Source organism: Actinacidiphila rubida (assembly GCF_900110255.1).
Lineage (GTDB): Bacteria > Actinomycetota > Actinomycetes > Streptomycetales > Streptomycetaceae > Actinacidiphila > Actinacidiphila rubida.
This window is the reverse complement of record NZ_FODD01000028.1, coordinates 1-115,343: the sequence shown is the minus strand read 5'-3', so window position 1 is coordinate 115,343 and position 115,343 is coordinate 1. Positions and strand designations below refer to the sequence as shown.

Annotated in this window: 88 protein-coding genes, 8 tRNA genes and 1 riboswitch (1 of these 97 running past the window's edge); of the genes, 41 read left to right on the top strand and 55 right to left on the bottom strand. The window is 73.4% G+C overall.

Going from position 1 to position 115,343, the window contains the following annotated elements; genetic code table 11:
* A protein-coding gene (locus BMW99_RS26320; protein ID WP_075017661.1) for an asparagine synthase-related protein crosses the window boundary here: on the bottom strand, nucleotides 1-1,701 show its 5' portion. The gene continues 528 nt to the left of window position 1, outside the view; only the first 1,701 of its 2,229 coding nucleotides appear in the window; the start codon lies at nucleotides 1,699-1,701; the stop codon falls past the left edge of the window.
* A 951-nt stretch (nucleotides 1,702-2,652) separates the two neighbouring features.
* Between BMW99_RS26320 and BMW99_RS26315 the strand changes: the two genes are divergently transcribed.
* The 5 genes from BMW99_RS26315 (at nucleotide 2,653) to BMW99_RS26295 (ending at nucleotide 8,795) form a co-directional block, all read left to right on the top strand.
* Nucleotides 2,653-4,068 carry an MFS transporter gene (locus BMW99_RS26315; protein WP_075017651.1) on the top strand — a complete coding sequence of 472 codons (1,416 nt, stop codon included), beginning with the start codon at nucleotides 2,653-2,655 and terminating at the stop codon, nucleotides 4,066-4,068.
* A gap of 281 nt (nucleotides 4,069-4,349) precedes the next feature.
* Nucleotides 4,350-5,576: an L-2-hydroxyglutarate oxidase gene (gene lhgO, locus BMW99_RS26310; RefSeq protein ID WP_075017650.1), complete on the top strand. Its 1,227-nt coding sequence runs from the start codon at nucleotides 4,350-4,352 to the stop codon at nucleotides 5,574-5,576.
* Between the two features lie 180 nt (nucleotides 5,577-5,756).
* Nucleotides 5,757-6,650 (top strand): tRNA (guanosine(46)-N7)-methyltransferase TrmB, encoded by an 894-nt coding sequence (gene trmB / locus BMW99_RS26305; protein WP_407640320.1) that lies wholly within the window; start codon nucleotides 5,757-5,759, stop codon nucleotides 6,648-6,650.
* 72 nt (nucleotides 6,651-6,722) lie between these two features.
* The gene (locus BMW99_RS26300) at nucleotides 6,723-8,213 is read left to right on the top strand and encodes a PrsW family intramembrane metalloprotease (RefSeq protein WP_407640319.1); all 1,491 of its coding nucleotides are present in this window, start codon (nucleotides 6,723-6,725) and stop codon (nucleotides 8,211-8,213) included.
* 12 nt (nucleotides 8,214-8,225) lie between these two features.
* Nucleotides 8,226-8,795, top strand: coding sequence for a Uma2 family endonuclease (locus tag BMW99_RS26295; RefSeq protein ID WP_075017648.1), 570 nt, complete (start codon nucleotides 8,226-8,228; stop codon nucleotides 8,793-8,795).
* Nucleotides 8,796-8,831: 36 nt separating this feature from the next.
* Here BMW99_RS26295 and BMW99_RS26290 read toward each other — a convergent pair whose 3' ends face one another.
* From BMW99_RS26290 to BMW99_RS26275, 4 genes are all read right to left on the bottom strand, one after another.
* Nucleotides 8,832-9,644 carry an alpha/beta fold hydrolase gene (locus tag BMW99_RS26290; RefSeq protein WP_075017647.1) on the bottom strand — a complete coding sequence of 271 codons (813 nt, stop codon included), beginning with the start codon at nucleotides 9,642-9,644 and terminating at the stop codon, nucleotides 8,832-8,834.
* 22 nt (nucleotides 9,645-9,666) lie between these two features.
* Entirely contained in the window at nucleotides 9,667-10,215 is a 549-nt protein-coding gene (locus BMW99_RS26285) for a GNAT family N-acetyltransferase (protein ID WP_069467191.1), read from the bottom strand.
* 151 nt (nucleotides 10,216-10,366) lie between these two features.
* On the bottom strand, nucleotides 10,367-10,900 hold the full coding sequence (locus tag BMW99_RS26280) for an NADPH-dependent FMN reductase (RefSeq protein ID WP_069467192.1): 534 nt from the start codon (nucleotides 10,898-10,900) through the stop codon (nucleotides 10,367-10,369).
* A 127-nt stretch (nucleotides 10,901-11,027) separates the two neighbouring features.
* Nucleotides 11,028-11,687, bottom strand: coding sequence for an SAM-dependent methyltransferase (locus BMW99_RS26275; protein ID WP_177226106.1), 660 nt, complete (start codon nucleotides 11,685-11,687; stop codon nucleotides 11,028-11,030).
* Between the two features lie 131 nt (nucleotides 11,688-11,818).
* Here BMW99_RS26275 and BMW99_RS26270 point away from each other — a divergent pair, with 131 nt between their 5' ends.
* The 4 genes from BMW99_RS26270 to BMW99_RS26255 all read left to right on the top strand — a co-directional run bounded on the left by BMW99_RS26270 (nucleotide 11,819) and on the right by BMW99_RS26255 (nucleotide 15,487).
* The gene (locus BMW99_RS26270; RefSeq protein WP_069466675.1) at nucleotides 11,819-12,436 is read left to right on the top strand and encodes a helix-turn-helix domain-containing protein; all 618 of its coding nucleotides are present in this window, start codon (nucleotides 11,819-11,821) and stop codon (nucleotides 12,434-12,436) included.
* 210 nt (nucleotides 12,437-12,646) lie between these two features.
* On the top strand, nucleotides 12,647-13,897 hold the full coding sequence (locus tag BMW99_RS41455; protein WP_075017646.1) for a helix-turn-helix transcriptional regulator: 1,251 nt from the start codon (nucleotides 12,647-12,649) through the stop codon (nucleotides 13,895-13,897).
* Between the two features lie 313 nt (nucleotides 13,898-14,210).
* A complete protein-coding gene (locus tag BMW99_RS26260; protein ID WP_069467735.1) occupies nucleotides 14,211-15,092 on the top strand; it encodes an MmyB family transcriptional regulator in 882 nt (293 codons plus the stop codon).
* Between the two features lie 89 nt (nucleotides 15,093-15,181).
* Entirely contained in the window at nucleotides 15,182-15,487 is a 306-nt protein-coding gene (locus BMW99_RS26255) for a hypothetical protein (RefSeq protein WP_075017645.1), read from the top strand.
* 155 nt (nucleotides 15,488-15,642) lie between these two features.
* On the opposite strand, the gene BMW99_RS26250 is transcribed toward BMW99_RS26255, so the two are convergent.
* The gene (locus BMW99_RS26250; protein WP_069467680.1) at nucleotides 15,643-16,626 is read right to left on the bottom strand and encodes a M23 family metallopeptidase; all 984 of its coding nucleotides are present in this window, start codon (nucleotides 16,624-16,626) and stop codon (nucleotides 15,643-15,645) included.
* Between the two features lie 11 nt (nucleotides 16,627-16,637).
* Nucleotides 16,638-16,778: riboswitch (cyclic di-AMP (ydaO/yuaA leader) on the bottom strand.
* A gap of 444 nt (nucleotides 16,779-17,222) precedes the next feature.
* On the opposite strand from BMW99_RS26250, the gene BMW99_RS26245 reads away from it, so the two are divergent.
* Nucleotides 17,223-17,912, top strand: a complete 690-nt coding sequence (locus BMW99_RS26245; RefSeq protein ID WP_079176181.1) for an N-acetylmuramoyl-L-alanine amidase — start codon at nucleotides 17,223-17,225, stop codon at nucleotides 17,910-17,912.
* 202 nt (nucleotides 17,913-18,114) lie between these two features.
* Here BMW99_RS26245 and BMW99_RS26240 read toward each other — a convergent pair whose 3' ends face one another.
* From BMW99_RS26240 to BMW99_RS26225, 4 genes are all read right to left on the bottom strand, one after another.
* Nucleotides 18,115-18,708, bottom strand: a complete 594-nt coding sequence (locus BMW99_RS26240; protein ID WP_075017644.1) for a DUF4240 domain-containing protein — start codon at nucleotides 18,706-18,708, stop codon at nucleotides 18,115-18,117.
* Between the two features lie 195 nt (nucleotides 18,709-18,903).
* Entirely contained in the window at nucleotides 18,904-19,677 is a 774-nt protein-coding gene (locus BMW99_RS41450; protein WP_075017643.1) for a hypothetical protein, read from the bottom strand.
* A 287-nt stretch (nucleotides 19,678-19,964) separates the two neighbouring features.
* Entirely contained in the window at nucleotides 19,965-21,077 is a 1,113-nt protein-coding gene (locus BMW99_RS26230; protein WP_075017642.1) for a glycoside hydrolase family 18 protein, read from the bottom strand.
* Nucleotides 21,078-21,460: 383 nt separating this feature from the next.
* Complete coding sequence (locus BMW99_RS26225) at nucleotides 21,461-22,657, bottom strand: S53 family peptidase (protein WP_069462295.1); 1,197 nt, start codon at nucleotides 22,655-22,657, stop codon at nucleotides 21,461-21,463.
* A gap of 269 nt (nucleotides 22,658-22,926) precedes the next feature.
* Here BMW99_RS26225 and BMW99_RS26220 point away from each other — a divergent pair, with 269 nt between their 5' ends.
* From BMW99_RS26220 to kdpA, 8 genes are all read left to right on the top strand, one after another.
* Entirely contained in the window at nucleotides 22,927-23,823 is an 897-nt protein-coding gene (locus tag BMW99_RS26220) for a YhjD/YihY/BrkB family envelope integrity protein (RefSeq protein ID WP_069462296.1), read from the top strand.
* Nucleotides 23,824-24,044: 221 nt separating this feature from the next.
* The gene (locus BMW99_RS26215) at nucleotides 24,045-24,650 is read left to right on the top strand and encodes a LysE family translocator (protein WP_069462297.1); all 606 of its coding nucleotides are present in this window, start codon (nucleotides 24,045-24,047) and stop codon (nucleotides 24,648-24,650) included.
* Between the two features lie 2 nt (nucleotides 24,651-24,652).
* Complete coding sequence (locus BMW99_RS26210) at nucleotides 24,653-25,438, top strand: B3/B4 domain-containing protein (RefSeq protein ID WP_069462298.1); 786 nt, start codon at nucleotides 24,653-24,655, stop codon at nucleotides 25,436-25,438.
* Between the two features lie 34 nt (nucleotides 25,439-25,472).
* On the top strand, nucleotides 25,473-27,131 hold the full coding sequence (pdxR, locus tag BMW99_RS26205) for a MocR-like pyridoxine biosynthesis transcription factor PdxR (protein ID WP_079176184.1): 1,659 nt from the start codon (nucleotides 25,473-25,475) through the stop codon (nucleotides 27,129-27,131).
* 117 nt (nucleotides 27,132-27,248) lie between these two features.
* Complete coding sequence (locus BMW99_RS26200) at nucleotides 27,249-29,063, top strand: APC family permease (RefSeq protein WP_075017656.1); 1,815 nt, start codon at nucleotides 27,249-27,251, stop codon at nucleotides 29,061-29,063.
* Between the two features lie 477 nt (nucleotides 29,064-29,540).
* Nucleotides 29,541-31,724 carry a potassium-transporting ATPase subunit KdpB gene (gene kdpB, locus BMW99_RS26195; protein WP_069466786.1) on the top strand — a complete coding sequence of 728 codons (2,184 nt, stop codon included), beginning with the start codon at nucleotides 29,541-29,543 and terminating at the stop codon, nucleotides 31,722-31,724.
* A 2-nt stretch (nucleotides 31,725-31,726) separates the two neighbouring features.
* Entirely contained in the window at nucleotides 31,727-32,632 is a 906-nt protein-coding gene (locus BMW99_RS26190) for a potassium-transporting ATPase subunit C (RefSeq protein WP_075017641.1), read from the top strand.
* Nucleotides 32,629-34,281 (top strand): potassium-transporting ATPase subunit KdpA, encoded by a 1,653-nt coding sequence (gene kdpA / locus BMW99_RS26185; protein WP_075017640.1) that lies wholly within the window; start codon nucleotides 32,629-32,631, stop codon nucleotides 34,279-34,281. The genes BMW99_RS26190 and kdpA overlap by 4 nt, the downstream gene beginning before the upstream one ends.
* Nucleotides 34,282-34,425: 144 nt before the next feature.
* Here the strand turns inward: kdpA and BMW99_RS26180 are convergent, their stop codons facing one another.
* The 6 genes from BMW99_RS26180 to BMW99_RS26155 all read right to left on the bottom strand — a co-directional run bounded on the left by BMW99_RS26180 (nucleotide 34,426) and on the right by BMW99_RS26155 (nucleotide 46,438).
* Nucleotides 34,426-35,286: an LLM class flavin-dependent oxidoreductase gene (locus BMW99_RS26180; RefSeq protein WP_069467307.1), complete on the bottom strand. Its 861-nt coding sequence runs from the start codon at nucleotides 35,284-35,286 to the stop codon at nucleotides 34,426-34,428.
* 137 nt (nucleotides 35,287-35,423) lie between these two features.
* Nucleotides 35,424-39,104 (bottom strand): ATP-binding protein, encoded by a 3,681-nt coding sequence (locus BMW99_RS42245; protein WP_245791627.1) that lies wholly within the window; start codon nucleotides 39,102-39,104, stop codon nucleotides 35,424-35,426.
* Between the two features lie 231 nt (nucleotides 39,105-39,335).
* On the bottom strand, nucleotides 39,336-42,293 hold the full coding sequence (locus BMW99_RS26170) for an FG-GAP-like repeat-containing protein (RefSeq protein WP_069462802.1): 2,958 nt from the start codon (nucleotides 42,291-42,293) through the stop codon (nucleotides 39,336-39,338).
* The gene (locus BMW99_RS26165; RefSeq protein WP_069462803.1) at nucleotides 42,290-44,863 is read right to left on the bottom strand and encodes a S8 family serine peptidase; all 2,574 of its coding nucleotides are present in this window, start codon (nucleotides 44,861-44,863) and stop codon (nucleotides 42,290-42,292) included. Before BMW99_RS26165 ends, BMW99_RS26170 begins: the two co-directional genes overlap by 4 nt.
* Before the next feature lie 145 nt (nucleotides 44,864-45,008).
* On the bottom strand, nucleotides 45,009-45,392 hold the full coding sequence (locus BMW99_RS26160; protein ID WP_069462804.1) for a VOC family protein: 384 nt from the start codon (nucleotides 45,390-45,392) through the stop codon (nucleotides 45,009-45,011).
* 104 nt (nucleotides 45,393-45,496) lie between these two features.
* A complete protein-coding gene (locus BMW99_RS26155) occupies nucleotides 45,497-46,438 on the bottom strand; it encodes an undecaprenyl-diphosphate phosphatase (RefSeq protein ID WP_069462805.1) in 942 nt (313 codons plus the stop codon).
* 538 nt (nucleotides 46,439-46,976) lie between these two features.
* Between BMW99_RS26155 and BMW99_RS26150 the strand changes: the two genes are divergently transcribed.
* Complete coding sequence (locus BMW99_RS26150) at nucleotides 46,977-47,195, top strand: hypothetical protein (RefSeq protein ID WP_075017639.1); 219 nt, start codon at nucleotides 46,977-46,979, stop codon at nucleotides 47,193-47,195.
* Nucleotides 47,196-47,435: 240 nt separating this feature from the next.
* On the opposite strand, the gene BMW99_RS26145 is transcribed toward BMW99_RS26150, so the two are convergent.
* Nucleotides 47,436-48,155, bottom strand: a complete 720-nt coding sequence (locus tag BMW99_RS26145) for a Rossmann-fold NAD(P)-binding domain-containing protein (protein ID WP_069465619.1) — start codon at nucleotides 48,153-48,155, stop codon at nucleotides 47,436-47,438.
* A 42-nt stretch (nucleotides 48,156-48,197) separates the two neighbouring features.
* A complete protein-coding gene (locus BMW99_RS41445; protein ID WP_176735606.1) occupies nucleotides 48,198-48,359 on the bottom strand; it encodes a hypothetical protein in 162 nt (53 codons plus the stop codon).
* A 430-nt stretch (nucleotides 48,360-48,789) separates the two neighbouring features.
* Between BMW99_RS41445 and BMW99_RS42240 the strand changes: the two genes are divergently transcribed.
* Nucleotides 48,790-51,135 carry an FG-GAP repeat domain-containing protein gene (locus BMW99_RS42240; protein ID WP_075017638.1) on the top strand — a complete coding sequence of 782 codons (2,346 nt, stop codon included), beginning with the start codon at nucleotides 48,790-48,792 and terminating at the stop codon, nucleotides 51,133-51,135.
* 167 nt (nucleotides 51,136-51,302) lie between these two features.
* Here BMW99_RS42240 and BMW99_RS26135 read toward each other — a convergent pair whose 3' ends face one another.
* Nucleotides 51,303-52,658 carry a hypothetical protein gene (locus BMW99_RS26135; RefSeq protein ID WP_069461848.1) on the bottom strand — a complete coding sequence of 452 codons (1,356 nt, stop codon included), beginning with the start codon at nucleotides 52,656-52,658 and terminating at the stop codon, nucleotides 51,303-51,305.
* A gap of 189 nt (nucleotides 52,659-52,847) precedes the next feature.
* Nucleotides 52,848-53,804: an FAD-dependent oxidoreductase gene (locus tag BMW99_RS26130; protein ID WP_069461849.1), complete on the bottom strand. Its 957-nt coding sequence runs from the start codon at nucleotides 53,802-53,804 to the stop codon at nucleotides 52,848-52,850.
* 245 nt (nucleotides 53,805-54,049) lie between these two features.
* Here BMW99_RS26130 and BMW99_RS26125 point away from each other — a divergent pair, with 245 nt between their 5' ends.
* Nucleotides 54,050-54,601 (top strand): HD domain-containing protein, encoded by a 552-nt coding sequence (locus BMW99_RS26125; protein ID WP_069461850.1) that lies wholly within the window; start codon nucleotides 54,050-54,052, stop codon nucleotides 54,599-54,601.
* Here BMW99_RS26125 and BMW99_RS26120 read toward each other — a convergent pair.
* A complete protein-coding gene (locus BMW99_RS26120) occupies nucleotides 54,589-55,056 on the bottom strand; it encodes an NUDIX hydrolase (protein WP_069461851.1) in 468 nt (155 codons plus the stop codon). The two genes, BMW99_RS26125 and BMW99_RS26120, sit on opposite strands and share 13 nt — an antisense overlap.
* Nucleotides 55,043-55,810 carry an XRE family transcriptional regulator gene (locus BMW99_RS26115; protein WP_176735372.1) on the bottom strand — a complete coding sequence of 256 codons (768 nt, stop codon included), beginning with the start codon at nucleotides 55,808-55,810 and terminating at the stop codon, nucleotides 55,043-55,045. Before BMW99_RS26115 ends, BMW99_RS26120 begins: the two co-directional genes overlap by 14 nt.
* 98 nt (nucleotides 55,811-55,908) lie before the next feature.
* Here BMW99_RS26115 and BMW99_RS26110 point away from each other — a divergent pair, with 98 nt between their 5' ends.
* From BMW99_RS26110 to BMW99_RS26090, 5 genes are all read left to right on the top strand, one after another.
* Nucleotides 55,909-56,601 carry an HAD family hydrolase gene (locus BMW99_RS26110; RefSeq protein ID WP_069461853.1) on the top strand — a complete coding sequence of 231 codons (693 nt, stop codon included), beginning with the start codon at nucleotides 55,909-55,911 and terminating at the stop codon, nucleotides 56,599-56,601.
* A gap of 108 nt (nucleotides 56,602-56,709) precedes the next feature.
* Nucleotides 56,710-57,612, top strand: a complete 903-nt coding sequence (locus BMW99_RS26105; RefSeq protein WP_069461854.1) for a radical SAM protein — start codon at nucleotides 56,710-56,712, stop codon at nucleotides 57,610-57,612.
* Entirely contained in the window at nucleotides 57,605-58,228 is a 624-nt protein-coding gene (locus BMW99_RS26100; protein ID WP_177226105.1) for an AAA family ATPase, read from the top strand. Before BMW99_RS26105 ends, BMW99_RS26100 begins: the two co-directional genes overlap by 8 nt.
* Nucleotides 58,161-58,811: a class I SAM-dependent methyltransferase gene (locus tag BMW99_RS26095; protein WP_069466724.1), complete on the top strand. Its 651-nt coding sequence runs from the start codon at nucleotides 58,161-58,163 to the stop codon at nucleotides 58,809-58,811. The genes BMW99_RS26100 and BMW99_RS26095 overlap by 68 nt, the downstream gene beginning before the upstream one ends.
* Nucleotides 58,812-58,834: 23 nt before the next feature.
* The gene (locus tag BMW99_RS26090) at nucleotides 58,835-59,422 is read left to right on the top strand and encodes a class IV adenylate cyclase (protein ID WP_069466723.1); all 588 of its coding nucleotides are present in this window, start codon (nucleotides 58,835-58,837) and stop codon (nucleotides 59,420-59,422) included.
* A 991-nt stretch (nucleotides 59,423-60,413) separates the two neighbouring features.
* Here BMW99_RS26090 and BMW99_RS26080 read toward each other — a convergent pair.
* The 8 genes from BMW99_RS26080 to BMW99_RS26045 form a co-directional block, all read right to left on the bottom strand.
* Nucleotides 60,414-60,486: transfer RNA gene (locus tag BMW99_RS26080), tRNA-Lys, on the bottom strand.
* Nucleotides 60,487-60,610: 124 nt separating this feature from the next.
* Nucleotides 60,611-63,658 (bottom strand): FG-GAP-like repeat-containing protein, encoded by a 3,048-nt coding sequence (locus tag BMW99_RS26075; RefSeq protein WP_143080567.1) that lies wholly within the window; start codon nucleotides 63,656-63,658, stop codon nucleotides 60,611-60,613.
* A gap of 173 nt (nucleotides 63,659-63,831) precedes the next feature.
* A complete protein-coding gene (locus tag BMW99_RS26070; protein WP_143080566.1) occupies nucleotides 63,832-66,498 on the bottom strand; it encodes a VCBS repeat-containing protein in 2,667 nt (888 codons plus the stop codon).
* A gap of 101 nt (nucleotides 66,499-66,599) precedes the next feature.
* The gene (locus BMW99_RS40860; protein WP_143080565.1) at nucleotides 66,600-69,761 is read right to left on the bottom strand and encodes an FG-GAP repeat domain-containing protein; all 3,162 of its coding nucleotides are present in this window, start codon (nucleotides 69,759-69,761) and stop codon (nucleotides 66,600-66,602) included.
* 20 nt (nucleotides 69,762-69,781) lie between these two features.
* A complete protein-coding gene (locus BMW99_RS26060) occupies nucleotides 69,782-72,844 on the bottom strand; it encodes a VCBS repeat-containing protein (RefSeq protein ID WP_075017633.1) in 3,063 nt (1,020 codons plus the stop codon).
* Nucleotides 72,845-73,204: 360 nt separating this feature from the next.
* On the bottom strand, nucleotides 73,205-75,424 hold the full coding sequence (locus BMW99_RS26055; protein WP_075017632.1) for a DEAD/DEAH box helicase: 2,220 nt from the start codon (nucleotides 75,422-75,424) through the stop codon (nucleotides 73,205-73,207).
* 231 nt (nucleotides 75,425-75,655) lie between these two features.
* The gene (locus tag BMW99_RS26050) at nucleotides 75,656-76,180 is read right to left on the bottom strand and encodes a hypothetical protein (RefSeq protein WP_075017631.1); all 525 of its coding nucleotides are present in this window, start codon (nucleotides 76,178-76,180) and stop codon (nucleotides 75,656-75,658) included.
* A gap of 270 nt (nucleotides 76,181-76,450) precedes the next feature.
* The gene (locus tag BMW99_RS26045; RefSeq protein WP_069463856.1) at nucleotides 76,451-76,801 is read right to left on the bottom strand and encodes a metallopeptidase family protein; all 351 of its coding nucleotides are present in this window, start codon (nucleotides 76,799-76,801) and stop codon (nucleotides 76,451-76,453) included.
* A gap of 128 nt (nucleotides 76,802-76,929) precedes the next feature.
* Between BMW99_RS26045 and BMW99_RS26040 the strand changes: the two genes are divergently transcribed.
* Nucleotides 76,930-77,005 (top strand) — tRNA-Glu (locus tag BMW99_RS26040).
* 111 nt (nucleotides 77,006-77,116) lie between these two features.
* Here BMW99_RS26040 and BMW99_RS26035 read toward each other — a convergent pair.
* The 3 genes from BMW99_RS26035 to tdh form a co-directional block, all read right to left on the bottom strand.
* Nucleotides 77,117-78,073 (bottom strand): LysR family transcriptional regulator, encoded by a 957-nt coding sequence (locus tag BMW99_RS26035; RefSeq protein WP_069463855.1) that lies wholly within the window; start codon nucleotides 78,071-78,073, stop codon nucleotides 77,117-77,119.
* Nucleotides 78,074-78,077: 4 nt separating this feature from the next.
* Nucleotides 78,078-79,277, bottom strand: a complete 1,200-nt coding sequence (locus BMW99_RS26030) for a glycine C-acetyltransferase (protein WP_075017630.1) — start codon at nucleotides 79,275-79,277, stop codon at nucleotides 78,078-78,080.
* A 146-nt stretch (nucleotides 79,278-79,423) separates the two neighbouring features.
* Nucleotides 79,424-80,452: an L-threonine 3-dehydrogenase gene (gene tdh, locus BMW99_RS26025; protein WP_075017629.1), complete on the bottom strand. Its 1,029-nt coding sequence runs from the start codon at nucleotides 80,450-80,452 to the stop codon at nucleotides 79,424-79,426.
* A gap of 419 nt (nucleotides 80,453-80,871) precedes the next feature.
* On the opposite strand from tdh, the gene BMW99_RS26020 reads away from it, so the two are divergent.
* Together BMW99_RS26020 and BMW99_RS26015 are read left to right on the top strand one after the other, a co-directional pair.
* Nucleotides 80,872-82,617: a TIGR03767 family metallophosphoesterase gene (locus BMW99_RS26020; RefSeq protein WP_075017628.1), complete on the top strand. Its 1,746-nt coding sequence runs from the start codon at nucleotides 80,872-80,874 to the stop codon at nucleotides 82,615-82,617.
* A gap of 124 nt (nucleotides 82,618-82,741) precedes the next feature.
* Complete coding sequence (locus tag BMW99_RS26015) at nucleotides 82,742-83,245, top strand: nitroreductase family deazaflavin-dependent oxidoreductase (RefSeq protein ID WP_075017627.1); 504 nt, start codon at nucleotides 82,742-82,744, stop codon at nucleotides 83,243-83,245.
* On the opposite strand, the gene BMW99_RS26010 is transcribed toward BMW99_RS26015, so the two are convergent.
* Nucleotides 83,210-83,761: a hypothetical protein gene (locus tag BMW99_RS26010; RefSeq protein WP_075017626.1), complete on the bottom strand. Its 552-nt coding sequence runs from the start codon at nucleotides 83,759-83,761 to the stop codon at nucleotides 83,210-83,212. The genes BMW99_RS26015 and BMW99_RS26010 overlap by 36 nt on opposite strands.
* A 261-nt stretch (nucleotides 83,762-84,022) precedes the next feature.
* Between BMW99_RS26010 and BMW99_RS26005 the strand changes: the two genes are divergently transcribed.
* The 4 genes from BMW99_RS26005 to BMW99_RS25990 all read left to right on the top strand — a co-directional run bounded on the left by BMW99_RS26005 (nucleotide 84,023) and on the right by BMW99_RS25990 (nucleotide 88,625).
* Nucleotides 84,023-84,097, top strand: a tRNA-Asp gene (locus BMW99_RS26005).
* A 4-nt stretch (nucleotides 84,098-84,101) separates the two neighbouring features.
* Nucleotides 84,102-84,175: transfer RNA gene (locus BMW99_RS26000), tRNA-Phe, on the top strand.
* Between the two features lie 229 nt (nucleotides 84,176-84,404).
* Entirely contained in the window at nucleotides 84,405-88,415 is a 4,011-nt protein-coding gene (gene hrpA, locus BMW99_RS25995) for an ATP-dependent RNA helicase HrpA (protein ID WP_075017625.1), read from the top strand.
* A gap of 135 nt (nucleotides 88,416-88,550) precedes the next feature.
* Nucleotides 88,551-88,625 (top strand) — tRNA-Asp (locus tag BMW99_RS25990).
* Nucleotides 88,626-89,302: 677 nt separating this feature from the next.
* Here BMW99_RS25990 and bldC read toward each other — a convergent pair.
* Nucleotides 89,303-89,509, bottom strand: a complete 207-nt coding sequence (bldC, locus tag BMW99_RS25985) for a developmental transcriptional regulator BldC (RefSeq protein ID WP_003949541.1) — start codon at nucleotides 89,507-89,509, stop codon at nucleotides 89,303-89,305.
* A 520-nt stretch (nucleotides 89,510-90,029) separates the two neighbouring features.
* Nucleotides 90,030-90,875 (bottom strand): hypothetical protein, encoded by an 846-nt coding sequence (locus tag BMW99_RS25980; RefSeq protein WP_069463754.1) that lies wholly within the window; start codon nucleotides 90,873-90,875, stop codon nucleotides 90,030-90,032.
* Between the two features lie 270 nt (nucleotides 90,876-91,145).
* On the opposite strand from BMW99_RS25980, the gene BMW99_RS25975 reads away from it, so the two are divergent.
* Complete coding sequence (locus BMW99_RS25975) at nucleotides 91,146-92,282, top strand: Leu/Phe/Val dehydrogenase (protein WP_176735492.1); 1,137 nt, start codon at nucleotides 91,146-91,148, stop codon at nucleotides 92,280-92,282.
* Between the two features lie 324 nt (nucleotides 92,283-92,606).
* Nucleotides 92,607-92,870, top strand: a complete 264-nt coding sequence (locus BMW99_RS25970; protein WP_069463755.1) for a DUF3073 domain-containing protein — start codon at nucleotides 92,607-92,609, stop codon at nucleotides 92,868-92,870.
* A 134-nt stretch (nucleotides 92,871-93,004) separates the two neighbouring features.
* Here the strand turns inward: BMW99_RS25970 and purM are convergent, their stop codons facing one another.
* The 12 genes from purM to BMW99_RS25910 form a co-directional block, all read right to left on the bottom strand.
* A complete protein-coding gene (gene purM / locus BMW99_RS25965; RefSeq protein ID WP_069463756.1) occupies nucleotides 93,005-94,072 on the bottom strand; it encodes a phosphoribosylformylglycinamidine cyclo-ligase in 1,068 nt (355 codons plus the stop codon).
* Between the two features lie 132 nt (nucleotides 94,073-94,204).
* Nucleotides 94,205-95,722 carry an amidophosphoribosyltransferase gene (purF, locus tag BMW99_RS25960; RefSeq protein WP_069463757.1) on the bottom strand — a complete coding sequence of 506 codons (1,518 nt, stop codon included), beginning with the start codon at nucleotides 95,720-95,722 and terminating at the stop codon, nucleotides 94,205-94,207.
* 115 nt (nucleotides 95,723-95,837) lie between these two features.
* Nucleotides 95,838-96,425 (bottom strand): hypothetical protein, encoded by a 588-nt coding sequence (locus tag BMW99_RS25955; protein ID WP_069463758.1) that lies wholly within the window; start codon nucleotides 96,423-96,425, stop codon nucleotides 95,838-95,840.
* 10 nt (nucleotides 96,426-96,435) lie between these two features.
* On the bottom strand, nucleotides 96,436-97,251 hold the full coding sequence (locus BMW99_RS25950) for a maleylpyruvate isomerase family mycothiol-dependent enzyme (protein ID WP_069463759.1): 816 nt from the start codon (nucleotides 97,249-97,251) through the stop codon (nucleotides 96,436-96,438).
* A gap of 32 nt (nucleotides 97,252-97,283) precedes the next feature.
* Nucleotides 97,284-97,979, bottom strand: a complete 696-nt coding sequence (locus BMW99_RS40270; protein WP_075017624.1) for a hypothetical protein — start codon at nucleotides 97,977-97,979, stop codon at nucleotides 97,284-97,286.
* Nucleotides 97,976-98,341 carry a hypothetical protein gene (locus BMW99_RS25940; protein WP_141726594.1) on the bottom strand — a complete coding sequence of 122 codons (366 nt, stop codon included), beginning with the start codon at nucleotides 98,339-98,341 and terminating at the stop codon, nucleotides 97,976-97,978. The genes BMW99_RS40270 and BMW99_RS25940 overlap by 4 nt, the downstream gene beginning before the upstream one ends.
* 5 nt (nucleotides 98,342-98,346) lie before the next feature.
* Nucleotides 98,347-100,188 carry a hypothetical protein gene (locus BMW99_RS40855; RefSeq protein WP_075017622.1) on the bottom strand — a complete coding sequence of 614 codons (1,842 nt, stop codon included), beginning with the start codon at nucleotides 100,186-100,188 and terminating at the stop codon, nucleotides 98,347-98,349.
* 2 nt (nucleotides 100,189-100,190) lie between these two features.
* Entirely contained in the window at nucleotides 100,191-100,883 is a 693-nt protein-coding gene (locus BMW99_RS40850) for a hypothetical protein (protein WP_075017621.1), read from the bottom strand.
* Nucleotides 100,880-101,173 carry a DUF6507 family protein gene (locus BMW99_RS25925; protein ID WP_075017620.1) on the bottom strand — a complete coding sequence of 98 codons (294 nt, stop codon included), beginning with the start codon at nucleotides 101,171-101,173 and terminating at the stop codon, nucleotides 100,880-100,882. Before BMW99_RS25925 ends, BMW99_RS40850 begins: the two co-directional genes overlap by 4 nt.
* A 113-nt stretch (nucleotides 101,174-101,286) precedes the next feature.
* Nucleotides 101,287-101,862 (bottom strand): Uma2 family endonuclease, encoded by a 576-nt coding sequence (locus tag BMW99_RS25920; protein ID WP_069463032.1) that lies wholly within the window; start codon nucleotides 101,860-101,862, stop codon nucleotides 101,287-101,289.
* A gap of 197 nt (nucleotides 101,863-102,059) precedes the next feature.
* Nucleotides 102,060-102,263, bottom strand: a complete 204-nt coding sequence (locus BMW99_RS25915; protein ID WP_069463030.1) for a DUF4177 domain-containing protein — start codon at nucleotides 102,261-102,263, stop codon at nucleotides 102,060-102,062.
* Between the two features lie 89 nt (nucleotides 102,264-102,352).
* Complete coding sequence (locus BMW99_RS25910; protein WP_069463029.1) at nucleotides 102,353-102,808, bottom strand: PGPGW domain-containing protein; 456 nt, start codon at nucleotides 102,806-102,808, stop codon at nucleotides 102,353-102,355.
* A 329-nt stretch (nucleotides 102,809-103,137) separates the two neighbouring features.
* Between BMW99_RS25910 and BMW99_RS25905 the strand changes: the two genes are divergently transcribed.
* Entirely contained in the window at nucleotides 103,138-104,082 is a 945-nt protein-coding gene (locus BMW99_RS25905; RefSeq protein ID WP_069463028.1) for an NAD-dependent epimerase/dehydratase family protein, read from the top strand.
* Here BMW99_RS25905 and BMW99_RS25900 read toward each other — a convergent pair.
* Entirely contained in the window at nucleotides 104,069-104,527 is a 459-nt protein-coding gene (locus BMW99_RS25900; RefSeq protein WP_079138328.1) for a nuclear transport factor 2 family protein, read from the bottom strand. The genes BMW99_RS25905 and BMW99_RS25900 overlap by 14 nt on opposite strands.
* A 116-nt stretch (nucleotides 104,528-104,643) precedes the next feature.
* Between BMW99_RS25900 and BMW99_RS25895 the strand changes: the two genes are divergently transcribed.
* Complete coding sequence (locus BMW99_RS25895) at nucleotides 104,644-105,600, top strand: fructosamine kinase family protein (protein WP_245791626.1); 957 nt, start codon at nucleotides 104,644-104,646, stop codon at nucleotides 105,598-105,600.
* Here the strand turns inward: BMW99_RS25895 and purL are convergent.
* From purL to purS, 3 genes are read right to left on the bottom strand one after another with little or no spacing between them, the layout of a single operon-like run.
* A complete protein-coding gene (purL, locus tag BMW99_RS25890; protein WP_069463026.1) occupies nucleotides 105,597-107,846 on the bottom strand; it encodes a phosphoribosylformylglycinamidine synthase subunit PurL in 2,250 nt (749 codons plus the stop codon). The genes BMW99_RS25895 and purL overlap by 4 nt on opposite strands.
* Nucleotides 107,843-108,547: a phosphoribosylformylglycinamidine synthase subunit PurQ gene (purQ, locus tag BMW99_RS25885; protein WP_069463025.1), complete on the bottom strand. Its 705-nt coding sequence runs from the start codon at nucleotides 108,545-108,547 to the stop codon at nucleotides 107,843-107,845. Before purQ ends, purL begins: the two co-directional genes overlap by 4 nt.
* Nucleotides 108,544-108,789: a phosphoribosylformylglycinamidine synthase subunit PurS gene (gene purS, locus BMW99_RS25880; RefSeq protein WP_069463024.1), complete on the bottom strand. Its 246-nt coding sequence runs from the start codon at nucleotides 108,787-108,789 to the stop codon at nucleotides 108,544-108,546. Before purS ends, purQ begins: the two co-directional genes overlap by 4 nt.
* A 423-nt stretch (nucleotides 108,790-109,212) precedes the next feature.
* Between purS and BMW99_RS25875 the strand changes: the two genes are divergently transcribed.
* The 4 genes from BMW99_RS25875 (at nucleotide 109,213) to BMW99_RS25860 (ending at nucleotide 110,160) form a co-directional block, all read left to right on the top strand.
* Nucleotides 109,213-109,530, top strand: a complete 318-nt coding sequence (locus BMW99_RS25875) for a histone-like nucleoid-structuring protein Lsr2 (RefSeq protein ID WP_069463023.1) — start codon at nucleotides 109,213-109,215, stop codon at nucleotides 109,528-109,530.
* A gap of 164 nt (nucleotides 109,531-109,694) precedes the next feature.
* A tRNA-Gly gene (locus tag BMW99_RS25870) sits at nucleotides 109,695-109,766 on the top strand.
* 34 nt (nucleotides 109,767-109,800) lie between these two features.
* Nucleotides 109,801-109,876: transfer RNA gene (locus BMW99_RS25865), tRNA-Gly, on the top strand.
* A 208-nt stretch (nucleotides 109,877-110,084) separates the two neighbouring features.
* Nucleotides 110,085-110,160, top strand: a tRNA-Gly gene (locus BMW99_RS25860).
* Between the two features lie 79 nt (nucleotides 110,161-110,239).
* Here the strand turns inward: BMW99_RS25860 and BMW99_RS25855 are convergent.
* The 3 genes from BMW99_RS25855 to BMW99_RS25845 form a co-directional block, all read right to left on the bottom strand.
* Complete coding sequence (locus BMW99_RS25855; protein WP_069463022.1) at nucleotides 110,240-111,142, bottom strand: phosphoribosylaminoimidazolesuccinocarboxamide synthase; 903 nt, start codon at nucleotides 111,140-111,142, stop codon at nucleotides 110,240-110,242.
* 72 nt (nucleotides 111,143-111,214) lie between these two features.
* Complete coding sequence (locus tag BMW99_RS25850) at nucleotides 111,215-112,699, bottom strand: N,N-dimethylformamidase beta subunit family domain-containing protein (protein WP_075017619.1); 1,485 nt, start codon at nucleotides 112,697-112,699, stop codon at nucleotides 111,215-111,217.
* Between the two features lie 289 nt (nucleotides 112,700-112,988).
* On the bottom strand, nucleotides 112,989-114,587 hold the full coding sequence (locus BMW99_RS25845; protein WP_075017618.1) for a hypothetical protein: 1,599 nt from the start codon (nucleotides 114,585-114,587) through the stop codon (nucleotides 112,989-112,991).
* Nucleotides 114,588-115,343 lie beyond the last annotated feature (756 nt).

The window sequence follows — 115,343 nt, the reverse complement described above, 5'->3', positions numbered from 1 at the left end:
GCGCTCGCCGGGGCGTTCCAGGGGCCAGGGGCGGCGTGCGGCGTCCTGGAGGCGTGCGGAGACCTCGGCGAGGGCCTCGCCGGTGAGCCAGCGGGCGGCGGGCCCGGGCCGTACCCAGGTCATGGCGGCGAGGGACGCGCCGAGCGGGCCTGCGGGGCCGCCGGGCGCGGTGACGTCGCGCCGCAGGAGGGCGGCGGCGGTGTCCTCGACACCGCGCTGGTAGGGGGTGCGGGCGAGTCGCCGGGCGGCGCGGTAGACGGTGACGGGCACGGTGAACGGGACCCACAGGGGGTGGCCGGTCATGGCGACGTCGGCGCGGGTGAGGGCGGCGACGGGGCGGACGAGGTGGCGGCGGCGGCGGTCCATGAGGAGGTCGGCGAGCCGGGCCGGGTGCGCGTCGAGGACCTGGCGGGCGCCCAGGCCGATGAGGTGGTCGGCGCCGCCGGCGGACAGGCGGCGGCGGTGGCGTTCGGCGACGACGAGGGACGGGCCGGGTTCGTCGGTGAGCCGGCCGAGCGCGTCGCCGAAGAGGTCGGCGTAGGGCAGGGCCTCCTCGCCGCCGGCGACGACGACGTGCCGCAGCCGGGGGTCGGCGGCCAGCTCGCCGGCGCGGGCCAGCTCGGCGTCGCGGCCGGGCTGGCGGCCGGCGGCGAGGTCGTTGAAGGTGACGGCGAGCAGGCGTTCGCCGGCCAGCGAGCCGGGGGCGCCGGGCAGCATCCCGGGCATGCCGGGCAGGCCCGCGGCGAGGAGGGCGAGCGTCGCGGAGGCGCTGCCGCCGGAGAGGTCGGCGCCGATGCCGGGGGCGGGCGCCTCGTCGGGGCCGGGGACGAACCGGGGCTGGGCGAGCCGGGCGCGGACGGCCTCGACGAGGGCGTCGCGGACGCCTTCGACGGCGGCTTCGGCGTCGGCGGCGCTGGTCGGCTGGTGGCCGACGGCCAGGGAGGCGGTGGGTTCGTAGCCGGCGATCTCGGGGGCGCCGTCGCGCAGGATCAGGGCGTGGCCGGGCGGGACGCGCCGCACGCCGAGGTAGGGGGTGCCGTCGCCGAGGGCCTCGGGTGCGTCGGGGCAGGCCAGGGTGGCGGCGAGGTGGGTGACGTCGAGGCCGGCTTCGACGAGGTCGGCGAGCGGGAGTGCGGCGGTGGCGTACGCGGTGCCGTCGGACCAGCGGGTGTGGAAGACGGGGCGGGCGCCGGCGAGGTCGCCCAGCACGGTGATGCGGCGGCCGAGTTGGAGGACGGCGGTGTAGCTGCCGGGCCAGGCGGTGGCGTGCCGCAGCGCGCCGCCGCGGGCGGCGACGAGGCCGAGCCGCAGCTGGGCGTCGGTGGCGCCGCAGCGGCCGAGGATCGCGAGGCGGGCGACGCCGTGCGGGGAGCCGTTCGGGAAGCCGGGGGCGCGGGGGCGGGTGCTGCCGCCTGCGGCCGCGTCGCCGTATCCGTCGTAGCCGCCGTAGCCCGTGCGGCCGTTGGGGGACGGTCCGGCGGAGCCGCGGGAGTCGTACGTGCCGTAGGCGCTGCCGTTGGCGCCGCTGGGCACGGGGTCGGCGTGGACGACGCGGATCTCGTCGGGCCGCCAGTCGCCGACGGCCCACAGCGGATCCGGCCCCGGCCACAGGAGCTGACCGGCGACGGGCCGGAGGGAACGGGCCGTGTCACCGGAAATGGCACCAGCGGTGGCACTGCTCCACCCCACCAACCACCGCATCGCCGCCTCCACAGGGTGTGGACAGCGGGCGGGGGGCGCCGCCGCTCCGGTCCGCCCCGCCGGCCGCCACGTCCGACGTCCGAAAGACCATGCTGCCACGTGGAAGCGCGCAAAGAGGCGCATGGGTGCAGCAAGGAGCGCCGCGTCGCCGACCCCAAGTGAGCGCAATACGAAGGGAAAGCGGCGGTGGGCGGCGGGGGCGGGGGCCTCGGGGAGGCCGCCGGGAAGCGCTCGGTGAAACATCTGGTTCGCGCCAAATTCAGCCGCACATACCGCAGTTGATATGCCAGCGCGGCCACGTGCGGAACGGGGGAGGACTGGTGGCGGTCGGACCGGGAGGAGGCCAGGAGAGGGGACGGCGGGAGCGGGAGGGAGCCGGGGGAGGTTCGGGAAATTCGGGGAGCGGCGAGGGCCGGCGGAGGGCGGGGCGGCGGTGCGCGCCGGTGGGGCGGGCGGGGCGGCGGTGCGCTGCGGCAGTGCGACGGCCCGGGAGGGGCGGACCACCTCCCGGGCCGGTCCGCCACCCGCGGGGATTGTGGCAGCGGAACTCCTGGACCCGTCCCTCCCCGTCAAGCCGCCTTCCGGGGCCCTGGACGGAGCCATGGCCACCATGCAAGCGCCGCACCCCAGGACGGCATAGGCGCACGGCCGGGCGCACGGCCACATATACCGGGAGCACACGCCGGTTCACGCGCGGGTTGCTTCCGCCGGGGGGCTGGAATCCGGCCATCCGGCACAAGGCTCTTAACGGTCGGGATTCGGCGAACTACGCTGGGTGTATCCGGTTCGCACACGTACGCGCGGCTCGGGTATCCGGCACATGCAGCGCGCGGGCTCCGAAGGGGTCCGCGCGGTGGCTGAATCGGGTTCCATGGGGAGGGCGACCCCCGTACCCCACGACATGACCAGGCCGGCCGGCCTGCCCCCAGCGGCATCACGAGGTGAACCGCAGTGAACAGAGAACACCGCGGGCCGAACGAGAAGCTCGGCGCCCTTCTCGGCGTGGCAGGGATCAGCAACGCGGGACTCGCCCGGCGGGTCAACGACCTCGGCGCGCAGCGCGGTCTGACGCTGCGTTATGACAAGACGTCGGTGGCCCGGTGGGTCACCAAGGGAATGGTGCCGCAGGGCGCGGCGCCGCATCTGATCGCCGCGGCGATCGCCGGCAAGCTCGGGCGTCCGGTGCCGCTGCACGAGATAGGGCTGGCGGACGCCGACCCCGCGCCGGAAGTGGGTCTGGCCTTCCCGCGGGACGTCGCCGAGGCGGTGAAATCGGCCACCGATCTGTGGCGGTTGGATCTCGGCGGGCGGCGCGGGCCCGGCGGCGCGGGCATCTGGCAGAGCCTGGCCGGATCTTTCGCAGTGAGCGCTTACGTCACGCCCGCTTCGCGGTGGTTGATCACCCCCGCCGACGCCACGGTCGCCCGGGACGCGCCCGCGCCCGGCATGGCGCACGTGGGCCACACGGACGTCACCAAGCTGCGCGAGGCCGCCGAGGACGCCCGCCGCTGGGACTCCAAGTACGGCGGCGGCGACTGGCGTTCGGGCATGGTTCCGGAGTGCCTGCGGGTCGAGGCGGCACCGCTGCTGCTCGGCTCGTACAGCGACGCCGTGGGCCGCTCGCTGTTCGGCGCGACCGCGGAACTCACCCGGCTGGCCGGGTGGATGGCCTTCGACACCGGCCAGCAGGAGGCCGCGCAGCGCTACTACATCCAGGCGCTGCGGCTGGCCAGGGCGGCCGCGGACGTGCCGCTCGGCGGATACGTGCTGGCGTCGATGTCGCTGCAGGCGACGTACCGCAACTTCGCGGACGAGGGCGTGGACCTCGCGCAGGCCGCCCTGGAGCGCAACCGGGGCCTGGCTACGGCCCGCACGATGAGCTTCTTCCACCTGGTGGAGGCCCGGGCGCACGCCAAGGCCGGCGAGGCGGCGGCGTGCGGGGCGTCCCTGGCCGCGGCCGAGGGCCTGCTGGAGCGGGCCCGCGAGGGCGACGCCGACCCGGGCTGGCTCGGCTTCTACTCCTACGACCGGCTCGCCGCGGACGCCGCCGAGTGCTACCGGGACCTGAAGCTGCCGCGGCAGGTGCAGCGGTTCACGGAGCAGGCGCTGGCCCGGCCGACGGAGGAGTTCGTCCGCTCGCACGGGCTGCGCCTGGTGGTGTCGGCGGTCGCCGAGCTGGAGTCGGGCAACCTGGACGCGTGCTGCGCGGCGGGGGTGAAGGCGGTCGAGGTCGCCAACCGGATCTCCTCGGCCCGCACCACCGAGTACGTCAGGGACCTGCTGCACCGCCTGGAGCCGTACAACGACGAGCCGCGCGTGCTGGAGCTGAGGGAAAGGGCCCGCCCGCTGCTGGCGGCCCCTGCATAATCGGCCCTGTCCGGCCTGCGGCCGCCGCAGCCGCCCCCGTGCCGCCCGTCTCACCAGGGCCGGCGCGGGGTAGGTGCGTCGCGGGCACCCCTGCACGCGCGCGGCACGCGCCCCGGACCCGAACCGGAACCCGCACCCCGGGCCCACCGGCAGGCGTCCGGAGCACCGCCGGGCACCCCCGGGCACGCACCCCCCAGCTCCGAGCAGCCCCCGCGACACCCCTGGCAGACGTCCCCCCACGCCCCCCAGGCATCCCACCGGCACCGAGGAGCCGCACCCAGATGACCACCCCAAGCCGCAGGGACGTGACGGTGGTCGGCGCCGGCATCGTCGGCCTGGCGACCGCGTACGCCCTGCTCCAGCAGGCCCCGCACGCCTCGATCGCGGTGATCGACAAGGAGGGCGGGCCCGGCCGGCACCAGACGGGACGCAACAGCGGGGTCATCCACAGCGGCATCTACTACCGGCCCGGCAGCCTCAAGGCCCGCTACGCGCTGGCCGGTTCCGCCGAGACGCCCAAGTTCTGCGCCGCCCACGGCATTCCGTACGACGTGACCGGCAAGCTCATCGTCGCGACCCGGCAGGACGAGCTGCCACGGCTGCACGCGCTCATCCAGCGCGGCCGTGAACACGGCCTGAGCGTGCGCGAGTTGGGACCGGCACAGATCGCCGAGGCGGAGCCGGCGGTCGACGGGCTCGCCGCGATCCACGTCGCGTCCACCGGGATCTGCGACTTCGCGGCGGTCGCCGCCACCCTCGCCGACCTCGTCGCGGACGCGGGCGGCACCCTCCGCTACGGCAGCCGCGTCACCGCGATCGACCGGGACGGCGACGGCATCGCGCTGCGCACGCAGGACGGCGGCGTGCTGCGCACCCGGGTGCTGGTCAACTGCGCGGGCCTGCACAGCGACCGGCTGGCCCGGCTGGCCGGGCACGAGCCGGGCATGCGCATCCTGCCGTTCCGCGGCGAGTTCTACGAGCTGGTGCCGCAGCGCCGCGCCCTGGTGCGCGGCCTGGTCTACCCGGTGCCCGACCCCGCGTTCCCGTTCCTCGGCGTCCACCTGACGCGCGACGTGCACGGCGGGGTGCATCTGGGGCCGAACGCCGTCCCCGCGCTGGCCCGTGAGGGCTACCGGCGCCGCACGGTCAGGCTCCGCGACGTGGCGGACACCGCGGCCTTCCCGGGCACCTGGCGGATCGCCCGCCGCCACTGGCGCCAGGAGGTCGGCGAGGTCCGCCGCTCGCTGTCGAAGCGGGCCTTCACCACCGACGCCCGACGGCTGCTGCCCGCGCTGCGCCCGCAGGACCTGGTGCCGGCCCCCGCCGGGGTGCGGGCGCAGGCGGTGCTGCCCGACGGCACGCTCGTCGACGACTTCCTCTTCGGCGGCTCCGGTCCGTTCGTGCACGTGCTGAACGCGCCGTCCCCGGCCGCGACGGCCGCGCTGCCCATCGGACGGGAGGTCGCCCGCCGGGCCCTGGAGGCGCTGGAGTCCCCCGCGAGCGCTTGAGGCCGCGGGGCGCTGCGGATTGGGGCGCGGGGCGCGGCGGACGGAGTCCGCGGCGCGGCAGGCAGTGCCGCGGCCCGGGCGCGCCCCGAACGTGCGACGCCGCGGCGTGCCCCGCCGTGCCCCCGCGCTGTGACGGGCGACGCACGGGGGCGGTCCGCGGGCCCCCGTAGAATCGAGGGCATTGTGTCCACGTCATCCGCCGCTCCCCGCACCGACGCCGCCCCCGTCCCCGCCGCACCGGCGGCCGTACCGGCCACCGCTGCGGCCGCCGCCCGTCCCGCCGCGGTGAGGTTCCCGTCGGGCCCGGCGCCCGACCCGGCCGGCTCGCGCGCCGAGCACCGCATCCGCTCGTTCCACGCGCGGCGCGGGCGCATCACGCAGGCGCAGGCGGCGGCCATCGACCGCCACTGGGCGCAATGGGGTGTGGAGCTCGACGGCTCGCCGATGGACCTCGCGGAGCTGTTCGGCTCCCCCGAGCTGCCGGTGGTGCTGGAGATCGGCTTCGGCATGGGCGACGCGACCGCGCGCATGGCCGCGGCCGACCCGTCGGCCGGCATCCTCGCGGTGGACGTGCACACGCCCGGGCAGGGCAACCTGCTGATGCTGGCCGAGCGCGACGGCCTGACGAACGTGCGGGTCGCCAACGGCGACGCGATCGTCCTGCTGCGCGACATGCTGCCGCCGGCCTCGCTCGCCGGTCTGCGGGTGTACTTCCCCGATCCGTGGCCCAAGGCCAAGCACCACAAGCGTCGGCTGATCCAGCCGTCGTTCCTGGCGCTGGTCACGCCCCTGCTGCGGCCGGGCGCGGTGGTCCACTGCGCGACGGACTGGGAGCCCTACGCCGAGCAGATGCTGGAGGTCCTGGAGGCGGCACCCGGTCTGGTCAACCAGTACCCGGGGGCCGGCACCGCGGCACACGCGGGCGGCGCCGCGGACGGCGGGACCCCGACCGTGCCGGGTCCCGGTGCGGGCGGCTTCGCGCCGCGGCCGGACTTCCGGCCGATGACGAAGTTCGAGCGGCAGGGCCTGGCCAAGGGCCACGTGGTGCGCGACCTGCTGTTCACACGGGTCTGAGCCCCGCCTGAGCTGCGGCCGCATCCCTCCATACCCTCGCGCGGCGGCACCCGGGGACCGTACTGTCGTCGGGTGTCAACGTTTCCGGCCCCCGTCCCGTCGTCCTCCGACTCCCACCCGCCCGCGCCGACGCACGCGCCCCACCAGCCCCAGGTCGCGCAGGCCCCGGGTTCGGTGGCGGACGTGCCCGCGCCCGCGCCGGCCACCTGGCAGTACCTCCCGCGGCGGTCGTTCTGGGAGAGCAGGGCCGTGCGGACGGGCGCGCTGTTCACGGCGCTGGCCGTCTGCGGGGTCGTCATCCTCGCGCTGGTCCGGCACCACATAGGCACCGAACCGTTCCTCGTCGGGCTGGCGCTGGCGATCCTGCCGGTGCCGCTGCTGCTGTGGGTGTTCCTCTGGCTGGACCACGTGGCACCCAGCCCCTGGCAGAACGTCGTCTTCGCCTTCACCTGGGGCGCGTGCGCGGCGACGCTGGTCGCGCTGTTCGCCAACGAGTACGGCGCGAAGCTGCTGGCGACGACGTTCTCCGGCACGCCGACGCAGACCGACCAGTGGGGGGCCACGTTCGTGGCGCCGCTGGTCGAGGAGAGCGCGAAGGGCGCCGCGATCCTGCTGCTGTTCCTGTTCCGGCGGCGGCAGTTCGAGTCCGTGCTGGACGGCATCGTGGTCGCCGGGCTGACCGCGACGGGCTTCGCGTTCACCGAGAACATCCTCTACCTGGGCACGGCGTTCAGCGAGGACCAGGCGGTGGGCTCGCACGGCGCGACGACGTTCGCGACGTTCTTCGTGCGCGTGCTGATGACGCCGTTCGCGCACCCGCTGTTCACGTCGATGACCGGGATCGGCTTCGCGCTGGCGGCCGTGGTGCGGCCGGGCCGCCGGTGGCGCTGGCGCTGGCTGCCGCCGGTGGCGGGCTGGATGCTGGCGATGGGCCTGCACGGCACGTGGAACGGCTCCTCGACGACGTCACCGCTGACGTTCCTGACGCTGTACGTGGCGGTGATGGTGCCGGCGTTCGGCCTGCTGGTGTGGCTGGCGTTCTGGGCCCGCTCCAACGAGCTGCGGACGGTGCGCAGGCAGCTGCCCGCGTACGCGGCGGCCGGCTGGCTGGCGCCGGCCGAGCCGAACGCGCTGGCGACCATGCGGACCCGGGCCGAGGCGCGGCGGATCGCCCGCCGCTTCCAGGGCGACGCGGCGGCGCGCGCGGTGCGCGAGTACGCGGCGTTCGCCACCCACCTGGCGTTCCTGCGCGGCGCGGCCGGCCGGGGCGCCCCCGCGCCCGACTACGCGGCCCGCGAGGCCGAACTGCTGCACCACCTGTGGCAGCGCAAGTCCCTCGCCCAGCCCGCCCTCCTGCACGCCGCGAACCCCCTCCCCCGCTGGGCCCCCGCGCCCTGGCAGGTCCCGGCCCCGCGCCCCGGCCTCCTCACCTACGCCCCCCAGCAGCAGCCCGCCCCTCCCCACCCCTACGCGCCCCCGCCGTCGTCCGCCCCCGACGCGTACACCCCGGACCCGTACGCGCCGCCCCCCTCGAACCCGTACGCGCCGCCGAAGCACTTGTAGGAAGTTGGACGCATGGACTACGCGCGCATGCGGGCAGTGGCGGACGAGCTCTCGAAGCTCACTCCCGACACGTTGCGAGGCTACGAGATCGGCCCCGACCAGATCGTGATGACGGTGCCGCCGTCGCGGCCGCACGAGTTTGTCGCGTTCAGCGTCCGCAAGCAGCTGGAGCAGCAGCTCTCCGCAGAGCTTGTGGCCCACACCGGCGGGGAGGTCGAGGACCCCTCGCTGGGCCGGCTGCGACGCCCCGACGTGATCGTGGTCCCCTACGCGGTCTTCGCCGAAGCCACGATGGATCCCTTCCATCCCGAGGACATCGCCCTGGTCGTGGAGATCGTCTCGCCCTCGAACCACACCACCGACTACATCGAGAAGGTCCGTGACTACGCGGCCATGGGCATCGAGCACTATCTGATCGTCGACCCCCGGAAGGGCACGCTCACGGTCTTCACCGACCCGGGCGAGGCCCCCGACGGTCCCCGCTACCGCGCCCAGCACGACTACGCGTTCGGTGACGACGTGGTGGTGGGGCCCTGGACGCTGGCGACGACCGAGCTGCGCCCCTACCCGCCGGGCGCCTGAGCGGCGCGGCGCGGGTCCTGTCGTCCACGACCGACCCTAGGCGTCCCTCCTGGACCACAGGTCGGCGAGGAGGCGGTTGACCTCGGCGGGGTGGTCGCGGTGGGGGTCGTGGGCGGTGGCCGGGACGACGGTGTGGCGAGCGGCGATGAGGGCGGCGACGGTACGGCCGCAGGCGGCCATGGCGTCGCCGTTGAAGGCACGGTGCTCGGGGTCCGCGGTCTCCCAGGTGCCGTTGATGACGAGTTTCGGGAATCCGCCGGCGGCCAGGGGCGCGAGCGGGATCTCGGCCTCCCAGGCGGGGCGTTCACCCATGGCGGTGCGCGTCGCCCGCAGGCGCCACGGGGTGAACTCCGGGACCGGTAGGCCGTACGGCTCGGTGGACACCGTCAGGTACTGCTCGGCGGACAGGTTCCGCGGCACCGAGCCGAACGCGGCGCGCATCCGCGTCAGGGCCTCGGCCACCTCGGGGTCCGCCTCGGCGGCGCGCATTGCGGCGGGCTCGATCAGGGTGAGCGAGTGCACCAGGTGCGGGTGGCGGGCCGCCGCGAACATCGCGGAGACGCCGCCGTAGGAGTGCCCCACCAGGTGGGCACCGCCCGGGGTCCGGGAGAGGACCTCGGCGATGTCGTCGGCGTCCGCCTCGTAGTCGCTGCGGGCGGTGTCCGGACTGCCGCCGTACCCGCGGCGGTCCAGCACGTCGACCCGGAACCGCCGTGCCAGCGGCCGCTGTTCGGCGAAGCTCTCGGTGCCCCAGGTCATCGTGCCGTGGACCAGTACGGCCCGCGCCTCCGCTGGTCCGGGTCCGTCGGACCAGGTCGTGACGTGGAGCGGGGCGTCTTCGGCGGCCATGTACTCACCGTACGGCGGGAGTTCAGGCGTGGAGCGCCTTCGTGTCGGGCCAGGACATGCGGAGCTTGTTCGGGGAGCCGTTGAGGCGGGCGGGGTCGCCGCCGGGCGGTGGGACCGGCACGGTCTCGACGGGGGTGGCGCCGAGGGCGCGGTAGAACTCCTGGGCGCCGGTGTTCTGTTCGAGCACCCACAGGTACAGCGACGGCCGTGCGGCCCGCTCGGTGACCGCCGTGACGGCCTGCGCCATGAGCGTGCTGCCGATGCCGGCGCGGCGGTGCGTGTGCGCGACGTGCAGGTTGTCGACGAGGCTGCCCCAGCGCTCGTGGTCGTCGAGGACGACGTGTACGAACCCGGCGAGGCCGTGGTCGTCCTCCGCGACGAAGGTGACGGTGCCCGGTGCGGGGGCCGCGAGCCGGGCGCCCCACACGGCGAGGCGGTCGGCGACGACGTCGCCGTCGAGGTAGGAGTCGGCGTACGCGCCGCGGTAGTGGCGGCGCCAGCTGTCCGCGTGCAGCCGGGCCACCCCGTCCGCGTCCCGCCCGTCCGCCACCCGTACCCGTACCGACGCCATGCCGCTTGCCCCTTCCGGCCGTTGCGCTGACGTCACGCGACGCTAGGCGGGTCGGGGCGCACCGTCCACGCGATTTCGCCAGGCGGACGGTGCGGCGTCCCGATGCCCGTCGGGGCGACCGGTCGCGCGCGTCCCGTAGCGCCGCGTCCGGTCAGACGGCGGCGAGCAGCCGGCGGGCGGCCGCGGCCATCGCGTCGCGCACGGCGGGGTCCGAGACGCGGCCGGTCGCGGGGTCGATCGCGGACCGCGGAACCGGGATGTCCACGCAGGCCTCGTCCACGACGCGGGCGTCGGTGTACGTGAGGACCGTGCGCAGCGCGCGGTGCGCGCCGGCCGCGCCGGTGGGCGCGGACGAGACGTTGATCCACCCGGACGGCTTGCCGCTCGTCTCGCTGCCGCCCACCGTCCAGTCGAGCAGGTTCTTGAACGAGCCGGGCAGGTCGCCCGCGTACTCCGGCGTGCAGAAGAGGACCGCGCCGGCCTCGGCGATGAGGGTGCGCAGGCGCGCGACCTCGGCGGGCAGCGGGTCGTGGTCGTCGTCCGGGTTGAAGTGCGGGAGCTGGGCGAGCCCTTGGTAGGCGACGCAGTCGGCCTCCTCGCCGAGGAGGTCGGCGACGGTGTGCAGGGCGGCGGAGTTGGTGGAGCCGGCACGCGTGCTGCCGCTGATGAGGAGGAGGGTGGTCACGGGTCGATTATGCACAACACGCCCCGCGCGGCGGGGTGTTCGCGCGTACGCCCTGCCCGCGGTGGCCGCCCCCCGACGGGCTCCACCGGGCGGGGTCGGGGGGACCCCACGCCCCACACGACCGGCCCTAGGCGTGGCGCCGGAGTTTGAGGATGGAGTCGGTGAGGTGGGCGGGGGTGCCGTCGGGGGCGGTGGCGGGACGGTCCACGGCGGCGGCGACGAGGACGTCCCAGGAGGCGTCGGGGAGGGCGAGGTCGCGGTGGACCTCCGTCGCGGAGGGGAAGCCGACCTCGTGGTCGGGGGTGGGGGCCCACGGCGGGAGGTCGGCGTGGCCGACGATCAGGAGGACGCCGCCGGGCGCGACCGCGTCCGCGGCGGCGCGGAGGATGCGCTCGCGGGGGATCTCGACCGGCGAGTGCAGGAAGTGCGTGGAGACGAGGTCGTAGCGCCCGGTGGGGAAGGAGTCCGCGAGGTTGTGCCGCTCCCACGTGATGCGGCCGTCCGGGACCCCCGCCTCCTCGGCGTGCGCGGCGGCGCGGTCCAGGGCGACCCGGGAGACGTCCACGGCCGTCACGTGCCAGCCCTGCTGGGCCAGCCACACCGCGTCGGCGCCCTCGCCGCAGCCCAGGTCGAGCACGGTGCCGGGGACGAGACCGGCGACCTCCCGGACCAGCGCGGCGTTGGGCCGGCCGCTCCACACGCGGTCGGTGCCGTACCGGCCGTCCCAGTACTCCTCGGCGGACACCGGCTCCTCTGCGGACACCGCTTCTTCCGGGCTGCTGCTCATCTGCCCATGGTCCCTTCCTCGCGGGGTGACGGCCACGGCCGTGCACCGCCTCGGCGTGCTGGCGTTCCCGGAAGCGTCCGCCAGGGCGTCCCGGATTGACAAACGTTCTTGCCGTCCCGGCAAATGGAAGGGTGAGCGACAGGGCGGGCGGCGGCCCCGACATCTCCGGCGTGCTGACCGCGGTCGGCCCGCGGCTGCGGTCTCTGCGCCGGGAGCGCGGGGCGACGCTGGCGCAGGTCGCCGAGGCCACCGGCATCTCGCTGAGCACCCTTTCCCGGCTGGAGTCCGGGCAGCGCCGGCCCACCCTGGAACTGCTGCTGCCGCTGGCGCGCGAGTACCGGGTGCCGCTGGACGAGCTGGTGGGCGCGCCCGCCACGGGTGATCCGCGGATCTACCCGCGCCCCTTCACCCGGAACGGCCAGACGTTCGTGCCGCTGACCCGTCACCTGGGCGGGCTGAACGCGTACAAGCAGATCCTGCCGCCGCGCACGGGCCCGGACGGCAGGCCGCCGGCGGTGCGGCCGGAGCAGAGCTCGCACGAGGGCTACGAATGGCTGTACGTGCTGTCCGGGAAGCTGTGGCTGGCGCTCGGCGACCACGACCTCGTGCTGTCGTCCGGCGAGGCCGCGGAGTTCGACACGCGGACACCGCACGGGTTCGCCAACGCCGGTTCCACACCCGTGGAATGGCTGAGCCTGTACGGTGCTCAGGGCGAGCGCATGCACGTGCGCGCCCGCCCCACCCGCTGATCGCGCCCGGGGAACCGGCCGCCGATTTCGGGCGGTCCGCCCGATACGTCCCTCTTGATTCCCTCGACGGATTCACTCTGGAAAAGGGCGTGAGGCGGCTGTAACACTCTGTGCCAGTGGGGATTGACCACCCGGGCCCACGGGGGGCTCGCGCGCACTGGAGGCGGGGAACCGCCCCTCGCGCCGGTGGGGCGAGGAAGGTCCGTTCGGATGGAATCCGAAGCGAAAGAGGGCGGGTTCGCGGCGCCGCCACCGCTGCCGGGCAGCTGCTCCGACGACATGCCGGCGGCCGCGGCGCTCTTCGAGATCGCCGCGGCACACGGCGGCCGCGGCCAGGTGACGGAGATCGGCGCCGAGTCCGGGCTCGATCCGGAGCGGCTCACGGCGGGCTGGCGCACCCTGCGCGACCTCGCCCTCGTCGAGGTCCACGAAGGGCTGGTCGAGGCGGTCGAGCCCGAGTTCGCGCTGAAGGCCCTGGTCGGCAGGTACACCTCACACGCGCACCAGCAGTTGCGGAGCGTGCGCGAAGTCCACGAGACCGCCCACCAGTTGCTGCGGGTCTTCGGACCGAACGGCTCCGTGGCCGCCGCGACGGGCGCCGCGCCGGCCGCCTCCACCGCCTCCGCGGGATTCAGGGCGTTCAGCGCGCCCTCCCCCGCCGACGAACCCGGCGCCGGCGCGGCGCCGGCCGGAGACCCCGGGCAGCGGCGGCTGTTCGTCGAGGAGTTCACGGGCCCGGGCAGCCGGCAGCGGGCGCTGCGGGGGGTCCTGGGTTCGGTGCGGTCGTCGGTGGACCTGCTGCACCCGGGCCGGCTGTCGGCGGACCGGCCGACGCTGGAGGCGAACCTGACGTTCGGCGCCGCGATGGGCGCGCGCGGCATCCGCATGCGGGCGCTGTACGCCTCGTCGGTGCTGGACGAGCCGGACAGCGCGTGGTTCCTGCCGCGCGTCCGGGAGGCCGGTGTCGAGATCCGGGTGATCGACCGCATCGAGGGCCCCTTCAACGACGTGACGATCTTCGATCGCGACGCGGTGTGCCTGGCGAGCCACCCCGGCCGCACGGTGACGGGCGACCTGTTGCCGCAGGGCGGCGAGTCGGCGATCCTGCTCGGCGGTTCGGTGCTGGCGCCGTCCTTCCTCGCGGTCTACGAGGCGTACTGGCGCCGCGCGGTCCCGTACCCCGGGCCGGACGCCGCGACGGACATCTCGACGGCCGCCCCGCACGGCGCCGGCGCCGGCCGGGTCCCGTCCGGCGGGCCGCGGCTGAGCGCCTTCGAGCAGACGGTGGTGCGGCTGCTGTCCCGCGGCTACGACGACGGGCGGATCGCCGGCGAACTCGGCGTCGGCACCGCCGCGGTGGCGGACGTGATGCAGGCGCTGATGCAACGCCTGGGCGCGGCCAGCCCGTTCGAGGCGGGCTTCCGCCTGGCCAGCGGTCTCGACCCGCGACACCTCGGCTAGCAGGCGTCGCGGGCGCGCCGTCCCGCCCCTGACGTGGCGGTTCCGTTCCCGGGCGGCCGGGCACGGCCCCGGCCGCACCGGCGCCCGGGGCCGCCGGTGCGGATTCCGGTACGCTCCCCGCCCGCGGACCCGACGTCCGTCCGGTCGTCGTTTCCGCGGCGGCGTCGCGTACGCTCGACCGCGTCACGACCGCACAGCTGTACGGTCCGTGGCGCCGCGAGACCGTCCCCCCACCCACCGTTCCGCGAGCGCGCCACCCGGCCTCGACGAGCCGGCGGGCGCGCAGAGCGCTACCCCGACGCGGAGGTGCCGCATGCGCAACCGCCAGGCGATGCAGGCCCTGCTGGCCCGGGCCCGCGCGCGGCTCGACCCCACGGAACTGGGTCTCGCGCCGCGCACCGACCCGCGCGGGCGCCGCGCCCAGGGCCTCACGCACGAGCACATGACGCGGCTGCTGGGGTGGCCCGACCACAAGTACGGGTACGTCGAGCGCGGCCGGCTCGCGCACATCGGCACCGACGAGCTGGCCCCCATCGCCCGCATCCTGCACCTGAGCGAGCACGAGTGGGAGGCGGTCGTCCTGTACGCGACGGGGCTGCTGCCCGCACACCCGCTGGACCCGCGGCCGCCGGGCGCTCCCGTGCCGGCGCAGTGGGAGCGGGTGCTGCGCACGAGCGGCGAGATGGCGTACATCAGCGACATCGCGTGGGACGTGATCGCGTACAACACCGCGTTCGCCCGCATGTACCCCGAGCGCCGGGTGCCGCCGAACACCATGCGCTGGATGCTGCTGTCACCGGAGGCGCGGCACATCCTCGGCGACTGGGAGCACAGCTGGCTGCCGCTGATCGTGCCGCAGTTGCGCAACGCGGTGTCCGCCTACCCGCGGCACCGGACGCTGGCCCGGCTGGCGGCCGACGCGCGCCGCGATCCGGTCGTGGCGGCGGCGTTCGCGTCGGCGTCGCAGGAGTTCCTGGGCCCGCGGGTGGACGAGCCGCGGCCGCTGATGCACACCGAGCTGGGGCCCGGCTGGGCCACGATGTGCCCGGCCGGACCGTTCGGGGTGCCGGGCGCCCGGCTGATGTTCGTGCTCTTCGACGCGGGCGAGCACCGCCCGGCGGCGTCCCCGTCGCTGCGCGCCCCCGCGCCGGGCCCGGTCGACCCCGAGGGCCCGGCCGCGCAGGCCACCGCCTAGTCTCGGAGCTGTCCCGGGGCGAACAGCGCGTGACGGGACGATCCGGACGCGGCGAGAGCGGTCCGGACGCGACGAAAGCGAGGACGGTCATGGCTGGGATTTCTGCGAGCGCGGTGGCGGCCGGCGGTCTGGTCGGCGGCTACGCGATCGCCCGGTGGACCAAGCGGCGCGAACTCGGCGGCCTCGCGCTGGCCGCCGCCGGCACGGTGGCGGCCCGCGACTGGCACCGGCGGTCCGGCACGCCCGCGGCGGCCGCCCTCACCACCGCCTACGTCGCCGCCTTCGCCGGCTCCCACCCGCTGGCGAAGAAGGTCGGCGCGTGGCCCGCGGTCCTGTCCGTGTCGGCGGCCGTCGCCGCGGCGTCCTGGGCCGTGTCCGGCCGCACCGGCAAGTAGTCCCGGCGGGCGAACCGGCGACGGGCCACGGGCGAACGGGCGCCGAACCGGCGGCGGGCGAACGGGCGAACCGGCCTGCGCATCCTGCCGCGGACAGGCCGACGGCCCTGGCAAGGGGGGGTTCGCCAGGGCCGCCGGGGTTCGGGGGGTGCGGGTCAGATCGTGACGCCGTGCCCGTGGAGCCAGGGCAGCGGGTCCACGGGGGCGCCGCCGCCGGGGCGGACCTCCAGGTGGAGGTGCGGGGTGGTGACGTTGCCGGTCGCGCCGACGCGCCCGACGGTGTCGCCGGTCGTCACGCCGCCCTGCGTCACGCACATCGTCGACAGGTGGCAGTACCAGACCTGCGTGCCGTCGTCGAGGGTCACGACGACCCGGTAGCCCTGCGCGCCGGCCCAGCCCGCCGAGGTGACCGTGCCGCCGTGCACGGCGTGCACGGGGGTGCCGGTGGGCGCCGCGAAGTCCTGGCCCGCGTGCAGCGGCGACCAGGGGTCCGCCTGCCCGAAGCCGTCGGTCGGCGTGGCGGACGTCACGGGCTTGATGTAGGAGCGGGCGAGGGCGGCCAGCCGCTCGGCCTCGGCCTTGGCGGCCGCTTCCGCGTCGGCCTTCGCCTTCGCCTCCGCCTCGGCCTTCGCCGCGGCGGCCTGCTCGCGCACCTTGCGCGCGGCCGCCTCGCGGGCGGCCTGCTCGGCCGCGGCCCGTGCGGCGGCGTCCCGTTCGGCCTGTGCGGCGGCCTCGCGTCCGGCGGTCGCCGTGCCGATGATGCGGGCGCGCAGCGCCTCGCCGGGGTCGCTGATGACGGACGGCGTCACGGCCGGCGCGGGCGCGGGCGCGTCCTCGAACGGGGCGACGTCGGGCACGGAGATGGCCACCGGCGCGGTGCCGGGCGCGGCCGGAGCCGCGGCGGCGGCGACGCCGCCGGCACCGACGGCGGCCATGGCGGCGATGCCGAGGACGGTCCCGCCGCGGGCCATGTTCCGCTGGCGGGGCATCTTGGGGGCCGCGTCCGAGGACGGGCGCGGGGACTCGGCGAAGAAGGCGAACGCGGGCTCGTCCCCGTCGGATCCGGGCCGCGGTGCGGCCTCGGTCCCGGTACCCGTCCCAGGTCGGGCGGGTGCGTAGGCAGGCTGGTTCGACGCCACGGGGGCGCTCTCCTTTCCTTCCTTCTCGCCTACCGGGTTAGCTGACGGGTTCGGAGCAGGAAGGTCTCCTACGAACGGCCTCACGGCCGTCCGATTCACCCCAGGTTCTCGGGTCCCCGGTTCCCGCGGACGGGATTCGGCAAGCGCACGGTGCCGCCTCTTGGCGGTGGTGACGACCGCGCTGCGTTATCGAACGTTAATAGAGCCGGAGGCGAATTCCAAGCCGAATCGGGGAGTTGGCGGTGGAACCAATCGGGCACGGGTGCAGCAGAGAGGTCAAAGCCGTCAGCTGTTGCGGCGCGGCGGGGATGTGACCGTGTGTCAGATGTTATGAACTGGGCGCGTGCGTGACTACAGGTGGTGAGCGAACGGACGCGTTCGGCGCCGGGCGGCACCGGATCCCGCGCGCGGTCCGCCCGGCAGCGGCGGGCCACGGGCCGGGCCGGGCGCCAGCGGTCTGGACCTGTGCCAATTCGTGAACCGCTTGGCAGGCCGCGGCACCCGGCCCCACGATGGGCAGGCCCGACGTTCTTGTCATGCACTCATCCGTATCCGTCCGCGGTACGTCCGCACTGCGACGCCTCAGGGAGCCCGCCATGGCACGTCCCAGCCGTCCCCCGTCCCCCCACGCCGGGACCGCGTCCGGCCCGACGACCACCCCCGAGCACGCCCCGGGATCGCCCGGGACCGCCCCCTCCCGCCGCGCGCTGCTGCGCGGCGGCCTCGCCCTGGGCGCCGCGGCCACCGCGGGCCTGGCCGGCGAGCTGTGGGCCGGGCGCGGCACCGCGTCCGCCGCGACCGTCGACTACCCGGGCGCCACCTGGGCCCCGGCCAGCACCTCCAACTACACGGCGTCCAACCGGCCCACGACCTACCCGGTCAACCTCGTGGTGATCCACGTGACGCAGGAGACGTTCGCCGACACCATCACCCTGTTCCAGGACCCGGCCCACGCGGCCGCCGCGCACTACGTCGTCCGGTCCGCCGACGGCGCCATCGACCAGTGCGTGCGCGAGCACGACGTCGCCTGGCACGCCGGCAACTGGGACTACAACACCCGCAGCATCGGCATCGAGCACGAGGGCTGGGTCGACCAGCCCGCGTACTTCACCACCGCGATGTACCACGCGTCGGCGGCACTGACCGCGGAGATCTGCGACAAGTACGGCATCCCCAAGGACCGCAACCACATCATCGGCCACTCCCAGGTGCCCGGCACCGATCACACCGACCCCGGCCCCAACTGGGACTGGGTCCGCTACATCCGCCTGGTCAACGGCGTGTAGGGCGACCGGAGTCGGGCCCGGGGCGCACGGCGCGGGGACGGCCCCGGGCCCGTCCCCGGGCCCGAACGGCGTCCGGCCCCGGGGGCCGCGGGCCTCCGAGGCGGGTGCCCGCGGGCCCTCCGACCCCGCCGGAACGGGCCCGCGCAGACCGGGGGTCCGGCTCAGCAGGGTCCGTCGCGCCCGCGCAGACCGGGGGTCCGGCTCAGCAGGGTGCGGCCGGCAGCGGGAACATCTCGCTGATCCGGGGCAGGCGGCGCGCGGCCTCCCGCTCGTCCAGCGCGCTCCAGCGGTCACCGCGCGGCGCCGCGCCGGCGGCGGCGCGCGGTCCGGGGGCGCGGCGCTCCCGGACCGCCGCGTCCAGGGCGTCGGCCGGGCGCGCGGCGACCCGCTCGAACGCCTCGGGCGCCAGCCGGTCCAGGGACTCCCAGGTGGGGTGGTCGTCGTGCCACATCTCGCGGGGCCGGCCGGACAGCCGCAGCACCTCGGGGACGTACGCGAGGGAGTCGGGCTCACGCACCGCCGCGTCGAACACCGGGCGGCCCAGGCCGATCAGCCAGTGCTGGAAGCAGCAGAAGGTGTCGTCGGAGCACCAGCCGCCGAACACCCGGTCGGCGGCGGCCCACAGGCTCCAGGTGCGCGCCTCGGCCACCCGCTGCACCAGGCCGCACTGGAACGCGACGATGCCGTCGACCGGCATGCCGAGCAGGGCGTCGCGGAGCCAGGCGTCCCGCTTGTCGCCGGTGAGCCCCTGCCGTCTGCAGCCCGCGATGAGAGTCCAGAGGGGGTCGGTCTCCATGCCCGCGACTATGCCAGCGGGCCATGGCCGCGCGCAGGGGCGATTCCACCTGATGGACAGTGAGCCCGCGTGCGCCGCATCGGTGAGGCCGCCTGCGCGGCCCGGCTCGTGGTCGTGCGGACCGCGGGCGGGAACGGTGGCCCGCGGCCGTGCGCGCCCGCCGGAGCGGGCGGTCACGGCCGCGGACGGACCGGATCAGTGCTGGCGCGCGGCGCCCTTGCGGCGGAACCGGACGAAGACGCCGGCACCGAGCAGCAGGACGGCCAGGGCGGCGACGCCGCCGACGGAGGCGCCCGTGGCGGCCAGGCTGCCGCCGGAGGAGGCGGTGGACGCGGACGGCGAGGCGGACGGGGCGGAGCTGCCGCCGCCGGACGAGCCCGCGGTGGAGGACGAGCCGCCGGAGCTCGAACCGCCCGAGGTCGTCGAACCACCGGTGGTGGAACCGCCGTTGCTGGACCCGCCGGTGGTCGAACCACCGGTCGTCGAACCGCCGGTGGTGGAGCCACCGGTCGTCGAACCGCCGGTCGTCGAACCGCCGGTGGTGGAGCCGCCGGTGGTGGAGCCGGTGCTCGCGCAGTCGACCTTGAAGACCTTGTGCTTGGCCTCGCCGTGCTCGCCGTCGAAGGTCCAGTAGAGCTTGTACATGCCGTCGGGCAGCGTCATGTCCTCGGTGTGGCCGTTGCCGTCGGCGCCGAGGGTGATCGTGCCGGACGCCGCGTGGTCCGCGGACTTGTGCGCCGGCTGGGGGTCGATGGTCCAGCTCACGCTCTGCAGACCGTCGAAGTCGAACGCGTCGAGATAGAAGGTGCAGACCTTGGGTTCGTCCCGGTGGTCGTCGGGCGCCGTCGTCGAGTTGTGGGTCTTGACGTCGCCGTTGTCGCCGGGGGTTTGGGCGGAGGCCGCCGGGGCGAGCAGCACGCCGGCCGTCAGAGCAACGGCCGCGCAGGTCGCGGAGGAAAAGGCACGCATGGGCACACCAGCCTGGGATCACGATGGGTTGGCGCGGGGGGAGAGGGCAAGGGTCCAGTCCCGCGGCGTGTCACGTCAAGTCCGGTGATGCGGCGTCCCTCGCGTTCCTCCGCAAGCGCGGCGGTTGTGGTCCCAACGAGCCTGCCGCCGAGGGGCGTCGACCCAGCGCCGTCAGGGTGGCCGCCCGAGACCGGGCGGGGGCCGGGCGGGGGCCGGGCGGGGTGCGCCTCCCCGTGGCGCACCCCGCGAGGGCGTCGCGTGCCCTGCCGGGCCCTCCCTCGCGGCGGTCAGTTCTGTCGGAGCGGCGGCATCGGGACCGGGACGGTGAGGGCCGTGGCGCCCGCGCCGACGCCGCCCTCGCAGGAGTTGGGCGGGGTGGTGGTGACGCCACGCGTGGACGGGCGCTCGGCGGCCCAGAACATGTAGCCGAGCATGCCCGTGGTGGTGCCCGCGCCGGCGGGCGCGGCACCCTGCGTCCACGCACTCGTCCCGCTGGTCACCGAGGACGGGAAGTCGGTGCACTCCGGGCGTACTTGCGATCCCTCGGCGATGTAGAGGCTGCCGGTGAACTTCGCGGGTGCCAGCGGCGGGATGGCGGGGCTGTAGTTCGACTTGCCGGCCAGGTGCTCCTGCCAGTTGGACTCGGCACCACTGGCCGACGGCTGCTTGCTCGGCACCATCGCGTTGGCGTAGTCCAGCACCGGCTTCGAAGTGGTCAGCCAGTTGGCGGTGGCGTACTGGTCGAGATCGATGAGCCAGCGGTCACCGGCCGCGACGTCGATCGTCAGGCGGGCCGTGGGATCGGCACCCGAGGCGTCGTAGGGATGCGCGGCCCGGTAGGCGTCGATGAACGCCTGCAGCCCCGCGGTGTTCGGACCGGCGCTCTGCTCGTAGTCGATCTCCATGCCCACGCCCAGCTGGGAGGCCAGCGCCGCCGCCTTCTGCCCGAGCAGCGTGGGGTTCTGGGAGAGCGCGGTGTTCCAGTCGTCGGTGTAGGTGATGCCGCCGATCGAGAGCATCACGCGAATGCCGTGGCTGGTGAAGTAGTTCACGACGGCCTGGTTCATACCGACCGGCACGCCGTTGGTGTTGCCGCTGTTCGTCGTGCCGTTCAGGAGCGTCAGCGGGTTGACGAAACTGAGCACCACGAGGTTGACGGAAGGGCGGCCGTCGCCGCGATCGATCAGCCAGTGATTGGCCTGGTCGAAGTCGGCCATGTCCCGCACCGTCGCCCACGTACAGGCGTCGTTGCTGCACTGCCAGGCACCGTAGACCTGCGGCGGCGTCCCGGCCGCGGCACTCGCCGACGCGGCGGGAGCGGCCGCGGGCACCACGGCGGCCGCGGCCACCAGCACAGCCGCAGCAGCGAAGGACTTCACATTTCCGAACGGCACACGCATGAACGCCTCCTGGCGGACCGGTGAGGTCGTGACGGGGACACGGTGAAGTATTTGACCGTGTCACGTCAATCACTTGGTCCGGTCCAATCTGCGCCCGCGATCCGACGCGGCGCGGCGACGGTACGGACTCCGCGCGACGGCAGCGCGGCCGCCGAGCGATTGCCGCCCGGGAGGGCAACCCGACGGCGGTCGCGGCCGCCACAGGATCGGTGCGGCCACTGCGCGGCGGTGGGACTCGGACGCCGAGCGAGCGGCGGCGGTCCCGGACGCCGAACCGCTGCGGGGCGGGCGGGGGTGCGGGACGGCGCCGGGGCGGAAGGGTGGCGGCCCTTCCGGCCCGGCGCCGTTGCGTGCGGGTGGTGCCGGTTACGCGCGGGGAGCGATCAGAACGCGCCGATGCCGTTCGGCGTGCCCAGGCCCGTCGGGCCGTCCCAGCCGGCGCGGGCGTTGCACCACTGGGTGGTCGGGCAGCTGCCGTTGCTGCCGGAGGTGACGTCGTTCAGCGACGAGGAGTGCGTGTACGGGTAGTTGTTGTCGATCGAGGCGGTGTTGCCGGCCAGGCCGTACACCGACGCGATGATCGGGGACGACACGCTCGTACCGCCGAACACCATCCAGCCGACGTAGCCCTGGTACGCGGTGGAGTCGTAGACCGCGACGCCCGTCGACGGGTTGGCGACCGCGGAGACGTCCGCCTCCGCGCGGTTGGCGCAGCCGGTACCGAACGAAGCGGCGCCGCTCAGCGCGGTGTTGTAGGCGGAGCAGCCGCTGCCCGCGCCGCTCCACGCGGTCTCCGACCAGCCGCGCGTGTTCGACGCGGTGCTCAGCGACGTGCCGCCCACAGCGGTGACGTAGTGCGAGGACGCCGGGTAGCTCGCGCCGTAGCCGGCGTCACCGGAGCTGGCGGTCACCGCGATGCCCGGGTGGTTGTAGTACGAGCCGTAGGTGGCGTCGGACGCGTCGGAGCCGCCGTAGCTGTTGCTGATCGCGACGACGCCCGCGGTCTTGGCCGCCTGGTTCACCGCGGCACCCAGGTTGGCGAAGCTGGAGGTCTTCGCCTCGACCAGCAGGATGTGGCAGTTGGGGCAGATCGCCGACACCATGTCGAGGTCCAGCGAGATCTCCTGCGCCCAGCCGCCGTCCTTCTTCGGGTAGCTGGTGCCACCGGTCTGGCTGACCTTCTTGAAGCACCCGTTGGCCGTGGTGCAGGCCGGAAGCCCGAACTGGGCCCGGTAGACGCCGAGATCGGCCTCGGCGGTCGGGTCGTCGTACGCGTCGACGATCGCCACCGTGCGGCCCGCACCCGCCGTCGACGACGGCAGCGCGTACGCGGACTGCAGGCTGGACGGGCCGAAGCCGGACGGCGTGGCGTTCGGCGAGACCGCCTGCGGCTCGACCACGTCGGTGCGCAGGATCGCCTTGCAGGAGGCGAATCCGGCCTTGCTCGTGGCACAGGAGTGGGTGGTCTTCTGGGCGGGCGAGACCGCGGCGTGCGAGGCCCCGGCGGGGCCGAGGACCGCGAGCGGGATCGCTGCGAGGGCCGCTACGCCTATCCCGGACAACCGTGCGCGCAGGTGCATGTGACTCTCCTCGATGTCGGGAGTTTACATGTTGGGAACATGACAAAGCTGAGCGATTCCGCTGGTGAACGGGTGAAGTGTGAGCCTCCCGGGCACGGTTGCGCAAGGTGCCCGCGCTCCCGGAACGGACGGGGGCGGTGGTCCCACCCGCCGCAGCGGTGCGGGAGGAGGGGACGGAAGTGGCGTAACGCCCCCGCGCCGGCCCCGAGTTGCGCGGGAGGGACCCGGCCCGGTATCCACTGCGGTAACGCTGGGGGAAGGGTGAACCCATGTCCAGACTGTCCGACGCCTGGAAGCGGTCCGCGGCGGGGCGGTTGTCGAAACAGGCCCTCCACATCGAACTGCTGCACCGGTCCATGGGGTTCGCCGCGCTCGGCTTCGTGACCCTGATGCCGCTGCTGGTCGTCGTCGCGGCGGCCACCCCGTGGGAGAACCGCCCGGGCTTCGCCCAGTGGGTGGTCGACGGGATGGGCCTGAACGCCGACGGCGCGCACAGCGTGCGGAGCATGTTCGCCGCGCCCCGCAACGTGCTGAGCGCCACCAGCGTCTGGGGCCTGGTCTCGCTCGCCTACTTCGGGCTGACCTTCGTGGCGAGCGTGGAGAACGGCTACCGCAAGATCTGGGACCTGCCGGCCGGGCCCTGGCACCGCGACTGGCGGCGCACCGTGTGGCTGGCCGTGCTGACCGCCTACCTGTTCTGCGAGTCGCAGAGCGCGGCCGCCCTGGGCAGCGGCGTGCTGCCCGCCGGCCTGCGGATCGCCCTGACCATCCTGCTGGGCGTCGCCTTCTTCGCCTGGGGCCAGCGCTTCCTGTGCGGCGGTGCGGTGAGATGGCGGACGGCGCTGCCCGGCGCGGTCTTCACCATGGTCGGCCTCGCGGGCCTGCGGATGTTCTCGCACCTGTTCTTCGCCCCGATGGTCGTCAGCAACGCCGACGCGTACGGCCCGGTCGGCACCGTGCTGACCATCGAGACGTGGCTGGTCGGCGTCGGCTTCGTGGTCTTCGGCGGCGCCCTGCTCGGCCGCCACGTCCGCGACGGCCGGATCCTGCGCCGAGGCGCCGAGATACCCAAACCGCGGCCGCCGGAGGGCTGGTTCGAGACGCCCGAGACGCCGGTTCCGGAGCTGCTGTGGCGGTCCGACGGCGGGGGCGGCGCGATCGACTGAGCCGGCCTGGCGCGGAGGCACGAGAGCGCGGCGGGCACGAGAGCGCGGAGGGCACGAGAGCGCGGAGGCACGGAGGCGGGGACGCGCGGCGAGACGCGCGGCCGGTCCGCGGGTTATGGACCGGTCGATCGCGTCGGCTTTGGCTCTGTGGACCGGGCCATGGGGGCGGCAGGGTGAACGCAGAGGCCGCACCCTGCGGCTCCCGGTGCGGAGGTCCCCCGTTGAGCATCACGTTCCTGCTGACCACCCTCGTGGTGGTCGTCACCCCCGGCACGGGCGTGGTGTACACGCTCGCCGCCGCGCTGGCGCACGGCCGCCGCGCGGGCCTGGTCGCCGCCGCCGGTTGCACCCTCGGCATCGTGCCGCACCTGGCCCTGACGATCACCGGCCTCGCCGCCCTGCTGCACGGCAGCGCGCTGCTCTTCGGGCTGATCAGGTACCTGGGTGCCGCCTACCTGCTGTACATGGCCTTCGCGGTGCTGCGCGACAAGGACGCACTGACGGTGCCGGACGAGGCCGAGGCGCGACCGGCGTCCCGCGTGGTCGCCTCGGCGGTGCTGGTCAACCTGCTCAACCCGAAGCTCACCATGTTCTTCGTCGCGTTCCTGCCGCAGTTCGTCGCCCGGGACCGGCCGGGTGCGACGGTGTGCATGCTTCAACTCGGCCTCGTCTTCATGGCGTTGACGTTCGCGGTGTTCGCCGCGTACGGGTGGTGCGCGGGCGCGGTGCGCGGCCGGTTGCTCGACCGGCCGCGCGTGGTGACCGGCGTCCGCCGGACGTTCGCGCTCTGCTTCGTGGGCCTGGGCGCGCGGCTGGCGGTGGCGTGACGATGAGCGAACTCCAGGCTCCGCCCCTGCGCCGCTTCCGCCACGCGGACGCCCTCCGCGCCGACCACCCGGAGCTGGCCGCCGGGGCCCTGTACGCCGCGGGCGTGGACGACACGGTCGACGCCGGGAGGGGCGTCGCCGCGTACACCGCCCGTGCCCTGGACCGGCTGGCCGCCACCACCGAGAGCCGCATGCCGGAAGTAGCAGCCTGGCGGCGGGAGTTCGCCCGCATGGGGCTGAAGCCGACGCAGTACCGGTGCGCCTCCGAGTCGCTGCTGCGGCGGCTGCGCAAGGAGGGCGCCCTGCCGCGCATCCACCCCGTCGTGGACCTGTGCAACGCCGTCTCCGCCGCCTACGCGGTGCCGGTCGCCGCGCTGGACGCGGACCGGATCGCCGGGCCCCTGCTGGAGGTGCGGTACGCCCGGGGCGACGAGCACTACACGCCGTTCGGCGGCGGCACCGAGCATCCCGCGCCCGGGGAGGTGACGTTCGCCGACGCCGACGGGCGGGCGCACGCCCGCCGGTGGACCAACCGGCAGAGCGGGCACTCCGCCGTCGGCCCGCACACCCGCAGGGTCCTGGTCGTGGCCGAGGCGCTGCACGACGGGGGCGCACGCACGATGGCCGGGGTGCTGGCGGCCCTCGCCGGCGAGTTCACCGCGCACTGGCCGGTGACGGTGGAATCGGCCCAGCTGACGTCCGGAGAACCCGAGTTCGCGTTCGGAGGCCACGCTGCGGCGAGCAGTGCGGCGGGTCACGACGCTCCGGCCGCGGGCCACCGCGCGTGACACCATGGGCCCGGCGGAAGGGGGCCGAGCGGCGATGGCGGAGACGGCGGCCCAGTCCGTGACAGCGGTCCAGTCCGTGCCGGCGGCGGCGACGGAGACGGCGCTGACCGCCGCCGGTGGAGAAGCCGCCCCGTACGGCTCGGACTTCCTCCAGCTCGACGCGGCCGAGGCGCCGGCCGGCGGCAAGTCGGACTGGCTGGCCGCCCGGTTGCGGCAGGCCGTCGCCGACGGACGCCTGCCGGTGGGCAGCCGGCTGCCGCCGACCCGGGTGCTCGCCGCTGAACTGCGCGTCTCGCGCGGGGTGGTGATGGAGGCGTACCGGCGGCTGACGGAGGACGGCCACGTCGAGGGCCGCCGCCGGGGCGGAACCGTCGTCGTCGCGGCACCGTTCGCCTCGACCGCACGGTCGGCTTCCCCGGCGCCCTTGGCATCCCCGGTGCAGGCGATCGAACGGGCCACGGCGGCGCGCGTTGGCAGCGCCCTGCCCCGCCGGCCGGAGCCCGCGGCTCCCCTCCCCGCCGAACTCCCGGACCCGGCCGGCCTGTTCGCCGGCTCTCCCTCGCCCGACGTGTTCGACGCGCTGCGGGTCGCGCCCGCCCGCGTCGACTTCACGCCCGGCCGCCCCGACCTCGCGGCGTTCCCGCGGGCCGCCTGGCTGCACGCCGAACGGGCCGTGCTCGTCGAGTTGTCGGCTGGCGACCTCGGCTACGGCGACCCGCGCGGCGCACCGCTGTTGAGGGAGGCCGTCGCCGGGTGGCTGGCCCGCAGCCGGGGCGTCCGCGTCACACCGGCCGAGGTGCTGGTCGTGGCCGGCACCGCGCAGGCGCTGACGCTGCTGCACCCGGTGCTGCGGGCGGACGGCATCGACAGCGTCGCCGTCGAGGACCCCGGTTCGCTGGGCACCCGCCAGCACCTCGTCAACGGCGGTCTGGGCACGCCGCCGGTGCCGGTCGACGAGGACGGCGTGCGGGTCGACGCGCTGCGCGCCACCGGCGCCCGCGCGGTGCTGCTGACCCCCGCCCACCAGTTCCCCACCGGCGTGGTGACGAGCGGCGAGCGGCGCCGCGAGCTGCTGCGCTGGGCGGAGCGGGAGGGCGGCCTGATCGTCGAGGACGACTACGACGCGGAGCACCGCTACGACCGGCCGCCGGTGCCGGCGCTGCGTGCGCTGCTCGCGGGCAGCGGTCTGGCCGACCGCGTCTGCTACATGGGCAGCGTCTCCAAACTGCTCGCCCCGGCCCTGCGCACCGGCTGGGTCGTGCCGCCGCCGCGCTACCGCGACGCGCTGGTCGACGCCAAGCGCTTCACCGACCTCGGCAACGCGGTGCTGCCGCAGCTCGTCCTGGCCCGGCTGATGGTCTCCGGAGAGCTGGAGCGGCACCTGCGGATGCTGCGCGGACGCCACCGCAGGCGCCGGGACGCGATGGTGCGGGCGATCGCGTCCCACCTGCCGGGGGCCGTCACCCACGGCGCCGCCGCCGGCCTGCACCTGACCGTCACCTACCCGCAGGACGTCCCCGACACCGCCCTCGCCGCGGCCGCGCTGCGCCTCGGCGTCAAGTGCCAGCCGCTCTCGTGGCACCGCCAGCTCCCCGGCCCGCCCGGCCTCGTCCTCGGCTACGCGGGCACTCCGTCCGACACCATCACCGCCGGTGTCGCCACCCTCGCCACCGCCCTCCACGCCCTCTCCTGACCCCGCCCGCCCGGGGCGACCGGGGGCCCACGCCGAGGGGGTCGGGATGCCCGGGGCGGGTGTGGTGGGCGGTGCAGACTGAGGGCCACCGTCGGCGGAAGCGGGATGGGGCACGACATGGCGTACGGTCTGGCGCGGCGGCAGTTGCAGCCGCGGGTCCCGCTGCGTCCCGGCGAAGGGGACAAGGACCACCTGACCAGCCTGGAGGGGCTGTCCGCGCTGTCGCTGGACGCGCTCAGCTCCGTGGCGTACGGCCCCGAGTCGATCGTGCTGGCGCTGGTGGTGGCCGGCGCCGGTGCGCTGCGCGCGACCCTGCCGATCACCCTGGTGATCACCGTCCTGCTGGTGGTGCTGGTCGTCTCGTACGGGCAGGTGATCGCGGTCCACCCGGACGGCGGCGGCGCGTACGCGGTCGCGAGGAAGGACCTGGGGCGCGTGCCGAGCCTGCTCGCCGCGGCGAGCCTCGTGGTCGACTACGTGCTGACCGTCGCGGTCAGCCTGGCTGCCGGCACCGACGCACTGGTGTCCGCGTTCCCGGCGCTCGACGGCGACAAGCTCGCGGTGTGCCTGGCCGGTCTGCTGCTGCTGACGGCGGTGAACCTGCGCGGCGTCACCGAGAGCGCCCGGCTGCTGATGCTGCCGACGCTGCTGTTCGTGGCGGGCATCTTCGCCGTGATCGTCGTGGGCCTGGCCCGCCCGCACCCGATGGCGATGGTCGGCACCGCCGAGCCCGTGCACGCGACCGAGGCGCTGGGCCTGCTGGTGATCCTCAAGGCGTTCTCGTCCGGCTGCTCGGCGCTGACCGGCGTGGAGGCGATCGCCAACGCGGTGCCGACGTTCCGCGAGCCGCGCGTCAAGCGCGCCCAGCGCACCGAGTTGATGCTCGGCGCACTGCTGGGCGTGATGCTCGTGGGGCTGGCCGTGCTGATCCGCCGCAACGACGTGGTGCCGCGCGGCGGCGTGACGGTGCTGGCGCAGCTGACGGCGGGCGCGTTCGGCACCGGCTGGATGTACTACGCCACCAACGTCGTCGTCGCCCTCGTGCTGCTGCTGGCGGCCAACACCAGCTTCGGCGGGCTGCCGGTGCTGATGAGCCTGCTGGCCCGCGACCACCGGCTGCCGCACCTGTTCGGGCTGCGCGCCGAACGGCCCGTCTACCGCTGGGGCGTGGCGGTGCTGTCGCTGACCGCGGCGCTGCTGCTGATCGCCGTCGACGCCGACACGCACAAGCTGATCCCGCTGTTCGCCATCGGCGTGTTCCTCGGCTTCACCCTCAGCCAGACCGGTCTGGTGCTGCACTGGCGCCGCGAACGGCCGCCGGGCTGGCGGCGCCGGGCCGCGCTCAACGGCCTGGGCGCGGTGCTCACCACCATCGCCACGTGCGTGCTGCTGGGCACCAAGTTCCTGGAGGGCGCCTGGGTCGTGGTGGTCACGGTGCCGCTGATGATGCTGCTGTTCTCCCGCATCGAACGGTACTACCGGGCGGCGGGCGAGGAGTTGGGGCTGGGCCGGATCCCGCCGCCGCCGCGGTCCCGGCGTTCGCTGGTGATCGTGCCGCTCGGCCAGGTCAGCAACGTCGCGCAGCACGCCCTGACCGCCGCGATGGCGCTCGGCGACGAGGTGGTCGCGGTGGTCGTCCACCACGACCCGAACAAGTCGCGGGCCCTGATGGACGCGTGGAACCGCTGGAACCCGGGCGTGCGGCTCGACGTGCTGGACAGCCCGCACCGCTCCCTCGTGGAGCCGGTGGTCGGCTACGTCAACGAGGCCGCGCGCGACGGCCGGCAGGTCGCGGTGCTGATCCCCGAGGTCGAGCCGCGCAGCCGCCGCTACAAGCTGCTGCAGAACCAGCGCGGCCTCCTGCTCGCCACCGTGCTGCGGGCCCGCACCGACGTCGTGGTGTGCATCCTCCCGCACCGCATCGACCTCTGAACGCCGCGCGCCGGGACGGCGCCGCAGGAAGCCGCACCCGGACGGCCTCCGCCCGCCGGCGGTGGCGGGCGGCTGCACCCCTGACCGGCCCGGCCACGTCAGCGTCGCGCTAACGCGGCGGCCCGCTCCGTCAGGGAGCCGTCAGGACGGCACGGGGGGCCGGCCGGTGCGGGCTTAGCGTCGTCGGAGTGCCGGGGGGCCGGCCCCGGCACGGTGCGTCACGCCTTCCCCGGCCACCTCCGGGCGAGCCCGTCCCCCGCGCCTCGCCCGGGGGTGTCGAGGGGATCGCGGCCCTGGCCCGATCGCCTCCCACCCCTGCCGTCGGCATGCCCCCGGGCCCGTGCGCGGGTCCGGCGTGCCCGCGTAACGAGAGGTCTCCGTGAACGTCGAGAACACCGCCGGGCTGATCGCGCCGATCGCGCCGATCGCCCCGGCCGCCTGCCCGGCGGCCGCGCCGGCCGGACCGGAGCGGCCGCGATGACCGCGCCCGCGCCCGCGATACCGGCCACCGGCCCGACCCCGCGCCCCCCTGACACCGGTGCCCGCCGCAAGGTGGGCGCGGGGCTGCTCGACCCCCGCCAGCTGCTCCGGGCGCTGCCCGGCGCGCTGCGCAAGCTCAACCCGGTGACGCTGGCCCGCAACCCGGTCATGTTCGTCACCGAGATCGGTGCGGCGCTCACCACCGGCCTGGCGGTCGCCGACCCCAGCGTGTTCGGCTGGCTGATCACCGGCTGGCTGTGGCTGACGGTCGTGTTCGCCAACCTCGCGGAGGCCGTGGCGGAGAGCCGCGGCCGCGCGCAGGCCGACTCGCTGCGCCGCACCCGCAGGCAGACCACCGCGCGGCGGCTGACCGGCTGGGAGCCCGGCGCCGAGCCGTCGGCCTACCTCGAACAGGACGTGGCGGCGGCCGAGTTGCGGCGCGGCGACCTGGTGGCCGTGGCGGCCGGCGAACTGGTGCCGGGCGACGGCGACGTCATCGAGGGCGTCGCGGCGGTCGACGAGTCGGCGATCACCGGGGAGTCCGCGCCCGTGATCCGCGAGTCCGGCGGCGACCGCTCGGCCGTCACCGGCGGCACGCGCGTGCTGTCCGACCGGGTCGTCGTGCGGATCACGCAGGAGCCCGGCGAGAGCTTCCTGGACCGGATGATCGCCCTGGTCGAGGGCGCCGGGCGGCAGAAGACGCCCAACGAGCTGGCGCTGAACCTGCTGCTGGTCATGATGACGTTCGTCTTCCTCGTCGCGGTCGTCACGCTCCAGCCGATGGCGGTCTTCTCCCGGGACTTCATGGCCGCCGCGCACGACACCGCGGCCCTCAACGCCGACGGCGTCCGCGGCATCGTCCTGGTGTCGCTGCTGGTGTGCCTGATCCCCACCACGATCGGCGGACTGCTGTCGGCGATCGGCATCGCCGGCATGGACCGGCTCGTGCAGCGCAACGTGCTGGCGATGTCGGGGCGGGCCGTCGAGGCGGCCGGCGACGTCAACACGCTGCTGCTCGACAAGACCGGCACCATCACCTACGGCAACCGGCAGGCCGCCGGCCTGCTGCCGGTCGGCGGCACGGACACGAGGGACCTCGCGCGGGCGGCGCTGCTGGCGAGCCTCGCCGACGAGACGCCCGAGGGCCGGTCGATCGCCGCGTACACGCGGCGCGAGCACGGCGCCGGCGACGGGGAGCCCGGCCGGGACGTGGCTCGACCCGGCATGACCTGGCTGCCGTTCACCGCCACCACCCGGATGTCCGGCGCCGACCTGCCCGGCGGGCTCCGGCTCCGCAAGGGCGCGGCGAGCGCGGTGGCCGCCTGGGCCGTGCAGAACGGCGGCACGGTGCCCGCGGGCTTCGACTACGCCGTCACCGAGGTGTCCGCGTCCGGCGGCACCCCGCTGGCCGTCGCCCGCCAGGACGGGGACGGGCCCGCTCAGGTGCTGGGCGTCGTCCACCTCAAGGACGTCGTGAAGCCGGGGCTGCGGGAGCGGTTCGGCGAGCTGCGGCGGATGGGCATCAGGACCGTGATGATCACCGGTGACAACCCGGTGACGGCCAAGGCCATCGCGGAGGAGGCCGGCGTCGACGACTTCCTCGCCGAGGCCACGCCGGAGGACAAGCTCGCGCTGATCCGGAAGGAGCAGGCCGGCGGCCACCTCGTCGCGATGACCGGCGACGGCACGAACGACGCGCCCGCGCTCGCGCAGGCCGACGTCGGGGTCGCGATGAACACCGGCACGTCGGCCGCGAAGGAGGCCGGCAACATGGTCGACCTCGACTCCGACCCCACGAAGATCATCGAAATCGTGGAGATCGGCAAGCAGTTGCTGATCACCCGGGGTGCGCTGACGGCGTTCTCCATCGCCAACGACATCGCGAAGTACTTCGCGATCCTCCCGGCGATGTTCGGCGCGGTGTACCCGTCCCTGAGGGCCGCCAACGTCATGGGCCTGCACTCGCCGGCCTCCGCGATCCTGTCCGCGGTCGTCTTCAACGCCGTGATCATCGTGGTGCTGATCCCGCTGGCGCTGCGCGGCGTGCGCTACCGGCCGAGCAGTGCCGACGCGCTCCTGACCCGCAACCTGTGGATCTACGGCGTGGGCGGCCTCGTCCTGCCCTTCCTGGCGATCAAGTGCATCGACGTCGCCCTCGTCCAGTTCGTCCCGGGGATCTGACCATGAACCTCCTCAACCGGCTGCCCGCGTGGGTGGCCCAGCACGTCGTGGCGTTGCGCACCGTGCTGCTCCTCACCGTGATCACCGGCCTCGCGTACCCGCTGGCGCTGACCGCGGTGGCACAGGTCCCCGGGCTGCGGCACGCCGCGGAGGGCTCGCGGGTGACCGGCACCGACGGGCGGACCGCGGGCAGTTCACTGATCGGCCAGTCCTTCCAGGACGCCAAGGGCCGGCCGCTGCCGCAGTACTTCCAGCCGCGCCCGTCCCACGCCGGTGACGGCTACGACGCGTCGGCGTCCGGGGCCGGCAACCTCGGGCCGGAGAGCGTCGTCGACACGCTGCCCCTCAACGGGCGGCCGGACAGCGGCAGGCAGAGCCTGCTCACGCAGGTGTGCGCCCGCAGCAAGGCCGTCGGCGCGCTCGAACACGTCGACGGCGCACGGCCGTTCTGCACGGCCGACGGCGTCGGCGCGGTGCTCGGCGTGTACCGGGCCGATGGCACCAGCGGTGCCGTCACCCGCGTCGTCAGCCTCAACCAGGCATGCCCGGCACGGCCGTTCATCGCGCGCTACCACGGCGTGACGGTGCGGTGCGCCACACCCGGCGCGGACTACGGCCGCGCGGTCGCGGTGCCGGTCCGCGGCGACGCGCCCGCGCACCCGCGGGTGCCGGCCGACGCCGTGACCGCCAGTGCCAGCGGCCTCGACCCGCAGATCAGCCCCGCGTACGCGGCCCTCCAGGTCCCGCGGGTCGCCCGCGAGCGCGGGATGGCCGCGGCCGACGTGCGCCGGCTGGTCGCGCACTGCACCACCGGCCGGGCCCTGGGCTTCCTCGGCGCCCCGGCCGTCGACGTCGTCGAGCTGAACCTCGCGCTCGACCGCACCCACCCGGTGAAGGGGACCCGATGACGTACGCCTGGCTGCAGGCCACCCTGATCGTCGCCGTGGTCGTCGGCCTGCACGTGCCGCTCGGCGACTACATGGCCCGGGCGCTCGACGGCGGCCGGCACCATCGCGCCGAACGCGCGCTGTACCGGCTGTGCGGCGTCGACCCCGACCGCGAGCAGAACTGGCGGCACTACCTGACGGCCCTGCTGGCGTTCTCCGCGATGTCGGTCGCCGCGCTGTTCGCCCTGTTCACCCTTCAGGGCCGGCTGCCCTGGTCCACCGGGCACGGCGGCATGCCGTGGCGGCTGGCGCTGCACACCGCGGTCAGCTTCACCACCAACACCAGCTGGCAGAACTACGCCGGCGAGTCCACGACCGGACACCTCGCGGTGATGGCGGGCCTGGGCGTCCAGGCGTTCGCGTCGGCCGCGGTCGGCGTGTGCGCGGCGCTGGCCCTGATCCGCGGGCTCGTCCGCCGCGGCACCGACGATCTCGGCAACTTCTGGGTGGACCTGATCCGCACCACCGTGCGGGTGCTGATGCCGCTCGCGGTCGTCTGCGGCGTCCTGCTGATCGCGCTGGGCGTCGTGCAGAACCTGGCGGGGCCCGAGACGGTGACGACCGTGGCCGGTGGCCGGCAGACGCTGCTCGGCGGCCCGGTCGGCTCCTGGGAGCCGCTGAAGCTGTTCTCCGGCGACGGCGGCGGCGTCTTCAACGCCAACAGCGCCCACCCCTTCGAGAACCCGACGGCGCTGACCAACGCGCTCGAGATCGTGCTGATGCTGCTGATCCCCACGGCGTTCCTCCGCACCTACGGCCGCATGATCGGCAGCCTCCGGCAGTCGTGGACGCTGCTGGCGGTCGTCGGCATCCTCTTCGCCCTGCTGCTGGGCGCCGCGACGTGGGCGCAGAGCGTCCACGGCGGCACCGTCACGCAGGCGGTGGGCGGCGCCTACGAAGGCACCGAGACCCGGTTCGGCATCCCCGGCAGCACGCTGTTCGGCGTGTCCGCGACGGGCAGCGCGGACGGCGCGGCCAACGCGTCCTACGACAGCTTCTCCAGCCTCGGCGGCGGCGTGCTGATGGCCGCGATGATGCTCGGCGAGATCGCGCCGGGCGGCGTCGGCAGCGGCCTGTACGGTCTGCTGATCGCCGTGATGATCGCGGTGTTCGTCGGCGGGCTGCTCGTCGGCCGCACCCCGGAGTACCTGCGCAAGCGGCTCGGCTTCGCCGAGATGCGCTACGTGGTGCTGTACGCGCTGGTCGGGCCGACGGCCGTGCTGGTGTGCGTGGCGCTGGCCACCGCCACCGGCAACGCCCAGTCCTCGATGGGCAATCCGGGCCCGCACGGCCTCGCCGAGGCGATCTACGCCTACACCAGCAACGTCAACAGCAACGGCAGCGCGATGGCCGGCTTCAACGGCGCGACCGACTTCCACAACCTGCTGATGGTCGCCGCGATGCTCGTCGGCCGCTACCTGCCGATGGTCTTCCTGCTGGCCCTCGCCGGCCGCCTGGCCCGCCAGCAGCCCGGCGTCGTCACCGCCGGCACGCTCCAGGCCCGCGGCGTCAACTTCGTCGCGCTGGTCACCGCCGCCGCACTCATCCTCGCCCTCCTCAACTTCCTCCCCGCCCTCTCCCTGGCCCCCCTCGCCGAGGGCCTGGCCTGACCCGGCTCCCGGTGCGGAGCACCGTCCCCACGACGGGTGCGGCCGGGACGACGGGTGCGGGGTGCGCGGGAGTCGGCCGCACACCCCGCGGGAGACGGTCAGCGGGTGCGGAGGCGCGACCGACTCGCGGGGACCGTACCGGGCTCACACGCGCGGGGGGCCGGCCTCGACGCGGCGGAGGACGGGGGCGAGGCGGTCGATGTCGGGGCCCAGCTGGATCTGGCGTTCGTCCCACCAGGTCGCGCCCGCGTCGGACAGCGGGCCGATGACGTCCGCGGCCCTGCCCGGGTGCGCGGGGGTCGCCCCGCCGAGGACGAACTCGAAGGGGCGCTCGGTCCCTTGCCGGTGCTTGCGGACGTAGGCGACGAGTTCCGCCACCTCCGCCACGTCCGGGACGATCCCGTGCCGGGCGGACTCGAACAGCGGCGCCGCACCGTCCCAGCGGGCGGCCCGCCGCATCGGCGCCTTCGCCGGCCAGAACCCGCCGATCCAGACGGGCGGCCGCGGGCGCTGCACGGGCGTCGGCGTCATCTGCACGTCCCGCGCCTGGTAGTGGACGCCTTCGTGGTCGACGAGCTCGCCCGTCCACATCCTGTCGATGAGGTCCAGGCCCTCGTCCAGCCGTCCGGCCAGGACGAGCGGGTCGGTGGAGTCCCCGAAGCTGCCGTACTCGTCGTCGATGGGTCCGCCGAGGCCCGCCCCGAGGATCATGCGACCTCCGCTCAGCTCGTCCAACGTGGCGACCTGCCGGGCGAGTTGCTGCGGACGGTACCGGGGGACCGGGGTCAGCAGCGTGCCCAGGCGCAGCCGCGACGTGGCCGGTGCGACGGTCGCCAGCAGGATCCACGGATCGGCGAACGGACGTCCCCGGTAGCGCTTGAACTGGAGGTGGTCCCAGACGAACAGGCCGTCCCAGCCCGCCTCTTCGGCCGCGACCGCGACCTTCCGGACGTTCATGGGGTCGGCGAAGTCACCGAAGTTGGGGATGTTGACCGAAAAGCGCATGGGCGTGCTCTGCCTTCCTGCGGGGCCGTCCGTCCGGCACGTGCGGTCCGGCAAGTGCATCGCATCCGCGGCACGGTGCCAATCGATAAAGCCCCGAGCTTAAGGGTGGGCCCTGGCCGGGCCGGTGCGGTGGCCGGCTACCAGAGGCCGTCGGGCGCGGCCGTGCCGTCCGCGAGGCGGCGGGCCGCCGCGACGCGGCTCAGGCCCGCGGGGTAGGGCAGGCCGGCCGCGAGGTCCCCGGCCCCGGACAGGGCCTCCTCCGCCGCCGCGGCCTCACCGAGCCGGAACAGGGCCGCGCCCAGGGCGATCCGCGCCTCCGTCTCGGCGAGACGCTCGCCGGTGCGGCCGGCCCGGGCGACCTCCGCGAGGGCGCGGCGGCGCGCCGACTCGGCCTGCCCCGAGAGCAGTTCGGCCCACGCGACCAGGGCGGGCGCATCGTCCTCCGCGCCGGCCAGGGCCGAAAGCGCCTCGCGTGGACGGCCGGTGCGCAGGGCGAGTTCGGCACGCGCCGCAAGGACCTCCAGACCGGCCTGGCGGTCGCGCGGGACCGCGGCCGCCGACCCGGCCCGGCGCAGGAGCGCTTCGGCCTCCTCGGTGCCCCCGGCGCGCAGGCGGATCCGCGCCAGGGTCGCCAGCGCGTACGGCAGGCACCACGCGTCGTCCGGCTCCGCGCCCCGCACCGCGGCTTCCGCGAAGGTCGCGGCGGCCGCCGACTCCCCCAGCAGCATGTGCAGTTCGGCGAGGTTGGCGCGCTCGAACGCGGCGTTGGTGGGATCGCCGGACCGCTCGGCGAGGGTGAGGGCGCGCTCGCCCGACGCGACGGCCTCGTGCAGCCGTCCGGCGCGGCGCGCGTTCTCCCGCAGCGTCGACAGCGCCGCCACGATCATGGTCGGGTCGCCGGACGCCTCGGCGGGCCCCAGCGCCAGGTCGGCGGTCTCGCGGGCCTCGCCGAACCGCCCGGCCAGCGCCAGGTTGCGGGCCTGCACCACGTACGAGCGCGCCTGGAACGCCATGCCGACGGGGCCCCGGACCCGGCGCGCGGGCTCCAGCGCGCTCAGCGCCGACGCGTACCCGTCCTCGTACTGCCCGAGGATGCCCTGGATGAGGGACAGTGCGAGGTAGTGGCGGGCGGCGGGGCCGGGGGCGGTGGCGGCGGTGACGGTGTGGGACCGCAGGACCTCCCAGGCGTCGCGGGTGGCCCCGGCCTTGGCCAGGGTGTCCGCCAGATGCGCCGCCGCGAGGACCGTGTCGTCGTGGTCACCGCGCCGCACGAACTCCGCGAGGGCGCGCCGCAGTACCCCGGCGGCCTGCGCGAAGTGGCCCATGCGGCCGAGTACTTGGCTGTGCGCGAGACGGGCGTGGGCGGCGTCGACGTCGAGCCGGGTGACCAGTTCGCGGTAGTAGCGGTCGGCGGTGTCGTTGGCGTAGAGGGCGGCGGCGCGCTCGGCCGCGCGGCGCAGGTACTCGGCGGCCCGCGGGTCGTCGGCGCGGGTGAAGTGCGAGGCCAGCTCGTCGACGGCGTCGGGACGGCGGCGCAGCACCGTCTGCGCGAAGGCGGCGTGCAGCTGGCGCCGGCGCACCGCCGTGAGCCGGTCGTAGCAGGTGAGGCGGACGACGGGGTGCCGGAACGCGACGCCCGCCTCGGGCCGGCCGTCCACGACGACCTGGCGTTCCTCCACCAGCGCGACGGAGATGGCCCGTTCGAGGGCATCGGCCGCGGCCGCGCCGGCGACGGGTGGACGCAGGCCGTGCGCGGCCACGTCCAGCAGGTCGGACAGGGCGGTCTCGCCGCCCGCCGCGGACAGCGCCTCGACGATCCGGCGCGTGTCCTGGTCGAGCCGCCCCAGCCGCTCGGCGACGAGCTGCCGCACGCTGTCCGGCGTGACGGGCCCGGCCCCGGCCCCTGCGTCCGTGAGCCCACGCGCCAGCTCGATCGCGAACAACGGATTCCCGCGCGACAGCTCCCACACCCGCACCAGGCGCTCGACGTCCGTGCCGGGGCCGGCGCTTGGCGTGGAGACGGAGTCGAGGCCCGAGCCCGAGCCCGAGCCGGAGCCGGGGCCCCTGCCGTCGCCCGTGCCCGGAGCCACGGCGGAGCTCGGCGCGAGGTCCGGCGCGGGGCCCGGATCCGCGACGGTCCCGCCGGCCGTTCCAGCGCGGGAGCCCGTGGTGGAGCCGACGCCCGGACCGACGCCGGACCCGGCACCGGAGCCCGCGGAGCCCGCCTCACCGCCGCCGCGTGCCGGGCGGGCGGCGGCTCCGGCCTGGGACGGGCCGGCGGCGGTCGCGGTCAGCGCGTCCGCGGCCACCGTGAGGCAGGCCTCCCGGTCGAGGCGGCCGACTTCGACGCGGGTGGCGAGTCCGTGCCGGAGCAGCGCGGCCAGGCCCGTCCTGCGGGGGTCGTCCTCGGGCAGCTCCTCCTCGCGGCAGGTCACCAGGAAGCGCAGCCTCACCCCCGTCCCGGCGGCGTCCGCGGCGTCGGCCGACCGGCGGGCGAGGTGGCTGAGCAGCTGGAACGAGCCGGTGTCCGCGGCGTGCAGGTCGTCCAGGACCAGCACCACCGGTTGCGCCACGGCCAGTTCGCCGAGCAGCGCGGCGGTGCCGCTGAACAGGCGGTCGCGCTCCTCCTCGGGGCTGCGCTCCACGTCGTCCCCCGTGCGTCCCAACGCGGGGAGGAACGCGGCCAGTTCGGGATGTTCGGCGCCGACGAGGGCGCGTTCGCCCGCGTCCCGTCCGGCCAGCCAGCCGTTGAGCGCCTCGGCGAACGCGCCGTACGGGGTGTGGCCCTCCGCGTCGTGTCCGCCGCCCCACAGCACGGCGGCCCCGGACTCGGCGGCCCTGCGGGCCACTTCGCCCGCCAGGCGCGTCTTGCCGACGCCCGCCTCGCCGGTGAGCAGCCGCACCGGCGGTCCCGCGGCGGCGAGCAGCCCGGCGAGCAGGCCGTCGCGGCCGCGTAGCGGCGTCCCGAGCCGGCCGCGGAGCGCAGCGGGCAGCGCGGGCGCCGCGGCCGGCGGGGACGTCACGGCCATGGGCCGGGCGGCGAGCGCGGCGCGGTGCAGCCGCTCGGTCTCCGGGCCCGGCCGCACGCCCAGTTCGGCGTCCAGCGCCTCCCGGCACACGTGGTACTGGCGGACCGCGCGCCGCCGCAGCCCCTGGCGGATGTACGCCTCGATGAGCACGCGGTGCGCGAGTTCCTCGGCCGGGCTGGCCGCCAGGACCTGCTCGGCGACCGCGGCCGCCTCCTGCGCGGCGCCCCGCTCCAGATGGGCGGCGGCGAGTCCGAGCAGCAGCTCCTCGCGCAGCCGGGTCAGCCCGTCCCGGCGCGGCTGCGCCCACGTGGCGTACCGGTCCTCCGGCAGCAGCTCGCCGCCGAACGCGTCGAGCGCGCCCGCCAGCTCCGCCGGGTCGCAGGCGGCGAGGGCGGTGCGCGCCGCCGCTTCGGCGTGGTCGGCGTCGATCCACACGGTGGCCGGGTCGAGCCGCAGCATGGCCCCGTCCGCGACCAGGTAGGAGGAGGCGGCCCGCGGGGCGAGTTCGGGTTCGAGGGCGCGCCGGGCCGCGTGCAGGGCGACCCGGAGGCTGCCGGCCGCGGCCTGCGGGTCGGCGTCGGGCCAGCAGACGTCCATGGCCTGCTCGCGGTGCAGGGCGTGGCCGGGGACGACGGCGAGCAGCTTCACCAGGGCGCGGGCACTGGGACGCGGCCATCGTTCGGCGAGCGCGGGCCCGCCGTCGCGAACGGCGCGAAATCCGCCGAAAAGGTACAGCTTCAGCAAAGGTGGAGCGGGCGTACCGCCTTCCGTGGTGTGCCGCGCGTCCATGAGGGCGCCCACTGTAATCGAGCACGCCATGGCCGCCGGGGGCGGTGCCGCCGGAGTCGGGGGCGGCGCGGGGCGCCGCGTGATCCCGGCGGCACCCTCCGCCACCTGGGGTTTCCGCCGCGCCCCACATCCACCCCGGCCGCCGAACGCCGGGAACCCCGGGCCCCCCTCGGTTCGCCCGGGGGTCCCGGCGTGCCGCGCGCGTCCGGTCGGACGCGCGCGGCGAGCGGCTCAGGAGAGCTTGTACGTCGACACCTCGTGGATGCTCTGGTTCGAGATCAGGTAGCCACCCCCGATCTGCTCGGCCGTCTCGTTCACGCCGCGGTCGTCGAAGTTGAGCATGACGATCTCGTCCACGCCGTCGCCGTCGAGGTCGCCGGCGACGTAGTTGCGGGCGCCCCCTTCGCTCGCCGTCTTGCCGACGTAGTTGGAGTGCATCCCGTCGCTGACGAACGTGGCCGGGTCCCAGAGGTAGGCGCCGCCCTCGGACCCGGTGATGCCGACCTTCCGCCCCCCGGGTCCGGTGATCCAGCCCGCGGTGTGGGTCGGCGGGAGGAACAGGGTCCGCGTGTCCGCGCCGTCGGCGCCGAAGGAGTAGGCCGAGCCGGTGCCGGCCTCCTGGAGCACCCCGTCGCCGTCGAAGTATCCGCCGTGGGTCCACAGGCCGCCGGTCACCGCGGTGTGCAGCAGTTCCCCGGTGCGGCCGTCGCGGATCTCCACGACGTTGCTCGGGGTCATGAAGTCACCGCTGGTGGTGTGGATCGGCGTCCAGGCGACCCAGGTGTACGCGACGGCGTGCCCGTCGGCGTACGGGGTGTTCGACGAGGCGTAGACCGCGTGGTCGAGCAGCGCTCCGCGGATGCCGTCCTGGGAGTCCGCCGGGGCGGTCGGCGTCATCTCCCAGCCCAGGGTGCCGGTCGTCCCGTCCAGCGCGACCGCCTTGACCACGGGGCTCGTGACGTCGATGGCGTCGGCGGCGCCGTACTGGGTGTAGACCCTGCCGTCGTTGACCGAGGGGTCGGCGAAGTACACGGCGCCGGCGCTCGCGGGCGCCGCGTACGTCCACAGCGGCTTGCCGTCGCCCTTGTAGACGCGCAGGGCGTCGGTCGGGACGAGGATCTCCTTCTTGCCGTCCCCGTCGACGTCGGCGAGCACCACGGAACGGACGTACTGGCCGCCGCCGTCGATCGTCCGCAGCACCGCGCCGGTCCTGGAGTCGAGCACGACGACCGCGCTGTCCGCGGCGACGACGATCTCCGGGGTCTTGTCGCCCGTCACGTCCGCGACCTCGATGCGGTGCACCGCGCCCGGCACGGTGGCCTGCCACAGCTTCTTCGGCGTGCCGCCGACCAGCGACGTGCCGGAGTAGGCCCACACGCCGTCGGACTGGCCGCCCTCGACGAGGTCGACCTTCTTGTCGCCGTCCACGTCGACCAGCTGCGCCGACGACATGTCGCCCTGCAACGGCGTCAGTCGCTGCTGGGTGCCGTCGGTGAGGTCGTACGTGCGGACGTTCTGGTCCGCGTCGACGGTGCGGACGTGCCGGCCGTCGGCGTCCTTGTAGACGTCGTCGAACACCGGGGACGTGGTGGCGCCCGACGTGCGCCACGCCACCTTGCCCTTGGCGTTGAACACGGTCAGCGAGCCGTACCGGCCACCGGTGTTGACGGCCTTGCCGATGTCCGTGTCGTCCTGTCCCACGGCGACCAGCTTGTTGCCGACGACGTCCAGCCGCCAGGTACTGGGGCCGTCCTTCCCGTTGTCCGCCGCCCGCTTGGTGGTGTACTGCCACAGGGCGGTGCCCGGGTCGTCGCCGTCCAGGACCCGGATCGTGCTCGCGTTCACGAAGAGGTCGTCCGTCAGCGAGGATTCGCTGACGACGTACTCGTCGGACCCGCCGGCCGAGCCGCCGGACAGGTCGCCGACGGTGAAGGCGGTGGGCAGCACGTTGACCCGGTCGTCCAGGGTCGTGCGGCGGCCGTCGGCCAGGTCGTAGGCCGCGACCTCGTACCGCACCCCGTCGCTGATGTCGGACTGCTCCACGGCGACCAGCTGCCCCCGGCCGCTGTCCAGCCGCAACTGGCGGCTGTACAGGGAGCTGTCGGTCTGCCACTGCACCGAGCCGTCGTTGGTGTCGAGCACGACGGTGCGGCCACGGGACGCGCTGGTGGCGGTCTTCGCCAGGTTCCAGGAGACGGCCGCCCGGCCGCCGCCCAGGTCCTGGACCGAGGCCCACGCGGAGCCCGCGGCGGTCCCGGTGTCGTACGTCCAGGTGCTGGACTCGGACAGCGCGCCGTCCGCGTACGAGAACCGGGTCCCGGTCAGCCGGGTCGTGCCGGTCGCGGCGGCGGAGCCGTTCTGCGCGGGCGAGTCGCCGACGAGCAGCGCGCCGTCGACGATCTTCACCACCGACGCGTAGGCGTAGACCTTCGAGTAGAGCGTCTTCCCGGTCGCGCCGTCCAGGACGGTCACGATCGTGCCCTTGGTCAGCGTCGTGCCGGGCAGCACGACGCCGGCCGCCGGCACCATGCCGAGGCTCGCCGAGAAGACGACGTCGGGGACGCCGTCACCGGTGAGGTCGCCGGTGTCGTAGCCCTGGTCGGAGGCCGGGGTGAACGGCGAGACCGCGTTGTAGCCCATCACCAGCATCGGCGGGTAGAACTCGACGTCCCACGGGCGAAGGTGCTTGACCTTCCAGTCGGCCATCAGCGAGGCGGTGTCGCGGCTCCACTGCGGCGTGCCGTCGGCGGCGCTGCGCGCGACGTGGCCGAGGCTGTGCAGCGTGAAGTAGTCGCCCTTCTTGTTGCCGACGGGGACGGTGGCGGCCAGGCCGCGCACGCCCTCGATCGTCGAGGTGCGCGTCGTGGTGATCGGCTGGGCGGTGTCGGTGGCGGCGCCACCGGTGGCGTCCGGGGCCGGGGCGTCCGTCGCGCCGGTGGTCGCGCCGCTGCCGTCGGTCGTCGCACCGGAACCGGTGGTCGCGCCGGTGCCGTCGGCCGTCGCCGCGGCGTCGCCGTAGAGCTCGGTCTGGAGCCGGTCCGCGAGGGTCTTGCCCTGCGCGCTGGTCAGCTTCATGGCCGACGCGTCCGTGCCGGCGGCCAGGGCGTGCGGGGCCGCGGTCAGGGCGAGGCCGGCCACGGCCAGCATGGAGGCGAGCCGCAGGGCCCGCCGCGAGTCGTGCGCTCTCATGCGTTGTCTCCCTGCGCGAAGTGGACGGCCGAACCCGCGGTGATGACCGCCTGGTCGAACTCGTACTGGAGACCGTCGGTGCCGGACTGGTTCTCGATGCCGACGGTCGCGCTCGCGCCACGGTCGTCGACGGTCTTGTACTGGAGCGTCACCGAGCCGGTGGCCTCGTCGAAGACCGCCTCGAAGGTGGCGCGGGCGCCGGACTGGGCGGCGTAGGCGGCGTTGGTCCACACGACGGCGAACTGCCGGTTGCCCTTGGCGCCGGTGGTGGCCGTCTGGACGCTGGACTTCTTGTCGAGGACCAGGTCGTCCCACAGTGCGGCGACCACGCCGTTGGGCCGGGCGGCGGTGGGCAGCGGGGTGTTGGCGTAGTCCCCGATGCGCGGCTCCAGGAAGTTGATCAGGCCGTTCGTGGTGATCGAGGCGCTGGTGTAGGAGACGCCGTACAGCTTCACCGCGAAGGGCAGGCCGATCGTGGTGGCGTCCTCGTCACCGGTGAGCGCCACGTTCGTGGTGCCCTTGATCCACGCATAGGCGCCCGGGGTGCAGGAGTTGCCGGAGGCGTCGGTCAGCGCCGGGAGCTTGATCCGCTGCGTCTCGTCGCCGCTGACGGTGAGCGCGCCGCGGTACACGCCGTTGCACAGCACCGGGGCGGCGGGCGTCACGGACAGGGTGTAGCTGCCGTCGGCGACGTCCGGCAGCGTGAACGCGCCGCTGGTGTCGGTGGTGACGGGGGTGACCGGCGAGCCGTCGACGGACACGGTGGCCCTGGCCAGCGGCCGGCCCTGCACGTCGAGGACGGTGCCGGTGACCTTGTGGGAGGTCACGGCGTCGAGCGCGAAGTCACGGGCCAGGGCCTCGTCCGCGGTGACGGTGATGCCGGTGACGGTCCGCGGCGCGTAGCCGTAGCCGCTCAGCGTGAAGGAGTAGGTGCCGGCCGGCAGGGTCAGCCGGTAGGCGCCGGCCACGGTCTTGACGGTGCGGGTGCTGCCCGCGCCGTCGGCCGCCTGCACGGTGATGCCGGACAGGGCGGCGCCGGTGGCGGAGTCGGTGACCTCGCCGGTCACGGTCGCGGCGCTGTGCGGCGCCAGCTCGACCGAGTTGTAGATGTCGAGCTTGCCCTCGCCCCAGACGTCGTTGGACGCGGCGGTGCCACCGCAGTGCGTGTCGTCGACGTCGCGCGCGCCCTCGTCGAGCAGCTGCCGGGTGGCGTCGATGTTGCCGACGAGGGACGGGGCGGCCGACCACAGCAGGGCCACCGCGCCGGCGACGTGCGGTGTCGCCATCGACGTGCCGGAGATGGTGTTGTACGTGTCGCCGGGCCAGGTCGAGCGGACGTCGACGCCGGGCGCCGAGATGTTCGGCTTCTGCGAGCCGTCGACCAGGGACGGGCCGAAGCCGGAGAACGAGGCGATCGTGCCCGAGGAGTCGTAGGCGCCGACGCCGTAGGCCGGGGCCTGCGAGCCGGGCGCGTGCGTGGTGGAGCAGGTCGTGCCGTCACCGTCGTTGCCCGCGGCGAACGCCTCGAAGATGCCGGCGGCGTTCCACGCCTCGACGATGTCCTGGTAGAACGTCGTGTCGCCGCCGCCCCAGGAGTTGTTGACGATGTTCGGCGCGAGGTCGGGGCGCGGGTTCTGCCCGTTGTGGTCGGTCGGCGCGAGGATCCACTGGCCGGCGGCCAGCAGCGAGGCGTCCGAGCAGGAGCTCGACTCGCAGCCCTTGGCGGCGATCCAGGTCGCGCCCGGGGCGACGCCGACGCCGCCCTTGCCGACCATCGTGCCCATGGTGTGCGTGCCGTGGCCGTTGTTGTCGCACGGCGCGGCCGTCGGGCACTGGCCCGTCGCGTCGTACCAGTTGTAGTCGTGCGTGAAGGAGCCGTCGCCGTTGTTGCCGCGGTAGTTGGCGACCAGGTCCGGGTGGTCGTACTGGACGCCCGAGTCGACGTTGGCGACGACGATGCCCTCGCCGCGGTCGTCGTACTCGTTCCAGACCTTGTCCGCCTGGATGTCCGCGACGCCCCACTCGGGGGTGCCGTCGCCGTCCGCGGCCGCCTGGGCGGCCGCCTGCACGGCGGACTTCGTCGCCGTCCGCGTCTCGACGTTCTTCGTCTGGCTCTCCAGGTCGTCGAGCTTGTACGTCTGCTCCTTGACGATCCGCGCGACGTCGGGCCGCTGGGCGAGCTGGTCGACGAGCGACTGGCCGCCGGTGACGTAGACGGCGTTGGCGATCCAGAAGTCGCGGTGCCCGACCTTCTTCTTGTCGAGGAAGGACTTCAGGGACCGCTGGCCGTTCTCGGCCGTGGTGCGCAACTGGTCGTAGGCGGCAGTCGCTTTGGCCGCGTGCGACGTCTTGCCGCGCGCGCCCGACAGGTCGGCCTGGTCCTTGAGGACGACGAAGAACGAGGCCTCGCCGCCGTCCTGGACGGCGCCGAGCAGTGATGAGTCGATCTTGGGCGAGGGCGCGCTGTCGGCGGCCGCCGAGGGCAGCGGACCGTTCAGCAGAACGGCCGAGGCCAGCGCGACCGTCGCCCACGCGGCAGATCTGCGCCGTAGGTGGCGAGGCAGGTGCATCCGGGTGCTCCTCCTGAGACGGTAAGGATGACGACGGACGCTAGGAGGAGCCCGTTACTGCGCCATTACCGGCTGAGGGGAGGGGCGGTCAGGACACCCCGGTGGAAGTTCCGGGGTCGGGTGCGCGAACGCGCGGGGAGCGGGTTCAGGTCGCGGCGGCGGCCCGGTCGGACGCGCTGCGGAGGACGCAGAACTCGTTGCCCTCGGGGTCGGCGAGCACGGCCCAGCCCGTCCCGTCGGGGGCGCGGCGGTCCGCGACGAGCGTGGCGCCGAGGGCCAGGAGGCGGTCGACCTCCTCGTCCCGCGAGGTCTCGGGGCGCAGGCACAGGTGGACGCGGTTCTTGACCGTCTTGGGCTCGGGTACCTGGTTGAAGTGGAGCACCGGGCCCTCGGCGAGCATCACCTGGACCTCCCGGTCGCCGGGCCGGTCCTCCGGGTGCAGCGGGCGGCCGGTGACGGCGGCCCAGAAGCGGGCCAGTTCGTAGGCGTCCGCGCAGTCGATCGCGACGTTCTGCAGTACCGAGACCATGCGCCCGAGCCTTCCCGATCCCGCGGCCGCACGCCACCGCATTGCGCGTGGCCACCGGAGCGACCCGAACGACGGGACCGGACCGGACCGGAGCGAGCGGACCGTCAGGCGAACCAGATCATGCTGGCGACGCCCGCCACCAGGCAGTAGATCGCGAACGGCGTCAGCGTCCGGGTCGTGAACCAGCGGGACAGGAACCGCACCGCCGCGTACGCGCACACGCCCGCGGTGAGGAAGCCGACGACGACCTGCCCGTGGATGTGGTCGCCGGCCGACCCGGCCAGGCTCGGCAGCTTGAGGAGGCCGGCCGCGAAGATCACCGGGGTGGCCAGCAGGAACGAGAACTTGGCCGCGTCCTCGTGGTCGAGTCCGCGCAGCAGGCCGCCCACCATGGTGATGCCCGACCGGCTGATCCCCGCCAGCAGCGCCAGGGTCTGGAACAGGCCGATGATCCCGGCCTCGCGGTAGTTGAGGTCGTCCAGGCGGCGCCGCGAGGCGTGCGCGGTGATGTCGCCCTCGGTGGCCGCGCCCGGCCCGGCGCTCAGCTCGGGCGCGAGGGCGGCGGTGCGGGCCACGGAGCCGCGGCGCAGGCGCTCGCCGGTGTAGAGGATCACTCCGTTGACGGTCAGGAAGATCGCGGCGGCCTCCGGCTTGGCGAACAGCGTGCGGAAGGTGTGCTCCAGCACCAGACCGGTGATGCCGACGGGAATGGTGCCCACCACCAGCAGCCAGGCCAGGCGTTCGGTCGACGTCGTCACCGTGCGGGTGCGCAGCGTCGTGAACAGCGCCTTGACGATCGCCACCCAGTCCTTGCGGAAGTAGGCCAGCAGGGCCAGGGCGGTGGCCACGTGCAGCGCGACGATGAAGGCCAGGTACGGGGAGGACCCCGAGTCGCCGGAGGCGTTCTCCGTGACCAGGTGCTGCCACGAGCCGCCGATCCAGGCCGGCACGAGCACGGAGTGGCCGAGGCTGGAGACGGGGAAGAGTTCGGTCACGCCCTGAAGGGCGCCGATGGTGACGGCTTGGAGGTAGGACAGGTCCGACATGGGCTGATCCCTCAGGGAGTCGACTGCGGCAGCGAGGCCGCCGGGCGGCGCACGGCGACACCGGAGGCGTGACCGTCTACACGACTGTAGACGTGCGAGGTGAACACGGAAGGCGAACGCACCGAACACCGCGTGCGAAAACCCGCGGCGTCGCCGGATTGCCACGCGACGGCCGGACCCCGCCACGCGACCGGGCGGCGGCGCGCCCACGGCGGCCCCGGCGCCGACGCTCCGATCGCCGGCACCAGGGCTGCCGCTCACCCTACCTCTACATCATGTAGGAGATCAGTTGCGACGCCCGGCCGGTCGCCACCGGCGCGTCGCCACCGCGGGGACGCCGTCCGCGGGCCGGGCGGCGGCTACTTCGGGCGGCGGCTACTTCGGGCGCCGGCGCGGACCAGCAGTGCTCCGCGTCCGTCGTCATCCACAACGGCTCACCCGTCGTGCAGTGACCCGCTCCCCGCGCGCGGCCCGGACCGGAGGGTGGCGCGGGGCACGGCCCCTGCCCCGGCGCCGCCGCATCCTGCACACTGAGGGGGTGGACGACATGCCTACCGCTCCCGCACCCGTCGAGCCGTACTTCACCGTGCACCAGTGCACGGGCTGCGGCGCCGAGGTCCACGGTCTCCACGGCCGCTGGACGTGCAAGGCGTGCGGCGAGTGCTCCCCGTACTCCGAACCGCCCGAGGGCTGGCAGACGGAGATCCAGCAGGGCGACGCCGCCACCCCGGCCCCCCACCGCCCGCGCCGCCGCTGACCGGCCTGGCCGGACGGTCGCCGCCTCCCCCGTACGGCCCCTTCCGCGGGGTGGCCGTGCGCGGGCCTGCCTACCGTCGGCGGTATGCCCCTCTCCGAGGGCGATGGGGGCCGACGCGCGCCCCTCGACGGCACCTGGCGACCCCCCGCCGTCACCAGGACGACGGACTGACCCCCACCCGGCGGTCCGGCGCCCGGCGCCGCCCGCGGTGACGCGTCAACGCGTCAACGCGTCAGCGCGTCAGGCGGCCGCCGGGCGCGCGGCGCCCAGGCGGTTGATGTCGAAGCTGTCCAGCACGTGCGGGCCCTGGCCGCTCAGTCCCACGGTGGCGATCATCGCGCGTCCCAGATGCCCGGTCGTCGTGGTGTGTCCGGGCGCGAGCCGGTGCAGGAGCGGGTAGAGCCATGAGGTGAGCCGGTAGGTCCAGCGGTAGGCCGCCGTCTTCGAGACGGCTCCGCCGTCGGGCCGGATGTAGCCGGGTCGGAACATGTAGGCGTGCATGGGCATCGCGAGCAGGTCGTTCTCGGTGCGGCCCTTGACCCTGGCCCACATCGAGCGGGACGTGCCCTCGCTGTCCGTCCCCTCGCCGGAGACGTAGGTGAACGTCAGGGACGGGTTGTCGACGCTGACCGCGCGTGCGGCCGCGAGCGTGAAGGTGTGGGTGATGCGGGTGTACTCCTCCTCGCTGCGGCCCGCGGAGGAGACGCCGAGGCAGTAGAAGCACGCGTCGAGGCCGGCGAACTCGCCCTGGATCGCGGTGAAGTCGGCGAAGTCGTCATGGACGATCTCGCGGACCTTCGCGTTCGGGTCGCCGGCGTCCGGACGGCCGGCGGTCGCGTGGTCCGCGCCCAAGGGCCGGCGTCCGACCACCAGGACGTCGGTGATGCCCGGATCGCGCAGGCAGGCGTCCAGCACGCCGTGCCCCACCATTCCGGACGCTCCGAAGACGGCTACTCGCATGTGTGCTCCTGGGACGGGTGATGGCGGTACGCCGTGGCCGGATCAGGCGGTCGCCCGCACGCCCGCCCCGGTGAGCAGAACGCTGAGGATCCGCGTGAGTCGGGGCTCCGGTTCGGCGACGGCGTCCCGGAGTCCGCAGGCGTACCGTTCGCGCGCCTGCCCGCCCGGCGCGGCCATGTGCCACAGCCGGAGCGTGGGGGTCATGACGGATCGTACCCAATCGACCGGCACGTTCCGTTCGAGGCTCAGAGGGGTGTGCGCGCAAGCAGGTCGCGGAACAGGGGGCGCGCGCCCGGCGTCGCGGCGAACACGCGGGCCGACGACGCTCCGGGGCGTGTTCTCCCTGGTCACCGAGGCCGACTCCATCCACGACACCGCCGAGCCCGTATGACACACTGCCCCCCAGGACCGCGGGGGAGCGGTCACGGGCATGGGCGCGGATGCGCGCCCGGCCCTCCATGGCTGACGGGCCCGCAGGCCGGCAGAAGCGCCGAGGCCGCGGGCGGCCCGGATCCGCCGTGCGGCAGGGGAACTCCCGCAGCGGCACGCCGGTGAACCGGCGACCCGCACACGCGCGCGGCCGCGCGTCCGGCCCGCCATGCAGGACGACATCACGGGCCCTCGCCGAGGTCCCGTGGACAGAGGGAGGGGACGCACGATCAAGGCACAGCACACGCGCCCGCGGACGCGACGGCTCGCCGTCGCCGGCACCGCGGGACTCGCCCTGCTCACCGCACTGGCAGGCTCGGCCGGAACGGCCTCCGCCGACACGGCGCCCGCCACGCACCACGCCTCGACGCCCGGCTGGAAGGCGGCACTGTCCGGCGACAGCGCCGCCGCGTCGCTGGACTCGGTGACCTCCGTGGACGACAACCACGCCTGGGCGGCGGGAAGGGGCGTCGACGAGCACGGCGTCCTCATGCGCTGGGACGGACGGACGTGGTCGCAGGTCACCGATCCCGCCCTGCCCCAGGTGCAGGAGTGGTGGGCCGTCAGCGCCGCGTCGGCCGACGACGTATGGGCCTACGGCGCGAACGCGACGTCCACCGGCGGGACGGCGTACCTGGCGCACTACGACGGCACGCGGTGGACGGCCGTACCGGCGGCGGGACCGCTGGACCGCGACTGGATCGAGGTGCCGTTCAAGGCGGTGCCCGGCCGGGTCTTCCAGGGCGGCGACAAGCTGTACACCTCTGGCGACGGTACCTGGCAGAGCTTCGACCTGCCCGAACTCGTGGACATCCGCGGGCTCGACGCCCTCTCGGCGGACGACGCCTACGCGACGGGCATGCAGTTCCCCGTCACCGGCGGCCACCCGGTGGCGTACCACTGGGACGGCAGGACCTGGACGGCGATGCCGCAGCCGCCGGCGCCCTCCGGCGTCACCATGTCCGAGGTCGCCGCGGTCGCCCCGGACGACGTCTACCTGGCCGGCTGGGGCTACCCCGAGGGCGGGGGGCGTGCCGCACCGCACGTCGAGCACTGGGACGGGTCGTCCTGGCACGACGTCACCGGCGCCCTGTCCCAGTTCATCCTCACCTCCCTCCGGCCGGACGGGCACGGCGGGCTGTGGGCGGCCGGCCAGAACGACGCGGTCCCCGGCGGCGGGGACGAGCCCGTCTTCTGGCACTACGACGGCACCGCTTGGGCGCGGCAGGCCGGAGCCACCGTGCCCGCCGACCGGTACCCGTCGTACACGCTCAACGACATCGCCCCGGTCGGCGGGTCCGGCGACAGCCGTTTCCTCGCGGTGGGCGGCTACGCGGCGCCGCCGGACGGCTCCTCCGACGGTGGGGTGGCCCGCGGCCTGGTCGAGCGGACGCAGTCGTCCCTCGACCTGACGACCGCGGACGTGTCCGCTTCCGCGACGGCAGTGCACACCGTGCGGGTCCACGCCGAGACCGCGGGCCGGCTCACCGTGGCGTTCCGGCCCGCGCCCGGACAGCCCGACTGGTCCACGAGCACGGTCGACCTCAAGATCGCCTCGGTGAGCGGCGACCCGCAGGTCGCCTGCGGCCACGCGGCGGGACCGGTCAACGGCACGGCCGAGGCCGTCACCTGCGACCTGCCCGCCGGTGACCACACCGTCAGTTACCGCCTGGCGGCCGGTTCGTCCGTCACCGACCGGCAGGTGGTGGCGGACGTCCGCTTCCAGGCGTCCGACGCGGCCGGGAACAGTCCCGAGGCGACGGCCGGCTTCGCCGTCGAAGGCGCGGCCCCGGCGCCCGCCACCCGTTTTCTCGGGCGCGACACGGCGGGAACGCTGTGGCGCTACGACGGCACGGGCAACGCCGCGGCGCCCTACGGCGCACGTGTGGCCGTCGGCAGCGGATGGCAGGGCTACGACGCGATCACCGCACTGTCGAACCTGACCGTGCACGGTACGGGCGACATGGTCGCCCGCGACACCAGCGGCGTGCTCTGGTACTACCGCGGCGGCGGTGACGCCCGCCCCTTCGCGGCCCGGACCAAGGTCGGGGCCGGCTGGAACACCTACAACTCCCTGGTGGGTGCGGGTGATCTGACCGGCGACGGCCGGGCCGACCTGCTGGCGCGCGACACCTCCGGCGTGCTGTGGCTGTACCAGGGCACGTCCAGCACGACCGCGCCGTTCGCGGCGCGGGTGAAGGTCGGGGCCGGCTGGAGCGCCTACAACTCCCTCGCGGGCACAGGTGACCTGACCGGCGACGGCCGGCCCGACCTGCTGGCACGCGACACCTCCGGCGCCCTGTGGCTGTACCAAGGACAGTCCAGCCCGACGGCGCCGTTCGCGGCGCGGGTGAAGGTCGGTACGGGCTGGGGCGTCTACAACGCCCTGGTCGTCCCCGGCGACCTGACCGGTGACGGCCGGGCCGACATCCTCGGCCGCGACGCGTCCGGCGCGCTGTGGCTCTACAAGGGCACCGGCAACGCCGCGGCGCCCTATGCCGCGCGCGTCAACGTCGGCAAGGGCTGGACCATCTACAACGCCCTGATCTGACCCGGCCACCCCCTCAACGGACCCGTCCCCCCGCCCTACCGGATCCCCGGCACCGGGCGGACGGGTCCGCTCCCCCACCAGCGGGCAGCTTCTTGACCCGAACCGTTTCAACGGTGCCGCCTCCGAGTAGACGGAACCGGAACCGGTCAGCAGCTGCTGCTCCTGGGTCACTCGTCCCGGAGACGGATCGCCATCACCGTCCCGTCCGCACGGATGGACACCGCGTTCCACTCGTCCGATGTGCTGCGGTCCGGCCACTGCCCGCGTAGGGCGTGTACCTCGCGTCGGTATTCGTTCACGCGCCCGTGGTGGAGGTGCGTGTACAGATCCTTCTTAAGCCCGGAGAAGGCTTCTACCCGGGTGCCGTTGAGGCGGTAGATGTGGTCGGTTCCAACGAAGTCGATGCCGTGGATGCGGTGCTCTGCATGCCGCAGCCTGATCGTGTTGGCGTGAACATCATGCTGGAAGTGGCGTCGCCCTTGTTCCTTGGTCAGGTACTGGGCGGTTGGCTTGCCGCCGCCGGTGAAGGCCACCAGAGAGGCTGCTTCCGTCCGCGCCAGCACGACACTGAACCAGGCGAAGGAGTCGGGCAGTATCTGGAACCCGGGGACGGTCGCCCCTCCGCGCTCCGTGGGCTGCACGGCGTCGGCCACGCGGTTCTCCTGCTCCAGGAAGAGGTTCAGGTCTGCTCCTGATGTCTCTCCGGGTGGGCGAAGCACGGTCGTACCCGGTGCCTCCAGAGCGTGCACGGCGAGGCTCTCCGAGGTGGGGATTTCGGTGCCGATGAGCAAGTACGGGACTGTGCCGTAGGGCCCGATGTGCACGGACTCGACGTGGGCGCTGGCCGTACTGAGCTGCTTGTGCACCTGATGAACGCTGCTGTGTGTGCCCTTCGAGGCGGCAAGGAAGACTTTGGACGGCTGCCCTGGTTGCCAGGCTTCGACGAAGAACTGGGGCCTTCGCTGTAACGGCTCCGGGCGGGTGCCAGTGCCGGAACTGCGAAGGCTCCAACCGGCCTTCAGGGCGATGTCTGCCGGGATCACGGAGACCGAGTGGTCGGGGTACCTGGACTGGACGATGTTCTCGGCCAGCAGCGAGGCGAAACCGGTGCCGATCTCGCCGGACTGTGTGGCCTTGTAGAAACGCAGGAGATCGCGCCCCTCGGACGACAACTGAAGGTAACCACCTCGGTTGGCCTCCAGGGCCTGGCTGTAGCGCAGGCTGCCCCAGTGCTCGGCAAGTCCTCGCCCGGCGCCCTGGCGGGCCGCGGCGGCACCGAGACCGATGGCGTGGACAACCTGCCAAGGCGTGAGCGTCAGTGATCGCGGCGCTCCCCTGAGGGCTCGGTAGTCGGTGCGTCGGCGAAGCGGACCCCGCCCGTCCTCTTCCCGCTTCTCGTCCTCTTCTTCTGCTGCCTTGGTGATCTGGCCGGCGAGCTCGGTGGACGAGCGGACCTGGACGTGCGAGGTGATGCTCAGCTCTTGGAGGATTTCGGCGATGGCTTTGGACTCGTCCTCGTTCACCGGCAGCCCTTCCGTCGACGTCACTTGCGGTGAGGCGGAGGAGGTTAGGGCGGCGCAGGGGAGCGCAAGCAAGTAGGCACACGAGGCGCAGGCCAGTTTCGGACAGCCGGTTTGGGAGCTGGTCCAGGGCTGAATTCGTGCCGTCAGCCGACTATCGCGCAGGTACCGCCGTGATCGAAGCCGACAGCGCTATCCCCGGTCGCCGATCATGGACTCGACCTCGCGTGCACAGCCCCAAGAGAGGGTGACGCCGGCGCCGCCATGGCCGTAGTTGTGGAGGACGATTCGACCGTCAGCGCGTCGCTCGGCTTCCACGCGGACTGCAGGACGAGTGGGTCGGACGCCGATTCGGTGGGCGAGGACTTGGGCCTGCGCGAGTCGAGGTTCGGCCGCGGCGCATCGGCGGAGGATGGCTTCGGCTGCTTCCGGATCGGGGTCGAGGTCGCCTCGGCTGGCGACGGCGGCGCCTCCCAGGACGACGGTGTCGCCGTGGGGGTAGATGCAGAGCAGGTCAGGGGAGGTTCCGGTGTCCTCGGAGAAGAATTCGGTAAGGCCAGGGTTGGTGACCACGACGTGCTGGCCGCGGATGGGGCGGAGGTCGGTGTCGGCGGCGAGTTGGCGGGCGCCGAGACCGGTGCAGTTGACGACGACGGGGCTGAGGGCTGGGTCGTCGAGGCTGGTCACGGCCGCCTGAGTGAGAGTGGCGCAGGCCGCGATCAGGCGCGTCTGGAGGTAGTCGAGGTAGACGGGCATGTCGATGAGGGGGACTTCGAAGCGGTAGCCCGTGGTGAAGCCGGGTGGGAGGGCGTCGGGTTCGCAGGGTTGGAAGCCCGGCAGGGTGGTGGCCCAGTCCGGTGGTGCGTCGGCGTGGCGGGAGGCTTCGATGCCGGAGGTGATGCGTACCCCGGTGTTGGGCTCCGACGCCAGGGTCCGGAAGACGTCCAGCGAGTGCCGGCTCCATCGGTCCACCTTGTCCTTGGGCTCGACCAGATAAGGGCCCCACATCGCGCCTGCGGCCAGAGACGTGCGGCCGGGGATTTCCTCGGCGACGACCTGGACTCGGTGTCCGTCTTCGGCCAGGACGATGGCGGTGGTCAGGCCGGAGACTCCGGCCCCGATGACGGTGACGTGCTCAGCATTGGCCACAGCAAGCACCGTAGCGGGCCGCTGGTACCCCGGCGGAAGCCGTCCACTTGCGACGATGCGCATCGATTCGCTGGCCGAGTTGCCGGAACGGATCGCGCACTTCAATGTCGGGGCCGGGACCTGAAAGGCATGCTGTGGTGCAGCGCGGGCCTGCTCCGGGGGACCTGGCTGGAGTGAGAGTTGTGGCGGAGGCGGGTATGGGCGAGGGGGCATGACGGGTCGGACGGAAGTGGAAGGGGGTCCCGGTGGGCTGGGCGAGGGTCTTATGCGAGCGTGAGCTGGCGCAGACGCTGCCACGACGCTGGGCACATTCACAGGGTGTTGCCGGGCACGCCGAGACCTTGGCGGCCATTGCGGGTGAGCGGGCGGACCTGCTCCGTGCAGCTGCCGTGCTCCACGATGTCGGCTACGCGCCCCGGCTGGCCGTCACGGGGTTTCATCCGCTGGACGGGGCCCGGTTTCTCCGTGATGAGCACCGCGCGGATGAACGGCTTTGCAGGTTGGTAGCGAACCACTCCTTCGCGCTGCTAGAGGCGGAGGAGAGGGGCCTGCGTGAGGCGCTGGAAGTCGAGTTCCCTCTCCTGGAGGACCAGCTGCTGGTGGACGCGCTCGTGTACTGCGACATGACGACGACCCCCGACGGGGAGCCCACGACTGCGCAGGGCCGGGTGGCGGAGATCGTCAACCGCTACGGGGCCGACAGCATTGTGGGGCGGTTCATTCGGCGGGCGGAGCCTGCGATCTTCGCGGCCGTGGGGCGGGTTGAGGCGGCTCTCGCGGCGGCTCAGCCGAGGTAGGGGTAGGTGCCGGCGAGGTAGTCGCCGATCTGCTGGCGCATGCTGGCGTGGATGTCGTAGGCGTCGAGGTCTTCCGGCTGAACGAAGCGGACGCCGTCGGCTTCGTCGTTGATGGTGGGCTCGCCACCGACGGGGCGGCCGATGTAGGTGTTCTCGTACTGCTGGCGGATCTCGCCGTCGGTGTAGGCGACGATGTGGTGCGGGTTGGTGTAGACGCCGAGGAAGCCGGTGATCTCTGCGATGATGCCGGTCTCTTCCAGGCATTCGCGGATCGCGCACTGCCCGGCGGTCTCGCCGATGTCCTGGGCGCCGCCGGGCAGCGCCCACTGGCCGGTGTCGCGGCGGCGCTGGAGGAGGATCGCGCCTCGGTCGTCGACGACCAGGAGGTTGCTCGCCGGGATGAGGGTGTTGGCCTTGGGGGCGTTCGGGTCGTCGTAGTACTCAGTCCTGCCCATGCGTCTCCTCCTGTTCGGGCGCCCAGAGGCGTGCACCGGCCCAGACGGCGTCGAAGCTGCGAGCGTAGTCGTCGAACCAGCCACCGGCTGAGGCCCACTTGAGGTGGAGGATCGGGTTGGCGCTGGCCGGCTGGCCGTAGACGTGCGGGTTGGCCAGCAGGGTGTCGTCGTATCGGAAGAGCGAGTTGTAGAGCGTCGTGTCGTGGAGGCGGACTTCGCATCCAGGCACTGATAGGAGCGATCGGTAGTAGGTGAGGGACGCGCGGATCTTGGCGGCGAGGGCGTCGCCGATTCCCTCTTCGTGGCCTCGCACTTGGACGGCGCTACCACGAGGGTCGCCGAAGCAGAGCCGTACGCGGACCCCTGCGGCAGCCCGGTCGGCGAGCATCCTGGCGACGTGCGGGTTGCTCTGGGCGAAGAATGTGCCAGAGAAGACGAGGACGTCGATCTGCTCGCGTGCCTGCTGGAGGAGGGCGAGCCACATCTCTCTTGGGACGCTGGCGCGGTTCTGGTAGGTCCCGATCAGCTCTGTGCCGCGCCCACCGGTCGGCGTTGCCCGCAGTGGCTGAGGAGCCGGCCAGAGGAAGGTCTCCTCGACCCGAAGGTGTTCAGCCACGCGGTAACGGTGGCGCGGGTGAGGTAAGCGTCCGCCGAGCCAGCGGCTGACGGTCTTCGGGTCGACTTCGCAGGCTTCGGCGAGCGATTCGGGCGTGACGCCACGCTGGGCGAGTACGGAGTGAAGTCGCTCGTTCACGCAGAACATACAAGCCGAGTGTTGCGACGACGGGCAAGTCCGTTCGGAGCTGCGGTCGATGGAACGGGCGGTTCCGGCACCACGCATACGCTGGCTGTATGGCGCTCATCGTCTTGTGGGACATCGACCACACGCTCATCGACAACGCGGGCGTGAGCAAGGAGATCTACGCCACCGCCTACGAAACGGTCACCGGTCGGGCTCCGGAGCGCGCAGCGGTCACGGAAGGCCGTACCGATCGGTTGATCATGCAGGAGATGTTCCGACGCAACGGCGTGACGATGCCGCCGTGGCGAGGGATTGAAGCTGCCCTCATGGACGCGGGAGCTCAGCGTCGCGGTGCGCTCAGGGAGCGTGGGAGGGTCTTGCCCGGTGTGCACGACGTACTCAAGGCGACCGCCGCGGAGCCGAGCTGGGTGTCGTCAGTGCTGACGGGCAACATCGCCGCGAACGCGCGCGTCAAGCTCGGGGCCTTCGGGCTGGACTCGTTGGTGGATCTTGCGGTCGGGGCGTACGGGGCCGACGCCGACGATCGTCCACACCTGGTGGACGTGGCCCGACGCCGGATCGAGGCCCAGCACCGCGTTCCGGCAGGCACGCCCATTGTCCTCGTCGGGGACACCCCCAGGGATGTCGAGGCGGCCCTGGCTTCGAGCGCGCGCATCATCGCCGTGGCCACGGGCGTCGACACCTCGGCGGCTCTTACTGCGGCCGGCGCCACCGTCGTGCTCCCCGACCTCGCGGAGACCGACCACGTGCTGCGGCTGCTGGAGGACTTCCAGCGGATATGAAAACGTCCCGGGACGTCCTCGTACCGTCCCTTTACGCGGTGACGGAGTCCCGCACCGTCCGGCCACCATCAGGGCCTCACCCAGGCGACATGCCCAGGAAGGTGCCCTGTGATCACGGAAGTCACCGGCATCCAGACCATTCGGATGCTGTACGTGCAACTGCTCTACCGCTGCAACTTCGCCTGCCAGCACTGCTTCCACGGCGAGCGTCTGCAGCACTCCGACGCCTTCACCCTCCCCCAGGCCATCACCCTCATGCGGCTGATGCACAAGGAGTACGGGACCGAGGCCGTCAACTTCCTCGGCGGCGAGCCGTTCCTCCACAAGGACCTGCCCGAGATCGTCCGGTACGCCAAGCAGGAACTCGGTCTGCACGTCGAGATCTGCACCAACGGCTACCGCATCGAGCGCCGCCTCACCGAGATCGCCCCGCACCTGGACCTGCTGCGGATCTCCCTGGAGGGCAACGGCGCCACCAACGACGCCATCCGCAAATTCGGCAGCTACCAGGGAGCCCTGTCCGCGCTCGCCTACGCCCGCGACCTCGGCGTCCCCACCGGTGCGACCATGACCGTCAACGCCCGCAACATCGACGAGGTCCTGCCGCTCGTCCGCACTCTGCAGGACTACGGGGCCCGACAGCTCAAGCTCCACCATCTGCGGGCGGTCGGCAACGCCGCCCACCACCCCGAGCTGCTCATCACCGACCAGGCCGCCTACGGCCGGCTGCGCGACCAGCTCCGGACCGCCGAGCTGTCCATCGAGGTGATCGTGGACGAGGACCTGTCCGAGGACGGCGCTCCCGAGATCTGCACGGCCGACGAACGGGCCGTGGCGATTCCGCGGGTCGAGGCCGACCCTCGCGGCGCGCTGACGATGTCGTGCAAGGCAGTCGGGAAGGACGCCCACGCCTTCTGGTACGACAAGGAGGCCGGCCACATCGTCCACCGCCCCTCGGACACTGACGAGTTGGCGCTCGCCGTGCCCGACGTGGTCTACGCCCGTGCCTGACCAGCCCCTCTTCGAAAGCCTGGAGGGTTTACGCGGGGCCGGGAAGTCGACCATCGCTCCCCTGCTGGCCGCAGCCCGCGGAGCCGTGCCCGTCTCCACCGTCCCGCCGCTCTTCCAGGCATTGCGCCGCGAGGTGGATGCACGAGACAACATCGAAGCCCGCATGGCCTTCTACCTGTCCGCGCTGTTCACCGTCACGGACGAGATCCGGCGGCACCTGGTCGCCGGCACCCCCGTCGTCGTTGACAGCTACTTCGCCCGCTGCCTCGCCAACCACCGTGCCTTCGGCAGCCGGCTCCGCGTCACCTTGCCCGTCGATCTGCCGCACCCGGTGACGTACAACCTCGTGTGCGCCCCGGGCGAACGGCAGCGGCGACTCCACGCCCGGGACAAGCCGATATCCCGTTGGGACGGGCGGGCCGAAGAGGTAGCGGAGCAGATCACGCAGGCGTACGCGGCCTTCCCGATGCACCGCCTCGACACGACCGGGCTCACGCCAGGGCAGGTCGTCGACACCATCCTCACCCTCACCTCGCAGGGAGGTCGACATGCACACCCTCAGCCTGTGGGAGCACACCCTCACGTTCTTCCCTCAGTTCCACGCAGCCCTCGCTGAGCGGACCGGGCCCAAGGCGACTGTCGCGGTCGTTGGTGCCGCCGATGGCAGACTCGTCCTGCCGCTGGCGGCGGCCGGGCACCGTGTCATCGCCTTCGAGCGCGACCCGGTCGCCCTGCACGGCGGTTCCGTCTGCTTGCCCGACGGCGCCCAGGCACACGCCGCCGGCCTGATCGAACGCGCAAAACGGGAGGGTCTGGCCGACCGGGTCGAGTGGTTCGAAGGAGACTTCCTCGACGCGGCCCACGACCTAGACGAACGGTGCGATGCCGTCTGGACCAGCTGCTCCTGGCATTACAGTGCCAACCATCACCGGCCGCTGTCCGACTTCGTCAGTCGCATGCAGGCCATGGTGCGCGTCAACGGCCTGTTCGGAGCCGAGTACATGATGCCCGTCACGGCCGCCAACCACCTGACCGAGCACTACACCTCCCCCGAGCGGCTGCGCCCCCTGTTCTCTACGAACTGGAACATCACCCTGACCTTGCGCACGGGGGAGTTCACCGAACCACCCCACGTCGGCCAACCCCACCCCCACACCCACCGCATGGGGCTGCTCCTCGCAACCCGCCTCGCCAAGTGACCACCGAAAGGCAGACCACGAGAATGAAGCACGAGTACGAAGCGAAGTTCCTGGCCGTGGACGTCGACGACCTCCAGGCCAAGCTGTCGGCGATGGGCGCGGTGCGGGCCTTCGACCGAACCCTCCTCACCCGGAAGATTTTCGAGAGCGACGCCCTGGACGGCAGCCAGTGGGTACGGCTCCGCAACAAGGGAACGCGGACCACCCTCACCCTCAAGCAGGTCACCGACGCCGACTCCATCCACGGCACCACTGAGATCGAAACCGATGTCAGCGACCTGGGCGCCATGGCCGAGATCCTCACCAACCTCGGCCTGCGCGAGGTGCGCTACCAGGAGAACTACCGCGAGGAATGGCAACTCGGCGACATCGCATTCGACTTCGACACCTGGCCCGACCTCCCCACCTTCCTGGAGATCGAAGGCCCCGACGAGCAGTCCGTCCGCCAGGCCGCAGGCCACCTCGGGCTGGACTACGACCAGGCACGCTTCGGCAGCGTCGACGCCATCTACAAGAGCGAGGCCGGCCGCGACATCCTCGCCGAACCCACCCTCCTCTTCGCCGACACCGCTCACGACGAGCCCCTCCAGCCCTCCGTGCCTGGACGCTGAAGGCCAGAGCGAATCCGTGCTGACAGAGGACTTCCTCCAGCACCGTGTAATCCCGGGTATCGCCGCGTTCGCTCGCAGGGGTCTGCCCGAACCTGCAACAACGGATGACGACAACGCTTGGACCGACGGGTACTGCTGGCTGTTCTGCGGCCAGCAGTGGACCCGCGTCCTGTGGATCGGGCCCGCCAGCATCGCCGGAGCCCAAGCGCCGATGTACGCGTGCGGACCCTGCATCCATGAACTGCACGAACGGATCTGGCAGGCCATTCTCCTGACGGACGATCCCTCGATCCCCGCGCATGCCGATACCGCCGGCCCACAAGAGCCGCGGGCCCGGCAGCAGCCAGGTCGGCATCGACGTCGCCGTCATCGCCTCTGAAGCTACTCAGGCCGCCGCCGACATTGTGTGTGCCGAATCGTTGGGCTACGAGCGACGACGGTGACAGCGTCGAGCGTGTTGCGGCCTTGCTGGAGCGACTCGTCGAGGAGAAGGCGCCTCTGCCCAGCGTCGAGGAGATCCGCCGACGCATCCGTGCCTGGCTCGATCTCACCTGACCACCTGTTCGGGCTGCGGTCGGCCATGGCCAATCGAGGCCGACGTGGACGGCGCAACCAACACTGTGCAGGGCATGCCGGGAGCACATCACGCCCGAGGAAATCGCCTTGTTCCGCAGTGGGCAGGCGCTCTGGCCGCCCAAGCGGAGGGCCAGTGGCTTGCTGTGGCGGGAAGGTGTGCCGATGGAGCGGGCTTCCGCGTCCTCGAACGACCACCCGGCCCGATACTTCAACCTTGACGCCGTCATGATGCGCGATGCGCTCGGGGCAGAGACCGATGCAGACCTCCGCTCCAGCTCGCACCGCATCGAGTTGCGGCAACGCATGCCCGCGTCCCGCTCACGCACGGGGTCGGACATGGCTGCGCCCCGACCGCTCGTGAGCGACCGGGGCACCATACCCGCAGGTCAGCGGCCTCCGAAGGGGCCGGATCCTGTAGGCCGTGTGGGACTCGAACCCACAACCAATGGATTAAAAGTCCACTGCTCTGCCAATTGAGCTAACGGCCCGCACCCCGAAGCATAGCCGGGGTCCGGAGGGGGGCCGAGACCATATCGGGTCCGGCGGTGGCGGGATGTGGGGGCGGGAGGGCCCGGGGCCTGAGGGCCCCGGGCCGGGGCTGGGGGAGGAAGGTCAGAGCAGGGTCGTGTAGGTCTGCCAGGACCAGCCGATCTTGGTGCGGGGGGCCAGCAGGCCCGTGCTCAGGCCGCTGTAGCGGTAGAGGTCACCGGACGGCGTGCGCGCCAGCAGGTCCGCGCGGCCGTCGCCGTCGACGTCCCCCACGCCGACGAGCGCGTTGTAGATGTTCCAGCCGGCGCCGATGAGCACGCGCGGCTTGAGGCCGCCGTGGCCGTCGCCGTCGTAGCGCCACAGGCTGCCCGACGCGTCGCGGGCCAGGACGTCGCCGAGGCCGTCGCCGGTGAGGTCCTGCGCGCCGGTCATCAGCGGGTAGATCTGGAAGCCCGAGCCGACCTTGACGCGCGCCGCGAAGATGCCCGCGGAGGTCCCGGCGTAGAAGTACAGGTCGCCGGACGGCGTGCGCGCCAGCAGGTCCGCGCGACCGTCGCCGTTGAGATCGCCGGGCGAGACAAAGGAGTTGTAGATGTTCCAGCCGCCGCCGATGGTGTGGCCGGTGCCCATCGGCAGGGCGCCGGACGGGCCGGGGTAGCGGATCAGGGTGCCCGCGGAGGTGCGGACCAGCAGGTCGTTGTTCCCGTCGCCGCCGCCGTCGCCGATCGTGACGTACGTGGACGACGTGGGCCAGGTGCCCTGGCTCTCGGCCGCGCCCACCGAGCCGCTGCTCGTGCCGGTGCCGGGGCGGATGTCGAGGCGGCCGCCCGGGGTGAGGGCCAGCAGGTCGCCGGCGCCGTCCTGCGTGTAGTCGCGGGGTGCGGCCGGCGCGCCCGACACGTACACCGGGCCGGTCGCGGTCGCGGACGCGCCCTGGCCGTCGGCGGGCGTCGCCGTCAGCGTCCAGGTGTAGGCGCCGTCGTACACCGGGTGGCCGGTGGAGTCCTTGAGGTCCCACGTCGGCTTCACCTGGGCGCCGGTGCCACCCGTGCCACTGCCGGTGGCCATCACCCGGCCCGCCGCGTTCTTCAGCGTCAGCGTCCAACGCCCCACCGGACGGGGGAAGTTCACCCGGCCCTGCCACGTGTCACCGATGCGCACGCCCGCGACGAACGGGTCCACGCCGGTCACCGCGAGCGGGGAGCGGGTGATGTCGGTGAGCGGGAAGACGTGCACGTTCTGGTCGGCGTCGGTGTAGGCGACGCCGCCGCCGTACTTGTCGACGGACCACGTCACCCCGCGGTCGTCGGTGAGCGCCGACGCCGGGAGGTCGGCGAGCACGCCGGTGGCGGCCGTGCCGGTGTGGACGTCGGTGAGCACCAGGGTGCCCGCGGTCGTGTCGTGCCGCACCAGGAAGCCGTCACCGAGCAGCGCCGCGCCCGCCGGGACGGGGATGTTCCTCTTGGCCGTGAGGTCGTAGACGCCGGCCGTCGTGCCGCACGACCAGTACAGCCAATGGCCGTCCGCCTGCAGCTCCTTGAACGTCGCGCAGCTCGCACCGGTCTGCACGGTGGTGCCGTACGTGCGGGACGTCAGCGAGTAGGGGCGGACGCTGCCCGCCGTGGTGCCCTGCGCCCACATCGTGGTGCCCCACAGCGCGGAGGCGCTGAGCGGACGGGTGAACGCGACGTTGTTGCCGGTGGACTGCTGGAACCACACGACCGACTGCACGCTGTGCGAGGGCGTGTTGACGAGGGCGTAGTCGCCGGCCGCGTCGGTGATCGCCGGGTCGGTGCCGCCGACCTCCGCGTTGTAGAAACTGGTGGGCGACGCCCACTGCTCCACGAAGTCCGTTGAGGGGTCGGCGTAGTCGACGGTGCCGCTGCCCTGACCGGCCAGCCGGACGCACGAGATGCCGGTGGCGCACGTGACCGGGGCAGGGCCGAAGTCCTCCATGACGAAGGGCGCCGACGCGGTGGGCGAGGCCCCGGCGGAAACGTCGCGTCCCATCAGCGACTTGTACGGCCCCGAGTCGTCCACGTACACCAGACGACCGGCGCTGTACGACAGGCCGTACTGGTGGGCCGGCACCGGCGTCAGCGGCCGCACGGTCGTCACGGTGCCGTCCTCGGCGATCCGCCGCACCGCCCAGTCGGTGGCGCTCGTCCCGCCGGTCACCAGCACGGAGCCGTCGGGGGCGACGGCGTAGGAACCGCCGGTGTGCTGCAGCACGCTCTGCGGGGCGCCGCCGGCGGCCGGCACGCCCACCAGCGGCCAGCCGAGGCCGTTCGTGGTCGTGGCGGGGACGAACACGATCAGGTCGCCGACGGGCACCGGGGTCCACGGCTGCTGCTGCGGCGTGATCGCGTTCGGCACCGGCAGCGCGTCGACGGTGCCGGACGTGTCGTCGATCCGCTGCGAGTGCACGGTGGTCGCGCCCTGCACATAGCTGACGACGCGGCTGCCGCCGACGACCACCTTCGTCCCGGAGGCGAACGTCACGCCGGGCAGGACTTCGTGGAACGTGAGGTCCGCGAGGTTCACCAGGTAGTGGTGCACGACCCCGCCGGTCGTGACGTCGATGAAGGTCACGTCGCCGTTCTGCCCGTAGAAGGTGGGCTGGGGCGCGTCAGCGGGGTACCCGGGGACGGTCTGGTCGGTGACCTGGCCGTCGGCGCCCGCGCGCAGGACGTGCAGGGTGGCGGGGGCGGACGCGGTGGCCGGCGACGCGGTGAGGACGGCGTCGGCGGTGAATCCGCCGACGAGGCGCTGGCCGCCGGGCAGCGGGATCTGCACGGTGGTGCCGGTCGCGTAGTCGCCGAGGACGGCGGTGGCCCCGGACGGCTTGAGCGACACGCCGTTGTTGTTCGACGCCGGCACGAACGGCATGGCCGCGCCCATGCTGCCGTCGGCCTCGTGGACCCAGTGGTAGGTCCCCGACTCGTCCTTCGCCAGGTAGCCGTCGGCTCCGGCGGTGACCAGGGCGTCCTGGCGCGGCGTCCAGCGTGCCGGGGCCGGCACGACGGCCTGCGGCTCGGCGGAAGCGGACACGCCGGCCGCGGTGCCGGTCTGGGCCTGCGCGGCCCCCGGCAGCAAGCCGCCACCCACGACGGCGAGAACGATCGAAGTCGCCGCGGCCGTCAAGCCGCGGGCGAGCGCACGTGATGGCACTCGGTTCCCTCCCCAGAGAATGCCTGCCCCCCCGGCAGCGCACATGAAGTCGCCTCAGTATGGACCTCGTTGAGGGTGGCGTGACACCGGGATCCCGCATCACCGTCCGCGGGGACGGGGCTGGGCGAACGGCCGGGGAACGGCGTGACGCGTCCCCGGCCCGACCGCCCGTCTCAGAGCAGGGACTTGTACGTCTGCCAGGCCCAGCCGATCTTCACGCGCGGCGCGAACAGGCCGCTGCCCAGGCCGTCGTAGCGCCACAGGTCGCCGTTGGCGTCGCGGGCGACGAGGTCGTTGCGGCCGTCACCGTTGATGTCGCCGACCCCCACCAGGGAGTTGTAGGCGTTCCACCCCGCACCGATGCGGACCCGGGCCTTCAACCCGCCCTTGCCGTCGCCGTCGTAGCGCCACAGGACGCCGGAGGCGTCCCGCGCCAGCACGTCCCCGATCCCGTCACCGTTGAGATCCTGCGCCCCGACAAGGGAGTTGTAGATCTGGAACCCGAACCCGATCTTCACCCGCGGCGCGAACACCCCCGCGGCGTTCCCCGCGTAGAGGTACAGGTCGCCCGACGCGGTGCGCGCCAGCAGGTCCGGACGGCCGTCGCCGGTCAGATCCCCGGGCGACACCAGGGAGTTGTAGATGTTCCAGCCGGCCCCGATTTTGTGCGCGATGCCGACGACGAAGCCACAGCAGGTGCCGTCCTCGCGGACGAGGGTGCCGGAACCGGCCGGGTTGCGGACCAGCAGGTCGTTGCAGCCGTCGCCGGTCAGGTCGCCGGTCGGGACGAACATCGACCCTGTGGGGTGGTCGCCCCCCACATCGGTGCCGGGGCCCACGCCGCCGGCGTGGGTGCCGGGGCGCAGCTGCAGTCCGCCCTGCGGGGTGAGGGCGAGCAGGTCGCCGGTTCCGTCGCTGTCGTAGTCCCGGGCGGCCGGGAGGCTCGGAGAGCGGGGCACGCCGAGCGAGGGGATCACGTGGATCGCCGACGCGGCGTCGACGTAGGCGAGTCCGCCCGCGTACTTGTCGACGGTCCACGTGACGCCGCGGTCGTCGCTCTGGGTGCCCTGCGGCAGATCGGCGACGTCGGTGGTGACGGCCGTGCCCGCATGGACGTCGGTCATCACCAACCGGCCGCCGGTGTGCCGGACCACGAAACCGTCGCCCAGCAGCGCCTGGCCGGCGGGGACGGCGACGTGCCGCCCGGTCGTCCGGTCGTACACGCCGGCCGTCGTCCCGCACGACCAGTACAGCCAGCGGCCGTCCACCTGCAGGTCGGCGTAGTTCGCACAGGCGGCCCCGGTCTGCACGGTCGCGCCGTAGGCGAGAGTGCGCAGGTTGTAGGGACGCACGGTTCCGGCGGCGCTCCCGGGGACCCAGATGGTGTGGTCCCACACGGCGGACGCGCCCGCGCCACGGGCGAAGGGGTCGTAGCCGTTGTCGAGGTTCCCCACGGCCTGCCGCCCCGCCGTGGTCGTGCCGAGCACGAGGTCGTAGCCGTCGCCGTCGAGCACGCCCGTCATCGTCATGGTGCTGGGACGCACCGACCGGGCGCCGGTCGTCGACCCCGGCAGCGGCGAGAACACCTCGTCGCCGCGGACGAACGCCACCGTTCCCTTGCCGAGGGCCTGCAGGTGCGCACCGCGCTCGGGCCCCATGCCCCACACCGTCGACGGGCCGCTGACCGAGGGGGTGGCCCCCGCCGTCACATCGCGGCCGATCAGCGGGTCGTACGCGCCGGTGTCGCTCGAGTACACCAGGCGCCCGGCACTGTAGGCGAGTTCGAAGACCCTGGCCGGAAAGGGGGCGAGGGGCGTGACGGACGTGACCGTTCCGTCGGGGGCGATCCGGCGAACCGCCCAGTCGGCCGGGCCCGAACCGCCGACGACGAGGACCGAGCCGTCCGGGGCCACGGCCAGGGTGTACACGGTGTGCCGCAGCAGGAGCGTGGCGTCGCCGCCGCCGACCGGGACGCTCCACAGGGCCCCGCCGGTCGAGTGCTTGTCCGTGTCCTCGGCCTCCACCAGGATCCGGTCACCGTCCGGGACGGGCCGCAGGACTTCGTTCGTGGCGCGTGCCGCCGCCGGGTACGGCGTCTCCTCGACCGTGCCGGAGGGATCGTCCAGCCGGACGCTGTACGCCGACGTGCGCCGCGGCGTGGCGGCCACCACCCGCGTGCCACCGAGGACCACCAGGTCGATCCCGGAGACACCCGCGAACACCTCGCGGGCCGTGGCGGTGGTGAAGTCCAGCAGGTAGACGTGCGGGACGCCGTCCACACGGAGGCTCAGTGCGGTGAGATCGCCGCCCATGTCCAGCACTTTGTCCACCGTCGCGCCCGCCGGCACCCCGGTGACCGTCCGGTCCGTGGTCCCGCCACCGCCGTCCTCGCTCACGACGTGCAGCCCGGAGCCGTCGGACGCCGCGGTCAGGATCGCGCCGGCAGCGAAGGCCGACTGGTATGTCTGTCCGTCCGGAACCGCGATGGCCGTGGTCGTGGTGGAGACGAAGTCGCCGAGCCAGACGGTCGGCGAACCGCTCGGCTGCCACGCCCGCAGACCGCGGTTGACCTCGGCCCACCGGCCCGCGGCTGTGGTCGCGCCGTCGTCTCCCGTCCAGGAGAACGCGGTCCCGGTGAAAGCGAGATAGCCCGAGTCGCCTGCCGTCAGCAGCGTCTCCTGACGAGGCAGCCACCGATCCCCCGGCTGGACGGTGATCTCCGCCAGCCCGCCGGTGTCCGCGTGGGCGACGGTCGCGCCGCCGAACGGGCCTCCGGCCAGCGCCAGCACGACGAACGCGGCAACGGCCGTACGGCCAAGGGTCAACGAACCTGTGCGCACCGGAAGTTCTCCTGAGCGTCGAAGGAGTCGAAGGGGCGGCGGAACGGGACCGGGGTGGGGTGGGGGCGTGTCCACCGCCGCGGGTGGACACGCCCCGGGCGTCAGAGCAGGGACGTGTACGTCTGCCAGGCCCAGCCGATCTTCACGCGGGGCGCGAACAGGCCGCTGCTCAGGCCGTCGTAGCGCCACAGGTCGCCGTTCCCGTCGCGGGCGACGAGATCGTTGCGGCCGTCACCGTTGATGTCACCGACACCGACGACGGAGTTGTACACGTTCCAGCCCGCACCGATCCGCACCCGGGCCTTCAACCCGCCGCCGCTGTCGCGGTCGTAACGCCAGAGGACACCGGACGTGTCGCGGGCCAGCAGGTCGCCACGGCCGTCGCCATTGAGGTCCTGGGCGCCGATCATCATCGAGTAGATCCCGTAGCCGTGGCCGATCTGCTTCCGGCTCTGGAACACGCCGTTGACGGAGGCCGCGTAGAGGTAGAGGTTCCCGCCGGCGTCGCGCGCCAGGAGGTCGGCGCGCTCGACGGAGTTCAGAGCGCCGACCGGCGTCAGGGAGTTGTAGATGTTCCAGCCGGCGCCGATCACGTGGTGCGGCGTGGCGGGGGTGAACGCCCGGCCCGGTGTGCCGTCGTAGCGGGTGAGATGGCCGGTGGCGTCCCGCACCAGCAGGTCGTTGTACCCGTCGACGCTCAGCTCCCCGATCGGCACGAAGAGGGAGCCCGACGGCCACCCCGTGCCCGAGGCGGACGTGGCCAGCACCGTGCCGGGAGCGGTTCCCGTGCCCGGGCGGACGTCGAGCCGTCCGCCGCTGGTGACGGCGAGCAGGTCGCCGCTCCCCTCACCGGTGTAGTCGTGGGCGAAGGCGGGTCGGCCGCTGACCACGACGGTTCCGGAGACGACCGCCGCCGGCCCTTGCCCGTTCGCGGGAACCAGCTTCAGCGTCCAGGTGTAGGGGCCGTTCGCGATCCCTCGGCCGGAGTGGTCCTTGCCGTCCCACACGGGACGGACGTCGCCAGGCGTGGCCCCGCCGCTGAGGCTGCGCACGATGGCTGTCGACCCCTGGCGCCGGATGTCCAGGGACCAGGAGGCGAGAGGACCGGAGGGCGTCCACGAAGGCGCCCACGAAGTCCTCGACAGGTCCGCGGACGCGGTCCCCTCACTCGCCACGACGGCGACAGGCGACTGAGGAACTCCGGAGGGGAGCACATGGGTCGCGCCGTCCGTGCCGGTCCAGGCCAGGAAGCCGCGGAACTTGTCGAGTGTCCACGTGATGTTCCGGTCGTCGGAGTAGCCGCCCGCCGGCAGCGTCGCGACCAGCCGGTCCGGGGCCGCGGTGCCGGCGTGGATGTCCGTGAGCAGCAGCTGGTCGCCGGTGTGCCGCAGGACGTAGCCGTCGCCCAACAGGGCATGTCCCGCGGGTACCGGGACGGACTTCTTGGTGGTGCCGTCCCACACGCCCGCCGGGCCGTCCGGCCCGCACGACCAGTACAGCCAACGCCCCAGCGCCTGCAGCTCGTCCGGCACGCAGGGAGCGTCGGTGGCGATCGTCGCGGACACTTTCCCGGTCGCGACGGGGGCCTGCGTCACCTGTCCCGGCACCTTCCCGGCGGTGAACAGGGTGTCGCCCCACAGCGCGGCCGCTGCCGCCGGCCGCGTGTAGAGCACCCGTTCGGTCCACATGTCGAGGACGTCCTGCGTCCCGTCGGAACCGCTGTTGTACACCGCGTGGTTGCCGCTCGCGGACAGGACGCTGCCGCCCGAGGTGTCCAGTTGGACGATGGCGCCGCGCGTCGTCTCCACCGCGTCCTTGCCGTTCCAGGACAGGATGTGGACGGCCCCCAGGTCCGATCCGGCGTCGACCAGGGTGTAGCACCGCTGACCGCCACAGCGGAGGATCATCGCGTCCTTCGCCGGGTACGCCCACACCCGGGGCAGCACGCTACCACCCGCCGGTGCGGCGCCCGTGCCCACGTCCACCGTCTCCTCGACGGCGCCCACCGGGCTGCCGGCCCCGGTCTCGACGCGGCTGAGTGTGCCGCGCCCGAGCGACAGGCCGATGTGCTCGGGGCGATAGGTGGTGAACGGGCGGAGCACCGCGGGTGCGGAGCCGTCGGCCGGAATCCGGAACGTGGCCCACGCGTCCGATCCGTTGGGCGCGTCCACGAGGGCGCTGCCGCCGGTCGACGCGCGCAAGGTGGCGGCGCCGTCGAACAGGGTCCGGGCCGCGCTGCCGTCCAGCGGCACCGCGTAGAGCGGTGCGGGCGTGGGCCCTGCCCCGGCCAGCGAAGCGTAGTGATCGAGAGCGAGGAGCGCGCCGCCGGTCAGCGCCATGTCGGCCTCGCCCGTGCCCGCGCCGGGCACGGTGAGGGTGCGGGGCGCGGCCTGAGGGTCGGTGCGGTCGTAGACCCACGCCGTCCTTCCGGCGCCGTAGCCGAAGTGGTCGGCGTCGAGCAGCAGGAGGGGGTAGTTGGCTCCCTGGTACAGGGCGGTGGGCACCGTGGTGGTCACGGACGCCGTCGCCGTGTCGATGAGCACGATCTGCTGGTTGCCGGCCTTGTCGGACGAGACCTCCGCGGTCCCCGGGAGGCTCGCGGGCTGCTGACCCGACCATCGCGCACCGGCCGGCCAGCCGGACACGACCCGGTCGTCGAGGCCGCCGGCGGCGTTCGGCGTGTAGAGGTGCGGCACAGGGCCGGTGTTCGCGGCGCCCCCGGCCGTGTCGTCCGGCGCGGCCACGAGGGCCCATCCCGTGGCGGTCGGTACGAGCTTCCTACCCTCGTCCGCCGTCGTCGGGATGGGGTAGCCGCTCCACACCTTCGTCGCGGTGTCGTACACCTCGAGAGCGAAGTCGGCCTTGACCCGCGGGTCGCTGCTGGTGGTGAGGTGGTAGACCCAGGCGTGCCCGTCACCGCTCTGGACGACTCCGACGCCGAAGGTGGCCGTCATGTTCCCCAGGTCGGAGGCGACCGAGCCGTCGGGCGCGCGCCAGGACAAGTGCGTCGGGTTCCCGTACATGTCCCAGCCGTCGGCCGTCAGGTATCCGCTCGTCGCGGCCCCGAGAACCGTCGGACCGGTGGGACCGGCCGCCGCCGCCGGCTCGACCACAGTCTCCGCCGGAGCCGATCCGTCACTCGCGTGCGCGAGCTGCGGCAGCGGACTCACCGCTGCCGCGACGACTGCCAGCGCGGCGACGAGGCCGCGGCGCACGGTGGTCCGCTGAACAGCGGCCTTGCGCACGGTCGTTCCACTCTTCATGTGTCCCCCCCATACCCTGATCAGATCAGGGACTTGTACGACTGCCAGGCCCAGCCGATCTTCACGCGCGGCGCGAACAGGCCGCTGCTCAGGCTGGAGTAACGCCACAGGTCACCGTTCGCGTCCCGCGCGACGAGGTCGCTGCGGCCGTCACCGGTGATGTCGCCGACGCCGACGATCGCGGTGTAGATGTTCCAGCCCGCGCCGACGCGGTGGCGCATCGACATGTGGCCGTAGCCGTCGGTGAGGTACTCCCACAGCACGCCCGAGGTGTCGCGGGCGATCACGTCGTCGCTGGACCACTGGTTGGTCGTGAGGTTGTGCACGCCGACGATCGAGTTGTAGATCTGGTAGCCGTAGCCGATGTTGGACCGTGTGCCGAAGATGCCCGAGGCCGTGCCCTCGTAGAGGAACAGGGTGCCCTTGGTGTCGCGGGCCACCAGGTCCGGGTAGCCGTCGCCGTTCATGTCGCCGGGCGACGTCAGCAGGTTGTAGATGTTCCAGCCCGCGCCGATGAGGTGGTGGGGCTCGGACGCGGACGGCGCCTGGCCTGCCACGCCGTCGTAACGGGTCAGGTGGCCGGACGCGTCGCGGACCAGCATGTCGTTGACGTGGTCGCCGTTGAGGTCGTCGATCGGCACGAGCGTCGAACCTGCCGGGAATCCGGACGACTTGAGCGTGGTGGCGCCGATGTTGCCGGTGCCGCTGCCCGGGCGGACGTCGATGCCGCCCGCGGAGTTCAGGGCGAGCAGGTCGCCGATCGCGTCGTTGTCGTAGTCGCGGGGGACGGCTGGGCTGTCCAGCGTCACCGTGCCGTTCACGGTCGTGGTGCCCGCCTGGCCATCGGCGGCCTTGAGGGTCAGCGTCCAGCTGTAGGCGCCGCTGGGGAGCGGCAGGCTCTGCGAACTACGTCCGTCCCAGGTGGGGGTGACCACGTCGCTGGTCGTCCCCAGGTCCGACCAGACCACCTGGCTGGCGCCCTTCCTCCGGACGTCCAGCTGCCAGGACGCGCCCGCGGAGAGCGTCCAACTGGGCTGCCACCCGGTGCCTGCGGCGTCAGCCGTCGCCGGAACGGAGCTGTTCAGTACGCCGATCGCCGAGTGCGGAACACCCGACGCCAGCACGTGCGTGGTGCCCTGCGGGTCGGTGTACGCGAGGAAGTCACCGAACTTGTCCAGCGTCCAGGTGATGTTCCGGTCGTCGGGGTACGCGCCCGCCGGGAGCGTCGCCGCGACCCGGTCGGCTGCCGCGGTGCCGGTGTGCACGTCGGTGACGACGAGCTGGTCACTCGCGTGCCGCAGCACGTACCCGTCGCCCAGCAGGGCGTGGCCCGACGGTACGGAGATCGACGTCCCGGACGTCGCGTCCCAGACGCCCGCCGGACCGTCCGTCCCGCAGGACCAGTACAGCCAGCGTCCCAGCGCCTGCAGCTCGTCCGGTGCGCAGGGCGCTCCGGTGGCCACGGTCTTCCGGACCGTGCCGGTCGCCACGTCGGCGGCCGTGACCTCGCCGGGCGTGCCGGTCGCGGTCCACAGGGTGTCGCCCCACAGCGCGGCGGCGGTGATCGGGCGCGTCGTCAGCACCTTGCCCTGCGCGAGATCGATGACGTACTGCTGACCGTCGGAGCCGCTGTCGTAGACCACGACGTCGCCGCTCGTGGAGACGATCCGGCCGTCGTGCGAACCGGGCAGCGTGAGGCCGCGCGTCCCGTCCTGCACTCTGTCGCCGCTCACCGACCGGGTCACGAACACCGCCGAGTGCGCCTGCGTGGCCCCCCCGTCCACCAGGGGCATGCAGCGTAGTGACGCCCCGCACCGCGGCGTGTTCCCGTCGGCCACGTTGGTGTCGTCGGACATCCCGCCCGCCACGGGTGCCGCGCCGGAACCGAGTGACTCGCCGTCGACAAAGGTCGTGACGTGGGTCCCCCAGCCCGTCTCCGCGCGGTAGAGCGTGCCACGAGCGAGCGAGAGTCCGACATTCTCGGGCTGGTAGGTCGGAAGTTGGTACAGGAGCGCCGGCGCCCCGCCCTGCGGGGACACCTTGTACGTGGCCACCGGGCTCTGGCCGTCGAGCAGGTCGACGAGCGCGCCGCCGTCCCCGCTGGAACGCAGCGCGCCGCCGCCGGCCAGCGGAACGGTCGCGGGACCGCCGTCCAGGGGGAGGGAGTAGACCGTGTCCCTGCCGCTGGACGGGTGCACCTGGTCGAGCAGGGTCGTGCCGGTCAGGACCAGGAACTGCTGATCGGTGGTGCTCCCCGGCAGGCTCAGGACACGCGGCGCTGCCTGCGGATCGGCGAGCGGCCACAGCTGGACCGTGTTGCCGCTCTGCCAGCCGAAGAACTCGCGGCTGATCACCGGGGTCCTGGCGGCCAAGGCCGTCAGGCCGGACGTGACGAGCTCACCGTTGTCCGTGTCGAGCAGCCCGGTCGCACGGCTGCCGTCGGCCCGTGTCAGCAGCAGGACCGCTGCACCCGGGACCGCCCGCCAGCCGCTGGCCGGGGTCGCGAGGTGCGCGTCGTCCATGCCCGTCACCGTGCGGTCGGTGAAACCGCCGTCGGCCTGCGGGTCCAGCAGGTGCAACGTCGGGTCCTGGGTGCCCGACCCGGTGGGCGGCGCGTTCACGGCGAGCATGGTCCAGCCGGTCGACAGCGGCAGGAGACCCAGCGGACGCAGGTTACCGGGAGGGGTGTAGTCCGTCTGGACGCCCGTGCCGGGGTCGAAGGTCTCGATGCGCAACCCGTCCCAGCTGACCGCCCACAGCAGTGTGCTGCCATCACCGAGCACGGTGACCCTGGGCAGCACGTCGAGCGTGCCGAAGTCCCGGACGAGCGAGCCGTCGATGGCGTACCAGGCGTAGTCCCTGCCGCCCGTGTCGGTGTCCGACGTCAGCAGGTAGCCGTTCGCGCCGGACGCGAGGACGGGGTGTCCGAGCGGTCCGGGCTTCTCTCTCGGCGCGATCGTCACCTCGGCCGGAGCCACCGCGCCGCTCGCGTGCGCGAGTTGCGGCAGCGGGCCCACGGCTGCCGCGACGACGGCGAGCGCGGCGACCAGGGTGCGGCGGAGCGCGGGGGTGGAACGGGTCAAGCGGATCAACGGGGTCCCTCTCGTGCACGTCCCCGCGTTCGCGCGCGGGGTGCTGCGGCCCGGCGGGGTACGTCAGGGCCGCGTCGGTCGAGAGGTGCCCGCGGCTCGGAGACGAGCGAGTGGGCGCGGCTGCGGCGCGCGAAGGCGCGCCGGCGCGCAGGAAGAACGGAAGCCCCCCAGCCCCTGGTCATCCCCCCGACAAAGACAGCGCACTGTAACAGGCGTCGCACCGGCCACGGAATGCCAACGGCAGGTGGACTGCGGCCGTCCGCCGCGACGACGTCCGGCAAACAGCACGGGCCCGCCCGGCCGGGAGGTGAACTCCCGGGCCGGGCGGGCCCGTTGCTGGTCGGCTAGGACTCAGCCGTTGCGCTTCCAGCGCGGCTTGCGGTCACCGAAGGTGGTGGGACGCTCGCGGTCGCGGTCGCCGCCGTAGGACGGGCGACGGTCGTCACGGTTGCCGTACGCGGGACGTGCGTCACGACGGTCGTCACGGTTGCCGTACGCGGGACGCGCGTCACGACGGTCGTCACGGTTGCCGTACGCGGGACGCGCGTCACGACGGTCGTCACGGTTGTTGTAGGACGGACGGGCGTCACGACGGTCGTCACGGTTGCCGTACGCGGGACGCGCGTCACGGCGATCGTCACGGTTGTTGTAGGACGGACGGGCGTCACGACGGTCGTCGCGGTTGCCGTACGCGGGACGCGCGTCACGGCGATCGTCGCGGTTGCCGTACGCGGGACGCGCGTCACGACGGTCGTCGCGGTTGCCGTACGACGGGCGGGTGTCGCGGCGGTCGTCGCGGTTGAACGGACGGCGGTCGTCACGGTCCCGGTGGTCGCGGTTCTCACGGTGGTACGACGGGCGCTCGTCGCGGCGGCGGTCGAAGTTGCCCCGATCGTCGCGCCGGTCCTCGCGCCGGTCGTCCCTGCGGTCGTCGCGGCGCTGGTAGCCGCCGGCCGACCGCTCGTCACGCTGCTCGGGGATCTCCGGGGCGGCTGCGGCCTGCGCCGCGGCGGCCGCCTCCGCGGCCTTCGCCGCGATCGCCTCGTCCGGGTCCTCGCCGCGCTCGCGGGCCGAGCGGGCGGTCAGCCGGTCGGCCTCCTCGCGCAGCTCGGTGGCGCGCCGCTGCAGGCGCTCCAGCTGCTTGGTCACCTCGGCGACCTCGCGCTCGGCCTGCGCCGCGGCGTTCTGCACCGCGTCGGCCTGTACGTCGGTCAGCGAGCGGGCGCCGGTGATCTGGGCGACGTCCTCGTCGAACGCGCCGGCACCGCCGATGACGTGACGCGAGGCGTCCACGCCCGCGTCCTCCATCAGCCGGAAGATCTGCTTGCGCTGGTGCGGGAGCGCCAGCGAGACGACCGTGCCGGACTGGCCGGCGCGCGCGGTGCGGCCGGAGCGGTGCAGGTAGTCCTTGTGGTCGCCGGCCGGGTCCACGTTGAGCACCAGGTCGATGCCGTCGACGTGGATGCCGCGGGCCGCGACGTCCGTGGCGACCAGCACGTTGACGTAGCCGCCCTTGAAGTCCTCCAGGGTGCGGGTCCGCGCGCCCTGCGTCATGCCGCCGTGCAGCGCGTCGGCGCGCACACCGGACTCGATGAGCTGCTCGGCGACGCGGTCGGCACCCATCTGGGTGCGGACGAAGATGATCGTGCGGCCCTTGCGGGCGGCGATGGCCGCGGTGACCGGCGCCTTGTCCTTGGGCTTCACGACCAGGACGTGGTGGGTCATCGTGGTGACGGCGCCCTGGGCGGCGTCCACCTCGTGCGTCACCGGCGAGACCAGGTACCGCTTGACCAGCGTGTCGATCTCGTTCTCCAGCGTGGCGGAGAACAGCAGGCGCTGGCCGCCGGCCGGGATGAGGTCGAGGATCTCGGTGACCTCGGGCAGGAAGCCCATGTCGGCCATCTGGTCGGCCTCGTCGAGGACCGCGATCTCCACCTGGTCCAGGGCGGCCGCGCCGCGGTTGATCAGGTCGCGCAGCCGGCCGGGGGTGGCGACGAGGATGTCGACGCCCCGCTCCAGCGCGTAGATCTGGTTCTGCATGGAGGTGCCGCCGCAGACGACCTTCATCTTCAGGCCGAGGACGTCGCCGTAGGGCTGCAGGGCGTCGGCCACCTGCATGGCCAGCTCGCGGGTCGGCGTGAGGATGACGCCGCGGGGGCGCTTGCGCTCGGTGCGGCCGCCGGCCAGCGACGTCAGCAGCGGCAGGCCGAAGGACAGGGTCTTGCCGGAGCCGGTGCGGCCGCGGCCCAGGATGTCCCGGCCGGCCATGGCGTCCGGGATGGTCGCGGCCTGGATCGGGAAGGGCGTCACCACGCCGTTCGCGGTCAGCTTGCGGACGATCGACTCGGGCAGGCCCAGGTCGGCGAAGGTGATGCCGGGGGCGTCGTCGGTGTCGTCGGCGTCGGCGGACACGGCTTCGGCGGACTCGGCTTCGGCGTTCGCCGCGGTGTTCTCGGTGGCGTCCGCGCCGGGGGTGGCGTCGGAGAACGCGTCGTGCTCGGTGAACTCGGTGTACGTGGCGTCCTGGGTGTTCTCGGGCAGGACGGAACGGTCGGCACTGTCAATGGACATGCTGAAGCAAAACCTCTCGGAGACTTACGGCACGCGCCAGCTCCACAAGGGTTGCTTACAACCGCCTCGATGCGGTCAGCCACAGGAGATTAGGAACGCGCCACGCGGCGCGCTTCGGAATCAGGCGCCAGGCATCGGGAATGGGGGTCAAACGATCTACCAGCATACGCATCAAAGGCCCGAAGTGCCAATCCCCTCCGGAACCCGGCTCTGACCTGGCCGGTCTCCCGCTCAGGGGGTGCTGGAACCGGCCGTACCGCCGGCGCCGGCGGTGGAGTCGCTCGGTGACGGGTCGGTCGGGCCGGAGCTCGTGGTGGAGGCGGGCGGGCTGGTCGGACCGGTCGGACCGTCGCCGGTCGGCGAGGGCTGGACGGTGGGCTGCGGCGACGTCGAGGTGCCGCCGGCGGGCGGCAGGACGCGGGTGCGGGGCGCGCCCGGCGAGGACGGCGAGGACGGCGAGGTGGACGCGGACGCCGACGCGGTGGCCGTACCCGAGACGGTCGGCGACGGCGACATGCCGTCCGCGCCGTTCCCGCGCCCCCGCCACGGGGAGCCGTGCCCGCCGCGCGGGCCGCCGGCGACATGGCCGCCGCCGGGCGCGGAGGTCCGGCCGGGCGCCTTCGGGTCCGTGCCGCCGGTGCTCACGCAGGCCGCGACGCTCGCCGCCAGCAGCGCGACGAGCGCGGCCGACCGGACTCCCGCCGCACGGGCACGGGCACGGGCATGCGGGGTTCCGGCGGGGGCGGGAGAGGGCATGCGCGCGGACCTCGGGCTCGGTACGGGGCCGGCGGGCGCGCGGGCGCAGCCCCGCCGGGCGGGCTCGCGGTGTCCAACGCCGCCACCCGCGCCAGGACACGCCCGGCACCACCAGGGGGCGGCGGGTTCGGCCGACTGGCCCAGTGCCCGTGACGGGTGTGACCCACGAGGCACCGCGCCCCCGAGCCCGCCCGGCGCGCGACGCGCCCCACCCCGAGCCGGGAGGGACCGCGCCACGCGCGACGCGCCCCACCCCGCGCCGGGCGCGGCTCAGCCGTAGCCGAGCGCGTGCAGCCGCTCGTCGTCGATGCCGAAGTGGTGGGCCACCTCATGGACGACGGTGATCTCGGTCTCCTCGACCGCCTCCTCGCGCGTGTGGCACATCCGCAGCGTCGGCCCGCGGTAGATGGTGATGCGGTCGGGCAGCACGCCCGCGTACCACTCCCCGCGCTCGGTCAGCGGGGTCCCCTCGTACAGGCCGAGCAGATCCGGGTCCGAGGGATCCGGCTCGTCCTCCACGAAGACCGCCACGTTGTCCATCAACCGGGTCAGCTCGGTGGGGATCCGGTCCAGCGCCTCGCCGACCAGTTCCTCGAAGTCCTCGCGGCTCATCTCCAGCACACGCCCATTGTGTCGTGCGCCACCCTCGGGAGCCGAGCCCTGAATGGTTTTGCCGAACGAGCGGGCCGTCCCATATGCTTCCCCCGTCCCCGAAGTGCGCCGAAAGGCCCACCACGGCCGGCCATTCAGCCCTCATCGTCTAGTGGCCCAGGACGCCGCCCTTTCAAGGCGGTAGCACGGGTTCGAATCCCGTTGGGGGCACCACAGATCACTCCCGCCACCGGCTGCGACCGGGGGCGGGATTCTTCGTTCCGGGCAGCGGCCGGGCCGGGACGGTTCCGGGCTCGCTGCGGGCCGGTGCCGGACGGGTTCGGGCTAGCTCACGGGACCGAGGGCGGCCGGCAGGGCCGGGGGCGGACCGGCCGGCGGGATGGCGCCCGAGGCGCTGCGGAGGGCCTCGAGGACCGGCTGCAGCAGCGGGTGCCCCTCGGAGCCGCGGCGCACGGCCGCGAAGACCCGGCGGGTGGCCACCACGCCGTCGACGGGGCGCACCGCCGCCTGCGACAGATCCATGTCGCGCAGCGCCGAGCGCGGCACCAGGGCCACGCCCGCGCCCGCGGCGGCCAGCGTCACCACCGCGCGGAAGTCGTCGGAGAAGTGCTCCAGGCGCGGCTCGAACCCGGCGTACTCGCAGGCCAGGACCATCACGTCGTGGCAGGGGTTGCCCGCGTAGGGGCCGACCCAGGGGTCCTCGGCGAGAGCGGCGACCGGCACCGTCTCGGCCTCGGCGAGCGGGTGGTTGCGCGGCAGCACCGCGTCGAACGGCTCGGCGTACAGCGGGACGCGCAGCAGCCGGCGGTCGTCGGGGCGCGGGGCGCCGCGGTACTCGACGGCGACCGCGATGTCGGCCTGCCCCTGCAGCACCATCGGCAGGCTCTCGTCGCCCTCGGCGTCCCGCACCCTGACGCGGATGCCGGGGGACGCCGTGCGCAGGGCCGCGATGGCCGGGGCGAGGACGACGGAGATGCCGGTGGCGAACGAGGCGACCGTCACGTCACCGGCCTCGCCGGAGGTGTACGCGGCGATCTCCGCCTCGGCGCGGGAGAGTTCGGCGAGGACCGCGCTCGCGTGGCTGAGCAGGATCTCGCCGACGGGCGTGAGCCGCACACCCCGCGTGTCGCGCTCCAGGACCTTGTGGCCGGTCTCCTGCTCCAGTGCGGCGATCTGCTGGGAGACCGCCGACGGCGTCAGGTACAGCGCGGCGGCTGCCGCCGTGACCGTCCCGTGGTCGGCGACGGCCTGCAGGGTGCGCAGCCGCCGTGCATCGATCACCCGTTCATCCTGCCAGATCGGCCCTCGCGGCGACGAACGCGGCGACGGCCGCCTCGACGTCCTCGGTCGAGTGGGCCGCGGACAACTGGACGCGGATGCGGGCCTTGCCCTGCGGGACGACGGGGTAGGAGAAGCCGACCGCGTACACGCCGCGCTCCAGCAGCCGGTCGGCGAGCGCGCCGGCGACCGCCGCGTCACCGATCATCACCGGGACGATGGGGTGGTCGCCGGAGAGGATGTCGAAGCCCTCGGCGGCCATCCGGGACCGGAACAGCGCGGTGTTGTCGGCCAGCCGGGTCCGCAGGTCGCCCGCGGACTCCAGCAGGTCGAGGACCTTCAGGGAGGCGGCCGCGATCACCGGGGCGAGGGTGTTGGAGAACAGGTACGGGCGGGAGCGCTGGCGCAGCAGCGCGACGATCTCGGCGCGGGCCGCGACGTAGCCGCCGGAGGCGCCGCCGAGGGCCTTGCCGAGGGTGCCGGTGAGGATGTCGACCCGGTCCATGACGCCGTGCAGTTCGGGGGTGCCGCGGCCGCCGGGGCCGACGAAGCCGACGGCGTGGGAGTCGTCGACCATGACCATCGCGCCGAACCGGTCGGCGAGGTCGCAGATCTCGCGCAGCGGCGCGACGTGGCCGTCCATGGAGAAGACGCCGTCGGTGACGACGAGCATGCGGCGCGCGCCGCCGTCGGCCGCCTCCTTGAGGCGGGTCTCCAGTTCGGCCATGTCGCGGTTGGCGTAGCGGAAGCGGCGCGCCTTGGACAGCCGGATGCCGTCGATGATCGACGCGTGGTTGAGGGCGTCGGAGATCACCGCGTCCTCGGCCTCCAGCAGCGTCTCGAAGACGCCGCCGTTGGCGTCGAAGCACGAGGAGTAGAGGATCGTGTCCTCCTGGCCGAGGAACGCCGACAGGCGCTGCTCCAGCTCCTTGTGCACCTCCTGCGTGCCGCAGATGAAGCGCACCGACGCCATGCCGTAGCCCCAGCGGTCCAGGGCCGCGTGGGCGGCGGCGATCACGTCGGGGTGATCGGCCAGGCCCAGGTAGTTGTTGGCGCAGAAGTTGAGCACCTCGCCGGGGTGGCCGCCCGCGGTGACGGTGACGGTCGCGGACTGCGGGGTGCCGATGACGCGCTCGGGCTTGTGCAGTCCGGCGTCGCGGATGCCGTCGAGGGTGCTTTGCAGGTCCGCGCGGACGGTGTCGAACATGGAGGGCTCCCTGGGGGTCGTGGTCGGCGAGGCGGGCGGGCGGAGGCCGCCGGGGTGCCGGGTGGCCGGGCTGCGGCCGGGCGGGGTGGGGCGGAGTGGCGGGGTGGCGGGCCGCCGCGGGGAGGCGGCCCGCCGGAGGGGGAGGGTCAGACCGTCCAGTCCAGGATGACCTTGCCGCCGCGGCCGCCCGCCGCGTCGGCGAACGCGGCCTCGTGCTCGCGGTAGTCGTAGCGGCCGGTGATCACCGGGCTGAGGTCGAGGCCGCCCTCGAGCAGCACCGACATCGCGTACCAGGTCTCGAACATCTCGCGCCCGTAGACGCCCTTGATGGTGATCATGGACGTGACGATCTTCGCCCAGTCGACCGCGAACTCCTGCGAGGGCAGGCCCAGCATCGCGATCCGGCCGCCGTTGGTCAGGTTGGCGATCAGGTCCCGCATGGCCTCGGGGCGGCCGGACATCTCCAGGCCGATGTCGAAGCCCTCGCGCAGACCCAGCACCTGCTGGCCCTCGGCGACGGTGGTCTCCGCGACGTTCAGCGCGAGGCTCACGCCGATCTTCCGGGCGAGCTCCAGGCGCTCCTCGCTGACGTCGGTGATGACGACGTTGCGGGCGCCGGCGTGCCGGGCCACGGCGGCGGCCATCAGGCCGATCGGCCCGGCGCCGGTGATGAGCACGTCCTCGCCGACGATCGGGAAGGACAGGGCGGTGTGGACGGCGTTGCCGAACGGGTCGAAGATCGCGGCGACGTCCAGGTCGACCGGGACCTTGTGCACCCACACGTTGGTGGCGGGCAGGGCGACGTACTCGGCGAACGCGCCGTCGCGGCCGACGCCGAGACCGACGGTGGCGCGGCACATGTGGCGGCGGCCGGCCAGGCAGTTGCGGCACTTGCCGCACACCAGGTGGCCCTCGCCGCTGACCCGGTCGCCGACGGCGATGTCCTCGACGTCCCGGCCGGTCCCGACGACCTCGCCGACGAACTCGTGACCGACCACCAGCGGGGTCGCGATGGCCTGCTGCGCCCATCCGTCCCACGCGCTGATGTGCAGGTCGGTGCCGCAGATGCCGGTCCGCAGGACCTTGATCAGCACGTCGCCGGGGCCGATCTCCGGCTCGGGCACGTCCATGAGCCGCAGACCCGGCTCCGCCTTCTCCTTGACCAGCGCTTTCACCGTCGAGTCTCCTGTACGAGAGGGGAGCCCGGGGCGGTACGGGGGGATATGAGCCGGGCGGCACCACCCTGCCCCCGGGGCCGGGGTCCCGTCCATCGATGAATTCTTAAACCCGGCATTAGGGTGGCTTCACGCCCGGCAGGTCCCACGCCCGGCAGGTCACGCGGGCGGGCGGGGACGCCCTGGGCCGCCGAGGACGATCGCGGCCGCCGCCCGGCGAAGAGCCCTTCCTGCCGCCGCCCGGCCAACGCCCGTCCTCCTGCGGGCATTTCGGAGGCGCGGCGCCGCGCCGTCATGGCGCGTTCACGCGGCATCCAACGAGGCGCGGGACCCTGGCGGGTGCCCGTTACCGGCTGGTAATACAGCGGGGTAACGACCGTTCACGCCCGCAGGACCCTCACCCCACAGGAGACCCAGGCATGAGCTCACCCAGCCGGCGCCGCTTCCTCACCGGCGCCTCCGCCACCGCCGCGGCCGCCGCGATGTCGCTGATGGACAGCGGGTACGCCTCCGCCGCCGCGCGGGACCGGGCGCTGACCGCGTCGACCGCCCGCGCCGTGCGGGTCGAGGGCACCACGCTGGAGCAGGTCGCCACCGCGACCGGCACCAGCGGCTACCGCCGGCTCGCGGCCGGCCCCGGGTGGCCGCTGGTCGTGCGCACCGAGCTGGCCGCGGCCGGCGCGGGCCGCGACGCCGCACGCACCGGCCTGGCGTCGTTCGTGCAGTTCACCGACCTGCACCTGGCGGACACCGAGTCCCCGGTGCGGTTCGAGTACCTGGCGCAGTACATCGACTCCGCGCACCGCCCGCAGGAGGCGCTGACGGTCCGCGGCGCGTCCTCCCTCGTCGAGCGCGTCAACTCCCTTTCCGGCGGCCCCTACACGGGCCTGCCGTTCTCCCTGGTGATGGCGACCGGCGACAACACCGACAACCACGAGCAGGTCGAGCTCGACTGGTACCTGTCGGTGATGAGCGGCGGCCGCATCACGCCGAACACCGGTGACACCACGCGCTACGAGGGAGTGCAGAACTCCGGTTCGGCGGCGTACTGGAACCCCGAGTCGACGTTCCAGGACACGTACAAGAAGGCCGGGTTCCCGCAGGTGCCCGGGTTCCTCGCGGCGGCGGGCGCGGCGTTCACCGCGCCCGGCCTGCGCACCCCCTGGTACACCACCGTCGGCAACCACGACGACTCGATCGAGGGCACGCTGCCCGACCTCGGGCTGCTCAACTCCCTCTACACGGGCGGCGGGAAGATCGAGGGCGTGGACGACGCGACCGCGGCCAAACTCGCCGACGCGATCCAGCACGACCCGGCGGCCGCGGTCACCCTGCTCGTCCAGCTGCTCACCGGCGGCGCGCCCGTCCGCGAGATCACCCCGGACGCACGCCGGGCGCCGTTCACGCCGAAGCAGTTCGCGCAGGCGCACCTGAACCCCGCGTACACCGGCCCCGGCCCGTTCGGCCACGGCTTCACCTCGGCGATGGCCGACAGCGGCAAGCTGTACTACACGTTCAGGATCGCCGACGGGGTGCTCGGCGTCAGCCTGGACACCACCAACCGGGCGGGCTGGGCGGACGGTTCGATCGGCACCGCTCAGCTGAAGTGGCTGGAGGCGGTGCTGCAGTCGTACAGCACCCACTGGTACGACACCGACGGCCACGTGGTCCGCCGCGGCTCGCAGGACCAGCTGGTCGTGCTGTTCAGCCACCACACCAGCACCACGATGGGCAACACGCTGCCCGACCCGTACAACCTCTTCGAGGGGCGGCACACCGGCGGCGAACTGGTGACGCTGCTGCAGCGCTACCCCAACGTCGTCGCCTGGGTGAACGGCCACACCCACGCCAACCAGATCACCGCCCACGGCCACGCCGTCCCCGAGCGCGCGTTCTGGGAGGTCAACACCGCGTCCCACGTCGACTTCCCGCAGCACGCCCGCGTCCTGGAGATCGCCGACAACGGCGACGGCACGCTGTCGCTGTTCACCACCCTCGTGGAGTCCGCGGCCCCCTACGCCACCGACTTCGGCTCCACCTCCGAGCCCGACCTGGCGGCGCTGTACCGCGAGTTGTCCTTCAACGACCTCTACGCCACCCCGGCCGCGAAGCTCGGCGGCTCCCCCGACCACAACACCGAACTCCTGCTGCCCAAGCCGTTCTGACCCCGGCTCCGCCGGCCCGTCCGCGCGCGGGAATCCGGCACGCGGACGGGTCCCGCGGGGGCGGCAGACCCTAGGGTCGGAGGGGCCGCCGGGTTTCGCGGCGGGGGCGAGGGAGGGCGGGGCGATGCTGGACGCGGTGCGGCGGTTCTGCGAGGTGGGATGGGTGACGCGGGTCGCACCGAAGGTGGTGCCGCCGGTCGACCTGCTGGCGCACCGTCTGACCGGCGGGCGCTGGGTGCCCACACGGCTGTTCATGCAGACGGTCGTCGTCACGTCGACCGGCCGGCGCACCGGGCTGCCCCGCCGCAACCCGCTGGTCGCGCACCGCGACGCCGACGGCTCCTTCCTCGTCATCGCCTCCAACTTCGGCCAGGCGCACGACCCCGCGTGGGCCGCCAACCTCACGGCCACCCCGGACGCCACCGTCGAGTGGCGCGGCCGGACGGTCCCGGTCCGCGCCCGCCGGCTGAGCGCCGAGGAGAAGGCGGCGGCCCGCCCGGCCGTGCTGCGCGTGCTGCCCATGTACGACGCCTACGCCCGCCGGGCCGCCCCCCGCGACATCCCGGTGTTCCGCCTGACGCCGGTGGGCGGGTCAGCGGCCGGTGGCGGCGAAGGTCAGGCGCGCTGACCCGGCCGTGGCCGAAAGGACGTGCACGGCCAGGTTGTTGAGGGTGAGGTAGCTGCCCGCGCTGCCGGTGGACCGGAGGTGGTTGCCGCCGTCGTCGGCGGCGACCGTGACGCTGCCCGCGGTCAGCGCGGTCACCCGGAAAGAGGCGAAGCCGAACCGGCTCGCGTCCAGCGGGACGGTGACCGGGTGCGTGACCGTGAGGGTGCACGCGCCGCCGTAGCAGGCGCTCAGCTCGTCGGCCGCGGCCGGCGGCGTCGTCCCGAAGACGGTGGGCGTCGCGGTCGGGGTGGGCGTATGCCTCGACGGGACCGGGGTGTCCCGGCCGGGAGCGGGCGCGGCCGGGGCCGTCACCGGCGCGGGTGACGCCGGGGACGTTGCGGCCGGCGTGGGGCCGGGACCGCCCTTGCCCGGGGAGTCGCCGCCGGACGACCCGCATCCGGCGAGGGCGGCGGCCGCCGCCGCGGCGGCGAGGCAGACCGGGGCGAGGGCACGGCGGTGGCGAGGGGGCTGGGCCATGGGAGGACTCCTGGTCGAAAGGGGCGGCGCGGGCGGGCGGGCCCGCCCGCGCGGCCGGGCCCTGCCTAACGGCGGCGCCCCGTGACGGGTCCCGCGGGAGGCGCCCGGGCCCCTCTGACGGCGGACGGGCGGACATCCCAGGTCTGATACGCTGAGCCCGCGACGTCGATCCGCCAGGGTGATCATCCGGTCACTCAGAGGCAGCGAAAATCGGTACGGAGCATGCGAGACGGTGTGCAAGAATTGTCTCGCGCCAAGCAAGGTCCTGTGGAGCAGTTTGGAGTGCTCGCCACCCTGTCAAGGTGGAGGCCGCGGGTTCAAATCCCGTCAGGACCGCTGCGGCTGGGTAGCTCAGTTGGTACGAGCGACCGCCTGAAAAGCGGTAGGTCGCCGGTTCGACCCCGGCCCCAGCCACCGCACGACGCAGGGTCCGTCCTCTCGGGGACGGGCCCTTCGTCGTTCCCGCGCACGGGCCCGCGCCGGCCCGCACCGCTGAAGCCGCGCGGCCGCCACCTCAGCCCCGCCGCCCCTCCCCCATCGCCCGGGCGTTCGCGGTGAAATGGCCCACCCGGGCCACAACGGGCGGGGCCCGGGTGAAATGCGTTCGCCGCCGCTCGCCGCCGGATGCGATGCTGGATCGCGTATGTCTACGCAACCCTCCACCGCTGAGCTGGCCGCGCGCCTGGCCGCCCTGACGCTGCGCGACGAGCAGCGGCTGGGCCGCCGGCTCGACGGCGCCCGCAAGATCCGCAAGCCCGAGGCGCGGGCGGCCGTCCTGGCCGAGATCGGCGCCGACATCGACCGCGCGGAACAGCGGATAGCCGCGCGGGCCGCCGCCGTGCCCGCGATCAGCTATCCCGAGGCGCTGCCGGTCAGCCAGAAGAAGGACGAGATCCTGGCGGCCGTGCGCGACCACCAGGTGGTGATCGTCGCGGGCGAGACGGGCTCGGGCAAGACCACGCAGATCCCGAAGATCTGCCTGGAACTGGGCCGCGGGCTGCGCGGCCGGATCGGCCACACCCAGCCGCGCCGGATCGCGGCGCGCACCGTGGCCGAGCGGGTCGCCGAGGAGCTGCGGACGCCGCTGGGCGAGGCGGTCGGCTGGAAGGTCCGCTTCACCGACCAGGTCGGCGACTCCACGCTGGTCAAGGTGATGACCGACGGCATCCTGCTGGCGGAGATCCAGACCGACCGCGACCTGCGCGCGTACGACACGCTGATCATCGACGAGGCCCACGAGCGCAGCCTCAACATCGACTTCATCCTGGGCTACCTGGCGCAGCTGCTGCCGCGCCGGCCCGACCTGAAGGTCGTCATCACGTCGGCGACCATCGATCCGGAGCGCTTCTCCCGGCACTTCGGCGACGCCCCGATCGTCGAGGTCAGCGGCCGCACGTACCCGGTCGAGGTGCGTTACCGGCCGCTGCTGGAGGAGGACTCCCAGGACAGCGACCGCGACCAGATCACGGCGATCTGCGACGCGGTCGACGAGCTGCAGGCCGAGGGGCCCGGCGACATCCTGGTGTTCCTGTCCGGCGAGCGGGAGATCCGCGACACCGCGGACGCGCTGAACAAGCGCAACCTGCGCTTCACGGAGGTGCTGCCGCTGTACGCGCGGCTGTCCTCGGCCGAGCAGCACAGGGTCTTCCAGCGGCCGGGCGGCGGCGCGTCCCGCCGGATCGTGCTGGCCACCAACGTCGCCGAGACGTCGCTGACGGTGCCCGGCATCAAGTACGTCATCGACCCGGGCACCGCCCGCATCTCCCGGTACAGCCACCGCACGAAGGTGCAGCGGCTGCCGATCGAGCCGATCAGCCAGGCGAGCGCCAACCAGCGCAAGGGCCGCTGCGGCCGCACCTCGGACGGCATCTGCATCCGGCTGTACGACGAGGACGACTTCCTGTCCCGCCGGGAGTTCACCGACGCCGAGATCCTGCGCACCAACCTGGCCTCGGTGATCCTGCAGATGACCGCGGCCGGCCTCGGCGACATCGCCAGGTTCCCGTTCATCGACCCGCCGGACAGCCGCAACATCAAGGACGGCGTCCAGCTGCTGGAGGAGCTGGGGGCGCTCGACCCGCAGCAGAAGGACCCGCGCAAGCGCCTCACCGACACCGGCCGCAAGCTCTCGCAGCTGCCGGTCGACCCGCGGCTGGCCCGCATGGTGCTGGAGGCCGACCGCAACGGGGTGGTGCGCGAGGTGATGGTGATCGCCGCGGCGCTGTCCATCCAGGATCCGCGCGAACGCCCCTCCGACAAGCAGCAGCAGGCCGACCAGCAGCACGCCAGGTTCCGCGACGAGACGAGCGACTTCCTGGCCTTCCTCAACCTGTGGACGTACGTCCGCGAGCAGCAGAAGGCGCTGTCGTCCTCGGCGTTCCGCCGGATGTGCCGCACGGAGTTCCTCAACTACCTGCGCATCCGCGAGTGGCAGGACATCTACAGCCAGTTGCGCACCGTCGCCCGCCAACTGGGCATCGACACCGCGGAGTCCGGGCCCGGTGAGGCCGCCGACCCGCAGCGGGTGCACGTCTCGCTGCTGGCCGGCCTGCTGTCGCACGTCGGCCTGAAGGACGTCCCCACCTCCGAGAGCGGCAAGGGCGCGGCCGCCGACGCCGGCCGGGGCGGCGGCAGGAACGAGTACCTGGGCGCGCGCAACGCCAAGTTCGCGGTGTTCCCCGGCTCGGCGCTCTTCAAGAAGCCGCCGCGCTGGATCATGTCCGCGGAGCTGGTGGAGACCTCACGGCTGTGGGCGCGGGTCAACGCGAGGATCGAGCCGGAGTGGGTGGAGCCGCTCGCCGCGCACCTGGTCAAGCGCACCTACAGCGAGCCGCACTGGGAGAAGGACCAGGCCGCGGTGATGGCCTACGAGAAGGTCACGCTGTACGGCGTCCCGCTGGTCGCCCAGCGCAAGGTGAACTACGGGCGGATCGACCCCGAGATCTCCCGCGAACTGTTCATCCGCAACGCCCTGGTGGAGGGCGACTGGCGCACCCACCACCAGTTCTTCCACGACAACCGCAAGCTGCTCGGCGAGGTCGAGGAGCTGGAGCACCGGGCCCGCCGCCGCGACATCCTCGTGGACGACGAGACGCTCTACGACTTCTACGACGAGCGGCTGCCCGAACACGTGGTGTCCGGCGCGCACTTCGACTCGTGGTGGAAGAACGAGCGGCGCGAGAAGCCGGAGTTGCTGAACTTCGAGCAGTCCATGCTGATCAACGAGAACGCGGAGGCGGTCACCAAGGCCGACTACCCGGACTCGTGGCGGCAGGGCGCGCTGAAGTTCCGGGTGACGTACCAGTTCGAGCCGGGCGCGGACGCGGACGGCGTGACCGTCCACGTCCCGCTGCAGGTGCTCAACCAGGTCACGCCGGACGGCTTCGACTGGCAGATCCCGGGCCTGCGCGAGGACGTGGTCACCGAGCTGATCCGCTCGCTCCCGAAGCCGATCCGCCGCCACTACGTGCCCGCGCCGAACTACGCGAAGGCGTTCCTGGAGCGCGCGGTGGCCGGCCCCGACCCCCTGCCCGCGGTCCTGGCGCGCGAGCTGCAGCGGATGGTCGGCGTCCCGGTGGCCGAGGAGGACTTCGACCTGGCGAAGGTCCCGGACCACCTCAAGATCACCTTCCGGGTGGTCGACGAGCGGCGGCGCAAGATCGCCGAGGACAAGGACCTGGACGCGCTGAAGCTGCGTCTGAAGCCGAAGACCCGCGAGGCCATCACCAAGGCCTTCGAGCGGGCCTCCGACCCCGCGCTGGCGTCGGTGGAGCAGCGCACCGGCCTCACCGACTGGACGGTCGGCACGCTGCCGCGCACCTTCGAGACCAGGCGCGCGGGCCAGCCGGTGAAGGCGTACCCGGCGCTGGTGGACGAGGGCACGTCGGTGGCGGTGCGGCTGTTCGACACCGAGGCCGAGCAGGCCGCCGCGATGTGGCGCGGCACCCGCCGGCTGATCCTGCTGAACGTGCCGGTGAACCCGGCGAAGTTCGCCGCGGACACCCTGTCCAACCAGCAGAAGCTCGCGCTGTCCCGGAACCCGCACGGCAGCGTGCAGGCCCTCTTCGAGGACTGCGCGACCGCGGCCGCGGACCGGCTCGTCGCCGACCACGGCGGCCCGGCGTGGGACGAGGAGTCGTACCGGAAGCTCTTCGACGCGGTCCGCGCGGACCTCGTCGAGCTGACCTCGCGCAGCGTGCAGCGGGTCCAGCAGGTGCTGGCCGCCTGGCAGTCCTGCGAGCGGCGGCTGAAGGACACCACGAGCCTGGCGCTGGTCGCCAACCTGCAGGACGTCAGGGAGCAGCTGGCGGCCCTGGTGCACCCCGGCTTCGTCACCGAGACGGGCCTGAAGCGGCTGCCGGACCTGATGCGCTACCTGGTGGCGATCGACCGGCGGCTGCAGCAGATGCCCACCGGGGTGCAACGGGACGCAACCCGCATGGAGAAGGTGCGGGAGATCCGGACCGAGTACGCCGAGCTGCTGGCCGCGCAGCCGCAGGGCCGGCCGGTGCCGGCCGCGATCCGCGACATCCGCTGGATGATCGAGGAACTGCGGGTCAGCTACTTCGCGCACGCCCTGGGCACCGCGTTCCCGGTCTCCGACAAGCGGATCTTCAAGGCGCTCGACGAGGGGTGGGCGCTCACCCGGCCCTGACCCGGGACGGGCTGCCGGCCCGGCCTGCCCGCCCTCTTCCGGGGGGCGGGTAAGCAGTTCGACCGCACCCCCTGACCTGCTGTACAGTCTGTCTCGCAGCCGCGAGTGCCAACGCCGAGCGGACTGCGACTCCCAGGTCCTGTGGAGCAGTTTGGAGTGCTCGCCACCCTGTCAAGGTGGAGGCCGCGGGTTCAAATCCCGTCAGGACCGCACGAAGCAGGCGAAGGCCCGCGTCCCTCGGACGCGGGCCTTCGTGCTGTCCCGGGCCGTCCCGCCGCCGGTGGGCCGCCGCCGGGCGCCCGGCGCGCGCCGGGCGGCCCCCCTCCCCGACGGACGGCGTCCGCCCGGCCGTTGCCCCGGACACCGCCTCCGGCCTGCCCCTCCCGGCCCAGGACTCAAGGCCGTTGATCCCCCGCGTTCACCGGCCCGCCGACGCCGTCCGCCAAACCCCAAGATCCGTACGGGCGTTCATTACCTCACCCCGAGCAAGATCCACAAGAGTGGGGTGTGTGACGGGAGTCACGCCAAATCGTTTGGAGAAGCGGGAACCCGGGACCCCTCCCAGGACGCTCGATTTAATATGTGCAATGGCACCCGATCGCGCAGGAGCCCCCACGACCTCACAGACCTCGCCGGTTGCCCCCGCGCGGTCCGCGCGAACTCCCCCCAGGCGCACGAGAGGCACATGTCGGGGCGCACGGGAGAGGTGCGTACAGGGCATGAAAAAGGACCGCATCGGACCCGGCGGAGTCCGATGCGGTCCTGGTGGAACCAGGTACATCCGTGATGCTGTCGTGCTCCCCGGCGACACTCCCGTTGGGGGCGGGTAGGCCGCACGGTCGGGCGACGTATGGGGTGGGGGCCCCGTTAGCCGCCCAAAAGGGCTGTCAGGCCTCGCTGCGCTGCTGCGGAATGCCCGCCAGCAGTGCCCGGACCTCCGCCTCGCGGTAACGGCGGTGCCCGCCGAGCGTCCGAATGGACGTCAGCTTGCCGGCCTTGGCCCAGCGCGTGACCGTCTTGGGGTCGACGCGGAACATGGTCGCGACCTCGGCAGGGGTAAGCAACGGCTCGGCATCAGGGGTGCGAGCGGTCATGAGCGGCCTCCTTGAGAGAACCGAACCAACGCGGTTCTTTCCTCTAAATTCTGCACCTTGACCCACGTTGCCCGATATGGGCGACGCGGGCCGAGTCGGTAATAGGACGAACGGCTTGTCCTCGGCACTACAACTACACCATCCGTCCAGCCGCGTCGGCCAAACCGATGGATTTGCCCTCTCAGGTGTTGAACCTCATCGGAAGCCGATGGACCATGCCATAGCGGACAGTCACACCAACGTGACGATCAGTCACAGCACGATCACCTGCAACATCCCCACCTTCGAAACGAGTCCGAGGCGGACCCGATGTCCCATTTTGGCATGACAGATGGTGATGCAGGCAAGAGTCCGGTTACGTGCTCTGCGTCACGCTTGGGCCAATACCGCCATCAATGACGACGGAAGGCAAGCGGAGAGGCACAAGAGACACGAGGAGACAACACAGCACACACAAGTCCTTCACAGACGCACCCGCCCGGACACGTGCACGCGTCACCAGAGTCGCGGTAGAGGTCCGTCAGTTGGAGAACTGAAGCTCGCGGACCCGCCGCCACCGCTCGGTCAGCCGGTCGTAGGCCACGCCCGCCGCCGTCGAGTCGCCCTCCCGCAGCGCCCCCAGACCCTCCGCGATGTCGGCCGCCGAGTGGTCCTCGGCCAGCAGGTCCGGCCCCAGGGCGTGCACCAGCCCGCCGTAGTCGAGTTCGACCAGTGAACGCGGATGGAACTCTTCCAGCCACCGGCCGACATCGATCAGCCCGTCGATCAACGGGCTCTCCTCCAAGGCGTCCTTGAGCACCCGCAGCGTCCGTGCCACCCGCCGCCGCGCCTGCACCATCGGCGTCCGGTAGCGCAGCACCGGCTCCTTGGACTCCCCCGCGCCCGCCGGCTCGTACTCCCGCTCGTCGTCGCTGACGAGGGTGAACCAGCGCACCGGCACGTGCCACGTCGCACTGCGGATCCACGGCCGCGCGTCGGGGTTGCGCTCCCGCCAGGCCTCGTGGTCGGCCGCCGCCTGCAGCCGGACCACCGGCGGCAGCATCGCGTCGAGCACCGGCTCCGGCACCAGGTCGCCGGCGTGCTCCAGCGCCAGCCAGCCGCGCAGCCGGGTCCGCCACGGGCAGATGTGCGTCACCCCGCCGACCACCGCCACGAACGCGTCCCCGCTCTCCCGCACCGGGACCGCGATCGGCGGCACCGGCACCAGGTCCGCCAGGGCCTGCCGCAGCTCGTCCTGAGCGGTGCGCACGGTGCCCGCGGAGGCATACCGGTACCAGTGGGTGCGCTCGGGCTCGGGAAAGGCCGCCAGCGGCTCGTACACGCGCAGATACGCCGCGTACGGGACCACGATCGGTGAACCGCCCACACCCGCTCCCTCGCCGCCCTGCACAGCCGACCGGCCGGCCCGCTGGCTACGGGCGGCACCTCGATCGTCCCACGCGGCCCGGCGCCCCGGAGGTGATCCCGGCCACTGCTTCCGCGCGCCCCCTCCGTGGCCTGATACGCCCTCTTGCCCGGCCGGATCGATACCCGTGACGGGACCCCGAGGGCCTACCCTGAGGCCATCAAGCCCTCCGCCACCCGTACGGGGGGCGCGAGCCCCGTGACACACCACGCAACTGGGATCGACTGGACTATGGGAGTCACCACCGTGACCGACGTACGACAGACCTCGCCCTCGAACGAAGGCGTACTCGCCAAACTGTTCCGATCGGAGCAGGGCGGGCACGAGCAGGTCGTCCTCTGCCAGGACCGCGCCACCGGCCTGAAGGCCGTCATCGCCGTCCACTCCACCGCCCTGGGCCCCGCCCTCGGCGGTACCCGCTTCTTCCCCTACGCCTCCGACGAGGAGGCCGTGGACGACGCACTCAACCTCGCCCGCGGCATGTCGTACAAGAACGCGCTCGCCGGCCTCGACCTCGGCGGCGGCAAGGCCGTGATCATCGGCGACCCGGACACGCTGAAGTCCGAGGAGCTGCTGCTCGCCTACGGCCGCTTCGTCGCCTCCCTGGGCGGCCGCTACGTCACGGCCTGCGACGTCGGCACCTACGTGTCCGACATGGACGTGATCGCCCGCGAGAACCGCTGGACCACCGGCCGCTCCCCGCAGAACGGCGGCGCCGGCGACTCCTCGGTCCTCACCGCCTTCGGCGTCTTCCAGGGCATGCGCGCCGCCGCCCAGGCCCAGTGGGGCGAGTCCACGCTCAAGGGCCGCCGGGTCGGCGTGGCCGGCGTCGGCAAGGTCGGCCACCACCTCGTCGAGCACCTGGTGGAGGACGGCGCCGAGGTCGTGATCACCGACGTACGCGCCGAAGCCGTCGAGCGGATCATCGCCCGTCACCCGGACGTCACCGCGGTGCACGACGCTGAGGTCCTGGTCCGCTCCCCGCTCGACGTGTACGCCCCCTGCGCGCTCGGGCACGCGCTGGACGACGCGACGGTCGGCGCGCTGACCGCCACCGTGGTGTGCGGTGCGGCCAACAACCAGCTCGCCCACCCGGGTGTGGAGAAGGATCTCGCCGACCGCGGCATCCTCTACGCCCCGGACTACGTGGTGAACGCCGGCGGCGTCATCCAGGTCGCCGACGAGCTGCACGGCTTCGACTTCGACCGGGCCAAGGCCAAGGCGACGAAGATCTTCGACACCACGCTGGCGATCTTCGCGCGCGCGAAGGCCGACGGGGTGCCGCCGGCCGTGGCCGCCGACCGCCTCGCCGAGCAGCGGATGGCCGAGCGCACGCCGGCCGCCGACTGGCTGCGGGTGCAGTCGTAGCGCGATGTGACGACGGTGGTTCGAGGGGTCGTGAGAGGCGTGGGCGTCAGCCGTGAACGCTTCCGCGACCCCTCGGCGTGACCGAGAGCACGGCCCGATAGCAAGTTCGCGCTAGAAGAAGGTAAAATCGGGCCTGACCAGCCAGGACGGGGCCGCCAAAGGCGCCTGTTCCGACGCGCGTCGTGCGGGCGACGTACCGTGCGGCGTCGGAAGCAGGTACCGTTGAGGCCCTACGGACCGGTCTCTCTCCGGGAGACCGCTCCGATTCATGAACGCGTGTCAAGACTCGGGGCCGTCGAGCCCCGCCGTTGAGGGGGTCGAGCCATGGGGCGCGGCCGGGCCAAGGCCAAGCAGACGAAGGTCGCCCGCCAGCTGAAGTACAACAGCGGCGGCACGGATCTCTCACGTCTGGCCGAAGAGCTGGGCGCATCGTCGACGAGGCCGGTTAACGCCGAGCCTGCCGAGGTGGACGATGACGACGAGGTGGAAGACGACCCGTACGCACAGTACGCGGATCTGTACAACGACGACGAGGACGACGAGGACGAGGACGAGTCCCAGTCCTCCTCGCAGCGCCGCCGCGCTTGACGCCGCTCGCACGCTGACCCGGTCCGGGCCTCCCGGACCGGGTTTCGTCGTCGCTTCGGCAGGGGTTTCCCCGGCCTTCCAGGTCTCCGGCCCGGAAGGCCGCCGGACAGCTCCCCGGGGTCATCGTCCGCCGCTCAGCCCGCGTAGTCGCCGACCAGCTCCACCGCGGCCGCGCCGCTTTCGCGTGCCGTGATCCCGCCGGCCACCCACGCCTCGGCGCCCCGGTCGGCCAGCACCGCGAGAGCGACGTCGACGGACTCCTGCGGCACCACGGCGATCATGCCGACGCCCATGTTCAGGGTCCGCTCCAGCTCCAGCCGTGCCACCCCGCCCAGCTCGCCGACCACGCCGAACACCGGGTCCGGCGTCCACGTCGAACGGTCGACGGTGGCGTGCAGGCCGTCCGGGATCACCCGGGCCAGGTTGTTGGCCAGGCCGCCGCCGGTGATGTGCGAGTACGCGTGCACCTGCGTGGTGCGGGCCAGCGCCAGGCAGTCCAGCGAGTAGATCCTCGTCGGCTCCAGCAGCTCCTCGCCGAGGGTCCGGCCGAACTCCGGGACCTGCCGGTCCAGCTCCCAGCCGGCCCGGTCGAAGAACACGTGGCGGACCAGGCTGTACCCGTTCGAGTGAAGTCCGGACGACTCGATCGCGATTACCGCGTCACCCGTTCGGATACGGTCCGCGCCGAGCAGGCCGTCCGCCTCGACCACGCCCGTGCCGGCGCCCGCCACGTCGAAGTCGTCCGCGCCCAGCAGGCCCGGGTGCTCCGCGGTCTCGCCGCCGACGAGGGCGCAGCCGGCCAGCACGCAGCCCTCCGCGATGCCCTTGACGATCGCCGCGACCCGCTCCGGGTGGACCTTGCCGACGCAGATGTAGTCGGTCATGAACAGCGGCTCGGCGCCGCACACCACGAGGTCGTCGACGACCATGCCGACCAGGTCGTGGCCGATGGTGTCGTAGACGCCCATCCGGCGGGCGATGTCGACCTTGGTGCCGACGCCGTCGGTGGCCGAGGCGAGCAGCGGGCGCTCGTAGCGCTTGAGGGCGGAGGCGTCGAAGAGCCCGGCGAAGCCGCCGATGCCGCCGACCACCTCGGGGCGGGTGGCCTTGCGGACCCACTCCTTCATCAGCGTGACGGCGCGGTCGCCCGCCTCGATGTCGACGCCGGCGGCGGCGTAGCTGGCACCGGTTGACTCAGACATGACTGGCACTTTCGTGTCGGGTTGCCGCGAGCCCGCGGGTTGCCGCGAGGACTCGGGCCGGGGCGGGGACGGCGGGCCGGACCGCGCGACACCGGGCGGAGGACCGCCCGGCCGCGGCACGGCGCTTCCTGGTCACGGCCTGCGCAGGGCGTCGGCGGCGTCGGCACCGCCGGCCAGCTCGACCTCCAGCAGCTGCTTGCCGAGCAGCTCGGGGTCGGGAAGCTCCATCGGGTACTCGCCGTCGAAGCAGGCCCGGCACAGGTTGGGCTTGGCGATCGTGGTCGCCTCGACCATGGCGTCGAGGGAGATGTAGGCGAGCGAGTCGGCGCCCAGCGAGGTGCCGATCTCCTCCACGGTCATCCCGTTGGCGATCAGCTCGGCGCGGGTGGCGAAGTCGATGCCGAAGAAGCACGGCCACTTCACCGGCGGCGAGGAGATCCGCACGTGCACCTCGGCCGCGCCCGCCTCGCGCAGCATCCGGACCAGCGCCCGCTGGGTGTTGCCGCGGACGATCGAGTCGTCCACGACCACCAGGCGCTTGCCCCGGATGACTTCCTTGAGGGGGTTCAGCTTCAGCCGGATGCCCAGCTGGCGGATGGTCTGCGAGGGCTGGATGAACGTCCGGCCCACGTAGGAGTTCTTCACCAGGCCGGAGCCGTAGGGGATGCCGCTGGCCTCGGCGTAGCCGACCGCGGCGGGCGTGCCGGACTCCGGCGTCGGTATCACCAGGTCGGCGTCGACCGGCGCCTCCTTGGCGAGGCGGCGGCCCATCTCGACCCGCGACAGGTAGACGTTGCGGCCGGCGATGTCGGTGTCGGGGCGCGCCAGGTACACGTACTCGAAGACGCAGCCCTTGGGCCGGGCCTCGGCGAAGCGGGAGGTGCGCAGCCCGTTCTCGTCGATGGCGATCAGCTCGCCGGGCTCGATCTCGCGGACGAAGCTGGCGCCGCAGATGTCCAGCGCGGCGGACTCCGAGGCGACCACCCAGCCCCGCTCCAGGCGGCCCAGCACCAGCGGCCGGATGCCCTGCGGGTCGCGCGCGGCGTAGAGGGTGTGCTCGTCCATGTAGACGAGGCTGAACGCGCCCTTGACCTTCGGCAGGACGCGCGCGGCGGCCTCCTCGACGGACAGCGGCGTGCCGTCGTCCTCGACCTGGCCGGCCAGCAGTGCGGTGACCAGGTCGGTGTCGTTGGTCGCGGCGACCTTCGTGGCCCGGCCGGGCCCCTGGGGCAGCGCGGCGACCATCTCGGCCAGCTCCGCGGTGTTGACCAGGTTGCCGTTGTGACCGAGCGCGATCGAGCCGTGCGCGGTCGCGCGGAAGGTGGGCTGGGCGTTCTCCCACACGGACGCGCCGGTGGTCGAATAGCGGGCGTGGCCGACGGCGATGTGGCCGGTCAGCGAGCCGAGCGAGGTCTCGTCGAAGACCTGGGAGACCAGACCCATGTCCTTGAAGACCAGGATCTGGGAGCCGTTGCTCACTGCGATGCCCGCGGACTCCTGTCCGCGGTGCTGCAGGGCGTACAGCCCGAAGTAGGTGAGTTTGGCGACCTCTTCACCGGGGGCCCAGACACCGAAGACGCCGCAAGCGTCCTGGGGGCCCTTCTCGCCGGGAAGGAGGTCGTGGCTGAGTCGTCCGTCACCACGAGGCACGATGACGAGTCTAGGGCAGGATCGCGGATCGTCCGAACGAGGGACCCTTGGTTTCCTCGGTTCTATGCGCGTAGTGCCTTGGGGCACAAGGGATGTGACGTTGGTCGGGCGGGGGTCAGGCGACCGGCCGCAGGGCCGGATCGGCGATCATCGCGCCGATCTCGGCGGCCAGCCGGTGCGGGCGCCGGAACCCTGTGTAATCGATGACGACGTTCTCCGTGGTCTTGGCGGGCCCGGCGGGCTCGGTGCTCTCGGCCGTTTCGGCGGGCTCGGTGCTCTCGGTGCTCTCGGTGCTCCTGCCGCCGCAGGCACCGAGGAGGGAGAGGGTGCCGCCGCCCACCGCGACCGCGGCGGACGTCTCGTCCCACGGGACCAGCCGCACCCCCGCGAGGGTGCGGACCCGCAGCCCCTCCGGGGTTGCCGTGATGCGCCAGCCGAGCATGCGCAGCGCGACCGAGCCGGTGCCGAGCAGGCCCAGCGTCTGAGCGGCGACCCGCCACCACGGGGGGCTGCCGCCGAGGTCGTCGACGAGGACGCCGGCGAGCAGCAGCACGAAGAGGGCACCCATCAGCCAGGCGCCGGCGCCGGGGCGCCACGACGCGCGTGCGGCCCGCGCGGGCCCCTGCGTCCGTCCGCGCTCGTCCTCGCGTCCGCCGTCGCCGTCCTCGCGTCCGCCGCCGTCGCCGTCGCCGTGCTCGCCCATGTGCGTCCCCTCACCCCATGACCGGAAGGTACGGGCCCAGGTCGGCCCGCTCGCCGCTCGCCGCGACCTTCGCCGCGGCCACCGCCTCACTCCACGAGACGCGCCCGGTGGCCAGCCGGATCCAGGTCAGCGGGTCGGTCTCGACGACGTTCGGCGGGGTCCCGCGGGTGTGGCGCGGACCCTCCACGCACTGCACGGCCGCGTACGGCGGGACGCGGACCTCGACCGAGTTGCCGGGCGCGGCGGCGGCCAGCGCGTCGGCGAGCAGCCGCACGACGGCCGCGACGGCCTGCCGGTCCATGACCACGTCCACGCCGGTGGCCCGCGCCAGGTCGTCGCTGTGCACCACGAGCTCCACGAGGCGGGTCACCGTGAAGTCCAGGGAGCGCATCGCGGTGAAGACGTGCGGCACGACGAGGTCCGCGCGCACCGCGTCCCTCTCCTGCGCGGCGAGCAGTTCGGCCTCGGCGTCGAGCACGGCCACCGGGTCGCCGGTCGCCGCCGCGGTCTCGCGGGTGTCCTCGTCGAGCCGGTCCGCGATGCCGGCGGTGGACCGCGCCCAGGTGTCCAGCGAGGTGACCGGCGTCCCCGGCGGCATCGGCTCCTCCGCGAGCAGCACCCGCACCGCGGTGACCTGCCGCACGATGTGCACCACCAGGGTGCGCACGTCCCAGCCCGGCAGCCCGCTGTCGGCCGCCCACTGCTCCGGTGTCAACTCCCGCACCGCGTCCCGCACATGCCCGACCTGCGCGAGCAGCGCGGCCCAGGTCCTCGCCGGGTCGTAGGTGCGGGGACGGCGGGCGGGGGTACGTCGGACGTCGGCCATGGCCCGAGACTAGCCCCGCGCCCCACTCCAGGTCAGCGTGTCAGCCCTGGGCGGACATACGCCGGCGGCACGTCCTTCAGCAGCATCCCGAGGAACGGTTCCGGCACGTCGCCCAGCGCCACGACCTGCATCGGGTCCGCCAGTTCGATCGCCGCGGCCGCGTCGACGAAGGCGTCCGCGGCGGTCGCGTCGGCGCCCTCGGCAGCGGGGTCGTTCTCGTAGACCACCAGCAGCTTCATGCGCGCGTCCGCGACCTGGTAGCGGGTGAGGTAGACCCGCAGCACGCCGGGCTCGGCCTCGATGCGCGGCAGCGCGGCCGCCATCAGCGCGCGGTGCGGCACGCCGTGCTTCTTGATCCTGATCGGCGCGCCCGCCGGGAACGGCACGCTCGCCGCCAGCACGGCCTCCCGTTCGTAGGGCATCACCATCAGCGGCGACGCGGCCCGCGGCCCGATCAGCAGCCCGCACCCCGGATGCAGCCGCCGCAGCAGGTCCGGCACGGTGATCTGGAACAGCCGGTAGCCGTCCGGCAGGTCCCGCCGGATCTCCTCCGGATCGGTGTACGCCACCGCGCACACCGTGTCCCCCACGTCCGTGTACATCAGCTCCGGCCCGCGGTCGGTGGCCTTCACCCCGATCAGCACGGTGCTGTCCGCGATCCGGAAGACCAGCGGGTTCAGCGCCAGCTCCAGCGCCTCCACCGAGTCCGCCGGCGACTCGCCGCTCACAGCGCCACCTCCCCTTCGCCATGCGGCCAGTCCGCGGGGAGCGGGGCGTGGACGGTGACGTAGCCGTCGGTGTCCGTCAGGAGCATCCGCGGCTTCTCCCGCGGGTGCCCCGGCCGCGGCAGGATCGCCCACAGCCTGATGTTCGCCGGGAAGCGGAACGTCCGCCGCAGCTCGGCCACATGGAACGGCTCCGCCAGCGTCAGCGACCGGTCGTCCAGCAGCTTGTCCGTACGTCCCCACGTCGACGACACCCGGTTCCCCCAGGCCAGTTCCGCCTCGACGACCGGGTCCAGGTGGGCGTGGCGGTTGCCGGGGGTACCGGACGAGGCGATCGTCACCGGGGCTTCGGGCGAATCGTTCACGGAGCTCACCTGCTCGGCGCGGTGACGTCGGAGCCGGTGACACCGGCACGGGTGAGGCCGGTGACGAGGGTGATGCCGCCGCTGACGGTGTCCCCGGTCTGCTTGTTGGTGAGGATCGGCGAACCGGCCGGGAGGTCGAAGTTGTGGAGCGGGATGTGACCGCCCGCGCTGGTGTCGGCGACGTAGTTGTTGACCATCGGCAGCACGCGGCCGCTGCCGGCCGAGTCGATGACGGTGACGGTGCCCGCGCCGACCTTGTCCGGGAGGCCGGGGACGAAGAACTGGGTTCCGCCGCCCCCGCCGAACTGCGGGTTGGCCCGGGCGACACCGGTCGCCGCGGGGGTGTCCGCGGTGAAGTGGATGGTCACGCCCTGGGTCCGGTACTCGTGCAGGATGCGGCCCGGCTCCAGGTCGGACGGGCCGACCTGGACCGCGTGGCTGATGTCCGCGGAGTCCAGTCCGAGCCGGGCCATGGTGCCCTCGGGCACCGCGAAGCCGGTGAGCGCCGGGTGCAGCACCTCCAGGTTGGTGCCCGCCGGGATCACCGTGTCGTGGAAGACGTCGATCCCGAGGTAGGCGCCCGATCCCTGCCACGCCCTGGCCTGGTACGACGCCAGGTCCCGCGCCGTGGTGCGGCCCGCGCCGAAGCCGTCCATCGCCTCGGAGAAGCCGTTGCGGAACGAGCCGAAGAGGCCGGAGCCGTCGGAGAACCCGGTCCCGAAACCGGTCAGCAGCCCCTCGGCGCCGTACCGGACCTCGGTCGACATCTGCGTCAGCTTGCCCCACGCCGTGAACGGGAGCGCCCGCATCAGCCCGGGCAGCGCGGTGCGGCCCTCCCACAGGGCCTTGGCGGCCGTGCCCATGCCCTTCACCGCGCCCCACCCCGCGCCCAGGACGTGCACGCCCGCGCCGACGAGGCCGCCCTCCTCGAAGGCGGTGCGGAGTTCGCCGAGGGTGGTCAGGCCCTTCGTCATCGGGATGCAGCTCAGGGCCGCGAGTGCCACATCCCACAACGACGCCTGGCCTTGCGTGTACTTGTAGACGGTGTCGGCCAGGACGAGCAGCGCCGCGGCGAAGACGACCCAGGCGATCGGGCCGCCGATGATCAGCGCGATGATGCCGCCGACGGCGACGACGATCTTCGCGACGACGATCAGTCCGTGCCACACCTTCGCCGCGATGTCGCCGAGCTTGTGCCAGAACGAGTCCGGCGGGATGCCGGCGTCCGAGGCGTCGTGCAGCTTCCTGCTCGCGGTGTCGGCCGCGTGGTCGCGCAGCTCCGCCGCCTGCCCGGCCAGCTTCCTCGCCGCCTCCAACTGGGCCTGCGGGCCGCTGAGCTGGGACTGCAGGGAGGTGACCTGGTCCTGCGCCGCGGTGTGCCTGCGCGCCTGCTCCTTGACCTGTGCGGGGTCCGGCGGCTGCGGCGACGCGGCGGGCCTGTTCAGCGCGTCGAGGCTGCCGGTGGCGGTCGCGAGCCGGCTGTGCAGCGCCTGCACCGTGTCGTGGACCTCGCGGGCCTGGGCGAGCGCCCGGTCGGCCTGGTCCTGGGCGTGGCCGAGGTCGGTGGCGTAGCCGTCGAGCGCGTCGGCGGCCATGTGGTGCGAGGCGGCGACCTTGTCGAGCTGGCCGGGGAACTTCCCGATGGCGTCCTTGAAGACGTCACCGGCCGCGCCGATCCACGTCATCGCGGCCTGGTCGCCGGCCAGGCCGCGCACGGTGCGCGCGGCGCCCTCGGCGTCGTCGGCGATCGTGCGGGTCCTGCGGACCAGTTCGCGCAGGCGCTGGACGTCACCCGGCGTCGGGTCGCCGTCCAGGTCCAGGACGTGCCAGTCGGTGGGGCGGCCCATCGTCAGACACCCTTCACGAGATCGGCGGCGGGGAAGAGGCGGAAGGTTCCGGTGATCGCGTCGAAGACGTCCAGCAGCGCGGGCGCGACCTCCACGGCCGGGCTGCTGCAGGAGACGAGCGCGACGCGGTTGACGTCGGGCACGGGCACGAAGGTCTGCATCGTCACGACGCGCACGGAGCGGACCGGGCCGGCGCCGGCCGGCCGGTCCGCGTGGTCGGGGTCCTCGACGTCCTCGACGCCGTAGGTGCGGGCGGCCGCGCCGGCGTGCGGCAGGTCGACGGTGGCGACCTCGGTCCACGGGTCGTCGTCCCGCTTCGCGGTCCGGGTGCGGAACGTGGACAGCAGCGGCGCGAGGCGGTCGTCCGCGTCGCTGCGGGCGTCGGCCGGGCCGGGCAGGAACGACACGGTGGCGCAGGCGGGCAGCAGACCGTCGGCGACGGGCTCGGCCATCACCGCGCAGTAGACGGCGCCCGCGTCCCAGGCCGCGGCGGCCTGCTTGCGGACGATCCGCACGATGTCCGCGCGACGCTCGCGCAGCTCCGGCAGGTCGGTGATCCGCCGGTTGACGAGCTCGGCGGCGGAGGCGGCCCGGGTCGCCGGGCGCACGTCGACCTCGAACCAGCTGCCGGGCACGGTCAGGGCGTAGCCGTATCCCGTGTCGAGCCGCGGCCCGTCGCTGCCCGCGCCGCTCACTGGCCGGCCTTCCGCGTCAGCTGCTGGGCCAGGTCCTCGTCGACCTTGGTGTACGCCTTGACGGCCTCGGTGACCATGGAGGACAGGCTGCCCGCGGTGTGCTCGACGTGGCCGCGGCCGTCCCGCCAGTGGCTCTCGAAGTGGTGCATGGCGTCCCTGACCGAGCCGTGCCCGTAGTCGGCGTCGTAGGAGTCGATGGCCGCGTGGCTCTCCTCCAGCCCCTTCCTGACCGTGTCGAGCTGCCCGCTGAACATCTCCAGCGCGCTCAGGTCGTACCCCAGGTCGGGCATCCCCCGCTCCGTCCCCTCGTGCCGGTGCCTGCCGGGCCCCACACCCTGCCACAGAGCACCACGCCGCCCCAAGCCCCCCGGTTCCACCCGCCCGAGGCCGCCGCCCGGCGGTCTCAGCCCCGGCCCGACTGCCCCAGATCGACGAGGCGTTGGGTGTCCACGTGCATCCCGACGGGCTCAGGGAGCGCGACCTTCTCGCCGAAGGCGACGGTGTGCCGGTCGCGGTACCTGCCGTCGACCGGCTTGCTGTGCACGGTCACGTCGCCGCTGTCACAGCCGATCAGCAGGAAGACCGGGATCCCGGCTTCGGCGTAGGCGCGGGGCTTGTCGATCCGGTCCCGCTGATTGGTGTCGCGGTCGTACGACGTGACCTCGACGGTCATGAGCACGCCGTCGGGTTCCGCCCACGCCACGCCGGGCCCGCCCAAGAAGTGGTCCTCCGGCACGAGAGCGCCGTCAGGAACCGCTCGCCCTTCTCGGTAGGTCTCCACTTTGAGACCCAAGCCCGTCATCAGATCCCAGTGCGGCTTCTGCTGCATGCACTGCCTCACCAGCCACGAGACCATCGCCGCGTGCACGCTGTCCGGCATGGGCTGGACCCCCAACTTCCCACCGAGGAACTCGAACCGGAGCCCCTCTTCACCGCGCTCGGCGTCAGTCGCCAGTTGCTCGAAGAGTTCCAGGCTCATCTGCGCGTGATCCCGGGTCTGCGGCCGGTCGTCCACTGCGGTCAACCCGCACCTCCCTGTAGCCGTTCAGGCACGCTCGGCTTCTGATCATACAACGATCAGAAACCGAGCGTGATCGTACGACTACTCATGCCAAGTCCCTCTGCCGCCACGAGCGTAGCTCTCAGCGGGCCGGCGGGCCGGGCACGGCGCTCGACTCAGCCCTGGCGGGGGCGCTCGAAGGTGAGGAGGAGGCCCTCGACGGCGCCGGGGCCTATGCGGCCCTTCACGTCGGCGGCGGTCAGGGCCTTCAGCGCCCAGCCGTCCTCCGCGTGCTTGTTGAGCGTCTTCTCCAACTTGTCGCTGTCCAGGGCGTCGCCGATGAGCGACTCGCGGAAGGTGACGACCTTGTACTCGAACATGCCCGGTCCTTTGCTGGTGTTCCGTTCATACGGTCATACGGTCATGCGGGTATGGCGGGAACAGCCAACCACGAAGGGAGGGGCGGGAGTCAGCCGCCTTGCCGCCCGCGGCGGACGCGGCGGTGGCTCCAGGCGAGCAGGCCGAGCAGGACCACGCCGGACAGGATGAGACTGGAGCCGGTGCTCCAGCCCGCGAACGGCAGCCCCGACACGGGCCGGACGCCCCACACCACGCCGGCCGCGATCAGGCCGAGTCCGGTCAGGACGGAACCGGCGATCCGCCAGCCCGAGGCGACGCTCGCCTCCATCGCCTGCATCGCCCGCACCCGCACCGGCTCCTCGAACCGGGACACCGCCGGCACCGCCCGCCCGAGGATCACCAGCCCGGCCAGCACCAGCAGCGTCCCGGGCCCGGGCAGCACCAGCAGCGCGACGCCCAGCAGCAGCACCAGGGTCCCGGCGGTGGCCAGCGCCACCCGCTTGACCGGATGGATCCGCCGCGGCGCCTCCCGCTCATCCTCGTCCGACCGCCGTGCTGCGCTCATCCGCCCACCGTAACCGCGCGGCCCGCCGACCGGCGGCGACCGCGCCGCCGGTCAGCAGCCGCGACGCACCGGGCATCCCACCGGGTGGCGACCGCCTTCCGGGCCCGGGCCCGGGAGGCGCAGCGTGAACCACACGACCTCGCTCCCATCCCGGAGCGGTGAAGGCCGGCGAGTTCCCCCTCGCCTGAGGGAGCCGGGCTCGTCGCCGCGGTCGCGCCGACCCGGGCGTGACCACCGTCACAGCCGCGAACTCCCGGAAGCTGTCACGCGGTGACCCCCTCACCCGTCCACTCCCCGGAACCGGAGGACGGACGAAGAGGAGAAGGATCATGAGGGTGGTTGTCGCCGGCGCGACGGGTGTCATCGGGCGGCAGGTCGTGCCGCTGCTCGTCGAGGGCGGGCACGAGGTGGTCGCGCTGTCGCGCGCTCCGAAGGCGGGGAGGGGCGTCAGGGGCGTCGCGGTGGACGCGCTGGACGCGGCGGCGCTGGGGAAGGCGGTGCGGGAGGCGATGCCGGACGCGGTGCTGCACCTCCTCACCGCGATCCCGTGGCAGATCAACCCCCGCAAGCTGGAACGGGACTTCGCGGTGACGAACCGGCTGCGCACGGAGGCGACGCGCACGCTCGCGCAGGCGGCGCGGGACGCGGGCGCGGGACGCTTCGTCGTGCAGGGGCTGGCCTACGGGTACGATCCGGCGCCGGGGCTCGCGGACGAGGACGCGCCGCTCTGGCGGAACCCGCCGAAGGAGTTCGCGAAGGCGCTGGACGCGCTGCGGACGCTGGAGCGGATCACCACGGAGGAGGCCGGCGGGCTCGTGCTCCGGTTCGGGCACCTCTACGGCCCCGGCACGGTCTTCGCGGCCGACGGCTCGAGCGCCGCCGCGGTCCGCGCGCGTAAGTTGCCGGTGGCGGGCGACGGCGGCAGCACGTTCTCGTTCACCCACACCCGCGACGCGGCCGATGCGCTGGTCGCGGCCCTCACCCGGCCGCAGGTGCGCGGCGTGCTGAACGTCGTCGACGACGACCCCGCGCGGCTCGACGCCTGGCTGCCCGCGCTCGCGGAGATGCTCGGCGCCCCGAAGCCCCGGCAGGTCCCCGCGTTCCTGGCCCGCCTGGCGGCGGGTTCGTGGGGCGCCGCCTACCTCACGCGCCTGCGCGGCGCCGCCAACTCCCGCGCCAAGCAGTCCCTGGGCTGGGCCCCGGCCCACCCCTCGTGGCGCGCCGGCCTCGCCGCGGAGCTGGGCGCCGCGGCGGACGGCGTCAGCTCCCGCTGAGCCGTTCGGTCGGGCCGCCGAAGGCGAGGTGGAGGGTGCGGCGGGAGAGCAGCCAGGTGCCGTCGACCTTGCGGAAGGCGTCCTCGTAGTGGCCGACGTTCGCGGGCAGCCGCGGTGCGGTGAGCGTGGTGCCGTCGTGGCCGTCGACGCGGTACGTGGCGAAGTACGAGGTGGCGGTGGCCGTCGTGGGGGAGTCGACGGTCACCAGGATGTTGCTGCACGCCCGGCGCGACAGCCGGTCGGCGGGGCGCCCGCCGAAGTACTCACCGAGTGCGTCGCGCCCTTCGATCAGGCGCTCGCCGGCGGGCCACTCCCAGACGCCGTCCTCGGTGAACAGCTCGCGGACGCTCGCCGGCTCCCCGAGGTCCAGGCGGCGGAGCAGCTCCACGATGAGGCGCTCGCAGGCGCGTTCGGCCAGCAGCAGCTCCCACTCGTTCTCCTTCATGCCGTGTTGTCTACCAGCGGCGATCGACGACCGGCCAGCCGTTTTCCGGTGACCTGCCGCCGGGGCGCCGGGTCCGGCTCTGGCGTGACCGCGTGCCGCCGTGCTCAGATGCACGGATGTCACGGACGCCAGCGATGCCGGGGACGCCACGGCCGCCACGGACCCCGCACGAGGAGATCCTCACCGAGCGGCTGCGCGACGCCGGTTACGCCGTCGGGGAAGTGGAGCGCGCCACCGGCGGCGCCGTCGCCGTCGCGGGGCTCGCGACCCTCCAGGACGGCACCCGGCTCTTCGCCAAGACCCTCCTCGGGCCCGAACAGGACGTGTTCACCGTGGAGTCCGCGGGCCTGGCCGCGCTGCGCGCGCTCGGCGGCGCGACCACCCCGGACGTGCTGTGCGCCTCCCCGCGGCTGCTCGTGCTGGAGCGGATGGGACCGCGGCCGGACGACGCGCGGTTCTGGGAGGCCCTCGGGCACATGATCGCCGCGCTGCACACGTCCACCACCGGCGACCGGTTCGGCTGGCACCACGACGGATGGCTCGGCCGGCTCCGGCAGGACAACACCTGGGATTCCGACGGCCACGTCTTCTTCGCGCAGCGGCGGATCCTGCGCTGGCTCGACGAGCCGCTGGTCGACGCGGAGTTCGACCGGGACGACCGGCGGGCGCTGGAACGGCTGTGCGCCTCCCTGCCCGACCTCGTCCCGGCGCAGCGGCCCTGCCTGACGCACGGCGACCTGTGGCAGGAGAACGTCGTCGCGACCGGGGACGGCGCGCCCGTGCTCGTCGACCCGGCCGTCTCCTACACCTGGCCCGAGGTGGACCTCAGCATGCTGTGGTGCGCGCCGCGCGTCCCGCAGTCCGAGCGCCTCTTCGCCGTCTACGCGGAGGTCGCCGGGCTCCAGGACGGCTGGCGGGAGCGGATGCCCCTCCTCCACCTGCGCGAACTGCTGAGCACCATCGCCCACGGCGACGGCGGCTGGGGCGCGGGCGAGGCCGTGCGGAAGGTCATCGCGCCGTTCCGGCGCGGCGGCGGGAGGGGTCCCGCCACCGCGCCGGCGGCACGTGACTAGGCCAGCAGCGCGGGAATCGCCGTCTCGTGCGCCTCGCGCAGCTCCTCCAGGGGCAGCGTGAACTCGCCCTGGACGTCGACGGAGTCGCCGTCGACCACACCGATGCGGGTGGCCGGCAGGCCGCGCGCCCCGCACATGTCGGTGAACCGCATCTCCTCGGAGCGCGGCACCGCCACGATCGCCCGGCCCGCGGACTCCGAGAACAGGAACGTGAACGCGTCCAGGCCGTCGGGGACGACCAGGCGCGCGCCGTGCCCGCCGCGCAGGCAGGACTCGGTGACCGCCTGGATCAGACCGCCGTCCGACAGGTCGTGCGCCGCGTCGATCATGCCGTCGCGGGAACCGGAGATCAGGATCTCGCCGAGCAGCCGCTCGCGGTCCAGGTCCACGGCCGGCGGCAGGCCGCCGAGGTGGTCGTGGACGACCTGGGACCAGGCCGAGCCGCCGAACTCCTCGCGGGTGTCACCGAGCAGGTAGATGAGGTGGCCCTCGTCCGTGAACGCCATCGGCGTGCGCCGCGTGACGTCGTCGATCACGCCGAGCACCGCCACCACCGGTGTGGGGTGGATGGCCGTCTCACCGGTCTGGTTGTAGAGCGAGACGTTGCCGCCGGTCACCGGGGTGCCCAGCGCCAGGCAGCCGTCGGCCAGACCGCGGGTGGCCTCCGCGAACTGCCACATCACCGCCGGGTCCTCGGGCGAGCCGAAGTTGAGGCAGTCCGAGATCGCCAGCGGCTTCGCGCCCGTCGCGGCGACGTTGCGGTACGCCTCGGCCAGCGCCAGCTGCGCACCCGCGTACGGGTCGAGCTTGGCGTAGCGGCCGTTGCCGTCGGTGGCGACCGCGACGCCGAGGTTGGTCTCCTCGTCGATGCGGATCACGCCGGAGTCCTCGGGCTGCGCCAGGATCGTGTTGCCCTGCACGAACCGGTCGTACTGGTCGGTGATCCACGCCTTGGACGCCTGGTTGGGCGAGCCGGCCACCCGCAGCACCTGCGCGCGCAGCTCCTCGGACGTCGCGGGGCGCGGCAGCGCGTTCGCGTCGTCGGCCTGCAGCGCGTCCTGCCACTCCGGCCGGGCGTAGGGGCGGTGGTAGGTCGGGCCCTCGTGGGCGACCGACCGCGGCGGGACGTCGACGATCAGGTCGCCGTGCCAGAAGATCTCCAGCCGCGTGCCGTCCGTCACCTCACCGATGACGGTGGCGATGACGTCCCACTTCTCGCAGATCTCCAGGAAGCGGTCGACCTTGCCGGGCTCGACGATCGCGCACATCCGCTCCTGCGACTCGCTCATGAGGATCTCCTCGGGCGAGAGCGTCGCGTCGCGCAGCGGGACCGTGTCCAGCTCGACGCGCATGCCGCCGGAGCCGGCGCTGGCCAGCTCGGACGTCGCGCAGGACAGGCCCGCGCCGCCGAGGTCCTGGATGCCCGCGACGAGCTTCTCGCGGAAGATCTCCAGGGTGCACTCGATGAGCAGCTTCTCCTGGAACGGGTCGCCGACCTGGACCGCGGGGCGCTTGGCCGGGCCGGTCGACTCGAAGGTCTCCGAGGCCAGCACGGACACGCCGCCGATGCCGTCGCCGCCGGTCCGCGCACCGTAGAGGATCACCTTGTTGCCGGCGCCGGACGCCTTGGCCAGGTGGATGTCCTCGTGCTTCATCACACCCACGCAGAGGGCGTTGACCAGCGGGTTGCCCTGGTAGCAGGGGTCGAAGACGACCTCGCCGCCGATGTTCGGCAGGCCCAGGCAGTTGCCGTAGCCGCCGATGCCGGCCACGACACCCGGCAGCACGCGCTTGGTGTCGGGGTGGTCGGCCGCGCCGAACCGCAGCGGGTCCATCACCGCGACCGGGCGGGCGCCCATCGCCAGGATGTCGCGGACGATGCCGCCGACGCCGGTGGCCGCGCCCTGGTAGGGCTCGATGTAGGAGGGGTGGTTGTGCGACTCCACCTTGAAGGTGACGGCGTAGCCCTGGCCGACGTCCACCACACCGGCGTTCTCACCGATGCCGACGAGCAGGGCGTCGGTCTTCGGTGCCTTCTCGCCGAACTGCTTCAGGTGCACCTTGCTCGACTTGTACGAGCAGTGCTCCGACCACATCACGGAGTACATCGCCAGCTCGGCGCCGGTGGGGCGCCGGCCGAGGATCTCCCGGACGCGGGCGTACTCGTCCTCCTTGAGGCCGAGCTCCTGCCACGGCTGCGCCGCCTCCGGCGTCTGCTCGGCCTGCTTGACGGTGTCGAGACTCATGCGGAGACCAACTTCTTCAGTACCGAGGTGAAGAACCCGAGGCCGTCCGTGCGGCCGGTGCCGACGAGCGTCTCCACCGCGTGCTCGGGGTGCGGCATGAGGCCCACGACGTTGCCCGCCGCGTTGGTGATGCCGGCGATGTCGCGCAGCGACCCGTTGGGGTTGCCGTAGCCGTCCGCGGCCGGGCCGCCGGTGGCGTAGCGGAACGCGACGCGGCCCTCGGCCTCCAGCTCGTCCAGGGTGCGCTCGTCGGCGGTGTAGCGGCCGTCGATGTTCTTCAGCGGGATGGAGATCTCCTGGCCCGCCGTGTAGTCGGCGGTCCACGCGGTGCCGCTGGTCTCCACCCGCAGCCGCTGGTCGCGGCAGACGAAGTGGAGCGCGGTGTTGCGGAGCATCGCGCCGGGCAGCAGGTGCGCCTCGCACAGGACCTGGAAGCCGTTGCAGATGCCCAGGACCGGCATTCCGGCCCTGGCCTGCTCGATGATCGTTTCCATCACCGGCGAGAAACGGGAGATCGCGCCGGCCCGCAGATAGTCGCCGTAACTGAAGCCGCCCGGCAGAACGACCGCGTCGACCTGCTTCAGGTCCTTGTCGCGGTGCCACAGCGGGACCGCTTCGCCGCCCGCGACCCGCACCGCGCGCTGGGTGTCGCGGTCGTCGAGTGTTCCCGGGAATGTGACGACGCCAATGCGTGCAGTCACGACTCCACCTTTACATTGAAGTCCTCGATCACGGTGTTGGCGAGAAACGTTTCCGCCATCTCCCGAATGCGGGCGAGGGCGGCGTCGTCGACCGGCCCCTCGACCTCGAGTTCAAAGCGCTTTCCCTGACGGACGTCGGAGATCCCGTCGAAGCCCAGGCGCGGCAGTGCACGCTGCACCGCCTGGCCCTGGGGGTCGAGGATCTCCGGCTTGAGCATGACGTCGACTACGACGCGTGCCACTGGCACTCCCGGTGGTGTGGTGCGTGAGGTTCTCTCAGCGTACCCGGTGGGAAAATCTACGCGCGTTGATATAGCAGCGTGTGACGCCTGGGGCGCGGCGGGTCCGGATCACGTTTATGTATCGGCTGACGAAATGCCTGGGGAAACGTCGACGGAAAACATAGGGTCCCCGTGCGAGAAGGCGAACACCCGATGCTTGCGGGCGGTCTTCCGCGGGAATTATCAGGACCGTCGGCTACCGCCGTCCCGCCTTTTCGCGACACCACGCATGTGACCCATGTGACATCAGCACAAATGCAAGCACGCCGACACCTCCGGTTGGCCCGCGCGCGGCCGAGTGGACCCGCCACGGCACCCCACCGTGGCCCCGCGCTCACCGCCGGCGTCCGGGCGAGCCTATGGCCTGAGAAAGGACCGATCCCCATGGCGCAACGCGTACTGGTCACCCTCGCCGATGACCTGGATGGCGGCGAAGCCGCGGAAACCATCGCATTCGGCGTCGACGGGCAGTGGTACGAGATCGACCTCTCGTCCAAGAACGCGGACAAACTGCGCAATGATCTGGCGCCTTACGTGGAGGCCGGCCGCCGCCGCACGCTTTCCGGCCGCGCCTACAAGCGCACCCCGATCGCCCCGACGCCCGCCACCGTGCGCGCCTGGGCCCAGTCGAACGGTTTCGAGGTCCCGGCCCGCGGCCGCATCCCGAAGAAGGTCTACGAGGCCTTCAACAAGGCGGGCTGACCAGCCGGTTGGCCGGCCGGCCGCACACGGGGCAACGGGCGGCGGGACGTGCGCGACGCGCGACCCGGCCGCCCCGGCCGATTGGACAGTCACCCCCATCCGTCCGCTAGTGTGGTGGTCACGCCGAGGGCAGGGGCCGAAAGGTCCAGGTCAGCGGAGTCCACGCGGGTGTAGCTCAGTAGTAGAGCGCCCCCCTTCCAGGGGGGAGGCGCAGTGTGCAATTCCTGTCACCCGCTCTGGTCACTGTTTGTTATAGTGACTGCAGCACGTGCGGACGTGGCTCAGTTGGTAGAGCATCACCTTGCCAAGGTGAGGGTCGCGAGTTCGAATCTCGTCGTCCGCTCCACGCAGGAAGGCCCCGGTCATTCGACCGGGGCCTTCGTCGTACCCGAAGCGGGCCGAAGCGAACCAGGGCCGCCCGGAGGCCGAGCCGGGACCGACCGGGAAGACGCGGCCGGCGTCCGGCGGATGGCGCCCGGACGGCGGCCCGGCGTCGCCCCGGAAAAGGAGTTTCGGGGTGGGCGCGGGCATCGGGTAGAGTGACACCAGCACCTGCGGACGTGGCTCAGTTGGTAGAGCATCACCTTGCCAAGGTGAGGGTCGCGAGTTCGAATCTCGTCGTCCGCTCCACGCAGGAAGGCCCCGGTCATTCGACCGGGGCCTTCGTCGTGCCCGGAGCGGGCCCCGGAGTCGGCCGGGGCCATCCGGGCTACTGCCAGGTGCTGCCGGTGAGGAGCTCGTACGCCTCGATGTAGCGGGCGCGGACCCGCGCGACGACGTCGGCCGGCAGCGGCGGGGGCGGCTGCTCGCTGTGGCGGTCCCAGCCGGACGCGTCGGACGTCAGCCAGTCGCGGATGATCTGCTTGTCGAACGACGGCTGCGCGTGGCCGGGTTCCCACTCGTCGGCCGGCCAGAAGCGCGAGGAGTCCGGGGTCAGCACCTCGTCGCCGATCACCAGCGTGCCGTCGCCGTCGTAGCCGAACTCGAACTTCGTGTCCGCCAGGATGATGCCGCGGTCGCGGGCCACGTCGCGGCCGCGCCCGTAGACCGCCAGGGTGGTCTGGCGCAGCTGGGCCGCCGTCTCGGCGCCGACCTGCCGCGCGACCTCCTCGTACGAGACGTTCTCGTCGTGCTCGCCGACCGCCGCCTTCGTCGCCGGGGTGAAGATCGGCGCGGGCAGCTCCGAACCGTCCACCAGGCCCTCGGGCAGCGCGAGTCCGCAGACCGTGCGGTGCTCGTCGTACTCCAGCAGGCCCGAGCCCGTGAGGTAGCCGCGGGCCACGCACTCCACCGGGACCATCGACAGCGACCGGCACACCATGGTGCGGCCCTTCCAGTCCGCCGGGGCGCCCGCGGGCACCTCGGTGGAGATCACGTGGTTCGGCACCACGTCGGCGAGCTGGTCGAACCACCACAGGGACAGCTGGGTGAGGATGCGGCCCTTGTCCGGGATGTCGGTCGGCAGCACCCAGTCGAAGGCCGACGTGCGGTCGCTGGCGACCATCACCAGCTCTCCGGCCTCGTTCTGGTACAGCTCGCGCACCTTACCGGTGTGCAGGTGGACAAGGCCCGGCACCTGGACGGGCTCGGGCTTGTCGACGAATCCGGACATGGGTGGTCCTCCCCACTCGGTGGCTCGGTACCGATTCTCGCGCACGCGGGAAGGAGCGGCGCGCACGGGAGGTCACACGTGCTTGCAGATACGGTCCAGCAGGTTCGCCGTGGCGCGCTGGATCCGCGGGTCCACATGGCCCGGGCGGTCCAGCGCGGGCGACCACGCGAACGTCCCCGACGCGAAGACGTACGCGCCGCTCGGCGCCCGGTACAGCGACGTCTCCTGGTGGGTCCTGCGGCCGTCCGCGCCCTCGTAGGGGGAGTGCGCGAGCAGGATGCGCTCGGTGGACTCCGGCAGCGGCACCCGCGGGAAGTAGTGGTCGGCCTCGCCGGCGACCAGGCCGGGGATCTCGTCGCCCTCGCCGGCGCCGGTCGCCTCCCACAGCCAGTGCCCGGCGTTGCGGACGACCAGCGGGGACGGCTGCGGAACCCTTCCTGCGTACTGCACGCCCAGCAGCAGCTGCTCGGGCTGGCCCTGGTCCCGCCACAGCGCGGTGCGGCCCGGGGCACCGCGGCGCTTGCGGCACGACATCAGGCGGTCCTTGGCGCCGGCCGGCGACGGCGCCAGATCGACCTGCCAGTACATGGTGTTGGCGGACAGGAACACCAGCGAGGTGCCGGCCGCCCGCGCGTTCTCGGCGGCCCGGCGCATCGGCGGCGACCAGTACTCGTCGTGCCCGGGGAAGACCAGGCCCCGGTACCGGGACGGGTCCACGCGGCCGGCGTGCAGGTCGCGGGCGTCGGCGTACGCCAGGTCGTAGCCGTAGCGCTCGGCGAACCGCACGAAGTCGTAGGCGTGGCCGATGTGCAGCGGCAGGCCGGCGCCGGCGTAGGGGCGGTCGAACGACACCGTGGTGGCCGCCTGCTCCTCGCCCAGCAGCCGGCCCTCGCGGTCCCACGCGTGGTAGAGGCTGGCGCCCGTGCGCCCGTCCTCGGGGTAGAGGTTGTACGCCTGCCAGGTGATGTCGGGCAGCAGCAGGAGCAGGTCCGCCCGCGCCTGGAGGTCCCTGACGGTGAACGGCACGTGGCTGCGGTAGCCGTCGGCGGTGGTCAGCACCGCCACGTACGCGCCGGGCTGCCACGACGCGGGGACCTGGAGCCGCCACGACTGCCACCAGTGGTGGCAGGAAACCGTCCGTCCCGCCTCCAGCGGCGCGGGCTGCGCGATGCCCGACAGCCGCGGGCTGGCGCTGACCTGGGAGGCGCCGTCGCCGCGGTAGTGGCCGATGCGGTAGACGTCGACCGTGAACTCCTGCGGCGGGTCCACGGTGATCCGGAAGTCGATCGCGCCGCCCGGTGACACCGCGCCGTCCGCGGCGAAGCCCTTGATCTGGCGGCGCACGTCGTCCGCCGGGCGCGGGCCCGGCAGGTGCGGCCGGCGCGGCGACTTCCCGCTGCTCACGGCCAGGTCGACGTACCAGGGCACCACCTGGCCGTCGTCGTCCAGGTACTGCGGCGCGCCGCGCAGCCACGGCAGGGGGCCCTGTCCGAACGGGTCCGACACCCCGTGCGCGAGCGCTCCCGACTCCCACCGCCGGATCTGTCCCACACTCACCGCGCCCCTCCCTCCCGCCCCGCGTACCGCCCTCGCACGCCACGGAGCAAGGATGCGGCCCTCCACCCAGCACATCACACCAAGCTGACTCGTGGTCACCGTTCGTGGTGTTTTCCGGGGCCAATTTGCCTACGCAGTGCGTGGTTTCGGCCATCGGCGCCCCGACGGGCCCCCGAACCGCGCCCGGCCGGTGACCGCTCCGGGCCCAACCCCCGCCCTTTCCAGCGGAATTGGCGCGGGCCGGGTGGGACGCCCCTGCCCGGGTGCCGGCCCCGTCCACCGGGACCCGCTAGCCGAGGCGCAGTTCGGCCTCGATCGCGACGCCGGTGGCCGCCAGCCACTCCCGCAGCGGCGCCGGGTCACCGTGCTCGACCAGGCGCAGCACGGGCGCGGCCAGGTCCGTACGGCGGCTGCCGCCGACCAGCAGCGCGGGCCCGTCCAGCCAGTCCAGGCCGGGGCGCGCGCCCGCGGAGTCCAGGGCCGCGCAGCACACCACCGCGACCACGTGGTCGGCGAGCAGGTCCCGGCCCGTGCGGCGGGGCAGCAACTCCCCGACGACGGGCGGAAGACCCGCGGGCGCCGCGAAGCCGGTGCCCCCGCCGCCGGCCACCGCCGCGTCCAGCCGTGCGGCCAGCTCGTCCGTACCGGCGGCCGACAGCCGTCCCAGCACGGCGGCCAGCGTCACCTGCCCGGCGCTCTCCCCGACCAGCACGCCCCTGCCGCGCGCGGCCACCCGCGACATCGCGGGCGCGGCCGAGAGCGTCTGGGCCTCGCCCAGCACCCGTATCAGGCGCGCCGCGTCCGCCCGCCAGATCCGCTCCACGACCTCCTCGGGGTACCGGGCCCAGCTCACCGGCGCCCAGCCGGGGCCGGGACGCTCGGGACCGCCGTGGAACAGCCGCGCGGCCAGCAGCGAGACGGCCTCGTCCACCGCGCCGGGCTCCTCCAGCAGATCGCACGCCGGGCGCTCGCCCAGCCGCGACTCGAAGCCCTCCGCCAGGCGGTCGCGCCGCGACAGTTCGGTGAGCGCGGCCACCACACCCGCGTCCAGCCGGGCCGGCCAGCGGCCGATCCGCCACGCGGGCAGGGCCACGCGCGTCAGCAGCCGGTCCCACCCCGCGTACGCGAGGCCCACCTGCTCCTGCGCGACGATCCGCAGCCCGTAGTCCACCGCCTGCGCCCGCTCCGAGGCGGCCGCGGCCACCCCGCGCTCCATCTCACCCGCGTGGACGCGGCAGCCGCGCAGCAGCAGCCGAGCCGTCCGGCCCAGCACCGCGTACGCCGGGCGCAGCAGCCGGGACCGGCCGCCCGCCGCCACGCACGCGGCGGTGTCGAGCCCGCGCACGAAGCGGCGCGCCGCGGCTATCTCCGGATCGGCGGCGGCACCCGTGCCGGCCACCACCGGCGCGAGCAGCGCCCGCAGCTCGGCGATGCGCATCCACCACAGGAACGGCGAGCCGACGACGAGCACGGGACCCGGCTGCCGCCCAGGCCGCCCGTCCCCCGGTTCCAGCCAGCTGTCGCAGTCCGGGGTCAGCTCTATCGCCTCGGGCGCCGGCACGCGCAGGCGCTCCGCGAGATCGCGGACCATCCGGTAGAGGTCGGGCGCCGCGGCCTCGGTGAGCGGCACCGTCGGGCACGGCGCGGGCTTGCCCCGCAGCATCACCGCGGCGATCGCCGCGGCGGCGGCCAGTACCACGAGCGCGGCCGCGGTGACGCCCCACCGGGCGCCGTCCCATCCGTGGCCGATCCGCCCCGTCGCCACCCCGACGTGCAGGACGACCGCCGCGGCGGCGGGCAGCAGGGCGGCGCCCAGGGCGATGCCGCGGACACGCAGCACCGCGAGCGCGCGAGCCCGCGCGAAGGCTTCACCTGCTTCTCCGGCCAACCGCGGTTCACCCCCAGCGCCAGTGGTGACCGCCCCGGTGGCGGCCTCTCCCCACTGTCGCACCGCCCACCGACATCGCAATGCCGTACGGCTGTTTGCCGCAATGTCCCGCGGTGCGTTTCCCGGGCACCCTAGTTGGCCCCCACCACCGAGTCAGCCCTACGGCCGCCGCGTCACTCCTTGGAGTGGCTTTACCCAAGACGGGCCCCCACGGGGTGGCCAACGGGGTGCCGACGGGGTGCCCCCGGGGCTTGCTCGTTGTCCACCGGCCGGTGGTGTGTTCGGGCTCCGGGGTGCCCGGCGCTGCGCGCTGCCGTCCGCGGGTCTCGTCTCGGCTGGTCGCGTTGGGGGCACCTCCCGGCCGAAGGCTGGGGGACCCCGCGCCCCCCGCGGCATCCGGGCTGCCCCCGGGCCGCCGTACCCGTCTGCCGGGCTCGTCGTGGCTTGTCGCGCAGTTCCCCGCGCCCCTGGCGGTGCACGTCGGTGGGTGGGGTCAGGGGCCACTCCGGGAGTGTCTCCTCGAGCTTTGCATGGCGGCTTTTTCCGAAGAGGTGGGCCGGGGCCTTGCAAAGCTCTGCGGGGACACACCCGGATCGTCCCCCTCCGGCCCGTCCCCGTCTGCGGGAGGACAGAGCTTGGCCGTGTCCCATGTCCCCCGCCGCACGGTGGATCAGCGGGAGGGGGTGGGGAGGAAGTGCTCCCCGCAGAGAAATGTGCGCGGCCCCCGGGCAAGACTGCGTACGAACCCGTATGCAC

Excerpts from the sequence above, each read along its gene's own strand:
- BMW99_RS26245 (WP_079176181.1), top strand. The coding sequence starts at position 17,223 with ATGGCACGTCCCAGCCGTCCCCCGTCCCCCCACGCCGGGACCGCGTCC.
- BMW99_RS25950 (WP_069463759.1), bottom strand. The coding sequence starts at position 97,251 with ATGGCCGACGTCCGACGTACCCCCGCCCGCCGTCCCCGCACCTACGAC.
- BMW99_RS25925 (WP_075017620.1), bottom strand. The coding sequence starts at position 101,173 with ATGCCCGACCTGGGGTACGACCTGAGCGCGCTGGAGATGTTCAGCGGG.
- lhgO (WP_075017650.1), top strand. The coding sequence starts at position 4,350 with ATGACCACCCCAAGCCGCAGGGACGTGACGGTGGTCGGCGCCGGCATC.
- bldC (WP_003949541.1), bottom strand. The coding sequence starts at position 89,509 with ATGACCGCTCGCACCCCTGATGCCGAGCCGTTGCTTACCCCTGCCGAG.
- BMW99_RS26050 (WP_075017631.1), bottom strand. The coding sequence starts at position 76,180 with ATGCCCTCTCCCGCCCCCGCCGGAACCCCGCATGCCCGTGCCCGTGCC.
- BMW99_RS26275 (WP_177226106.1), bottom strand. The coding sequence starts at position 11,687 with ATGAGCAGCAGCCCGGAAGAAGCGGTGTCCGCAGAGGAGCCGGTGTCC.
- purM (WP_069463756.1), bottom strand. The coding sequence starts at position 94,072 with ATGTCTGAGTCAACCGGTGCCAGCTACGCCGCCGCCGGCGTCGACATC.
- BMW99_RS26165 (WP_069462803.1), bottom strand. The coding sequence starts at position 44,863 with ATGCACCTGCCTCGCCACCTACGGCGCAGATCTGCCGCGTGGGCGACG.
- BMW99_RS26160 (WP_069462804.1), bottom strand. The coding sequence starts at position 45,392 with ATGGTCTCGGTACTGCAGAACGTCGCGATCGACTGCGCGGACGCCTAC.
- kdpB (WP_069466786.1), top strand. The coding sequence starts at position 29,541 with ATGACCGCGCCCGCGCCCGCGATACCGGCCACCGGCCCGACCCCGCGC.
- BMW99_RS26230 (WP_075017642.1), bottom strand. The coding sequence starts at position 21,077 with ATGCGTGTGCCGTTCGGAAATGTGAAGTCCTTCGCTGCTGCGGCTGTG.
- BMW99_RS25895 (WP_245791626.1), top strand. The coding sequence starts at position 104,644 with ATGTCACGGACGCCAGCGATGCCGGGGACGCCACGGCCGCCACGGACC.
- hrpA (WP_075017625.1), top strand. The coding sequence starts at position 84,405 with ATGTCTACGCAACCCTCCACCGCTGAGCTGGCCGCGCGCCTGGCCGCC.
- BMW99_RS26020 (WP_075017628.1), top strand. The coding sequence starts at position 80,872 with ATGAGCTCACCCAGCCGGCGCCGCTTCCTCACCGGCGCCTCCGCCACC.
- BMW99_RS26055 (WP_075017632.1), bottom strand. The coding sequence starts at position 75,424 with ATGTCCATTGACAGTGCCGACCGTTCCGTCCTGCCCGAGAACACCCAG.
- BMW99_RS26295 (WP_075017648.1), top strand. The coding sequence starts at position 8,226 with ATGGACTACGCGCGCATGCGGGCAGTGGCGGACGAGCTCTCGAAGCTC.
- BMW99_RS26010 (WP_075017626.1), bottom strand. The coding sequence starts at position 83,761 with ATGGCCCAGCCCCCTCGCCACCGCCGTGCCCTCGCCCCGGTCTGCCTC.
- BMW99_RS26240 (WP_075017644.1), bottom strand. The coding sequence starts at position 18,708 with ATGGAGACCGACCCCCTCTGGACTCTCATCGCGGGCTGCAGACGGCAG.
- BMW99_RS41450 (WP_075017643.1), bottom strand. The coding sequence starts at position 19,677 with ATGCGTGCCTTTTCCTCCGCGACCTGCGCGGCCGTTGCTCTGACGGCC.
- BMW99_RS26170 (WP_069462802.1), bottom strand. The coding sequence starts at position 42,293 with ATGAGAGCGCACGACTCGCGGCGGGCCCTGCGGCTCGCCTCCATGCTG.
- BMW99_RS26145 (WP_069465619.1), bottom strand. The coding sequence starts at position 48,155 with ATGCGAGTAGCCGTCTTCGGAGCGTCCGGAATGGTGGGGCACGGCGTG.
- BMW99_RS26285 (WP_069467191.1), bottom strand. The coding sequence starts at position 10,215 with ATGGCGTCGGTACGGGTACGGGTGGCGGACGGGCGGGACGCGGACGGG.
- BMW99_RS40855 (WP_075017622.1), bottom strand. The coding sequence starts at position 100,188 with ATGGGCCGCCCCACCGACTGGCACGTCCTGGACCTGGACGGCGACCCG.
- BMW99_RS26220 (WP_069462296.1), top strand. The coding sequence starts at position 22,927 with ATGTCCAGACTGTCCGACGCCTGGAAGCGGTCCGCGGCGGGGCGGTTG.
- BMW99_RS25855 (WP_069463022.1), bottom strand. The coding sequence starts at position 111,142 with ATGTCCGGATTCGTCGACAAGCCCGAGCCCGTCCAGGTGCCGGGCCTT.
- BMW99_RS25970 (WP_069463755.1), top strand. The coding sequence starts at position 92,607 with ATGGGGCGCGGCCGGGCCAAGGCCAAGCAGACGAAGGTCGCCCGCCAG.
- BMW99_RS25875 (WP_069463023.1), top strand. The coding sequence starts at position 109,213 with ATGGCGCAACGCGTACTGGTCACCCTCGCCGATGACCTGGATGGCGGC.
- BMW99_RS26225 (WP_069462295.1), bottom strand. The coding sequence starts at position 22,657 with ATGCACCTGCGCGCACGGTTGTCCGGGATAGGCGTAGCGGCCCTCGCA.
- BMW99_RS41455 (WP_075017646.1), top strand. The coding sequence starts at position 12,647 with ATGGAATCCGAAGCGAAAGAGGGCGGGTTCGCGGCGCCGCCACCGCTG.
- BMW99_RS26095 (WP_069466724.1), top strand. The coding sequence starts at position 58,161 with ATGCACACCCTCAGCCTGTGGGAGCACACCCTCACGTTCTTCCCTCAG.
- BMW99_RS26030 (WP_075017630.1), bottom strand. The coding sequence starts at position 79,277 with ATGTTCGACACCGTCCGCGCGGACCTGCAAAGCACCCTCGACGGCATC.
- BMW99_RS25905 (WP_069463028.1), top strand. The coding sequence starts at position 103,138 with ATGAGGGTGGTTGTCGCCGGCGCGACGGGTGTCATCGGGCGGCAGGTC.
- BMW99_RS25910 (WP_069463029.1), bottom strand. The coding sequence starts at position 102,808 with ATGAGCGCAGCACGGCGGTCGGACGAGGATGAGCGGGAGGCGCCGCGG.
- BMW99_RS26290 (WP_075017647.1), bottom strand. The coding sequence starts at position 9,644 with ATGGCCGCCGAAGACGCCCCGCTCCACGTCACGACCTGGTCCGACGGA.
- BMW99_RS25920 (WP_069463032.1), bottom strand. The coding sequence starts at position 101,862 with ATGAGCCTGGAACTCTTCGAGCAACTGGCGACTGACGCCGAGCGCGGT.
- BMW99_RS40860 (WP_143080565.1), bottom strand. The coding sequence starts at position 69,761 with ATGAAGAGTGGAACGACCGTGCGCAAGGCCGCTGTTCAGCGGACCACC.
- BMW99_RS25975 (WP_176735492.1), top strand. The coding sequence starts at position 91,146 with ATGGGAGTCACCACCGTGACCGACGTACGACAGACCTCGCCCTCGAAC.
- BMW99_RS26260 (WP_069467735.1), top strand. The coding sequence starts at position 14,211 with ATGCGCAACCGCCAGGCGATGCAGGCCCTGCTGGCCCGGGCCCGCGCG.
- pdxR (WP_079176184.1), top strand. The coding sequence starts at position 25,473 with ATGGCGGAGACGGCGGCCCAGTCCGTGACAGCGGTCCAGTCCGTGCCG.
- BMW99_RS26200 (WP_075017656.1), top strand. The coding sequence starts at position 27,249 with ATGGCGTACGGTCTGGCGCGGCGGCAGTTGCAGCCGCGGGTCCCGCTG.
- BMW99_RS25955 (WP_069463758.1), bottom strand. The coding sequence starts at position 96,425 with ATGGGCGAGCACGGCGACGGCGACGGCGGCGGACGCGAGGACGGCGAC.
- purL (WP_069463026.1), bottom strand. The coding sequence starts at position 107,846 with ATGAGTCTCGACACCGTCAAGCAGGCCGAGCAGACGCCGGAGGCGGCG.
- kdpA (WP_075017640.1), top strand. The coding sequence starts at position 32,629 with ATGACGTACGCCTGGCTGCAGGCCACCCTGATCGTCGCCGTGGTCGTC.
- BMW99_RS25915 (WP_069463030.1), bottom strand. The coding sequence starts at position 102,263 with ATGTTCGAGTACAAGGTCGTCACCTTCCGCGAGTCGCTCATCGGCGAC.
- BMW99_RS26110 (WP_069461853.1), top strand. The coding sequence starts at position 55,909 with ATGGCGCTCATCGTCTTGTGGGACATCGACCACACGCTCATCGACAAC.
- BMW99_RS26180 (WP_069467307.1), bottom strand. The coding sequence starts at position 35,286 with ATGCGCTTTTCGGTCAACATCCCCAACTTCGGTGACTTCGCCGACCCC.
- BMW99_RS26190 (WP_075017641.1), top strand. The coding sequence starts at position 31,727 with ATGAACCTCCTCAACCGGCTGCCCGCGTGGGTGGCCCAGCACGTCGTG.
- BMW99_RS26255 (WP_075017645.1), top strand. The coding sequence starts at position 15,182 with ATGGCTGGGATTTCTGCGAGCGCGGTGGCGGCCGGCGGTCTGGTCGGC.
- BMW99_RS26120 (WP_069461851.1), bottom strand. The coding sequence starts at position 55,056 with ATGGGCAGGACTGAGTACTACGACGACCCGAACGCCCCCAAGGCCAAC.
- BMW99_RS26090 (WP_069466723.1), top strand. The coding sequence starts at position 58,835 with ATGAAGCACGAGTACGAAGCGAAGTTCCTGGCCGTGGACGTCGACGAC.
- BMW99_RS26210 (WP_069462298.1), top strand. The coding sequence starts at position 24,653 with ATGAGCGAACTCCAGGCTCCGCCCCTGCGCCGCTTCCGCCACGCGGAC.
- BMW99_RS41445 (WP_176735606.1), bottom strand. The coding sequence starts at position 48,359 with ATGACCCCCACGCTCCGGCTGTGGCACATGGCCGCGCCGGGCGGGCAG.
- BMW99_RS25900 (WP_079138328.1), bottom strand. The coding sequence starts at position 104,527 with ATGAAGGAGAACGAGTGGGAGCTGCTGCTGGCCGAACGCGCCTGCGAG.
- BMW99_RS26015 (WP_075017627.1), top strand. The coding sequence starts at position 82,742 with ATGCTGGACGCGGTGCGGCGGTTCTGCGAGGTGGGATGGGTGACGCGG.
- BMW99_RS26155 (WP_069462805.1), bottom strand. The coding sequence starts at position 46,438 with ATGTCGGACCTGTCCTACCTCCAAGCCGTCACCATCGGCGCCCTTCAG.
- BMW99_RS42245 (WP_245791627.1), bottom strand. The coding sequence starts at position 39,104 with ATGGACGCGCGGCACACCACGGAAGGCGGTACGCCCGCTCCACCTTTG.